Source organism: Mojavia sp. (genome assembly GCF_059505145.1).
Window position 1 is genome coordinate 62,851 of record NZ_JCACKA010000048.1, and the last position, 84,544, is coordinate 147,394.

General features: G+C 41.3%; 80 protein-coding genes, 1 tRNA gene and 5 pseudogenes. 41 read left to right on the top strand and 45 right to left on the bottom strand.

Annotated features, from left to right (window positions below):
• The 5 genes from AC5JL8_RS09900 to AC5JL8_RS09920 form a co-directional block, all read left to right on the top strand.
• A partial coding sequence (locus tag AC5JL8_RS09900; RefSeq protein ID WP_495879614.1) for a PPC domain-containing protein occupies positions 1-1,075 on the top strand: 1,075 nt, incomplete at its 5' end.
• A gap of 419 nt (positions 1,076-1,494) precedes the next feature.
• Positions 1,495-1,989 (top strand): thioredoxin-dependent thiol peroxidase, encoded by a 495-nt coding sequence (gene bcp, locus AC5JL8_RS09905; RefSeq protein ID WP_495879615.1) that lies wholly within the window; start codon positions 1,495-1,497, stop codon positions 1,987-1,989.
• Between the two features lie 48 nt (positions 1,990-2,037).
• Positions 2,038-2,694 carry a restriction endonuclease subunit R gene (locus AC5JL8_RS09910; RefSeq protein ID WP_495879616.1) on the top strand — a complete coding sequence of 219 codons (657 nt, stop codon included), beginning with the start codon at positions 2,038-2,040 and terminating at the stop codon, positions 2,692-2,694.
• A 2-nt stretch (positions 2,695-2,696) separates the two neighbouring features.
• Positions 2,697-3,323: a type I restriction endonuclease gene (locus tag AC5JL8_RS09915; RefSeq protein WP_495879617.1), complete on the top strand. Its 627-nt coding sequence runs from the start codon at positions 2,697-2,699 to the stop codon at positions 3,321-3,323.
• A 2-nt stretch (positions 3,324-3,325) separates the two neighbouring features.
• Positions 3,326-4,492 (top strand): IscS subfamily cysteine desulfurase, encoded by a 1,167-nt coding sequence (locus tag AC5JL8_RS09920; protein ID WP_495879618.1) that lies wholly within the window; start codon positions 3,326-3,328, stop codon positions 4,490-4,492.
• A gap of 97 nt (positions 4,493-4,589) precedes the next feature.
• On the opposite strand, the gene AC5JL8_RS09925 is transcribed toward AC5JL8_RS09920, so the two are convergent.
• The 3 genes from AC5JL8_RS09925 to lepA form a co-directional block, all read right to left on the bottom strand.
• The gene (locus AC5JL8_RS09925) at positions 4,590-5,636 is read right to left on the bottom strand and encodes a cyanophycinase (RefSeq protein ID WP_495879619.1); all 1,047 of its coding nucleotides are present in this window, start codon (positions 5,634-5,636) and stop codon (positions 4,590-4,592) included.
• A 149-nt stretch (positions 5,637-5,785) separates the two neighbouring features.
• Entirely contained in the window at positions 5,786-6,976 is a 1,191-nt protein-coding gene (locus AC5JL8_RS09930; protein ID WP_495879620.1) for a glycosyltransferase family 4 protein, read from the bottom strand.
• A gap of 547 nt (positions 6,977-7,523) precedes the next feature.
• Positions 7,524-9,335, bottom strand: coding sequence for a translation elongation factor 4 (gene lepA, locus AC5JL8_RS09935; protein WP_495879621.1), 1,812 nt, complete (start codon positions 9,333-9,335; stop codon positions 7,524-7,526).
• Between the two features lie 508 nt (positions 9,336-9,843).
• Between lepA and AC5JL8_RS09940 the strand changes: the two genes are divergently transcribed.
• From AC5JL8_RS09940 to AC5JL8_RS09950, 3 genes are all read left to right on the top strand, one after another.
• The gene (locus AC5JL8_RS09940; protein WP_495879622.1) at positions 9,844-10,080 is read left to right on the top strand and encodes a hypothetical protein; all 237 of its coding nucleotides are present in this window, start codon (positions 9,844-9,846) and stop codon (positions 10,078-10,080) included.
• A gap of 175 nt (positions 10,081-10,255) precedes the next feature.
• Complete coding sequence (locus AC5JL8_RS09945) at positions 10,256-12,016, top strand: sensor histidine kinase (RefSeq protein ID WP_495879623.1); 1,761 nt, start codon at positions 10,256-10,258, stop codon at positions 12,014-12,016.
• Positions 12,017-12,343: 327 nt separating this feature from the next.
• The gene (locus AC5JL8_RS09950; RefSeq protein ID WP_495879624.1) at positions 12,344-12,619 is read left to right on the top strand and encodes a hypothetical protein; all 276 of its coding nucleotides are present in this window, start codon (positions 12,344-12,346) and stop codon (positions 12,617-12,619) included.
• Positions 12,620-12,967: 348 nt separating this feature from the next.
• Here AC5JL8_RS09950 and AC5JL8_RS09955 read toward each other — a convergent pair whose 3' ends face one another.
• Positions 12,968-13,162: a hypothetical protein gene (locus AC5JL8_RS09955; protein WP_495879625.1), complete on the bottom strand. Its 195-nt coding sequence runs from the start codon at positions 13,160-13,162 to the stop codon at positions 12,968-12,970.
• A gap of 136 nt (positions 13,163-13,298) precedes the next feature.
• Here AC5JL8_RS09955 and AC5JL8_RS09960 point away from each other — a divergent pair, with 136 nt between their 5' ends.
• The 5 genes from AC5JL8_RS09960 to AC5JL8_RS09980 all read left to right on the top strand — a co-directional run bounded on the left by AC5JL8_RS09960 (position 13,299) and on the right by AC5JL8_RS09980 (position 20,842).
• On the top strand, positions 13,299-13,529 hold the full coding sequence (locus tag AC5JL8_RS09960) for a NifU family protein (RefSeq protein ID WP_214433805.1): 231 nt from the start codon (positions 13,299-13,301) through the stop codon (positions 13,527-13,529).
• 195 nt (positions 13,530-13,724) lie between these two features.
• Positions 13,725-15,959 carry a glycoside hydrolase family 57 protein gene (locus AC5JL8_RS09965; protein WP_495879626.1) on the top strand — a complete coding sequence of 745 codons (2,235 nt, stop codon included), beginning with the start codon at positions 13,725-13,727 and terminating at the stop codon, positions 15,957-15,959.
• Positions 15,960-16,165: 206 nt separating this feature from the next.
• A complete protein-coding gene (locus AC5JL8_RS09970; protein WP_495879627.1) occupies positions 16,166-17,212 on the top strand; it encodes a protein kinase domain-containing protein in 1,047 nt (348 codons plus the stop codon).
• 407 nt (positions 17,213-17,619) lie between these two features.
• Positions 17,620-19,656, top strand: a complete 2,037-nt coding sequence (locus AC5JL8_RS09975) for a protein kinase domain-containing protein (RefSeq protein WP_495879628.1) — start codon at positions 17,620-17,622, stop codon at positions 19,654-19,656.
• A 127-nt stretch (positions 19,657-19,783) separates the two neighbouring features.
• Positions 19,784-20,842: a WD40 repeat domain-containing protein gene (locus AC5JL8_RS09980; protein WP_495879688.1), complete on the top strand. Its 1,059-nt coding sequence runs from the start codon at positions 19,784-19,786 to the stop codon at positions 20,840-20,842.
• Positions 20,843-20,863: 21 nt separating this feature from the next.
• Here the strand turns inward: AC5JL8_RS09980 and AC5JL8_RS09985 are convergent, their stop codons facing one another.
• Positions 20,864-21,004, bottom strand: a complete 141-nt coding sequence (locus AC5JL8_RS09985) for a hypothetical protein (protein WP_495879629.1) — start codon at positions 21,002-21,004, stop codon at positions 20,864-20,866.
• A gap of 1,226 nt (positions 21,005-22,230) precedes the next feature.
• On the opposite strand from AC5JL8_RS09985, the gene AC5JL8_RS09990 reads away from it, so the two are divergent.
• The 3 genes from AC5JL8_RS09990 to AC5JL8_RS10000 all read left to right on the top strand — a co-directional run bounded on the left by AC5JL8_RS09990 (position 22,231) and on the right by AC5JL8_RS10000 (position 27,472).
• Positions 22,231-25,626 (top strand): alkaline phosphatase, encoded by a 3,396-nt coding sequence (locus AC5JL8_RS09990; protein WP_495879630.1) that lies wholly within the window; start codon positions 22,231-22,233, stop codon positions 25,624-25,626.
• 114 nt (positions 25,627-25,740) lie between these two features.
• Positions 25,741-26,085 (top strand): DOPA 4,5-dioxygenase family protein, encoded by a 345-nt coding sequence (locus AC5JL8_RS09995; RefSeq protein ID WP_495879689.1) that lies wholly within the window; start codon positions 25,741-25,743, stop codon positions 26,083-26,085.
• A 121-nt stretch (positions 26,086-26,206) separates the two neighbouring features.
• Positions 26,207-27,472, top strand: a complete 1,266-nt coding sequence (locus AC5JL8_RS10000) for an HhoA/HhoB/HtrA family serine endopeptidase (RefSeq protein WP_495879631.1) — start codon at positions 26,207-26,209, stop codon at positions 27,470-27,472.
• A gap of 91 nt (positions 27,473-27,563) precedes the next feature.
• Here AC5JL8_RS10000 and AC5JL8_RS10005 read toward each other — a convergent pair whose 3' ends face one another.
• Positions 27,564-28,583, bottom strand: a complete 1,020-nt coding sequence (locus AC5JL8_RS10005; RefSeq protein ID WP_495879632.1) for a chemotaxis protein CheB — start codon at positions 28,581-28,583, stop codon at positions 27,564-27,566.
• 288 nt (positions 28,584-28,871) lie between these two features.
• Here AC5JL8_RS10005 and AC5JL8_RS10010 point away from each other — a divergent pair, with 288 nt between their 5' ends.
• The 3 genes from AC5JL8_RS10010 to AC5JL8_RS10020 all read left to right on the top strand — a co-directional run bounded on the left by AC5JL8_RS10010 (position 28,872) and on the right by AC5JL8_RS10020 (position 31,767).
• Positions 28,872-29,711: an FAD-binding domain-containing protein gene (locus AC5JL8_RS10010; protein ID WP_495879633.1), complete on the top strand. Its 840-nt coding sequence runs from the start codon at positions 28,872-28,874 to the stop codon at positions 29,709-29,711.
• 39 nt (positions 29,712-29,750) lie between these two features.
• On the top strand, positions 29,751-30,167 hold the full coding sequence (locus tag AC5JL8_RS10015; protein WP_495879634.1) for a hypothetical protein: 417 nt from the start codon (positions 29,751-29,753) through the stop codon (positions 30,165-30,167).
• A gap of 205 nt (positions 30,168-30,372) precedes the next feature.
• Positions 30,373-31,767 carry a TldD/PmbA family protein gene (locus AC5JL8_RS10020; RefSeq protein WP_495879635.1) on the top strand — a complete coding sequence of 465 codons (1,395 nt, stop codon included), beginning with the start codon at positions 30,373-30,375 and terminating at the stop codon, positions 31,765-31,767.
• Positions 31,768-31,856: 89 nt separating this feature from the next.
• Here AC5JL8_RS10020 and AC5JL8_RS10025 read toward each other — a convergent pair whose 3' ends face one another.
• The 6 genes from AC5JL8_RS10025 to AC5JL8_RS10050 all read right to left on the bottom strand — a co-directional run bounded on the left by AC5JL8_RS10025 (position 31,857) and on the right by AC5JL8_RS10050 (position 37,505).
• Positions 31,857-32,183: a hypothetical protein gene (locus tag AC5JL8_RS10025; RefSeq protein WP_495879636.1), complete on the bottom strand. Its 327-nt coding sequence runs from the start codon at positions 32,181-32,183 to the stop codon at positions 31,857-31,859.
• A 706-nt stretch (positions 32,184-32,889) separates the two neighbouring features.
• Positions 32,890-33,486: a dephospho-CoA kinase gene (coaE, locus tag AC5JL8_RS10030; protein ID WP_495879637.1), complete on the bottom strand. Its 597-nt coding sequence runs from the start codon at positions 33,484-33,486 to the stop codon at positions 32,890-32,892.
• 40 nt (positions 33,487-33,526) lie between these two features.
• The gene (gene cobA / locus AC5JL8_RS10035) at positions 33,527-35,140 is read right to left on the bottom strand and encodes a uroporphyrinogen-III C-methyltransferase (RefSeq protein ID WP_495879638.1); all 1,614 of its coding nucleotides are present in this window, start codon (positions 35,138-35,140) and stop codon (positions 33,527-33,529) included.
• 31 nt (positions 35,141-35,171) lie between these two features.
• Complete coding sequence (locus tag AC5JL8_RS10040; protein WP_495879639.1) at positions 35,172-35,645, bottom strand: tetratricopeptide repeat protein; 474 nt, start codon at positions 35,643-35,645, stop codon at positions 35,172-35,174.
• A 4-nt stretch (positions 35,646-35,649) separates the two neighbouring features.
• Positions 35,650-36,582 (bottom strand): homogentisate phytyltransferase, encoded by a 933-nt coding sequence (locus AC5JL8_RS10045; RefSeq protein WP_495879640.1) that lies wholly within the window; start codon positions 36,580-36,582, stop codon positions 35,650-35,652.
• An 80-nt stretch (positions 36,583-36,662) separates the two neighbouring features.
• Positions 36,663-37,505: a methyltransferase domain-containing protein gene (locus tag AC5JL8_RS10050; protein ID WP_495879641.1), complete on the bottom strand. Its 843-nt coding sequence runs from the start codon at positions 37,503-37,505 to the stop codon at positions 36,663-36,665.
• 151 nt (positions 37,506-37,656) lie between these two features.
• Here AC5JL8_RS10050 and AC5JL8_RS10055 point away from each other — a divergent pair, with 151 nt between their 5' ends.
• Positions 37,657-38,991, top strand: a complete 1,335-nt coding sequence (locus AC5JL8_RS10055) for a TrkH family potassium uptake protein (protein ID WP_495879690.1) — start codon at positions 37,657-37,659, stop codon at positions 38,989-38,991.
• A gap of 153 nt (positions 38,992-39,144) precedes the next feature.
• Complete coding sequence (locus AC5JL8_RS10060; protein WP_495879642.1) at positions 39,145-39,840, top strand: potassium channel family protein; 696 nt, start codon at positions 39,145-39,147, stop codon at positions 39,838-39,840.
• A 214-nt stretch (positions 39,841-40,054) separates the two neighbouring features.
• Here AC5JL8_RS10060 and AC5JL8_RS10065 read toward each other — a convergent pair whose 3' ends face one another.
• Together AC5JL8_RS10065 and queA are read right to left on the bottom strand one after the other, a co-directional pair.
• Entirely contained in the window at positions 40,055-41,212 is a 1,158-nt protein-coding gene (locus tag AC5JL8_RS10065; protein WP_495879643.1) for a tetratricopeptide repeat protein, read from the bottom strand.
• Positions 41,213-41,352: 140 nt separating this feature from the next.
• Positions 41,353-42,594 carry a tRNA preQ1(34) S-adenosylmethionine ribosyltransferase-isomerase QueA gene (queA, locus tag AC5JL8_RS10070; protein WP_495879644.1) on the bottom strand — a complete coding sequence of 414 codons (1,242 nt, stop codon included), beginning with the start codon at positions 42,592-42,594 and terminating at the stop codon, positions 41,353-41,355.
• A gap of 239 nt (positions 42,595-42,833) precedes the next feature.
• On the opposite strand from queA, the gene AC5JL8_RS10075 reads away from it, so the two are divergent.
• Positions 42,834-43,223 carry a hypothetical protein gene (locus AC5JL8_RS10075; RefSeq protein WP_495879645.1) on the top strand — a complete coding sequence of 130 codons (390 nt, stop codon included), beginning with the start codon at positions 42,834-42,836 and terminating at the stop codon, positions 43,221-43,223.
• A gap of 84 nt (positions 43,224-43,307) precedes the next feature.
• Here the strand turns inward: AC5JL8_RS10075 and AC5JL8_RS10080 are convergent, their stop codons facing one another.
• On the bottom strand, positions 43,308-43,814 hold the full coding sequence (locus AC5JL8_RS10080) for a YraN family protein (RefSeq protein ID WP_495879646.1): 507 nt from the start codon (positions 43,812-43,814) through the stop codon (positions 43,308-43,310).
• A gap of 14 nt (positions 43,815-43,828) precedes the next feature.
• Between AC5JL8_RS10080 and AC5JL8_RS10085 the strand changes: the two genes are divergently transcribed.
• A complete protein-coding gene (locus tag AC5JL8_RS10085; protein WP_495879647.1) occupies positions 43,829-44,338 on the top strand; it encodes a pentapeptide repeat-containing protein in 510 nt (169 codons plus the stop codon).
• A 242-nt stretch (positions 44,339-44,580) separates the two neighbouring features.
• Here AC5JL8_RS10085 and AC5JL8_RS10090 read toward each other — a convergent pair whose 3' ends face one another.
• Together AC5JL8_RS10090 and dnaG are read right to left on the bottom strand one after the other, a co-directional pair.
• Positions 44,581-44,841: a hypothetical protein gene (locus AC5JL8_RS10090; RefSeq protein ID WP_495879648.1), complete on the bottom strand. Its 261-nt coding sequence runs from the start codon at positions 44,839-44,841 to the stop codon at positions 44,581-44,583.
• A gap of 542 nt (positions 44,842-45,383) precedes the next feature.
• Positions 45,384-47,381 (bottom strand): DNA primase, encoded by a 1,998-nt coding sequence (gene dnaG / locus AC5JL8_RS10095; protein ID WP_495879691.1) that lies wholly within the window; start codon positions 47,379-47,381, stop codon positions 45,384-45,386.
• Positions 47,382-47,584: 203 nt separating this feature from the next.
• On the opposite strand from dnaG, the gene tftA reads away from it, so the two are divergent.
• Positions 47,585-48,937 (top strand): hormogonium tapered terminus morphoprotein TftA, encoded by a 1,353-nt coding sequence (gene tftA / locus AC5JL8_RS10100; RefSeq protein ID WP_495879649.1) that lies wholly within the window; start codon positions 47,585-47,587, stop codon positions 48,935-48,937.
• 7 nt (positions 48,938-48,944) lie between these two features.
• On the opposite strand, the gene AC5JL8_RS10105 is transcribed toward tftA, so the two are convergent.
• Both AC5JL8_RS10105 and AC5JL8_RS10110 read right to left on the bottom strand, forming a co-directional pair.
• Positions 48,945-49,718, bottom strand: coding sequence for a hypothetical protein (locus tag AC5JL8_RS10105; RefSeq protein ID WP_495879650.1), 774 nt, complete (start codon positions 49,716-49,718; stop codon positions 48,945-48,947).
• Positions 49,719-49,814: 96 nt separating this feature from the next.
• On the bottom strand, positions 49,815-50,219 hold the full coding sequence (locus AC5JL8_RS10110; protein WP_495879651.1) for a hypothetical protein: 405 nt from the start codon (positions 50,217-50,219) through the stop codon (positions 49,815-49,817).
• A gap of 68 nt (positions 50,220-50,287) precedes the next feature.
• Between AC5JL8_RS10110 and AC5JL8_RS10115 the strand changes: the two are divergent.
• Positions 50,288-50,401 (top strand): annotated as a pseudogene (locus AC5JL8_RS10115) (SAM-dependent methyltransferase); the annotation flags it as partial.
• A 152-nt stretch (positions 50,402-50,553) separates the two neighbouring features.
• Here the strand turns inward: AC5JL8_RS10115 and AC5JL8_RS10120 are convergent.
• The 3 genes from AC5JL8_RS10120 to AC5JL8_RS10130 form a co-directional block, all read right to left on the bottom strand.
• Complete coding sequence (locus AC5JL8_RS10120) at positions 50,554-52,356, bottom strand: fasciclin domain-containing protein (RefSeq protein WP_495879652.1); 1,803 nt, start codon at positions 52,354-52,356, stop codon at positions 50,554-50,556.
• Between the two features lie 991 nt (positions 52,357-53,347).
• Positions 53,348-53,575: a DUF8731 domain-containing protein gene (locus AC5JL8_RS10125; RefSeq protein WP_495879653.1), complete on the bottom strand. Its 228-nt coding sequence runs from the start codon at positions 53,573-53,575 to the stop codon at positions 53,348-53,350.
• Positions 53,576-53,779: 204 nt separating this feature from the next.
• A complete protein-coding gene (locus AC5JL8_RS10130) occupies positions 53,780-54,718 on the bottom strand; it encodes a DMT family transporter (protein ID WP_495879654.1) in 939 nt (312 codons plus the stop codon).
• A 220-nt stretch (positions 54,719-54,938) separates the two neighbouring features.
• Here AC5JL8_RS10130 and AC5JL8_RS10135 point away from each other — a divergent pair, with 220 nt between their 5' ends.
• The gene (locus AC5JL8_RS10135; protein ID WP_495879655.1) at positions 54,939-55,271 is read left to right on the top strand and encodes a hypothetical protein; all 333 of its coding nucleotides are present in this window, start codon (positions 54,939-54,941) and stop codon (positions 55,269-55,271) included.
• Positions 55,272-55,413: 142 nt separating this feature from the next.
• Here the strand turns inward: AC5JL8_RS10135 and AC5JL8_RS10140 are convergent, their stop codons facing one another.
• A complete protein-coding gene (locus tag AC5JL8_RS10140; protein WP_495879656.1) occupies positions 55,414-56,433 on the bottom strand; it encodes a cyanophycin synthetase in 1,020 nt (339 codons plus the stop codon).
• Positions 56,434-56,824: 391 nt separating this feature from the next.
• On the opposite strand from AC5JL8_RS10140, the gene AC5JL8_RS10145 reads away from it, so the two are divergent.
• Complete coding sequence (locus AC5JL8_RS10145) at positions 56,825-57,061, top strand: hypothetical protein (protein ID WP_495879657.1); 237 nt, start codon at positions 56,825-56,827, stop codon at positions 57,059-57,061.
• 102 nt (positions 57,062-57,163) lie between these two features.
• Here AC5JL8_RS10145 and AC5JL8_RS10150 read toward each other — a convergent pair whose 3' ends face one another.
• From AC5JL8_RS10150 to AC5JL8_RS10185, 8 genes and pseudogenes are all read right to left on the bottom strand, one after another.
• Positions 57,164-57,397, bottom strand: coding sequence for a type II toxin-antitoxin system RelE family toxin (locus tag AC5JL8_RS10150; RefSeq protein ID WP_495879658.1), 234 nt, complete (start codon positions 57,395-57,397; stop codon positions 57,164-57,166).
• Positions 57,398-57,484: 87 nt separating this feature from the next.
• Positions 57,485-57,688: a RelB antitoxin-like protein gene (locus AC5JL8_RS10155; RefSeq protein ID WP_495879659.1), complete on the bottom strand. Its 204-nt coding sequence runs from the start codon at positions 57,686-57,688 to the stop codon at positions 57,485-57,487.
• 90 nt (positions 57,689-57,778) lie between these two features.
• Positions 57,779-58,018 (bottom strand): type II toxin-antitoxin system HicA family toxin, encoded by a 240-nt coding sequence (locus tag AC5JL8_RS10160; protein ID WP_495879660.1) that lies wholly within the window; start codon positions 58,016-58,018, stop codon positions 57,779-57,781.
• Positions 58,011-58,277, bottom strand: coding sequence for a type II toxin-antitoxin system HicB family antitoxin (locus tag AC5JL8_RS10165; RefSeq protein WP_495879661.1), 267 nt, complete (start codon positions 58,275-58,277; stop codon positions 58,011-58,013). Before AC5JL8_RS10165 ends, AC5JL8_RS10160 begins: the two co-directional genes overlap by 8 nt.
• 33 nt (positions 58,278-58,310) lie before the next feature.
• Positions 58,311-58,373, bottom strand: a pseudogene (locus AC5JL8_RS10170) (element excision factor XisI family protein); the annotation flags it as partial.
• 9 nt (positions 58,374-58,382) lie between these two features.
• Positions 58,383-58,838, bottom strand: coding sequence for a type II toxin-antitoxin system VapC family toxin (locus AC5JL8_RS10175; protein WP_495879662.1), 456 nt, complete (start codon positions 58,836-58,838; stop codon positions 58,383-58,385).
• Between the two features lie 17 nt (positions 58,839-58,855).
• Positions 58,856-59,191 carry a hypothetical protein gene (locus tag AC5JL8_RS10180; RefSeq protein WP_495879663.1) on the bottom strand — a complete coding sequence of 112 codons (336 nt, stop codon included), beginning with the start codon at positions 59,189-59,191 and terminating at the stop codon, positions 58,856-58,858.
• Between the two features lie 148 nt (positions 59,192-59,339).
• Positions 59,340-59,552, bottom strand: a complete 213-nt coding sequence (locus tag AC5JL8_RS10185; protein WP_495879664.1) for a hypothetical protein — start codon at positions 59,550-59,552, stop codon at positions 59,340-59,342.
• Between the two features lie 109 nt (positions 59,553-59,661).
• Here AC5JL8_RS10185 and AC5JL8_RS10190 point away from each other — a divergent pair, with 109 nt between their 5' ends.
• Entirely contained in the window at positions 59,662-59,907 is a 246-nt protein-coding gene (locus AC5JL8_RS10190; protein ID WP_495879665.1) for a helix-turn-helix domain-containing protein, read from the top strand.
• Between the two features lie 164 nt (positions 59,908-60,071).
• Here the strand turns inward: AC5JL8_RS10190 and AC5JL8_RS10195 are convergent, their stop codons facing one another.
• Together AC5JL8_RS10195 and AC5JL8_RS10200 are read right to left on the bottom strand one after the other, a co-directional pair.
• Positions 60,072-60,269 (bottom strand): type II toxin-antitoxin system Phd/YefM family antitoxin, encoded by a 198-nt coding sequence (locus AC5JL8_RS10195; RefSeq protein ID WP_495879666.1) that lies wholly within the window; start codon positions 60,267-60,269, stop codon positions 60,072-60,074.
• A 15-nt stretch (positions 60,270-60,284) separates the two neighbouring features.
• Complete coding sequence (locus AC5JL8_RS10200) at positions 60,285-60,551, bottom strand: type II toxin-antitoxin system RelE family toxin (RefSeq protein WP_495879692.1); 267 nt, start codon at positions 60,549-60,551, stop codon at positions 60,285-60,287.
• A gap of 162 nt (positions 60,552-60,713) precedes the next feature.
• Here AC5JL8_RS10200 and AC5JL8_RS10205 point away from each other — a divergent pair, with 162 nt between their 5' ends.
• Positions 60,714-60,884 (top strand): hypothetical protein, encoded by a 171-nt coding sequence (locus AC5JL8_RS10205; RefSeq protein ID WP_495879694.1) that lies wholly within the window; start codon positions 60,714-60,716, stop codon positions 60,882-60,884.
• 181 nt (positions 60,885-61,065) lie between these two features.
• Here AC5JL8_RS10205 and AC5JL8_RS10210 read toward each other — a convergent pair whose 3' ends face one another.
• From AC5JL8_RS10210 to AC5JL8_RS10225, 4 genes are all read right to left on the bottom strand, one after another.
• A complete protein-coding gene (locus AC5JL8_RS10210; protein WP_495879667.1) occupies positions 61,066-62,850 on the bottom strand; it encodes a DUF4268 domain-containing protein in 1,785 nt (594 codons plus the stop codon).
• Positions 62,851-63,128: 278 nt separating this feature from the next.
• Positions 63,129-65,789, bottom strand: a complete 2,661-nt coding sequence (gene acnB / locus AC5JL8_RS10215; protein WP_495879668.1) for a bifunctional aconitate hydratase 2/2-methylisocitrate dehydratase — start codon at positions 65,787-65,789, stop codon at positions 63,129-63,131.
• Between the two features lie 508 nt (positions 65,790-66,297).
• Positions 66,298-66,693, bottom strand: a complete 396-nt coding sequence (locus tag AC5JL8_RS10220; RefSeq protein ID WP_495879669.1) for a hypothetical protein — start codon at positions 66,691-66,693, stop codon at positions 66,298-66,300.
• 609 nt (positions 66,694-67,302) lie between these two features.
• Positions 67,303-67,764 (bottom strand): hypothetical protein, encoded by a 462-nt coding sequence (locus tag AC5JL8_RS10225; RefSeq protein ID WP_495879670.1) that lies wholly within the window; start codon positions 67,762-67,764, stop codon positions 67,303-67,305.
• A 210-nt stretch (positions 67,765-67,974) separates the two neighbouring features.
• On the opposite strand from AC5JL8_RS10225, the gene AC5JL8_RS10230 reads away from it, so the two are divergent.
• The 9 genes and pseudogenes from AC5JL8_RS10230 to AC5JL8_RS10270 all read left to right on the top strand — a co-directional run.
• Complete coding sequence (locus AC5JL8_RS10230; protein ID WP_495879671.1) at positions 67,975-68,268, top strand: DUF433 domain-containing protein; 294 nt, start codon at positions 67,975-67,977, stop codon at positions 68,266-68,268.
• A 21-nt stretch (positions 68,269-68,289) separates the two neighbouring features.
• Positions 68,290-68,628: pseudogene (locus AC5JL8_RS10235) on the top strand (type II toxin-antitoxin system RelE/ParE family toxin).
• Positions 68,621-68,914: a helix-turn-helix domain-containing transcriptional regulator gene (locus AC5JL8_RS10240; protein WP_495879693.1), complete on the top strand. Its 294-nt coding sequence runs from the start codon at positions 68,621-68,623 to the stop codon at positions 68,912-68,914. Before AC5JL8_RS10235 ends, AC5JL8_RS10240 begins: the two are co-directional and overlap by 8 nt.
• A gap of 76 nt (positions 68,915-68,990) precedes the next feature.
• Positions 68,991-69,700: pseudogene (locus tag AC5JL8_RS10245) on the top strand (Uma2 family endonuclease).
• 135 nt (positions 69,701-69,835) lie between these two features.
• Positions 69,836-70,153, top strand: coding sequence for a 2Fe-2S iron-sulfur cluster-binding protein (locus AC5JL8_RS10250; RefSeq protein WP_495879672.1), 318 nt, complete (start codon positions 69,836-69,838; stop codon positions 70,151-70,153).
• Positions 70,154-70,275: 122 nt separating this feature from the next.
• Entirely contained in the window at positions 70,276-70,461 is a 186-nt protein-coding gene (locus AC5JL8_RS10255; RefSeq protein WP_495879673.1) for a DUF8621 family protein, read from the top strand.
• A gap of 127 nt (positions 70,462-70,588) precedes the next feature.
• Complete coding sequence (locus AC5JL8_RS10260) at positions 70,589-71,650, top strand: DUF3326 domain-containing protein (RefSeq protein ID WP_495879674.1); 1,062 nt, start codon at positions 70,589-70,591, stop codon at positions 71,648-71,650.
• A 41-nt stretch (positions 71,651-71,691) separates the two neighbouring features.
• On the top strand, positions 71,692-72,273 hold the full coding sequence (locus tag AC5JL8_RS10265) for a CPBP family intramembrane glutamic endopeptidase (RefSeq protein WP_495879675.1): 582 nt from the start codon (positions 71,692-71,694) through the stop codon (positions 72,271-72,273).
• A gap of 247 nt (positions 72,274-72,520) precedes the next feature.
• Positions 72,521-72,829 (top strand): annotated as a pseudogene (locus AC5JL8_RS10270) (CHAT domain-containing protein); the annotation flags it as partial.
• Between the two features lie 11 nt (positions 72,830-72,840).
• On the opposite strand, the gene AC5JL8_RS10275 reads toward AC5JL8_RS10270, so the two are convergent.
• The 6 genes from AC5JL8_RS10275 to AC5JL8_RS10300 form a co-directional block, all read right to left on the bottom strand.
• A complete protein-coding gene (locus tag AC5JL8_RS10275) occupies positions 72,841-72,996 on the bottom strand; it encodes a hypothetical protein (protein WP_495879676.1) in 156 nt (51 codons plus the stop codon).
• Positions 72,997-73,008: 12 nt separating this feature from the next.
• Positions 73,009-74,208, bottom strand: coding sequence for an acyl-CoA dehydrogenase family protein (locus AC5JL8_RS10280; protein ID WP_495879677.1), 1,200 nt, complete (start codon positions 74,206-74,208; stop codon positions 73,009-73,011).
• Between the two features lie 30 nt (positions 74,209-74,238).
• Positions 74,239-75,663: a sensor histidine kinase gene (locus AC5JL8_RS10285; RefSeq protein ID WP_495879678.1), complete on the bottom strand. Its 1,425-nt coding sequence runs from the start codon at positions 75,661-75,663 to the stop codon at positions 74,239-74,241.
• Entirely contained in the window at positions 75,660-76,037 is a 378-nt protein-coding gene (locus tag AC5JL8_RS10290) for a response regulator transcription factor (RefSeq protein WP_495879679.1), read from the bottom strand. Before AC5JL8_RS10290 ends, AC5JL8_RS10285 begins: the two co-directional genes overlap by 4 nt.
• Before the next feature lie 409 nt (positions 76,038-76,446).
• Positions 76,447-78,102 carry a sodium:solute symporter family protein gene (locus tag AC5JL8_RS10295; protein WP_495879680.1) on the bottom strand — a complete coding sequence of 552 codons (1,656 nt, stop codon included), beginning with the start codon at positions 78,100-78,102 and terminating at the stop codon, positions 76,447-76,449.
• 9 nt (positions 78,103-78,111) lie between these two features.
• Positions 78,112-78,366, bottom strand: a complete 255-nt coding sequence (locus AC5JL8_RS10300; RefSeq protein ID WP_495879681.1) for a DUF4212 domain-containing protein — start codon at positions 78,364-78,366, stop codon at positions 78,112-78,114.
• A 329-nt stretch (positions 78,367-78,695) separates the two neighbouring features.
• Between AC5JL8_RS10300 and AC5JL8_RS10305 the strand changes: the two genes are divergently transcribed.
• Positions 78,696-80,312: a PAS domain-containing sensor histidine kinase gene (locus AC5JL8_RS10305; RefSeq protein ID WP_495879682.1), complete on the top strand. Its 1,617-nt coding sequence runs from the start codon at positions 78,696-78,698 to the stop codon at positions 80,310-80,312.
• Between the two features lie 230 nt (positions 80,313-80,542).
• Here the strand turns inward: AC5JL8_RS10305 and AC5JL8_RS10310 are convergent, their stop codons facing one another.
• Positions 80,543-81,658: an ABC transporter permease gene (locus AC5JL8_RS10310; RefSeq protein ID WP_495879683.1), complete on the bottom strand. Its 1,116-nt coding sequence runs from the start codon at positions 81,656-81,658 to the stop codon at positions 80,543-80,545.
• Between the two features lie 240 nt (positions 81,659-81,898).
• The gene (locus AC5JL8_RS10315) at positions 81,899-82,771 is read right to left on the bottom strand and encodes an Npun_R2479 family HD domain-containing metalloprotein (protein WP_495879684.1); all 873 of its coding nucleotides are present in this window, start codon (positions 82,769-82,771) and stop codon (positions 81,899-81,901) included.
• A gap of 982 nt (positions 82,772-83,753) precedes the next feature.
• On the opposite strand from AC5JL8_RS10315, the gene AC5JL8_RS10320 reads away from it, so the two are divergent.
• Together AC5JL8_RS10320 and AC5JL8_RS10325 are read left to right on the top strand one after the other, a co-directional pair.
• Positions 83,754-83,825: transfer RNA gene (locus tag AC5JL8_RS10320), tRNA-Gly, on the top strand.
• Positions 83,801-84,196 (top strand): hypothetical protein, encoded by a 396-nt coding sequence (locus tag AC5JL8_RS10325; protein ID WP_495879685.1) that lies wholly within the window; start codon positions 83,801-83,803, stop codon positions 84,194-84,196. Before AC5JL8_RS10320 ends, AC5JL8_RS10325 begins: the two co-directional genes overlap by 25 nt.
• The last annotated feature ends 348 nt before the right edge of the window (positions 84,197-84,544 follow it).

Below are 84,544 nucleotides of genomic sequence, written 5' to 3' on the forward strand. Positions count from 1 at the left end.
CCCGCAACCATCTCAACCAGTAAATACTGCACCAACTCCAACCCCGCAACCATCTCAACCAGTAAATACTGCACCAACTCCAACCCCGCAACCATCTAGACCTAGGAATACAAATCCCACTCCCAGACCATCTCAACCAGTAAATACTGCACCAACTCCAACCCCGCAACCATCTAGACCTAGGAATACGAATCCAGTCCCCAATCCTGCACGAGGTGGGTCTATACCTAGACCGTCTAGACCAATAAATACTAACCCAACTCCTCAGCCCGCGAATGATGGCTATGTTAGTCCACGGCAGAGAGTTCGTCAGATTAATACCAAACCCCGTACTATTAGCAATCCCAGTGTTGAGAAATTACCTGGTTACCCATCCGAAACGCTTAATTATAAAGAGATTAACTTTGTAGATGTTGCCTTCGGCATTCTGGACAAGAAAGATTTCAAGTCTCAAGGTAGGTATTTTCATTTCTATCAGTTTGAGGGTAGAGAAAACCAACTCATCCAAATTAGGCTTGGTGGCAGTACTGATTCACGTCGCTCAAATAACTTAAGTCTAAGTCCCTTCATGTTTCTGCTTGACCCTAATAATAACGTTCTTGTAAAAAGAGGTGGCAGTGGAGCGAGTGCAATTAAGGATGCATTCATATTTGTGAGATTACCTGTTAAAGGTAAGTACACGATCGCAGTTACTAGCCGCAATCCTGGAGATACAGGTCGCTATAGTCTGGCGCTTAGGAATGACAGAGCCAGCTACAATCTAGATGAATCTGCACAACTCAGCGGTCAAAGTCTAACCCTGAAAAAAAATAAAAGCCCTTACGATGTTTCCAAATTTGAGGGTAAAAAAGATCAGCTGGTTAGTATTCGTGTAGATAGCCTTTTTGAAGAGTTTTCTCCTTACTTAGTCTTGTTAAATTCTCAAGGGCAGATTATCGCTACGGATAATGCCAAAGATGGTAAGTACAGCGCCCTTATTGACCGAGCCAAGTTACCTGGGGATGGTACTTACTATGTAGTGGTTGTTTCAGCCAGCCCACAAGAACGCGGCAGATACCGATTAACTGTCTACTAAGTACATCTTGCCATACTGACATCTCGCCTGGAACTTCAGTTCCAGGCTGATAGCGCAAGTCCACTGAAGTGGACTCAAATTATGATTCAGTCCTTTAGGATGGAAGATATTATTTTTTCCACGGTAGCTTGGTTCCCATCTCAGTAAGTGCCGAAAAAACTAGGTAGAGAATAAGTAAACTAGCACTGATTAAAAAAAGAACTAAGTCGTTATTCATTTGCGATGAAAGAATAATAAACAGTCATAAAGTTTAATCATCCACCAAAAGGTTGGAACTAAGTGCTGCAATTGTGAAGACTACTTGCACTACTAGCCGGGAAAGATTAATACGTGCGATCGCCCTTTAGGGCACTGCGCTCCGCACAATTGCCCAATCTAGCTACAATTTTAAAGCGATCGCTATTTCTCAAAATTCCATCATGAGCAACATTCCCCAAATCGGACAACCAGCCCCAGACTTCTCCACACCTGACCAACACGAAAGTCCCGTCAGTCTAGGTGATTTCAGTGGCCAGTGGGTTATCCTTTATTTCTACCCCAAAGATGACACCCCTGGTTGTACTACTGAAGCGAAAGATTTTACCGAGTTAAATCAGGATTTCAGCGCACTAGGAGCGAAAATCTTAGGTGTAAGTCCAGATTTAGGCAAGACTCATTGTAAATTTATCAACAAACATAACTTAACAATCACTCTCTTGAGCGACCCAGAACATGAGTTAGCAGAAACTTATGGAATTTGGCAATTAAAGAAATTTATGGGTAAGGAATATATGGGTGTTGTTCGCTCAACTTTCTTAATCAATCCTGAGGGGAAGATTGCTTATTCCTGGCCTAATGTCAAAGTTAAAGGTCATGCTCAACAAGTTTTAACTAAATTGCAAGAATTGGCAGCTATAACGAGTTCATCATCTTAGAATGAAGAAGAGGTTCCAAATAGTTATATTGCATATATTCAATAAGCTATGGTTCAAATTATCCAAGGGCAAAATGTCACTCTCGCATATCTCAAAGAAAACTTTGCTTTAAACAGATCTGAAAATGAGCAATTTTTTACAGAGTGGTTTGACAATTTACCTGAGATAACTGAATTAGAAAAAAAATATTTAGACCGAGTAAAAACTAATTATCTTAGCTTACTGGAAAATGCTCCCATTTTGGAAGATGCAGCCAAATTAGTAGTATTGTCTCCCTTGCTAGATTTGGCTGGTTTTTATCGTCATCCTTTTTACATCGCTACAGAAGAAAGCATAGAGATTAGTGAAGATGTAATTTTAGGTAATGCAGACAAAGAAGAAGAAGAAAAAGAAATTATCAAAGGCAAAATTGATGTATTAGTTATCCAAAATAAGCTGTGGTTACTAATAATTGAATCTAAAAGGTCTACTTTTTCTTTGGCTAAGGCAATTCCTCAGGCGCTTACTTATATGCTAGCTGCTCCTAACCCGAATGAGCCTGTATATTCATTAGTGCTAAATGGAGAAGATTTCCAATTTATCAAACTGAGCAGAAATAATAATCCTATGTATGCTTTATCTGATAGATACACGTTATATAGAAGCGAAAATGAATTATATATGGTCTTGAATATATTAAAAAAATTAGGACAAATTATAAATTAATTATGGTTCAAGTTATTCAAGCCCAAAATGTCGGTCTTGCCTATTTAGAAGAAAGATTTGGTTTGCGACAGGCTGAAAGTGAAGATTTTTTTCCGGAATGGTTTGACCCTCTACCCGAAATCACAGATTTAGAAAAACAATATCTAGACAGAGTTAAAACTAATTTTCTGCGATTGGTAAAGCGTCCACCAATTTTAGAGAATGCAGTCAAAATGGTAGTATTATCTCCTTTATTGGATTTGGCAGGATTTTATCGTGAGCCATTTTTACTTGCTACAGAAGAGTCTATAGAAATAGCTATAGAGGATAAAGGAGAAATAGTTAAAGGACGTATTGATGTTTTAGTTATTCAAGAACAATTGTGGTTGTTAGTCATTGAATCTAAAAGAGCTAGTTTTTCCCTTTTAGAAGCCATACCCCAAGCACTGGCTTATATGCTGGCTAATCCTCATCCAGAAAAATCTGTGTTTGGATGTGTAACAAGTGGAGAAGATTTTCAATTTATCAAGCTAATAAACCAAGCTAAATCTGAGTATGCTTTATCTGATAAATTCACTTTATCCAAGCGGGAAAATGAATTGTATCAAGTTCTTGCAGTATTAAAAAAATTAAGTCAAATTTTCAGTTAATTATGTCTATTCGTCCTATCTACCTAGATTCTCACGCTACCACTCCCGTCGATGAACGAGTTTTGGCAGCAATGCTACCTTATTTCATAGAAAAGTTCGGTAACCCATCGAGTATCAGTCATATTTATGGCTGGGAAGCAGAAGCTGCTGTTAAACAAACGCGGGAAATTTTAGCAGCCGCAATCAACGCTACGCCAGAAGAAATTGTTTTTACGAGTGGCGCTACAGAAGCGAATAATTTAGCTATTAAAGGTGTTGCAGAAGCATATTTCCAAAAAGGACAGCATATTATTACGGTTGCTACTGAACATAAAGCTGTTTTAGACCCTTGTGCATATTTAAAAACCCTCGGTTTTGAAATTACTATTTTGCCAGTTCAAAAAGATGGCTTAATTGATTTAACTGAGTTAGAAAAAGCATTTCGTCCTGAGACAATTTTGGTGTCGGTGATGGCTGCAAATAACGAAATTGGGGTGTTGCAGCCTTTGGAAGCAATTGGGGAAATGTGCCGCGATCGCAATATCATTTTTCACACAGATGCAGCCCAAGCTATTGGTAAAATTCCCTTGGATGTGCAGACGCTGAAAATTGACTTAATGTCGTTAACAGCACATAAAGTATACGGCCCAAAAGGTATCGGGGCGCTATATGTTCGCAGGCGCAACCCCAGAGTGCAACTGGCTCCGCAGCAACATGGTGGTGGACATGAGCGGGGAATGCGTTCTGGCACTTTATATACACCGCAAATTGTTGGCTTTGGTAAAGCTGTAGAAATAGCTTTGGCAGAACAAGCGACAGAAAACCCACGTTTAAGAAGTCTCAGACAAAGACTGTGGGAACAGCTTTCACCACTAGAAGGAATTCATCTCAATGGACATCCAACTCAGCGGTTAGCAGGAAACCTGAATATTAGTATTGAAGGGGTAGATGGAGCCGCACTTGGCTTGGGATTGCAACCAGTAATGGCGGTGTCTTCTGGTTCTGCTTGCACCTCAGCAAACACAGCACCTTCCCATGTGCTGACAGCGCTAGGAAATTCAGAACAGCTAGCATATGCATCCGTGCGGTTTGGGATTGGACGCTTTACTACCCAAGAAGAAATTGATACTGTCGCAAAACACGCGATCGCTACTATTCAAAGCTTACGTAAGCAGACAACCCTGGTGTGAGGGAGCAGCGGAGAGGGGCAGAGGAGAAATGACAAAACACTCTTGACTCTTGCCCAATGCCCTATGCCCAATGCCCCATGCCCAATGCCCTCATTTTTCAATAAGGATCTGAGCTAAACCTACCCCGCTTAACACTTCTGAGATAGTATCCTGATGTTGGTATCTTTCTGAGGTCGAATGTATCGCCACGGGGAACTCGCCAAATTTTGTAGTCGTAATATGTCAGGGGAGTGCGGGGTTTACATACCTCTGGCGGATGATCTCCTAGTACGAAATATGCTGAACCCCTCCCGATAACTTTGGCCATACCGTATTTATCCACAACAACCGATGTCTCTTCGCTAATAGCTATACCTAAAGCGCTTTTAGATACGCCATCCTGAATTTGACGGGCAATAAAAGCCATAATTCGGCCCATTCTTTTACGCCTGTCGAAGTGGGTATCTACGATGGTTCCCTTAAGATACTTCCATGTGAAAAAGTTGTAAGTAAAGGTAATGTCCCGGTAAGGGTCTTCAAGTGCGTCTCTTGTTTCAATGCCTTCTTCAGAAGAAGCGCAAGCATCATAAACGTATTCACTTTGGATCATTGCACCTGCACTCGTACCACCAATAGCACCACCTCTGGCGTAAACTGACTTCACAGCAGCCTCTAGTTTAGTGTTCTTCCAGTTGTGGGTGTATTGGCATTGGTCACCGCCAGCAAAGAAAATTACACCAGCATTTCGTACTTTCTCACAAATCGCAGAGTTGTTTGCATCTTGTCTATTGCTAATAACAAGAGTCTCCACAGATTTCACGCCTTTCATAGGAGAAATTAGGCGATTGTAATCATGATTACCAGCAGCACGGATGACCATAACATCAACTTTGGTGGCGCAGTTAGTACCTCCCCTCACCTGGTTGATCATCCACTGGATTCCCTCCTCGACATCAGGGCCGCCTCCACCCAAGCTATGAACAGGGCCAGCTAAGGAAGGCAAGGTAGGTAATGGCGATAAGGAAGGACTGACATCAACATCAATCTCCTGAAAGTAGCGTGTCAAGTTTGCTGTAATATGGGTTATGAGGGAGGTTCCCATCTTCAGCAACTTGGTTCCTACACTCTTCAACCACTTTGCTATATTTGGAAATGCCATTGACATACTAACCTTCTGGTGCAAACTGCAATTATTGCTAACTCTCTCACCAGAAGGGGTAGAATTCCCAGCGTACAGGGTTTGTACTGTTTTTTAACGCCAAAAATGCAGAGTGATCATTAATTCTCGGCTTGATTTTGTGTTGCTTGTTTAATTTAAAACCAAACTACCTGCGATCGCTCTTGTACAACTCGCTGATAAACATCTTCAGTTTGCTTGGCTAGTTTTGGCCAGCTAAAGCGCCGTTCTAAATCCTCATAAGCATTATCAATCAGCCATTGCCGATAACCTGGATGCTTCAATACTTCCAAAATTCCCCAAGCTATGGAATCGGGATTGTTTACCTTAGTAACAATACCTGTTTTGGTGTGTTGCACCACTTCAGGAAAACCACCAGTATCTGAAACTACTACAGGAACACGAGAAGCAAAGCTTTCTAAGGCAACAATACCAAAGGGTTCGTAAAGACTAGGAAACACAGCACAATCAGCTATAGTCTGGAATTTATCTAAATATTCATCTGAGAGAAAGCCTGTAAAATAGGTCTTATCCCAAATACCCATATCCCAGGCTTGACGCTTGAGATTGTCGGTGTTACCACCACCTACAATCACAAATTTCACGTTACCACCCATTTCCCAAAGTACCTTGGGAGCAGCATTCAGCAATAAAGATACACCTTTTTCATGGGTCATGCGCCCGACGTAGTAAACAATTTTTTCTTCGTCTTTGGCAAATCGGCGGCGAAAATCTTGAGCGTGAAAATCTTGGTGGTGCTGTTTCTTTTCTGGTCGAATACCGTTGTAGATCACATCGATTTTATCCCAAGGGCTGTGTAGCGCTCGTTCTACTTCCCGTCGCATATATTCGCTACATACGATAACTCGCCAAGCTTCGTAAGCTAATAAGTTTTCTTTGCCACTAATATAATATTGAGTTTCAGTGTAAATACCGTTATGGCGACCGTATTCGGTAGCGTGAATTGTAGCAATTAGGGGTATTTTAAAGTTATGTTTAAGAGCGATCGCAGCATCTCCCACTAACCAATCATGGGCATGGATTAAATCAAATGGGCCTTCTTCGAGTATCAACTTCCCGCCATGATGCCCCATACTGTTATTCAGGTTTACTACCCAGTGGAAAAAGTCTTTGCTAGCGGCTATTGGAACCCGATGCACATGCACACCTTCTACTACTTCGTACATTGATGCCTGACCAAACTCCGCTGTAATTAAGTGGACTTCATGTCCTCGTTTGACCATTTCTGGGTATAACTCCGCCACATGACGAGCAATTCCGCCAACTATCCTGGGTGGAAACTCCCAACTCAGTACGAGTATTTTCATTAACTAGACTCCCCGATGCTTTACAAATATCTAAAAAACTCTATTTATCTAAAGTTATAAGGATGGCAATTTCAGTAAGTATGTATACTTAAATTTTTAAATTTATTAACAATTTTTTATTGATATTCCCATTACTATAAACATTTCGCTTTACTAATCTTCATAGTCGAATAACTCTACATTATTTAATGAAACGCCATCATACAGCAATTTCGCAACCTTTGGATTTACTAGTTGCTGATAGAGGTAAACCCTTAGATTGTGCTGGCTCACCAACTGCCCATTAAAATTTTTTATAGCTTATACCAATTTGAAAAAAAGAATGCGACAGATCCACACTCCCAAATCCTTGTGATGTCTACGTTTCTTAATATTGAATTTTGAATTGGTATTAAATTCCCCTAAATCCTATCTCTAGTCTTTTACACAGCCACAATTGGAACAATTCTCAGCAGCACAGCTTTGACAACAGCCAACGGTGGAGTGCAATACAACTTTTGGAGTAGAAAAATAGGGGAAAGAATTTATCTTTTGCTTATTCCTACAATTAGCTTTGATCTAGGCGCAGCACTGCCATAAAAGCTTCTTGAGGAACATCCACTGTACCAACAGATTTCATCCGTTTTTTACCTTTTGCTTGCTTTTGTAAGAGTTTCTTCTTGCGGCTGATGTCGCCGCCGTAGCACTTGGCTAGTACGTCTTTACGCAAAGCAGGGATGTGTTCACTGGCGATCACTTTACTGCCGATAGATGCCTGAATTGGCACTTTAAATTGATGGCGAGGAATTAGTTCTTTGAGCTTCTCCGCCATTGACCGCCCGACGTTGTAAGCTTTATCCCGGTGAACGATCATCGCCAAAGAATCCACCGGATCGCCGTTAATCATAATATCCAGCTTCACCAAAGGATTTTCGCGGTAACCAATGAGGTGATATTCCATGCTGGCATAACCACGCGATCGCGACTTCATTTGATCAAAAAAGTCGGTCACAACTTCTGCCAAGGGCAGTTCATAAGTGAGTGTAGTCCGTCCTTGGGTGAGATATTTCATATCTTTGAAGATCCCGCGTCGGTTTTGCGACAATTCCATTAAAGTACCGACGTAAGTTTCCGGCGTAATCATCTCTACTTTAACGTAGGGTTCCTCAATTCTTTCTCGTTCGTTGGGAGAAGGTAAATGGCTGGGATTATCAATGTACAGTTCTTCTCCTTTAAGAGTAATCACCTTATAAACTACTGAAGGAGCTGTAATAATTAAGTCTAAGTTGTATTCCCTTTCCAAACGTTCTTGGACAATTTCCATGTGCAGTAAGCCCAAGAAACCGCAACGGAAGCCAAACCCCATAGCGCTTGAAGTTTCGGGTTCATAATGCAGCGCCGCATCATTAAGTTTGAGCTTTTCTAAAGCTTCTCGTAAGTCTTCAAATTGATCGGCATCTATGGGGAACATACCGCAAAAGACCATCGGATTTGCTTCTGCATAACCAGGTAAGGGGTCTGTTGCCTTAGCATTGGCAAGGGTAATTGTATCTCCCACACGGGCATCAGCTACAGCTCTAATTGCCGCTGCCAAATAACCTACTTCCCCAGCGTGCAGTTCTTCAACTTGCTTCTGTGTAGGAGAGAGAACCCCTAACTCGTCAATTTCGTATTCTTTGCCGGATGCCATGAGATAGATGCGATCGCCTTTTTTGACGCTGCCATCCATCACCCGGAAGTATACAATTACTCCCCGGTAGCTATCGTAATAGCTATCAAAAATTAACGCCCGTAAGCGCTGATCTACTGTATTAGGAGCTGGGGGTATCCGCTCCACAATTGCTTCTAAAATCTCATCAATGCCAATGCCCTCTTTCGCTGAGGCCAGAATCGCACCACTGCAATCTAAACCGATAATTTCTTCAATTTCACCAATTACCCTATCTGGTTCTGCCCCTGGCAAGTCGATTTTATTCAAAACCGGGATAATTTCCAGGTTATGCTCCAGCGCCAAATAGACATTGGCTAAAGTTTGTGCTTCTACGCCTTGGGAAGCATCTACTACTAATAGCGCTCCTTCACAAGCGGCAAGAGAGCGCGACACCTCGTAAGAAAAATCCACGTGTCCAGGCGTATCAATTAAGTTCAGCACATATTGCTGACCATCTTTAGCTTTGTAGTTCATCCGGGCAGCTTGCAGCTTAATTGTAATGCCGCGCTCCCTTTCTAAATCCATGTTGTCGAGAAACTGTTCCTTCATCTGCCGATCGCCAACAGTGCCAGTGGCTTGGAGTAAGCGATCGGCAAGGGTTGATTTCCCGTGGTCGATGTGAGCAATAATACAAAAATTGCGAATGCGAACTGCGGGAACGTCAGTCATATACTATCTTTGCTGAAGCAGCAACCAAGGTTAAAAGAGCAAATTACTTCATGTATTTTAATGCTTTCTTAGCCAACGTCACTGCTTGCTTTGTTGATATTAAAAATGGAGAGGTGGGAAGAGGGGTGTTACCCCTTTATCCATTAGGGTGTCTTCCTAGCTTCATCTAGGAGGCTAGACTTTCAAGAATCTATAAAAGTCTACTTTTAGCTGCTGGTATTGATCAACCAGAAGCGTACAATAAATATATATAAGTACATAGTGTAGAGATCGTGGGTAATTACAACCCGTAATTGCCCGGAACAATTGATTTACTGACATAACTTCTAAAGCTATTGTCTACTGACTGCTATGAAAAATGCCACTCAAGCCAGAAGCTGTTAGTTTGGTAATATTTCGGGGAACTATGTAACTATAACTTTTCGCGTTTGTCGGTAAACTAACCCGAAATAAGAATGGGGCTGCTTTCCTAAGCTGTTGACGAAACCATTTCTGAGTATATAAACCTATGAATATGAAAGAAAAAGCTACCGATGCGGAACAAAGACAAGCCGAGAAGGTAGAAATCGCTGTCCGTCTGGACTCCGAGTTAGTAGAGCAAATCCAGCATTTAACTAATGACCCTAGTAAAGTCATTGAAGTGGCAATTCGCCAATGGTTGCGGGGCGAGATTTCTAGAGATGATGAACTGACGCGTACCCCTGTACGCACACCTGTTCCACCCAGAGGAGAATGGAATGATTGAGATAATAAATAAACTGTAAATTTAAAATAAAAAAAAATGTAAAATTTGTCTATTTGGATTCTGAAACAACTAAAATACCCAATTCAACAATACGAAAGCTGTAATAATTTATGCCAAACTTAAGCAGCTTTAGTAGCATTATTATCGGCTGCTATTTGTTTATCCAACTCTATTCATGACTATTACTGCCAATTCCAAATTGCCGAACTTATTTCCTAAAAATCGCAAATCTATTGCTAGTCAGAGTGATGAGATATTACCAACTTTAGGAGCCGAGTTGGTATATACACAAGATGAGTCAGGGCGTTACCTGACTTTTTATTGGCAGCAAAGCGAACTCTTGGGATTAAATCCTGAGCAAATAGTTACCGAGTTGAATGAAAAGGAAACCTTCGTACCAGTGGAGAAGGTTGCCTACTTGGAACGTTTGCACAGGATTTTAACAAGTTTGGTACCCGAAAAATTGCAGTGCTGGTTTAGTCATCGCCAGCAGTTGTTTGAGTTGGAGTTGGCAATCAGTCCGATTATGCCGAAATTGGGTAAAGCCGCCACTACAGTTTTGGTAATGGGGCGCTTGCTGCAAGTTACAGCCAACAAAACAGAAGTAGATGCGAAATGTAAAACACCTACACAAATAGAGTTGGCTTTACGCTCACAGCAACACCAGAAACTAGTAAATCGAATTACCAAAAATATTCGACGCAACTTGGATTTAGACATTATTTGGCAGCAAACAGTTGATAGTCTGGGAAAAGCGTTGCGGTTAGAGCGCTGTATTATTTGTCCTTACCAGCCTTCTAGCCCAAAAGTGCGGGTAGCAGCAGAGTATCATCAGCCAGATCGCAGATCTATGCTAAGTGAAGAAATAGATATAGCTTCTGAGCCAGCTTTTGCTCAGGCATTGGCAACCCTGGAACCGATAGTCATGGAAGTGCCAGGTTATACTCTGTGTCCGCAACAGAAAATTTTGGTGGTGGCTACATCCTACCAAGACCAAGCAAATGGATTGGTTGCCTTGAGTTTGCGAGATGAATGCTACCCACTAACAGAATCGGAAATCGAACTAGCAAAAGAGGTGGCGGATCAGTTAGGAACTGCGATCGCCCATGCTACTTTATACAAAGAACTAGAAGCAGCGCGTCAAAAAGCCGAAGAAGCTTCCCGCCTCAAAAGCGAGTTTCTGGCTAATGTATCCCATGAAATTCGTACTCCCCTCAACGGCATGATCGGATTTTTGAAGCTGATTCTGGAGGGTATGGCAGATGATCCAGAAGAACAAAATCAATTTCTCTTAGAAGCTCATCACTTATCGATCCACCTGCTGAACATCATCAACGATATCTTGGATATTGCCAAAATCGAAGCTGGAAAAATGGAGCTAGATTGCGCTCCAGTTCAATTGGCTGAGTTATTTGGTGATGTAGATAATTTCATGCGTCCCCAGGCGGAGATAAGAAACCTCAGTTTTCGGATGCAAATACCTACCACTAGCGATGAAATTATTGTTCAAGGTAATTATCAACGGCTACTGCAAGTTATGCTCAATTTGGTGGGTAATGCGATTAAGTTCACTCAAGAAGGCGGCATTACCATTAGTGCTGACATAGTTATCAAAAAGGCCAATTTTCAAGAACAGCAATTTCCTGGGATGGTGAGAGTGCGAGTTGCTGATACTGGAATTGGTGTTTCCTTAGACAAACAAGACAAATTATTTCAGTTATTTTCTCAAGTTGATGGCTCCCGGACTCGCCAGTATGGTGGTACTGGTTTAGGATTGGCAATATCCCAGAAGTTAGTTGAGGCAATGGGTGGGGAAGTAAATTTTTACAGTCTAGGTGAAGGACTTGGCTCTACAGTCACATTTACAGTACCACTATATCAAAAACCTGTGATCGTTTCCTCAAGCGATAACGACTTACAATATGGTATGTGTTAGTCGAGCGATCGCTCTTTATTACTTACTGCAAAATTCATAATAGATCCTAAGTCCCAAACCCAAGCATAAAACCTGTTTTATTTGTAGATTCAAAAATCATAATCCAGAATTCTGCTGTATTAGTGGATTTTGTGTGGCTATGCCCCTCGATATAGTCTTATATAAAGATATTTTATCACCCTAATCTCAGCAATTAGATGCTTGAAAAGAGATAGGATTGATTGTTTTAATATTATTAAATAATTGCAGAATGTTAGTTTATTTTTTATAGACAATCTGCCAATTTTCGTAAATTAGTAATATTTAGCTAAGTGCTAATTAAAAATCATGGAAAATACATTAGTTGATAAAACCTTCCGTGACAGCAGTGGTAAAATTGTTTTAGCTCAAATGCCAAATTTACCACTTATTGTTTGGGTAGTCACTAGTTTACTAGCTCTAATCTTTACAAGTGGCAACATCAATACAGTGTTAGACGTAGTGGCTAATGGCTCCTTGTTTACTTGGGCTTGGCTGGAATTATTTCAAGGTGTTAATTATTTTCGCAGAGCGCTAGGTCTTGTTGTATTGATTGCTCTTGTTGCATCAAAAATTCAGTATTGATAACGAACTATCCCTGTTGTGTCACTCTCCGAAAAGATTTGCTATTGCTGAATTCTAGAGCTTTTGCATAGCAAGCGATTGGCTTCGCCAGTGCCGTAGGCAATCGCACGATTATTTTCTAATCACAAATACAAGACCCATTTTTTTCTAATAGGATAGCTTGTATTGATTGCCTCATGAGGCTTCTAGCAATCGCCCTCCCGGAAAGTGACAGAAGAGGGCTATAGCGTTTCCTTGTGTCCTGAGGTACAAATTTATCTCCACACCAGCTGCTTCTTGACTGCTGCGTAATGTCTTTTTTTTGTGTCAGCGAGCAACGTTGTAATGAACGATACATAGTACTGTTGCTCACCCATTGATTGTAAGCGTTACCCCAATACTCGCAGTATCCTGACAGCGTTGCGTCTGGATATTTTTCGCTATTTGGGCAAGGTGAGTTTGATAGTTGTCCAACTCACTTTTGATGCTGCCATCCTGTTTTCCGGGTTCCACGTGTCCTTTAAAGTCATCACAAACAAACAACTGACCTTTAACAACTAACAATCTAGCTGCAATTGGATCTAGGATCGTTGTAACAAAGCTAGAAAATAAAGTTTTGGGGAATAGCTTTATATTAGGACTTTAGCTCCCCTATAAACTAATCGCCCAGCGTCTTCGTTAACTTAGCAGGTCTAAAAGTATGGAACTTACAATTGACAATGTGGAAACAGTCTTAGATGAAATGCGCCCTTATCTGATTTCTGATGGCGGAAACGTGGAACTTGTGGAATTGGATGGACCAGTGGTTAAACTGCGGTTGCAAGGAGCCTGCGGTTCTTGCCCTAGCTCTACGATGACCTTAAGAATGGGTATTGAACGCCGCCTTCGGGAAATGATTCCTGAAATTGCAGAAGTCGAACAAGTAATTTAGGGACTGAGTACTGGATACTGGGGACTGGGAAAAAGCAGGGGGAGCGGAGGAGCAGGGGAGCAGAGGAGCAAAGGAGGACAAGGGAAAATAACCGATGCCCAATCCCCAATCCCCAATCCCTAATCCCTTATCCCCAATCCCCAATCTTTAATCCCTAATCCCCAATCCCCAATCCCTAATCCCTTATCATTCCCTATGTCCCATCCTCTCCACGTCGCCTTCATCTGGCATCAACATCAGCCGCTGTACAAATCCCCTGGCAGCGGCGTTTCACTGTCATCTAGCCAAAAGTACCGCCTACCTTGGGTTCGGTTGCATGGCACTAAGGATTATCTGGATTTGGTATTACTTTTAGAGCGGTATCCTAAGTTACACCAAACAGTGAATTTAGTACCATCTTTAATATTGCAACTAGAAGATTACATTGCTGGCACGGCTTTTGACCCTTATCTCACAGCTAGTTTGACGCCAGTTGAACAACTCGATCAACAACAGCGGGAATTTATAGTTCAACATTTTTTTGATGCTAATCACCACACTCTGATTGACCCCCATCCCCGCTATGCTGAGTTGTATACCCAAAGGCAAGAACGAGGACAAGCTTGGTGCTTGGCGAATTGGCAACTGCAAGATTACAGTGATTTGTTAGCTTGGCACAATCTGGCGTGGATTGATCCGCTGTTTTGGGATGACCCAGAAATTGCCACTTGGTTAAAGCAGGGTCGAAACTTTACTTTAAGCGATCGCCAGCGCATTTATTCCAAACAGCGAGAAATCATCAGCCGCATCATCCCTCAACATCGGAAAATGCAAGCGGCAGGGCAGCTAGAAGTCACAACGACACCTTATACTCACCCAATTCTGCCCTTGCTAGCCGATACCAATTCCGGCAGGGTTGCTGTACCAAATATGACGCTGCCTAAGCAGCGCTTTCAGTGGGCAGAAGATATTCCTCGCCACTTGTACAAAGCTTGGGAGTTATATAAAGAACGTTTTGGGCAGGAACCACGGGGTTTGTGGCCTTCCGAGCAATCTGTTAGCCCAGAGATATTACCGTATATAATTAAACAAGGATTTCAGTGGATTTGTTCAGATGAAGCTGTCTTAGGTTGGACGCTGAAACACTTTTTCCACCGCGATGGGGCGGGGAATGTACAAGAACCAGAATTACTATATCAACCGTATCGCTTAGAAACCCCAGCAGGTGATTTGGCAATTGTCTTCCGCGACCATAGACTATCAGACTTGATTGGCTTTACCTACGGAGCAATGCCACCGAAAAAGGCAGTAGCAGACTTGGTGGGACATTTGCAAGCGATCGCTAAAATGCAAAGAGATAGCCACAGTCAACAACCTTGGTTAGTTACCATTGCCTTAGATGGAGAGAATTGCTGGGAATTTTATCCCCAAGATGGCAAACCCTTTCTAGAAGCTTTGTATCAAACCCTGAGCAACGAACCTCACCTAAAACTCGTCACTGTCTCAGAATTTCTCGAACAATTCCCGCCCACAGCAACCATTCCTGGCAACCAACTGCATAGCGGTTCTTGGGTAGATGGCAGCTTTACCACCTGGATTGGTGACCCCGCTAAAAACCGTGCTTGGGACTACCTCACACAAGCCAGGATCACCTTAGCAAATCACCCAGAAGCCACAGAAGAAAATAATCCCGAAGCATGGGAAGCTTTGTATGCCGCAGAGGGTTCCGACTGGTTCTGGTGGTTTGGCGAAGGGCATTCCTCAAATCAGGATGCCATTTTTGACCAGTTGTTTCGGGAACATCTTTATGGTATATACAGAGCCTTAAATGAACCTATACCGTCTTATCTCAAACAACCAGTAGAGGTTCACGCATCACGAGCAGACCATACCCCAGAAGGGTTTATCCATCCCATTATTGATGGTAAGGGTGATGAGCAGGACTGGGATAAAGCTGGACGCTTAGAAATAGGCGGCGCACGGGGAACAATGCACAGCAGCAGCGTCATCCAGCGACTTTGGTATGGAGTAGATCACCTAAATTTCTATTTACGGGTGGACTTTAAAAGTGGCGTTGCGCCAGGGCGGGATTTACCAGCAGAGTTGAATTTGCTGTGGTTCTATCCAAACAAAACTATGATCAATAGCCCAGTTCCCTTAGCGGAGGTGCCAGATATAGCGCCGATGAATTATCTGTTTCACCACCATTTAGAAATTAATTTACTCACGCAATCGATTCAGTTTCGAGAAGCTGGCGATAATTTTCAATGGCATCCGCGTGTCAGCCGCGCTCAAGTAGCTCTGGACAATTGTTTAGAGATAGCAGTGCCATGGGCCGATTTACAAGTTCCACCAGATTATCCCTTGCGCTTGATTTTTGTCTTATCGGATGAAGGACGTTTCTGCAACTATTTGCCGGAAAATGCTTTGATTCCAATTGAAGTACCTTAATAAGAATGGAGGTTCACTCAGTGGAGTAATCCACTGAGTTTAATTGCTTCTTCATACTTGTATTTTTCCGATAATTTATAGAGAGTGATTTTCTCTGGCTTTTTAAATTTTTTATTGAAAATTTTGCAAAGATATAGTAATTCTACTAGCGTCAAGGCAGCTTTATCTTTAAATTAAAGGTAATAAAGACTACCTGTTCTTGAGCGATGAATCGATTTTCTCCACCAATAACGCATTATTCCGAGAGCATTTTGCAGCAAACTCGGCTTGGTCGGATGTGCGGTTCTCAAGAGCTATTTCGCGATCGCTATAAAATTGTCAAAATTCTAGGTAGAGGTGGTTTTGGTATCACCTTCTTAGCCAAAAATGCTGTACTACCTGGCCAGCCCTTGTGTGTAATTAAGCAACTTTGCCCTAAGGTAACTAGTGCTAAAAGTTGGGAAAAGGCTTGCCAGCGCTTTGAAAAAGAAGCGAAAGCTTTGGGTCAACTAGGTAGTCATCCTCAAATTCCCATGCTCCTGGACTACTTTGAAGTTTATGGGGAATTTTACTTAGTTCAAGAATACATACGTGGTTACACTTTGGCGCGAGAAGTGAGACGAAATGGTCCCAAAAATGAAGTTACAGTTAAACAGTTTTTGCAAGAATTTCTACCAGTATTGCAGTATCTTCATCAACATCACGTCATTCATCGAGATATTAAGCCTCAAAACTTATTGCGCTGTGAGGACGACCAGCGATTTGTGCTGATCGATTTTGGCGCGGTGAAAGAGGAATTGATTAACGCTGGTGAAGACTCCAGCAATAAAAACGCTACTACTAATTTTGTCGGGACGATGGGCTTTGCACCACCTGAACAGTTATCTTTACATCCAGTTTATGCAAGCGATATTTATGCTCTTGGTGTGACTTGTCTTTATTTGCTAACTGGTAAAGCACCTTTAGAATTTGAATATGACCCGAATACTGGTGAGATATGTTGGCAAAAAGAGGTAAATGTGAGTGACACTTTTGCTAATATTTTGGGCAAAATGGTAAAAATTTCCTTAAGGGAGCGTTTTAAGACTGCTCATGATGTCATTAGGGCCTTGGAATTGGAAAACTATGTACCATCTTTGACTAACTGTTTAACTAACCAACCACTCAGAAGCAAAAATCAGACAAAAGCAGAAGTTTCTCAAATCTACGTGTCACCTGTCAAAAGAACTGCGATCGCTATTCGCAAATGGAAAGAAAAACTCCAAAATAAATAGCCATAGAGCAAATTGAACTAGTATTTACCTCAAGTATTAAATTAACAATTAACCAATCAAATTTTTCTATAATAAAATAACTAGTATGAATTTTAACTATAAACTTTAGTATTCAATGTTACATATTTTTAGTGTTACTGTTATATAAGCAAATTTGCTAAATTCAGCAGTTTTAAAAGACTTTCAAATTAGATTAATATATAATCGAGAAAATAATTCTTTGGCTCTTCAGGTTTTCCCTTAATTAGGAAAACTAGTTATAATCTACAAACGCTGACTATATTAAGTAATTCCCCATCCCCAGCACAGGGGTTTTCTACCAAATTTACGCAAGAGCCAATTTTAGAACAAGGGAAATGGCGGAGCAAACTTAGCATAAATTGTCATGCAGTCACGCCTGTCAGCTCATGATCTGCTGCTTAAATCCCGATTGCCCTAATCCTCTAAATCCTGATGAAAATAAGTTTTGTCAAACTTGTAGCACTCCACTGATAGCACTTTTGAGAAATCGCTTCCGTGTTATTCGAGTGCTTTCAGATGAGGGAGGATTTGGCAGAACATATCTATCGCAAGATGTCGATAAACTACATGAACGCTGTGTTATCAAACAATTAGCTCCAAAGTTCCAAGGAACTTGGTCGCAGAAGAAAGCGATGGAGTTATTTGCTGAAGAAGCAAAGCGACTGCAACAACTCGGAGAACATCCGCAAATTCCCACTCTGTTGGCTTATTTTGAGCAAGATCACTGCTTGTATTTGGTGCAGCAGTTTATTAATGGGCAGAATTTGTTAAAGGAGTTGCAGCAACGCAAAACGTATAAGGATAGGGAAATTCAAGCAATTATGCTAGATTTATTACCTATCCTCAAATTCATTCACAATCGTGGAGTCATTCACCGAGATATCAAGCCAGAAAATATTATCCGGCGTCACAGTGATGAACGATTAAGCTTAATAGATTTTGGCTCTTCAAAACAGTTATCGGCAAGAGTACAGAATAAAAGTGGCACCTCTATTGGTTCTCATGGTTATTCTCCAATTGAACAAATTAGAGATGGTAAAGCGTATCCAGCCAGTGATTTATTTGGTTTGGGGTCTACCTGCTTTCATCTGCTAACTGGAATTTCCCCCTTCCAGTTATGGATGGAACATGGATATGGATGGGTAGCTAATTGGCGACAATATTTGCGTAGTCCAATCAATGCTGAATTGGATCGAGTATTAGATAAACTGCTGCAAAAAGACATTCGCTATCGCTACCAATCAGCCGATGAAGTTATTAAAGACTTGTCTAAAAAACAACCACTTCTACTGCCACCAGCTAGTAAATATGCTGAAAAAACAGCAATAAGTCAGACACAATATTTACCTAAAAAATACAATATCCTGCGAATTTTTATCTTGGTATCTGCTGTTACCTTGTTGTTAGGATTTAGTGAATCTTGGTATAAGCAATATCACCGTCTGCAAACTGGTTTATCTTCTCGTCTGAGTCAACCAAATAATAGTTCCAGCAACAGTGAAGCAGTTCTGGGTCAGCAACCAAAAATTACTTTGAGAAAGGTTTCGTTAGCTAACACACTCAAAGGTCATGAAAACTCGGTTTTATCCGTTGCTATCAGCCCCGATGGACAGTTGCTTGCCAGCAATAGCGATCGCACAATCAAAGTGTGGAAACTAGCTACGGGAGAAGAAGTCTCCACCCTTAAGGGTCATTCCCAAAAAGTTAATGTCGTGGCTATCAGTCCAGATGGAAAAACCTTGGTGAGTGGTAGTGATGACGGTACGATCAAAGTCTGGAATTTGGCAACAGGTGAGGAAATTCGTACCCTATCGGGGCATTCCGACTCGATTCATGCCTTAGTCATCAGCCCAGATGGTAAGACCCTTGTTGATGGTAGTGATGACAACACCATTAAAGTCTGGAATCTAAATACGGGGCGGCAAATCCGAACATTAGCAGGACATAAATTCTGGGTGCGGTCTATCGCCATTAGCCCCGATGGTAAGACTCTTGCCAGTGGCAGTTTTGACAAAACTATTAAATTGTGGAATCTGTCCGAAGGATACCTAATTCGTACACTTTCGGGGGATGCGAAAACCATAACATCGCTTGCCATCAGTCCCGACGGTAAAACTCTTGCCAGTGCTAGCCGCGATCGCACAATTAAATTGTGGAATTTGTTTAGTGGAGAACCAATTCGCACACTAGTAGGCCATGAAAACACAGTTACCTCCCTCACCATTAGTCCAGATGGTAAAACCCTTGCTAGTGGCAGCCGCGATCGCACGATCAAATTGTGGAATCTAACTAACGGAATAGAACTATTAAAACTAAGGGGGCATGACAACACGGTGACATGCGTTACCTTCAGTCTTGATGGTAAAAACCTAGTTAGTGGCAGCGAGGACAATACTATTAAGATTTGGCAGATATCTAGTTAATTAAAGTTTGGCAAACAATATAATCTGCTCTTAGTAAAGTGAGTAAAGATGAGTGTATCTAAACACTAGTCAAATACTCGCTATATTATGTTTAGCAGCACTCTAATGCTGCTAATGGGAGATTATGATGTCTGTGAATATAACTGACTCAAAAATTAAAGTTTTAACGGCTACAGTTTTTCTCATGTTGGGAATTGGGGGAGTTTGGTATTGGCAATCTTCTCTAGCCGCGAACAATGCAGCCTCTACCCCCAGTAGCCTTCTAGTATCTGATGCCTTCACCATCAAGGGTTATTCTGGCTCATTTAGGGTTGTATCCATTAGCCCAGATGGGAATACCCTTGCCAGCGTGAATACAGATAATACTATCAAGCTGTGGGATCTAACTACCAAACAAGAACTTCGCACCTTAGTTGGGCATAGTGGTTGGGTTAATTCTATTGCCTTTAGCCCAGATGGGAATACTCTTGCCAGTGGTAGTACAGATAAAACTATCAAATTGTGGAATTTGGCTACTGGAGAGCAAATTCGTACTCTCAAAGCACATAAACTCTCGGTTCAGTCTGTGGCGTTCAGCCCTGATGGTAAAACGCTAGCTAGTGGCAGTTGGGATCAAACAATCAAACTTTGGAATTCTGCTACCGGAAAACTTATACGTACCCTCGAAGGGAATTGTGACGTAGTTAATTCCGTAGCTTTCAGCCCAGATGGAAATACTCTTGCCAGTGGGAATCATTTTGAGAGGAACATCAAAATTTGGGATCTGGCTACCGACAAGGTACAACGTATTCTTACAGGCCATGCCGATGTAGTTTATTCTGTCGCCTTCAGTCCAGATGGCATAAACCTTGCTAGTGGTAGTTGGGATGGCACTGTTAAACTATGGAATTTTAGTACAGGAAGAGAAATCAGTACCCTTAAAGGAGACGCTAAAAGAGTTTGGTCTGTAGCCTTCAGTCCAGATGGCACAACCCTTGCCAGTGGTGGTTGGGATGGCACTATTAAATTGTGGAATCTACCTCTAGCAAAGGAAATCCGCACTTTAATAGGACATTCCAGCAGGGTTTGGTCTGTTGCCTTCAGTCCTAATGGTAAAACTCTTGTTAGTGCTAGTAAAGACAAGACTATGAAAATTTGGCAAGTGTCGCCATGGGGGTCGGTAGATGGGCAGAATAATTTGCTGTAAAAGAAGCAATTATTATAACCACTATGATTTACGCTCCAAAGCACCACAGCCGCGAGTAAAACCCACAAACCTACTTTCTAAGATAATTTCCTGTTTAATAACTTGTATCGCCTCATAGAATTGACACTCCCACGGCTTCAAGTCCGGGGATTCTTCTTTCATCCAGTTAACTTATCTAGAAGAGTTTCCTCATCTAGATAGAGGTGTTCTGTTTTTTCATGCCGTCCTTGTAGGCAATTGCCTGTGGGGTTTTAGCTTGAAAGTACAACCAATTAAAATTTTCGTAATAAAGTAGGACTTACGCACTGAAGTCTGAAACCCTGATCCCCCCTAACCCCCCTTAAAAAAGGGGGAACGTCTAAAGCCACGCCACTGAGGGAGTCGGGGAACCCGCAAGGGCGCAGGGCTGCCCCTTTTTAAGGGGGTTGGGGGATCTGAGTGCGTAAGTTCTAATAAAGGTGAGATATCGAGAATAATTTCATGCCAAGTATATGAATTTACGTAAAATCTCGCTAAAAACTTCATTGAATTGATGAGAGATTAATCATGAAATTCTTTAAGGAGTACTGGTAGTGGATCAGATTCAATTAACTTTAGGTATTAGTTATCTACTAATGACATCCTATTTTTTTTGTAATTGGTTAATATTTTCCCTACGTCATCCTACTTCTTCTCCAGAAGATAAATTTTTATCTTTTGTGATGTTTTTAATAACAATTATATTTTGGCCGCTAACGATTCCAATATCTTGTATAAAAATGTTAAAGCAACGCAAACTTGAGTTGAGCAGTGTAATTCCTATCCTTTTGGTAATGTTTGCCTTTAGCATTTCATATTATATGTTTCATAGTTTCTAATTTATCTGCAATAGCAGAACTCTTTTATTACAGTTACTATGATTTAAAACTGCCCTTACGCTTCACAATTGGGTAAGTTGAGTTCATCTTCTCGGAAAGTTAAACATTCTATCGGTGCTTGGGTATTAGCTATTCTACATTGAGTTTGCATAAGTTAGCGGCTAGAAAGGTTGCCAATGCAGTGTTTTCAATTTTGAATTACTTACCTTGTTTGTGTAAATCAAGGGAAATTGCAGAGATTGTCGCTTTTTATTTTGTAAAGCTTTGCCAGCGCTTGGTACAGGGTTTCAGCACCACCTGATATTTACTACCTACTTCAGTATTAGTACTTCTGCTATGTTCCCTTGATTACTTCCTTAACAATTCCTGCACTACCGGACGGTGCTTTTTTAGGATATCTATGATTGATTTACAACACATTTAGTCAAACTATAGTGTTTTCTTAACCTTTAAATGGGTTTTATCTTAACAAACCGCAATTAAATTTTGCATGAAGATAGTTCGCAAAAACCTAACTGGTTGAGAGGTTTTATGGCAAGCGGTAATCATGTAATTTTCATACATCCAGATGGAACCAGCCCATCTCACTATGGGTTCGCACGGTTTGTTGATAAAGGCCCTGACGGACGCTTGAATTGGGACAATCTGGCTCATGCTGGTGTCTATCTGGGACATATGGAAGATCAGCTGGGTGGAACATCGAATGCGGGTGCTGTTACCCACGCAACAGGAGCCAAGGTTTATGCGGAATCCTTTGGTTTAAACGCAGATGGTTCAGAGGTTACTTCGCTATCGGGCAAAATCGGTAAAACGATCGTGCAAGAAGCAGTAGCCGCTAATAAAGTGACCGCCCTGGTTCAGTCTGGTGCAATTTATGAGCCAGGTACGGCTGCATTTGTTGCTCAGGTAGGTGAACTAAACGTCGATGGTAAGCGGACTCCGCCTCGCCAGCAAACTGCCGAGATTGCCAAACAAGTCATTCTATCAGGCGTAGACTTTATTCTGGGTGGTGGTGAACTCAACCTCTTACCCGTAGGTACTGATGGTTTCCACGGTACAGCTGCTGAACTGGATACCCTTAGTACTAACCCTCTTCAACGTCCTACTGAAAACCTGATTGAGCTGGCAAAGAGCCGAGGCTACACCGTTGTTTATACCGAGCAACAACTTAATGACCTCCTCGACCCAGCAAAGTATTCCACACCACCAACCAAAGTGCTGGGTGTGTTTGCTCCTATCCATACCTTCAACGATCGCCCAGAAGAAGTCTTAGCAGAGCAAGAACTGCCTCTGTATGTCGAAACAGCGCCAACGATCGCCGAAATGTTGGATGTGACCCAAAAGTTGATGGAGAAGCACCCCAACTTTAACAATGGTTCGATTGCGATCGTTGAGGAAGAAGGAAGCGACAACTTCGGCAACAATAATAATGCTGCTGGCACTTTAGAAGGTGTGCGCCGGGCAGATGCCGCAATTGGTGTAGCACTAGACTTTGTTGATAAATACTCGAATACCTTATTGCTGACCGCTGCCGATAGTGATGGAGGTGGTTTACAAGTACGTGACCCCCTTAATCCCGATGAGCCAGTGGGTACTATCAACAACAACCCGACTACAGAACCACGCCCAGTTCCTTTAGATGGTCAAACCGGGGCAGATACACTACCCTTTGTTGCTGCACCAGATGCAAATGGTGATGTCTTCAATTTTGGTATTGGTTGGGCAGGTACACCCGACTTCAGTGGGTCTATCGTTTCTAAAGCACACGGTCTAAATGCCGAAAAACTACCTGCCACGGTAGATAACACTGGGATGTACGAGTTGATGTATGAGACTCTGTTCGACACAGAACTCACCTCCCGGAATCCCGCACCAACACCAGCGCCCGAAGCAACAAAAGAAACTGGCAATGTCATCTTTATTCACCCGGATGGCACTAGCCCCTCCCACTACATGGCACTGCGGAATATAGACAAAGGCCCTGATGGTAGACTCAACTGGGACAAAATGTCTAACACAGGTGTCTATCTGGGACACATGGAAGACCAATTAACAGGTACTTCCAACGCTGGAGCAGTCACCCATGCTAATGGCGTTAAGGTGTTCGCCGAGTCCTTCGGTCTGAATGAAGATCAATCTCGTGTTACCCCTGCTTCTGGCAAAACTGGCTCTACCATCTTAGAAGAAGCTATTGCTGCTGGTAAAGCTACTGCACTTATCCAATCAGGTCACCTAGCAGAGCCTGGTACTGCTGCCTTTGCCGCTGAAACCACTAACCGTGTAGGCAATGACATTCGGGCGCGGGATAAGTACGCCGAAATTATCGAGCAGGTAATCCGCTCCGGTACTGATGTGATTATGGGCGGTGGTGAACTATATATGTTGCCGAAAGGCACTACTGGCTTCCATGTTACTACTGAGTTAGATGCCTCAGAAAGCCGCCCCGAAAGACGACCAACCATCAATCTGATCGAACTGGCTAAGTCCTTGGGCTACACAGTAGTTTATACCGAGGAAGAAATGAACCAGGCGGTCAATAACGCAAATCCACCGCAGAAGCTTTTGGGTGTGTTTGCGGCTATTCATACCTTTGATGACCAGACTGAAGAAGAGCTAGGACTCAACAGCGACCAGCCTCTACCGCTGTATGTAGCAACAGCACCTACAGTAGCCGAGATGCTAGATGCATCTTTGAAGATTATCAATAAAGATCCTGATGGTTTCTTTGCGGTAGTAGAGGAAGAGGGCAGCGACAACTTTGCTAATAACAACAACGCCGCAGGTACGATTGAGGCTATACGACGAGCTGATGCAGCTATTGGCGTAGCACAAAATTACGTTGATACCCAAGACCCGAACACCTTGGTTGTGACTGCCGCAGACAGTGATGCTGGTGGGTTACAGGTCTTCCAATATACTCCTTACACTCGTCCTGCTGGGAACTTCACAACAGAGCCAGCGATCGCAGATACCGAACCGCAAGTTCCATTCATCAACGTCAACCCAACAACCAACAATACAACTCGCAACTATCTTGATGGTGCTAACGGTAGCACTGGTAGCCCAGAGGCTCCGTGGCAATCTTTTTCAGCTGAGGATAGTATAGATGGCCCAATGGGCAACTTTGGTATCGCCTGGGTTGGTACTCCCGACTTTCCCGGTAGCATTGTTTCCAAGACCTACGGAATGAATGCTGACAAACTGCCCAGCACTCTCGATAACACCGAGATTTACAAGCTGATGTACCAGACAATGTTTGGTGTAACAGCAGAAGAGTCCGCAGCACAGCAAAAAACTGAATTGGTGTCTGGAAGCTCTGGGGGTGACCAGTTAATAGCAGGTGCAGCTAATACCACTTTTGACGGGATTAATGATGCTGTGTTTACTGGTGCAGGCAATGATGAAGTTGATACACAAACCGTAACTTCTGCGATCGCTGGTGGTAACCGCATCAATTTAGGTAGCGGTGATGATGTCATCTATGTCAGCAAGGGTAATCGCGTCTTTGGTGGTGAAGGCGATGATACCTTTGATGCTACCGACGGACAAGGTGATAACCGGATGTCTGGTGACGCTGGTAATGATATTTTTTACCTCGGTAGCGGCGATCGCGCCCTTGGTGGTAATGGTGATGACCAGTTCTATGTCCAGACTGGTGGCGATAACCTAATTTCTGGCGGGAAAGGTCAAGACCAGTTCTGGATTGTCAACGCTGAATTGCCAGAGACTGCCAATACCATTCTCGATTTTGAGAAAGGTGTTGATGTCATCGGTATCCTTGGTAGTGCCAGCTTAGGTATTAATGCTACTTCTTTGGCGTTGAACACAGTCAACGGAAATACAGAGATTCGCTTTGGTGGTCAAACTCTGGCGACTCTCAGCGGTGTTACAGATGTAGATGTCAACACTAGCTTTGCTTTTGCTTAATTCACAACGCCTAGATTAAGTTAATTTTTTGTATAATGAACCACAGATAAATATCAGTGTTTATCTATATCTGTGGTTCTTTTTAGTTTTATTTGGATTTTTGTCATTCGTCTAATGCACGAAGATATTGTACAGATAACTGGTTTTCACGCTCATATCTACTTCGATACCGCAAACCGTGAGGCGGCGGCGCGTGTACGCGAAGGATTGGGAGCTAAATTTGAGGTACAACTGGGACGCTGGCATGAACAGCCCATCGGCCCCCACCCAAAAGCAATGTATCAAGTAGCTTTCTTACCGAATCAGTTTGACAAAGTTGTCCCCTGGTTGATGCTCAATCGTCAAGGGTTGGATATTCTCGTCCATCCTGAGACAGGCAATGATGTAGCAGACCACACGGATCATTCTCTATGGCTAGGAGAGAGGCTAAAGCTGAATATTGAGTTTCTTAAAGGTTAAAATAAAAGATTTCAGCATTACCACAAATAGCTATTTCACACCAGCGCAATACCTCTGCAACAAAAGCGTCAAAAAAAATATCTATATTAGTAGTACATCTAGTTATCCTTCCAGACAGCAAATGCAAAAACAACCACGCGACGGAGAACACTTATCAAACGGCATTTCATTTAACACTTCTGGCACCAAACACCATAATCATGCACCCTGGAAAAAGGCAGCCGCCTCTCTATCGCTGGTGCTGCTGGGATCTGGGATGACAATGGCAGGTGGCTATTTGGCTGGAAACCATCAAAAGGTGTCTCAAAGTGCATCGAATTTGGCAGTTAGTCCCGTAAATGCTGCCCCCCCACTACCAGCCGCTACAGACCCTAACTTTGTTACAGAAGTTGTGCAAAGGGTTGGGCCTGCTGTAGTGCGGATTAACTCTTCCCGCACAGTTAGAACCCAGATACCAGAGGAATTTAACGATCCGTTTTTCCGCCGTTTCTTTGGTTCTCAACTACCGATACCACGAGAAAGGCAAGTGCAAAGAGGTACTGGCTCAGGCTTTATTATTAGTAAAGATGGTCGGATATTGACCAACGCCCACGTAGTTGATGGTGCTGATAGGGTGACAGTAGTTCTCAAAGATGGGCGCAGCTTGCAAGGAAAGGTGCTTGGAAAAGATGAATTAACAGATGTTGCCGTAGTGAAGGTTCAAGCAGACAATTTACCAACAGTCGCTATAGGTAACTCAGAACAACTGCAACCAGGACAGTGGGCGATCGCGATCGGTAACCCCTTGGGTCTAGATAATACCGTTACTACTGGCATTATCAGTGCTACTGGACGCACTAGCAATCAAATTGGTGCTCCTGACAAGCGAGTAGAATTTATTCAAACCGACGCAGCGATTAACCCTGGTAATTCTGGTGGGCCTCTACTAAATGCCCGTGGTGAGGTAATTGGCATGAATACAGCCATTATCCAAGGCGCGCAAGGAATAGGCTTTGCGATTCCCATCAGTACAGCACAACGTATTTCCAATCAACTAATAAGTACAGGCAAAGCACAGCATCCTTATATAGGAATTCAGATGGTAGGATTGACACCTGAGTTAAAGCAAAACATCAACTCAGATCCCAATAGCGGTTTGAGTGTGGATGAGGATAGAGGTGTCTTAGTTGTAAGAGTCATGCCGAATTCACCAGCTGCTAAAGCCGGGCTACGTGCAGGTGATGTCATCCAAAAACTCAATGGTCAACCAGTTACAGATGCCAGCAGTATCCAAAGGGCAGTAGATAATAGTCAAGTTGGAGGAGATGTGCGTCTAGAGTTGCGTCGCAATGGACAAAGTGTCAATGTAGCTGTACGGCCTGGTACTTTCCCAACTGAAGTACAGTAAGTGTATTACTGCTATTAACGAGCAAACATGAATTTTGAAGGATGGGTTTTTCAACCCGTCCTTATGTATATACAGGGTTTGAAATCATCATTTAAGTGTATTTATCGGCCCTTTCCAATACTTCCCGAATGACGGTAGAGCGCTCCTGGGCATCCGCCGCCTCTTGTTCCATGCGTTTTGCAGCTAAGGTTAGGTTGCGATCGCGCATTCTTGAAGCCATGCGTTCTGACAGCATAGCTTTCTCTTGCAGTGCCCTCACAGCAGTCCACAACGCCTCTTCTAACTCCTCGGACTGTAATGCTAGTAGAGTTTCTGCACCGAAAGCATGACCTACGTGGCACTTAAACCGCAATAATTTTCCTTCCTCATGTTCCCAGAGGGTACCACCGCAATCAGGACAAATAAAGGTTGATGGTTTACCAGGTAGAACACCGGAGTCTTCCACTTCCATATTGAATTGCCCTATATCGGATTCCGGCTCTATGTTACTTTGTATAAAGTTTTCTGGTTCTTGTGCCATTGGCGTATTAGCCAGAGCTACTAAGATGGATGGTATTTCTGACATTGGCAAAACGTAGTCAATGTCTTCTACATTTTCGAGGGCGCTGCGCGGCATTCCCGCATACATGGCATCGTCGGGGTCTTGAACAACTGCCACACCACCCCGCATTTTCACCGCCATCAGTCCTGCTGTACCATCGTCCAACATCCCTGTTAGCACTACAGCTACTACTCGCTTTCCGTAGGCTTGTGCTGCACTGCGGAATAGTAGATCAATGGCTGGGCGATGACGGTTTTCTTTGGGGCCCCGTGTCAAATGCAAATATCCAGGTTTCACCCGCAGATGGTAGTCAGGTGGGGCAACGTAGATTCGCCCTTTCTCGATGGCTTCTCCATCCTGAGCCGCAGAAGCTGGCAAGTTTCCCGCATTATTCAATATCTGTGGCAGAATACAGGGGCTTTGGCTGTGTACGTGAAGAACTATAAGTACAGCAGCATTTAGCTCAGTTGGCAAATGCTGAACTAAATAAGTTAATGCTTTTACTCCCCCTGCCGATGCTCCGACAACGATGAGATCGTGTACACTTACCTGCTTTTGGTTATGACCCATTTATATCCTTGGTGGTATTAGCAGAAACGTCGGTTGCCATCCAAATCTTGTCTCTGCGCTTGAGTACACTCTACAAATTAAGCTAAGAAATTTCTCAGAAATTATCTTTAACCCTAAGGTAGATCCACCAGTATTAACTATTTTCTTAGAGTGATGTTCGGATATAATCACTATTTCTGGATAATTCTGCCATTTCTCATTAAATGCTTACAGAAATTAACGTTTAGTTAGCACAGAACAAAATTTATATCAATTCTCCAATCAGTTTTAGCAAGCTCAAAATTAAAAATGCTACGTGAATTTGTTAATCGTGAAGAGTTAATAGCTTATCTCCGCCAAGAATTCCCTGCTGCGGCAAAACGTGATGATCGTATTAGCGAAATAGTGGGAGGACGCCAAGCCGCCGAGCAAGCACTACAAAAAGTAGATCCCGCAACATACGAAAAAACACGTAACTTTTTAACTGGTGCAGTTACGCGGCTTTCGCCTTATATTCGCTATGGGGTTTTGAGCTTGCGAGAAATTCGGGATTATGTACTAGAAAATGTCCAGCAACCAGAAGATGCGACTAAAATAATTAACGAATTGGGCTGGCGTGACTACTGGCAGCGTTTATATGCCAAGCTAGGCGATCGCATCTGGCAAGACCAAGAAGAATACAAAACTGGCTACACTTCTCAAAATTACGCACCTGATTTACCACAAGATATCCTAGACGGTAGTACAGGGAGAGTTTGCATCGACAATTTCAGCCGTGACTTGCAAGAAACTGGATATTTGCATAACCATGCCCGTATGTGGTTAGCAGCTTATATAGTCCATTGGCGGCGAATTCGTTGGCAAGCAGGAGCCAAGTGGTTTCTCCAACACCTTTTAGATGGCGATCCAGCTAGCAATAATATGTCATGGCAGTGGGTTGCCAGCACCTTTAGCCATAAACCCTATTTTTTCAACCGTGAAAACTTAGAACGTTACACTCAAGGCGTTTATTGCCGAAAATGTCCTCTTTACGGTCATTGTGACTTTGAGGGCAGTTATGAAGAATTAGAACAGCGACTTTTTCCTCAAGGAGAATTTGCTAAAAAACCTAACAGCCAAAGTTGGCAGCGTGGAAAGAAGCGGCGATAGACGATAATAAATTCCCATGCGAAAACAATTCAAAATTTGATGAATAAACCAATTGTCTGGGTGCATGGAGACTGTCTCAGCCCCAACAACCCCGCACTCCAAAATTACCCCGACGCGCCAGCCATTTGGGTTTGGGACGATGCTTTAATAAAGGAATGGCAGCTAGGTCTTAAACGCTTGACTTTTATCTATGAATGCTTGCTAGAACTACCAGTTGTCATTCGTCGAGGTGATGTAGCAAAAGAAATTTTAACTTTTGCCGAAGAGCAGAATGCTAACTTAGTTGTGACAACAACCAGTCCTAGTCCTCGCTTCGCTCATATCTGCCAAGAAATTGAACGTTCTTTAACTGTAGATGTGCTAGAGGTAGAACCATTTTTTGAGTACGACGGCTATATCGACCTGAAGCGGTTCTCACGCTATTGGAAAGTTGCTCAAAATTATGTTTTTGAATAAGGGCGGGCATTGGGTATTTATATTGATGTTGGTCGAAGTAGTATTTTTAAACTAGGAGGTAAGAGGCAGAAGGGAAATTGATGCAAATTAAAATTTATTTTGGATACCCTCCCCAATACCCAATGCCCAATGCCCGCAAATCATTAGCAGACATTGCCCAAATAATTGCAAAATAAATGAGGTTCGTCATTGTTACTATGTAGAAATGCCGACTAAACTCGTTGATACACAAAATTTGCTTTCTGACCTCATCGCCCGCTACTCATCGCGTGTGGATTATCTGATGATTCGCCTCGAAGAAGCAGAAGGGACTGATATCTTGTTGCGTGGTGACAAAGTAGAAACACTGAGTGAGGGTATCTCAATTGGTGGACATATCCGTGCTTGTTATAAAGGTGGGTGGGGTCTGAGCTGCTTTAATCGGCTTTCGACAATTAAAGAGCGGATCGAAGAAGCGATCGCGGCTGCTAGGATGGTCGGTGATGAAGAAACTGTACTCGCCCCCATTGACCCAGTACAAGCAAGATGCAGGCTACCTCTAACGGGAACTGACCCCCGAAAAATTTCTCTAAGCCAAAAAAAACAGTTGTGCGATCGCTATTCTGATTTACTTAAAAGCGTTGACCCTCGTATTAGTACTACTTCAGTACGCTACGGCGACAGTGCCCAAAAAATTATCCTCGCTACCTCAGAAGGAACTTTAATCGAGCAATCCTGGGTAGATATGGAAATGCGCTTCGCTGCTACTGCTAGAAATGGCGAAACCGTACAAACTGGAAGGGAAACGACTGGTTCTCGCAAAGCCTATGAAGATTTAGCAAATTTGGATGAGCAAGTTAAAAGTGCCGCCCAAAGAGCAATTGCGGCTTTATCTTTGCCATCAGTTAAAGGCAATACTTACACAGTAGTTATTGACCCTATACTCACGGGTTTATTTGTCCATGAAGCCTTTGGGCATCTGTCTGAAGCTGATATGGCTTACGAAAACCCAGATTTACTGGAAGTGATGACCTTTGGTCGGCGATTTGGCCCAGAAGAACTGCAAATTTTTGATGGTGCTGCGCCTGAAGGACATCGTGGTAGTTATTTTTACGATGATGAAGGCACACCTGCCACTACTACCCAACTAATTAAAGATGGGATTTTGGTAGGACGTTTACATTCGCGTGAAACCGCTGGCAAGTTGGAGGAAGCACCTACAGGTAATGCACGCTGCCTCAATTATCACTTTACGCCAATTGTGCGGATGACAAATACCTGGATTGAACGAGGTACAACGCCAGTTGCAGACTTATTTAATGATGTCAAAGAAGGAGTATATGCCCGGAATTGGCTAGGTGGGATGACCAATGGGGAAATGTTCACCTTTAGCGCTGGGGAAGCATGGATGATTAGAAACGGCAAAATTGCTGAACCTGTGCGGGATGTAACACTTTCGGGTAATGTATTCCAAACCTTAGCCGATATTGAAGCAATTGGTGATGATTTTTACTGGGATGAATCTGGTGGTTGTGGTAAGGGCGGACAAAATGGTTTGCCTGTAGGCTGTGGTGGCCCAAGTCTGCGAATTCGAGATGTAGTGGTTGGAGGGGAAATATAAATTCAAAATTCAAAATTCAAAAAGCAAATCTCGTTTGAGTTTCCTTTCCACGAAGTACTCATTGAAGCGTAGGCTGTAGTTGGCATTTGTTAAGCAATCGGTACTCGCTTTAATAAAGCTATCCACATATCTGATGGCTCTGAGTAGTAATCAATTTCCTCAACTTGATATCGATAAGATTTACCACCTTGCTGCAAAATAATGTAATCAAGGGGTTGAACACCTTTTCCTATGCCAGTCATGTACCCAGCCATCCCATTATTTAGCGATTCAAACGCGTAGTCTTTTCCCCAGATGAATCGGCTGTAGTCGTGTGTTGTATTATTCGGTTTTGTGCTGTTTGCTGGGATAAGCATCGGCAATAACCCATTCAGCAAAGTGAAGCTTAAATTAATACCTGTTCTGATAAGAAACATAAGTGAGTGTTTCAAAAGATTATGTCTACAATAAAAAACCTGGCTAGGTAAAACTTAATTGTTGACAGCAACCGAACTCAAAAATATTGAATATAAAAGTCTATTCGGTCAATCACCTTTATTGCTGTACCAAGACAGACAATATATTTTCTGATTGTAAAAATCTAACTATGGCTATATATAGCATCTAAGCTAATACAGTTCAGTTAGTAATGTTTAGTCCACGGATATTCACCTAAACCTAAAAGAATCAGGCTAGGAAGTATTAAATATTATCTGAACCGTGTTAAAACATAAACAAGAAAATTATGAGCTATGTTTTGAGAATACATCTAAAAATAACTTCAAACTAGGGTGTATATTTGAAAATAGTTTTTTAGCCTAGTTAGAAATTTCTAATTTTTTATTACTAGATGCTTCTGTTATGCAAAACAATGCCAAATATAGTGTTTATATGAAGCCAATGTGAAGCTAACTGTTAATGTTGTTATAATTACTTGTATACTCCTAACATCAGAAAAACTACTTAAGATTTTACAGCAATAGTAACTGTGCCGTCTACTGTAAAATTACTAAAATATTGAGCATGGTTGGCTTAATATATTAAGTCTTGCCTGATCAAATTTGGCATATTTATTGATTAATTTATAAATTCGTTATAACTTTGGAGTTTTACTAAATATGTATTTAATACCACAGAAATGCTTTAATTGGAGCTACCCTTTTCAAAGACCGCATCAACCTGCTGAAGCAATATTTCTAATGTAGAGGAGTTATCTAATACGACATCAGCCTGCGCTGCCTTTTCTTCAATAGATATTTGGCTGTTAATACGCGCTTGTGCTTGCTTTTGACTAAGCTGATTTCGCTGTATTAATCTTTGTAACTGCTGCGACGGGGAACAACGTACTACCCAAATTTCTGTAACTACATTAGTCATCTGAGCTTCAAACAAGAGAGGGATCACTAATACGAGTGTTTGTGCAGAGGATTCAGTAATAGCTTTGCGAAAGCGATCGCTTACGTAAGGATGAATTAAGTTCTCTACCCAATTGCGTTCATCTTGTTGATTAAAAATGATTTCGCCGAGAACTTGGCGGTTAAGGTTGCCATCTTGCAGTAAAATCTGTTGCCCATAACGTTGGGCGATCGCATCGAGAATCGGCGAACCCACAGCTACCGCATCTCTGGCATAAATATCTGCGTCCAAAATCGGCAGATTGTAAGCACTAGCTAAATAATTGGCGACAGTAGTTTTACCTGTAGCAATGCCTCCAGTTAAGCCAATAATACGTTTATTCATTTATCTATAATAAATAACCGAATATTGTTGTTTGTGTGAGTTAATAATTGTTTGCCCATTTAATTAGTGCTTGAGTTAATCCATCTAAAGTATATTCTTCAGCTTCTACATCCACGCGTCCGATTAAGGCTTGACAAGTTTTTGAGGTTTGGGGCCCGATAGAGGCAATACAAACTCCTTCTAAGGTATCTGCAACTACAGATGATTGATTAACGTTGGAGTAGTTAGAGAAGATGTTAGTTACAAGTTCACAGAAAAATTGCACAGTTTTAGAACTGGCAAAGGTAATTATATCCACCTCGTGATTTTGCAGCGCTAACTGTGCGGATTGTGGAATAGTTTTAGGGCAGCAAGATTGATATGCAGCAACTTCTATAACTTCTGCTCCCTTGGCAGTTAATTCTTTAATTAAAACTTCTCGTCCGCCGCTTTCAACTCTGGGAAATAAAACCTTTTTCTGTGCAAGTTCTTCTCTTAAGTTTTCTGCTAAAGCATCTGCAACAAAGTTGGCGGGAATAAAATCAGGTTTTAACCCGTGTTTTTTGAGACTTTGGGCTGTTTTTTCACCAACAACAGCAATTTTAATGCCAGCCAAGCTACGAGCATCTTTACCCTGTGCGGTTAATCGGTCAAAAAAGTAGTCTACACCATTGGTAGAGGTCAGAATTAACCAGTCGAAGTTGGATAAATTAGCGATCGCATGATCCAAAGCTTCCCAACTAGAAGGCGGGCCAATTTCTAAGGTAGGCATTTCAATGACAGTTGCGCCTGAAGCAGTGAGGCGATCGCTAAATTGGCTCGACTGTCCAACTGAACGTGTGACTAAAATTGTTTTACCAGCAAGAGGTGTGAAAGTTGGAGAGAGTTTGCTATCCACAGTTTGAAGGTGAGGAGTTGTAAATTTTAGAGAATCGTTTAAATATATATTCTCAGGTTGTAAGAACTTATGCAGCCCAACAACTTCACCAATTACAATTACCACCGGGGATAGAGATATACCAGCCGTTTGTTCCAGAATATTACTTAGTTGGGCTGTCCAGATTTGTTGATTAGGAGTTCCTGCCCAACGGATAATCGCAATGGGTGTGGAGCGCGATCGCCCTTGCCGCAACAACCGATGTACAATCTCTTCTAGGTGTTGTCCTCCCATCAATATTACTAGGGTTTCTAAGCGTGACAGCGCTTCCCAATCTAAGACATCTGGTTCATGGGCTGTCAACACTGCAAAACAGCGACTCATCACCGGATCTGTTAGGGGAATTCCTGCAAGTAGCGGTGCTGCTAGGGCCGAAGAAATTCCTGGTACTACTTCAAATGCACACCCAGCAGCTTTCAATGCTTCAATTTCGGAAGTACAGCGTCCAAAAATAAACGGATCGCCTGACTTTAGCCTGATAACTTGTTTTCCTTGTTGGCAGTACTTAATCAGTAACTTGTTAATCTCAGCTTGGCTGGTGCTAGGTTTACCGCCACGTTTACCAACATCAAGTTTTAGACAATCAGATGGTACACACTGCAACAATTGAGCATCTACTAGGGCATCGTAGACCAATACCTGAGTTTTACTCAAGAGATTGTAAGCTTTTACCGTCAGGTATGCCACATCTCCTGGCCCAGCACCTACTAAGTAAACTGTACCCTTTTGTTCACTCATAGCTGAGATTTATTGCTTGATTTATCAGATTCTAGAATTGACTTGACTTCGCACTCATTTTATCTAATAGATGACTGATTCTCTTAGCCTGTTCGGGTTGACGTTGTTTCTGCAATAAATCTTTAGCTAGTTGCAGATTAATTTTGGCTTCTTCTGGCTGATTTAGCTGCATCAAAATATTTGCTAAACGCAAGTATGCTTGAGGGTTTTTCGGACTACGACGAATTACATCCTCAAACCATATCGTTGCTTCATCTACTTTACCTTGTTCTCTTAAAACATCTCCTAACAGTAAGCGAACTACATCATTAGTAGAATTTAAAGAAATGACTTTGCGAAAAGCTGCTTCTGCACCTTGATAGTCTTTTTGCTGATAAAGATTGATACCTTTTTGAAAAAAGTTTGAGGTAATCAAAGTTTTAGCAGCGAAATAAACAAGCAGAGCAATACTGGCAACTACTACAGCAATGGCAAAAAAATCAGTTGGTTGAAACGTTTCTAGCATTGTTCTAAGCCAAAAGACAGGCAACAGGAAAAATTAGATATTCGATGAAGAAAAGTTTCCAGATAAATTGGTAGAAACGAGCGATCGCACTTTTATCTTGCAAGTCTACAGCCCAACTTTGCAACCACATCCAAACCAACACCACTAAATGAGTAATTACTAAAAATAGTGGATTAACTGAAGCCAGACGCAGTACACCAACTAAAATCATTCCCACGTAACAGGAAGTTAGCACCCAAAGCGCAAGATTAAAGACTGCTTGTGCCCCAAGTTGGATAGTCAAAGTATTGATATTGTAGCGGATATCTCCTGCCATATCAGGGATATCTTTAAAGATAGCGATCGCAAATGTAAATACTAAAATAAATAACGTCAGTACCCACACGGGAGCCGGAATTGATCGGTTCTGTTGCGATAGCCAACTAAAGTGCAAAAATAGCCCTAAATTAACAATAGTCCCTCGTACTGAAAAAATACAGAATGCTGCCCAAAAAGGAAACCGCTTCAAACGAATTGGTGGTAAAGAATAAGCAGTACCAATCGCCAAACTAATAGCCACCATTCCGAATAAAAACGGCCCAGTTAACCATGCCACAACTAGTGCCAAAATACCCGTAATCGCAACAATTAATTGTCCTTGTAACTTAGAAAATTCTCCTGCTGCTAGCGGTAAATGAGGCTTATTAATCTTGTCAATCTCAATATCCTCTAGTTGATTCAGCCCCACAATATAAACATTGCCACATAGACAAGCAATCCAAGGCCCTAAAAGTGGTAATAAGGAATAATTACGATTGCCAACAGCTTCGGCAATTAAATACAAAGCCAAAACACTCAAACTCGTGCCAATAATTGTATGTGGACGAGAAAATTTCCAAAAAGCATAAAGCCAGCTACCTGTAAGATTAGGAGACTTTTGCTTAGAAAACTGATTCATGATAATTCTGAATGCATTTTAAATTTTGAATTTTGGATGAACAAAGTATTAGCAATGAGGCATATTCTTCACCCAGTTTCTTATTTATTGCCGCACAATAACCCAAACCGAATCAAGCCACGCTGATAACCTCGACGCATCAACCCTAGCGACAACGCCCCAACAATAGTAGACCATCCCGAATTGAGTAATCCCCAAATTGCTTGGGGAGTAAAGGCTGAGTCAATTACAAAATCCCAAAACGGGGCAACAGCGGTTGACCAATCAGCAGTGCGAATATTTTTTAATGAAAGTTGAGTGGCGATCGCAGCATACTCTGGCAACGAAATCACATAAGGTAAACAATATACCCGATAAATGTCTTGCAGATGCTTTTGTTCATCAGCTGTTAGTGGTGAGTCCTCAATCGGGCGATGGCACCAAGTAACCATAATCAACTTGCCACCAGGTTTTAGCACTCGGTAGCACTCTTGCATAAACTTGGTTTTATCTGGCATATGTTCGCCACTTTCCAAAGACCAAACTAGGTCAAAAGTATCGTCATCAAAAGGCATTGCTTGAGCATCTGCCACCAAGAATTGACTTCTAGCACTCAAATTAGCCTCATAAGCACGTTCTTTGGCTCTAGCAGCTTGTACTGGGCTAAGAGTAATCCCTGTTGCCCTAGCATGAAATTTTTCTGCCAAGTACAGAGAACTACCACCAATACCACAGCCCACATCCAAAATATTCTCTGCTGTTACCGCCCCTGCCCAATTAAGTAGTTCTTCGATTAAATCAATTTGCGCCTGACGACGATCTTTTTTCTGAGTTCCATTTGGCCCGTAGTAGCCGTGATGCATATGTTCGCCCCAAATCTGTTCCCACAGACCAGAGGAAGCATCGTAAAACTGCTGAATTTGTTGGTACAATGTTGTGCTCATGAAGAAAGCAGTATAAAAACAAAGCAAAATTCAAATAAACCTACTCGTTAGGCTACCATGTGTGTTTTTAATTAAATAAGGATGTTTTTGCTTCCAGGGCGGGTAAACTTTGTCTACTCTCCCTGGAAAAGTTTATAAATCTTACTTTGGTATGACGGCTTCTCGCACAGTTTGCTTAGGTTTTTTGGCTCTCATCACCGTAGGAACCATCCTACTGATGATGCCTTTTGCAACTAGTAGTGGTAATTGGAATGACCCAATTGTGGCGTTGTTTACCTCAACATCTGCCGTTTGTGTTACCGGATTATCTGTAGTTGATCCTGGTACTTATTTTTCCTTTTGGGGGCAGTTGTTTATCGCACTGTTAGTGCAGATTGGGGGATTGGGCTATATGACAACCACCACCTTTCTGATTCTGCTTATTGGACGCAAGTTTGACTTACGGCAAAAAATCGCAATTCAACAATCTTTAGACCGTCCGGGAATCAGCGGTAGTGCCCAAGTTATTCGCTCAATCATTGCCACTACACTAATTTTTGAAATCACTGGAATATTTTTACTACTGCCAGCTTTCGTACCCGATCACGGTTGGTCTCAAGGACTATGGTTAGCGATTTTTCATAGCATTAATTCTTGGAACAATGCTGGTTTTAGTTTGTTTAAAGATAATTTGATTGGTTATCAGTCATCTGCACTCGTAGTATTTACAGTTACAGGACTGATTATCTTTGGGGGCATTGGTTATCAAGTAATTTTAGAAACTTATCTTTGGTTACGCGATCGCCTGCTCAAAAAAACAACTTGTCAAATATTTTCGCTAGATTTTAAAGTGGCAATAAGCACGACTTTAATCCTTTTATTTGTTGGGGTAATTGCATTTTTATGTATCGAGTTCAGAAACCCAGGAACCTTTGGTAACTTGAGTTTGCGTGACCAGTTATTATTAGCTTGGTTTCAAGGAGTTACTCCTAGAACTGCTGGTTTTAACACTATTGATATTGGCAAAATGACAACTGCTGGCTTATTTATTACGATTGCACTAATGTTTATTGGTGCAAGTCCCGGTGGTACTGGGGGTGGGATGAAAACTACAACCCTGAGAGTTCTCACAAGTTGTACACAAGCAATCCTTCAGGGAAAAGAAGAAGTTTTATTATATGATCGCAAAATAGCAATACCTTTAATTTTAAAAGCTGTTGGTGTATTGGTCGGTTCTGTGGCAACCGTGATTTTTGCAACAATTTTAATTGCCCTCACAGATCCCAAATTAGATTTTATTAAAATTCTGTTTGAAGTAGTATCAGCCTTTGCTACAGTGGGTCTTTCCACAGGTATTACGGGAACTGTCTCTGTAGGAGCAAAGCTAATATTAATCGCCACAATGTATATTGGAAGAGTTGGCATTTTACTTCTCATGTCTGCCATATTAGGAGACCCCCGTCCCAGCAGAATTCATTATCCTGAAGAAAACTTATTAGTGGGATAGTCAAAGGACATAATATAGATGGGAAGGATACCTTACTTAGTAATGAATAAACTGATAAAATTTAGATTATCTGGCAAAAAGTAGAATTTTTAATTAATTGTCTAAAACCTTTTTTTGCCTCAGATACAGGGAGCGCTAATAAGGATAAAAATTGTGAACTTGTCAGCATTAGGTTTTTTTCGCAGTTTACGTCAAGATAACCAACAATTTGCTGTAATTGGATTAGGTCGTTTTGGTCGATCTGTCTGTTCTACATTGCACAGATTAGGCTACGAAGTGCTAGCAACAGATATTGATGAAAAGCGAGTATCAGAAGCATTGACCGAACAGATAGTTGGTCATGCTTTACAACTCGATTCAACAGAATCTGCTGCACTGAAAGAAGCGGGAATTTTTGAATTTGATACGGTGATTGTAGCAATTGGCAACTATGTTCAGGAAAGTATCATTACTACCCTAAATGTCAAAGAAGCTGGTGTACCCCATGTAGTTGCCAAAGCGTCTAGCGAAGTTCACCAAAAGTTATTGAAACGGGTGGGAGCAGATCATGTTGTTTTTCCTGAATACGAAGCAGGTTGCGCTCTAGCACGTACACTGACTAAACCGTCAATTCTAGAGCGATTTGACCTCGATCCCGATAACAGTATCGTAGAATTAATTGTGCCTGATGAATTTCACGGTAAAACAATCACAGAACTCCAACTGCGTAACCGCTATGGGTTGAATTTACTAGCGGTAAGTCACGATGGTAAATTCCTAATTAATCCCGACCCCACCAAGCGTTTAGAACGTGGTTCAGCGATGGTAGTTATTGGTCATAACAAAGATATTAATCGCTTGCCAATTTAGTCGAGATTATCAACTATGAAAAAACGGCTCTGTTTGTGTTTGTTTTAGTTGTTTATTACAATGCTGTCGTGTCTATAAATTGCAACATGAGCATTTTATGTAAAAGCTGCAAATCTTCTTCTTTACCCCTCTACCGTCTCAATGTGCAACTTAAAAACACAACAGCTTACTAAAGACATGAAATTTAGCATCTATACCACTCCAGACTATTGCCTTAACGGGGACTCATTGAAGTTGGACGTGGTTCTGTAGAGATTGGCACATAGCTAGGTTCTACTGGCGTTTCTGGAGAGATTTCCGGTTGATTTGGCTTCTGTGACTCATTTTCCGTTGCTGCATTATTTGTAGAGCTTGGAGCCTGGGATGGGGTAGATGTTTGACTGACTTTAGGTTGTTGAGATGCTGCTTTTTGGGCAATTTGCTGGGCAATTTGCTGCATTAGCTGCTCAGTTTTTTCAACTTGCTCTATGCTACCTTGCTCCCGATACTCATTGCGGGCGCGTTTTAATGCACTGCTGGCTGTTTTGAGATCGCCTTGATTATATAAAGTTACTCCCAAATTATAATAAGCTGAAGCATTCTTGGGATTATGACGAATAGCTTGCTGGTAAACGGCAATAGCCTCAGATGGTTTACCTTGAATTGCCATCAAACTTCCCAAGTTGTTGTAGGCTATGGCATTATCAGGATTGATTTGCAAGGCTTGTTGGTAAGTAGCGATCGCTTCTTGTATTTGACCTTGCTGTTGCAAGGCGATCGCTAAGTTATAGTAAGCATTTGAATTTCTAGTATCTATATTTACTACTTGCTGAAAAGCAGCGATCGCTTCCTGTAGCTGTCCTTGCTCATATAGTGCCAAGCCTAAGTTATACTGGGCTGCTGTCATTCTCGGATCTATCGCCAAACTCTGACGATAAGCAGTAATCGCTGCCTCTTTTTGACCTTGACGATGCAACGCTAACCCTAAATTGTAATAAGCTTCGCCAGAGTTAGGATTTATCCTAATCGCCTCTGCATATTCTTGCACGGCTACATCCAAACGATTTTCCTGTAAGAGGATATTGCCTAGATAACTCCTTGCTATTCCAAGGTTGGCGTCTCGCCGTAAAGCTTCACGAAAAGCATATTCTGCCCCCTGGAAGTCTTGGCGGTGATAGCGCATAACTCCCTGCTGGAAAAAGCTAGCTGCTTCCAAATCCTGAGTGACAACATTCTGAGCCAATAGCTTGCTTCCTGGTAAATTAATTATTGCCGGTGCAGCTAATACCAAAAATGCAGCGGAAGTAGAGAGAAGCCGCCGATAAGAACTTCGGTGCGGCGCTACCTTGGCGAAACTGCAAAACCACTGACGAAGGTGATATTTTTCAGACATGAGTGGCAGGCCTATACTTATTGTTAAATCCCTATAAGTCAGAGTACCCACCACAACATGAAAAATTAAAACTTCAAAGTTAAAGTTTTTTCTGGGGCATGGGGCATTGGGCATTGGGAACTAGTATTTTTACTCAGCACTCACAACTTACCACTCACATAGTTTTTCGCTTCTGGCAAAATTAGCATTGCATCACCAAAAGAATAGAAGCGATATCGAGAAGCGATCGCTTGTTGGTAAATATTTAACAACCTCTGTCTACCGATCAAAGCACTCACCAGCATCAGCAAACTGGAGCGTGGCAGGTGAAAATTAGTAATTAGACCATCCACCACCCGCCATTTGTAACCAGGATAGATAAATAAATTTGTCTTACCACAAAATGGTTGTAAATGTCCTGATTGAGCCGCCCCTTCCAAAGCACGTACTGCCGTTGTACCTACAGCGATAATTCGACCGCCAGATGCTTTGGTAGCGGAGATTTGCTCTACTGTTGAGGCTGGCACTTCTATCCATTCTTCATGCATCTGATGGTTAGTTACGTCTTCTACTTCCACAGGGCGAAAAGTTCCGACGCCAACATGCAGCGTTATAAAAGTTTGATTAATTCCGCGATCGCGTAACTTTTCTAATAATTGTGGGGTAAAGTGTAACCCTGCCGTTGGCGCTGCGATCGCTCCTAAATGTTTGGCGTAAACTGTCTGATACTGTTCGTCAACAGCTTCCGATGCAGTAATATAGGGCGGTAAAGGTACTTCACCAAATACCTCTAACAGTTGTACCAAAGACAGTCCCTCTGGCACATCAAATTGCAACAGACGCCCGCCAGTTGCCTTGTCTGTTTCTAGCACTGTAGCCGTTAGTTGAGCGCCCAGTTGTGAGTGCTGAGTCAGAAAGTCTGTTTCTACCTCCCCTGCTCCCTGCCCCCTGCTCCCCTGCTCCCTCTCCCTGCCCCCTGCTCCCTTAGCGTTAAAAATCAGCTTTGCTCCCCGTTTAAAGCGTTTTCCTGGTTTAACTAAGGCTAACCAACAGTTATACTCTCGTTCCTCTAACAGCAAAACCTCGATTTCAGCACCAGTAGATTTATGACCATACAGGCGTGCTGGCATAACTCTAGTATTATTCATTACCAGCAAATCTCCAGGCAGTAATAGCTCTGGTAAATCACGGAAAATGTGATGTAGAGGTGCTGTTGTGTTGCCTGTACTTTGAGAATTTACCACCAGTAAGCGGGAACTATCTCTAGGAACTACTGGGTTTTGAGCAATTAGTTCTGGCGGAAGTTCGTAGTTATACCCAGTTAATGAACAATCTAGTTGAACATTTTCTACTCTTAGGTTAGAGTTTTGGTTCACGTTGGGTTGTGTTGGTTGTTGCTCCATTTAAATTGATACTGCCTTCTTGAAGCCGATGTGAGCTTTCCTTACTAAGGGAACTTTCAGGGATGATTGCTAAATTTCATCCCTAGATTTTGATATGGGTACTAATAGGTAACACTGAAATACTATATAAAAATTGGGTAAACCTCCCCATCTAAAATGGAGGGCTTTTACCCTACCGGGAACTACTGTTTATTGACGAATATAGATATGTAGGATTGGCTTTGATCCCAAGCACCAACATGGAATATTTGTATTACCTGGCAAATGCCAGCCTAACTCTGAGGGTTGTTCAACACCTGCACGCCAGACCCCAGATGCCTGTTTCGTTCGTCACCGTAATTCATCAAATAGATGGCTGGGTGGTTAGGATCAAACTCAAAGGTCAAGTTTCGCCCCAGGTTGATGGTGACTTTCGCGCTTTTCTAAACGAATTAGGAATTAGCTACGAGCCACCAATGCGGGTACAAATGGCCCTTTGGAGTTTGGAAGCAGGACAATGTCCTGTAGACGTAATGCGTCGCTACCAAGTAGCTATAGTCTCTCATGGTAGCCCAGAAAGAGATGAAATTGAGGCATTCCGGCAACAGTTTGTTCGAGGATTGGGCTACTGTCCTGAAACACTAGCGTAATCACCTTTGGTATTAATACTGCTTCATAATAATTGGTAGTTGGTTATTAGGAATTAAGATATTTTATCTCTTACTAGTGGCCAATTACGCATTATCATCTACAGAGTCGAAAGCAGCTGGAATGTATTCTTGTAATTGGAACTCATAACCACCGACTAATGAACTAGCTAAAACTTCCTGGGTAAATGTTGCCCCAGTGAAGTTTTTTGATATTTTGTGACAGTAGACAATAGCAACATCAAATCGGCATGGATAATCTGCCTTTTGGGGGTAATTAGCTAAAAACATTCCAGCTGTGCGCCAAAGTTTTGTTTGTTTTTGACGAGTGATTGCGCTTCTTCCCCCACCATCCCAATTGCCTGCGCTACGAGTTTTAACTTCCACAAATGCTAGTGTAGAGTGCTGAGTCGAAGATAAGTTGCCTTTTGCCTCTGTGCTTCCATCATATTGAGCCACAATATCGATTTCTCCCCAACGGCAAGAAAACCGACGGTGCAGAATCAACCAACCTGTAGATTGCAACCATTGTGCTACTAGGTCTTCACCAAGGTCACCAATGTCGGGATAATGAGATGGAGGAGGTTTCGCCATTGGCTAAAAATAGCATGAATAACAAATTAAGTGTTCGCATTTGGGCAAGCATACTCAGTGTATTGCTTTGGGGATTAGTTGGGATTACAGCAATGATAGGTTGTGTTCCCACAGCTTTGGCGCTGGAATACAATAAAGAAATTTTGATAGAAGCTGATTTTGTAGGAAGAGATTTAACAGACTCTAGTTTTACAAAAGCGAATCTCAAAAAGAGCAACTTCAGTCACGCCAATTTACAGGGTGTCAGCTTTTTTGCTGCAAATCTAGAGTCGGCAAATTTTGAGGCAGCTGATCTCTCGAATGCGACTTTAGATTCAGCTCGCTTCATCAAAGCCAATTTAACAAATGCGGTGTTGGAGGGTGCGTTTGCTGCTAATGCTAAATTTGATGGCGCGATCGTTGATGGCGCAGATTTTACCGATGTGCTGCTGCGTCCGGATGAGCAAAAAAAGCTGTGCCAGGTTGCTAAAGGTACTAATCCCACTACAGGAAGAGATACCCGTGATACGTTATTTTGCCCTTAAGCTTTAGTTTTTAAGAGGTTGGTGGGGCGGGGCTGGAGCGATCGCCCACTTATTTTTCCGTATTTTCAAACCTTACTCAGTATGTCACCTATCGCTATATGTCTGTAATTTTACTTATACAACCGTTTCTCTTGAATGTTGCTACACATGGGTAGCAGTGCAGAATGATTTTTAGCTTGATTTTAATGAATAGGTTGTTAAGACTGCGTTATCGGTTTCGGCAAATTTTGGTGATAGATAGTCTACTCAACTTGCTTAAACTTCATTAAAAGTGGATTCAAGTGTTTATAACTCTTGTGTTTTAGCAACCACGCTGTGCAAACTTCTTTGACTAGTTCTGTCTCTTCTGGGGTCAAAAGCTCATTTGGCTTTTCAGAAGCTATGATTTTAGCCGCTTGTACTGCTTCTTCATAATTTACACCATGTCTGATGAGTTCTGAGTGGTATACCCGCTCTTTCTCCTCAATAGATGTTAAAAAAGAGCCGAAATTTTTTTGATGCATTAGCTGGCCAAGATTAAGAGTAGCTTAAACTATCTTGTTTACATTTCGAGTTGGCTCACACCTATCTGTAGGATGGTAAGTATTTATATCTTTAGATAGATGAATTAGAAATAAAAGTATTAATAGCTAATACAGCAAGCTTTACAGGCGAGTTGGCAGATTTTTGTAACTCATTAATCAACCGCCAGAAACTGTCAACGCCTATCAAATTGCATCGGTTCAAGAAAAATTCTGCAATTGATATGTAGCACAATACGGTTCAGATAAGAGTTGATCCTCCCTAACCCTCCTTAAAAAGGAGGGAATTAAGCCCCCCTTTTTCTAAGGGGGGTTGGGGGGATCTTCTGGAATCGAATACCACTAACTGAACCGTATTGATATATAGCGGCCTCGACCCAGTGAAGTACAGAAAGAAATAATTAACCACAGATGGACACCGGACACTTGCTACAAGTCGGCAGAGCCGCCCAACGTAGTGTCCTCCAGATAAACATAGATAAATTCGTACCTCAGCAAGCTAGAAACCGCTATAAACGATTGTCTTAATAACTAAATTTCAGCAATTCTTCTATAGAAAAATTCCGCTGTTCGTTTAATTCCAGACACCGCCGCTTTTCCGCTTCAAAAGCTTTACCATAATATTCATATCGCTCTGGTTCAGTTTTTTCATCAGTTTGTTCCCATAGTTCCCAGAAGTGGCGATACCGCTTTTCTCGCATTACTCGTTCCATACAAGCTAGCGCTGCTTGAATTACTTGGGGGGTACGCAATATTTCTTTCTGGCTTTTCTCATTGAGATGAAACAGATGGGACACCAACCCCATTTCTTCAGGAAAATCTGAGTATTTGTCTTGCAAACTTGAAACTAAATCTACTTCTATCCCCTCTGAAACTTCTACAATTTGTTGCCACAAAAAACGGTGGTGGGAAAGACTAAATTGTAAATCTCGCTCTTCTAGCGCTTCCACAATAGCCTGACGTTGTTCGGGACAATGTAGGTAAATTCGCAGCAATAAGGCCTCTGCCAGTTCTAAAAGACCGCGATCAGTAGTTGGGCTTGCAGATTTGGTACTGGAGACTGAGTGAGGAGTATACCTACCACTACGCCATTCTCTTCTCCCTGGCATAGGCTTAGAGTAGGCAGCTTCAGGAGTAATCTGAGTTAATAGATTTTCTACTCGTAGGGGTATAAGTCTGGTATCTCCTAAACTGAGTATTTCAGCACAGTAGGAAACATAATAATTTCGCGTATCGCTGTTAGCTATATTTTTCAGTAATTTGACGACCTGCTGAGTTACTTGCTGAAAATCAGTAGCCTGTCTCAAGTCGCGGTTCTTGGTGATTTGCTGAATCTGCCAATTTAACCACAGTGGGGCATTAGCTAATAATTCCCGATAATCTTCTGGTGTATGACTATGCAAGTATTCATCAGCGTCTTTGCCATCAGGTAAATTAAGAATCTTGAGCTGGACTTCGCCTTTATATGCCAGTTCAGCGATTTCGCCGATCGCGCGTTCTGCGGCATTGGTTCCCGCAGCATCGGCATCAAAGTTAAGAACTAGTTCCTTAGAATCGGTATAACGTAATACCAGCCGTATTTGTTCTAAGCTTAAGGCTGTGCCGAGGGAAGCGACAACGTTAGTGATTCCGGCGGCGTGTAGGGCGATCGCATCAAAATATCCTTCTACTACCACAGCTTGATCGAGTTGGGAAATTCCAGCTTTGGCTTGGTCAAGGGCAAATAATGTTCTACCTTTACTAAAAAGTTCGGTTTCTGGGGAATTGAGATACTTTGGCTGCTGAGACACTGCGTTGCGGGGGTTCCCCCCGTTGAAGCAAGTGTCGTCATCAGTCAGAGTTCTGCCACCAAAGCCAATTACTCGCCCTTGTACATCACGGATGGGAATCATCAGGCGATCACGGAACACATCGTAATAACCACCCGATTCCTTGCGAGGTTTAATCAATCCGGCTTTTTCTACTAGTTGCACTGGGTAGTGCTTAGTTTCTACCAAATAACGATAGAGCGTTTCCCAACCAGCGGGAGCATAACCTAAGCCAAACTGCTGAATTGTTTCTGATTGGAGTTGGCGATCGTGCTGTAAATACTGTATTGCCTTCTGTCCTTGGGATTGTCTCAGAGCATGTTGATAAAACTGCGCCGTTGAAGCGAGAACTTCATATAGCTGTTCGCGCAAAGACAACTGACGCTGTAATTCTTGCCTTTGTTCAGGTTCTAAGGTTTGCACTGGTACTTGATAACGCCGTGCCAAATCCAGCACCACTTCAGGAAATTGGCGCTTCCCCAAGTCCATCAAAAATTTTATGGCATTTCCTCCAGCTTGACAGCCGAAGCAGTAGTACATTTGCTTGGTCTGGCTGACAGTGAAGCTAGGAGTTTTTTCATCGTGGAAGGGGCATAAACCAAGAAAATCTTTACCACGCTTGCGTAAAACTACGTGTTCTGAAATCACATCTACAATGTCAACACGTTGTTTAACTTCCTCAATTGTGTCTGGGTGCAAGCGGGGAATTTGCATATTAGTAGTTCTGAGTGCTGAGTGCTGAGTGCTGAGTAAAAGAGAAAGGGGCATGGGGGAGAATTAATGGAATTATTCTTGCTTCCAATCCCCAATGCCCAATCCCCAGTCCCCAATCCCTATGGCTATTATATTGTTGTTGCTCAACCAAGAATGATATATAGGATTGCTTACGCTTAATTTTATACGAGGAAATACTGAAGATGGGGCGTATTTTTATTTCTGCTGCTCACGGAGGCAAAGAAGCCAGAGGAATAGATCCAGGCTCGATCGCAGGTGGTACAACAGAAGCTAGAGAAATGATTCTGCTGCGGGATTTGATTGTAACAGAACTAAGAGCGCGTGGTTTTGAAGTTTTGTCAGTTCCTGATGATTTAAGTGCTGCCCAAACTATCACCTGGATCAATTCCCGTGGTCGTTCGACTGATGTGGCGTTAGAAATTAATGCTGATGCGGCCAGCAGTCCAAATGTGCGAGGGGCTAGCGTTTTCTACATTGCTAGCAATAATGAGCGCCGAAGCAATGCTGAACTTGTGCTGACGGGATTGTTGCGCCGCGTACCCCAGTTGCCCAATCGGGGAGTCAAGCCAGATACAGATAGTGGATTAGGACGTTTAATATTTTGCCGCCAAACAGCGATCGCTGCTTTGGTAATGCAAGTAGGTTTTCTTAGCAGTCCTGAAGATCGCTCTTTGCTACAAACTCGCCGCCGCGATTTCGCTTTAGGAATTGCGGATGGACTAGCATCTTGGAGCCGCGTCATTGACCCCGGCCAAGGAAACCCCCAAGACCCAAATTATCCAGCGATTAATATTAACATTAACGGGCAAAATTATTCAGAACAAGGAATACTTATTAATGGTAATGCTTACATTCCTATTGATTTAGTAGATCGCTTACGAATTGATTTATCAAAATCGCCGGATGTCCGCCGTATTACCTATCGCAGAGTAGTATATGTCAAAGCAATAGAATTACGAGATTTTAATGTTTCTGTTAACTGGGATGCTGCAAGCCGCACTGTAAAATTGCGTTCAAATTTGGTAGTCTGCTCTGGTCAGATTGACAGAATTGTATCAAATGGTAATACCTCAGAAGTGCAATTGCAGCTCTTCTTGAGAAATAACAATGAAAACGCCTTGGTGCAGTTTCCAGACTTGCCGAAACTCTATCGAGAAGAAGCAAGTATAGAGGGAATAAATTATGATATTGCTTTTTGCCAAATGTGTGTAGAAACTGGATTTTTACGCTTTGGCGGCGATATTAGACCTGAGCAAAATAACTTTGCAGGTTTAGGGACTATTGGTGGTAGTACACAGGCAGCATCGTTTCCAAGTGCCAGAATTGGTGTGAGGGCACATATCCAACATTTGAAAGCTTACGCCAGTCTAGAACCTCTAGTAAACGAAGTTGTAGATCCAAGATTTCGTTTCGTTACACGCGGTATTGCCCCATTAATTGAGCAGCTATCAGGGCGCTGGTCGGGAGATTTGGATTATGGTGCGAGGATTAAAGCTATGGTGCAACGATTGTATGAGTCAGCAGGACTTTTATAAGTGTTGATTAAGCTGATTTAAAAAATCGGATAATTTCGCGGACATGATCGAGAAATTGCCCATCAGTAGAAAGTTGAGCGATCGCAGTTCTGGCTTCCCTCGCCAACCTTTCATGTTCAGTTTGATTTGTTGCACGTAATTCTTCTAAATTAGCGCTTATTCTAGCTAAGTCTCTGCGAGTCTCTTCACTAAATCTTTGTTGAGTTGTAGGAATTGAGTAGGGTTGTTCTGCATCAAGTTGTTCTTCTAAGCGCTGCACTTTCTGTTCCAAATCAAAGAAGCGATCGCGGAGTTCCACAATATCTTCACGGGGATACTTCCATTCTTGGCGAATCATTGTTAATCGCGTATATAAATATTCGTAAGCACGAATGGCTGGACGCAGAATAGTTAATAACAAAGCTGCACCAGAACTGATGTATCCTACAGTACTAATGCCAGTAGCCGCGAGTGTATACAAACCAACGGCTGAAAATATATGTAAGGCAATGGCAACCCAGAGCGATCGCTGGGCTAAAACTCTGACATACTTTAATTGATTTTCATCTACAGGAATTCGTTTTTCTATCGACTGCGCCGCTTCTGCTAAGACTTCTTTCGCCTGAAAATGCACATTCCAAGGTACGGTAACAATTACCAATAGCCACCAAAAACTTGCACCAGCAATTACCCAATCAAGGAAGTTACCAGCAGGTATATGTAACCATTGCAATAAGCCAAAAGCTGCCAGTACCAACACTACAATTCCGACAATGGAACTGATGAAAAAGTTAATATACATCTTGCCCTGTACCCAGTAAAGCTCATACCTCGATCATGGCTAACCTGGGCAGTTATACGGAAATAGTTGTGATGGTTTTTCTAGTTGCACATATAGCTATGGGATAAGATAGCTATGCCAAATTGGTTGAGTATCTTTGCTTCCCCTTTCAGGTAACAGCAATCGCCAGGTTTTACCTTCTTGCTGAATTTGCAGATAAACATCAAACGGTTGTTGCAGTTGCGTTAAGCGTCTTTTTGGTAGCTTGATAATCAAGTCGTAGGTTCCCCGCACGCGGAAAGCTGGCAAACTTTGAATCGTTAGGGGTTTTTGCTCGGTAATTGCTAACCGTTTGATATCAAATCCTTGGAAATCTAGATCCAGCTTTTGGCTAAGTTGTTGTTGAGTTTGTTCTAGCTGAAGTGCGATCGCTTTTTGCACTAACTGGTTAGTTGGTAGCAGCCCAATACTACCACAAGCTGTCAATAGCACCAGTAAAGCCGTCAACACTAGCCGCACCATGTTATTTCTTATATAGCACTCTCCAGCGATAGTATAGCGGTTGATGGACTCGAATTTTTTAATTCACGATGTCAAAACGAACTATTGGTCTTGATAACCAACTCTACAGCTATCTTTTATCAGTTTCGCCGCGGGAGCCTGAGATTCTCCAAAAGTTGCGCCAAGAAACAGCCAGCCATCCTAGCGTTGAATGCAAGCATCTCATTAATCACAGTTTGATTTGAATACTTATACTATCAATGTTGCGTTGCTGCTAACAAATAATGAATGGGTAACGGGTTTGACAAATTACCCATTACCCATTTATTTACAAACAAAAGACAATAAATTCTTACTATCTGAAGTTGTAGCCAACCCCCAATACTATCCCGACATCAGTGTCATCCAAAAAAGCTGCATTTACAGCACCATTCGCCGTAAAATTACCGCCTAAAGGAACATCTATACCGCCAGTTAGCAGCAAACCAAGCTCGACATCATCCTGAGTGTCAATAGCTACGCCAGCGCCTAAATAAGGAGATATTGGGAACGGTTGTACGACGTCCACATCTGCTGCGCGTGGAGTAAAATCCAACGTCAAGGGAACCAGAACCAGTGTATTGTCTCCAAAAATCGCTGACGGACGCACTGATATATTACGTGTCAACCCGATTTTGCTGATCACCGCAATGTTACCTTCGCCCAAGGAGGAGGTATCACCTGTTAAACCAATATTACCAGCAACCCCTATATAGCTAGAGCCTCCGCGAGTAGCTCTACCTGGCGTAACACCATCAGTAGTTTCTCCTTGATTAGTATCGCCTGGTTGTTGGCTAGTCAGGTTAGGCGGTATCAGGACTTGGTTAATTGCATGAATCACACCATTGCTAGCTTGGACATTCGCCTGAATAACTCTGGCATCGTTGACTGCAATTTGATTGGTGGCGGTGTCAACCTTAACATTGACTGATGCGTCTTCAATCGTTTTTACTTCCCCAGTTGACAGTTGAGTAGATGTTACTTGACCAGGCAGCACATGATATCTCAAAATCTTAATCAATGTTTCTCTGTTTTCTGGTTGCTGTAACTGCTCTAAAGTGCCAGCTGGTAAAGCAGCAAATGCTTCATTGGTGGGAGCGAAAACCGTGTAAGGGCCTGCTTGTTGTAAGGTATCTGCTAAACCTGCTGTTTTTAGTAAAGAAGTCAGAGTTGTAAAAGAACTGCTAGAAGCAGCCAAGGAAACGATGTCAGTGCCAGTAGGTTGCGTGGTGCCAGTAGGACTACCTGCAACAATATAAGTAGCGGCTGGGGCATTGCTAGCAATTGGTTGCACCTGTCCTTGTCTGGCTAAAGCTTGATATAAAAGTGCTGCGGCTTCGGCACGAGTTAGAGGTTGTTGCGGATTGAGTTGTCTGACATTTGGATAGTTGACAACCATATTGGCTTGTGTCGCAGCTGCCACACTATTAACTGCATAGTCTGGGATTGCTGTGGCGTCTGAGTAATAGGTACTCAACACATTAGATGCAGCATCGGTGCTAGTTACACCCAAGCCGCTGGTCAAAGCAACGATCGCCTGTACCTTAGGAATTTGTTGATTGGGCAAAAATACGTTTCCCGGATAGCCTGACATAAATCCGGTTTCGTATGCTTCCTGAATTGCAGCAGCTGCCCAGAAGTTAGACGGAACATCTGAAAATTGCTGTGATTGCCGAGTTGGGTTCTGGTTAAAGGCTTTTTGAATCATTGCGGCAAATTCAGCACGAGTCACAGCCTGATTCGGCCTGAAACTGCCATCAGGAAAGCCACTAATTACGTTTCTTTGAGCTAAGGCTTGAATGAATGGACTAGCCCAGTAATCTGAGCCAACATCAGACAAATTTGTCGTTGTAGCTGGTGTTTGAGTTGTACCTGGTGTTTGAGTGGTACCTGGTGTTTGAGTTGTACCTGGTGTTTGAGTTGTACCTGGTGTTTGAGTGGTACCTGGTGTTTGAGTTGTACCTGGCGATTCAGTTGTACCTGGCGATTCAGTTGTACCTGGAACAGTATTTTGAGCTGAAGCTCGGGTAGAAATTACAATAGGGCTTAATGTAGCAGCTATCACTCCCAAAGCTAGGAAACTGTTCTTTACTGACGATCCACGAAAGAAACTACACATGAAAATATCCTCCAGAAAAAAGTAGAGCCATTTCTCAATTCATTGATTGACTGTTAAAAACTGGTGTATGCAAGGTTGAGTGGGCACACATATTCAAATAATTTCGGGTTTGCTTCGCCATAAAAACTACGAATGCGAAGTGTTCAATCCTGAAAATCAAAAAATTTGCATTTATAGCCACCTGCCCTTGCGCCTTATAAAGTTTCTTCAAATGTTTGCCGCATATAGCAGCCTTAATTGGGTTGTGAAAGTTCAATGTTTAAATAACCAGAGATAACCCCAAAGACAGAGAAGGCTGCTATGGTGATTTGCTTGGCGTCAAAAATCAAGATAATTACTATAAACGCATGGCTTAATCAGTTTTAGGATTGCAGTCTGGTAGCTGCAAAAGTAGTGTTTAGTAACCGTTTTAGCATCTTGAAAAAGCTTAATTACATCAATCTTGAATAGCATGAGTCTAGTCACGAAAGAGGAGAAAGTGTAATTTCCATACAGTTACCATTTTTCATCTTTAACCTCACTCACACAACTAGCTAATGGCTATACTTTGATATTTGTTTTTTCACACTTTAGATAGTTGACTACAGTGATGAATAGGTGAGCATGGGCGTGAATTGAAAAGCTTTAGACGCTAAAACGGCGATCGCATTTGTGATTTTTTAGCATGATTAGCCAAATATTTGTGTCTGGTATTGGCTTTGCTGAGATTATTATCTGAGCAAGAAAAAATTTAATGTCTAAAATACCAAAATCTACGATTGGCAATTACACAATAATTTGTTGATGCTAGGTGTTAGCAGATAATAAACTATCTATTGATTATCTTATGGAAATTTGCTCAACCTTTACTTTATATTATCAGTTGTAGATAATTAGCTAAGGTTACCAGGAGTCTATCATTGGGTGTATCTTTGTAGAGCGATCGCCAATTAAGCTGAGTAAAAAACAAGACTGTGGCAGATAAAACAAAAAAATTCAAATCACCCTAATATCACTTCAGTGTGGACAACTCCTGCACTTCATGGCGGGCTAATAGCTTAACTTTGCTACCTAAAGGCGCACGTACCACCCATTCCACCTTTGCCCTATCTTTGGTAGAGTCACTTTGCCCCCTAGTAGGAGCAGAGGGTTTGTAGGCGCATCCTTCTAATTGTCCTAACTCTTTACGGAGTTTACCGATTTCCAGAGTTTTTTCATCGCTCCAACGTAGCAGTTTCAAGTCGTCTTCTAGGGGGTGTTCCCGCTGCCATTCTATATATTGATACTCAGTAATTCCAGCTTGACGCTGCGGACTCCAGATTTCTACTGTCCAGGCAAATAAGCCTTGATATTCATAAGCCCAGTCGCCGAATGTACGGCAGATGAAGTCTTTCAGGTCATAACGGAACTCATGAAAGGTAGAATAATTACTAATTCGTAATTCTTAATTTAAGTAAAATAATAATCCAATTCCAGCGATCGCTATTCCTACACCTGCGATCGCTCTGAGGCTGATTTTTTCACCCATCTGCATAGCGATGGGGATCACAAACAATGGACTAGTTTGCAACAATGTTGAGGCTATTCCGGCCGCAGTAAATTTAATTGCTATCTGCTGCAACCAAATTCCTAAAAAGGTTCCACAAAAGGCAGCAAAAAAACTTGCTAAAATTATACGCTTTGATTGCCAGTAGGGATAGGAAAATGCCGTTTCCCTACGATTAGAAAACCATGCCGAAACTAAGATAGTTAACACACCTGCAATTAATCGCAATAAGGCAGCCCATAACGGTGTAACGCTTCCAGTCGCAAATGCCATACGAGAAATCACAGTTCCAGCGGCGTTTGTGATTGCTGCTAACAAACCAAAACCGATTCCCTGCCATAGGTGCGTTGAGCTAACCTCGTTTGTACCTGGGATTCGCTCTGTTACTACCCAAGCTACTCCCAAAATTGTGAGAATAATACCACACCAAGCGTTGACATTGAGTTGTTCTTTGAGAAGAATCATTGCCGCGATCGCCGTGGTTGGTGGCGCAAGTGTTCCCAAGAGTAAAACGCGACGCGCCCCCAAATAATTGATGGCAGCAAGGAAGGCTGTATCACCCCAGCCAATGCCTACAGCACCGCTGAGGAAGAGTAGACATACAGGTAAGGGGGAAAGCTTCGGTAACAGTTCGCCACTGAGCAAAATTGTTAGGAGCAAGAGGGCGATCGCAATTATTCCTTTAATCAAGTTCAGCTGCATTGGTGGAATACGTTGCCCTAAAAGACCATACACCACCGAAGCTACAGCCCATAAGCAGGCAGCAGCTAAAGCTGCCACTTCACCCTTTAAATCTGTAAGCGAGAAAATTAAGAAATTATTAAAAATAGTATGCACCCATGAATTAATGCTTGAAACTATTTAATAATACAACAGTTAATTAACTAAAAATTAGCACTCAAACGAGGCAAGTGCTAATTTGTTACTGAAGTTTAATACTTCTGATATAAGCGGATATTGTACTTTTTATGGATGGCATTTAAGTAGACTTTCAAATATAATTAATCATACTAAGCTAAAGCTTCCATGTAACTGATTAGCAATTGAGAGGACTGGAATGAAATACACTTTTGACATCATAGGGGTATCTCCAGTTTTACAGTATTTTAATCATCAACCACAACAAAAAGGAGTGGAATACCTGGGAACGCCTACTTGCACTTTAGATGCATTTTTAGAATCTGTAGAAACAGTTCCAGCAAAGTGGAATTGGAATCTTGATCAAGTGGTAGACACAGTAATTCAATTTTGGTTAAACAATGCCGAAAGCATTCGCTATTGGAAAACACGTTTAAGTGATGCTGGCAAGGATAATTTAATAGTAGCGAGAGTAGCGGATTTCACGGCTTTACAAGCTGAATTTGAATCCTTATTGGGTAAAGATTGGTAATTATATCAACAGCAATAATATTGCAGATGATTGCGGTGCGTTAAAGCAGCACTTAACGCACCAATACAATTTATTTATGGGCGTTGCAGAGAAAGCGGGATGATTTTGCAACGCCAGAAAATTTTTAGCCCTGCTTCCCAGCTTACCCCACTGTTCTGCAAGGCCTATTTTCGTGTTCTTTCTCCAGCGCTGTCAGGAGTTTGAGATATAAATTTTCTACTCTCTGAATTTGCAGTTCCCCAAATGATGCATAGTTAAGTAAGCCAGGAGAGCCATTCACTTCGATAATGGTATACTCTATCATTGGCATAGTTATATCACTGGTAATAATATCTACGCCTGCTAATCTTAGCCCCATATCTTTTGTAATATTGACGGCTAATTTTTTAAAATCTGGATGGATAGTTTCAGTTACATCTACTGCTTCACCTCCACTCGATAAGTTTGCATTATCTAAAAGATAAACAATACTATCCTTTGGTATAACGCTATCAAAAGTTAGTTTTTGCCTTTGCAATTTTCTTTTAATTCTAAAATCATCAAAATTTATAATTCTTCTACCAGTTTTGTTAAGAATTTCTTGCTTGTTATGCAAAAGTTCTAAAACACTAGATTTGGCATCTCCTACTATAAATAAGGGAATCCTCTGATAAGCTATAAGAACTTCTTCATCTAGTACTACGATTCTATAGTCATTCCCGCTATGGAACCTCTCGACAATAAACCCTGCGGTTATTCGCAATATTTTATTAGCTACTTGATAATATTCGCGTTTATTATAAACTTTAGTAACTAATATTCCTTGACTGAGATTCAGCGGCTTAACAATTACAGGAAATCCTAAAGTTTTAGCATAAAAAAAACCATCATCAGTATTTCTGAGCGTTTTTATTTTGTTACACAATTGGTCATTAAAAAACGTCTTTCCTTCGGGAACTTTATATCCAAAGTGCCTCAGAAAAAAACTAGCGCTACCTTTATCTTTTGCTATTTCTGCTGAACCGAAACCATTGATATTAAATTGGGTAGAACGAAAAACAGTTTTATTTCCATTTTTAAAAGTAATGTGTCCAACGAATTTACATTCTGGATCTACTATAAGCACTGCTCCTATTTTATCAACAACTCTTTGAATTATTGATATGACAAATGGTGTTTTCATTTTATTAAATAAAAATTTAAAGTTTAAGAGAATTTACATTTTTGACTTAATTGCCCTAAAAAATTATGTGCGATCGCACATATGTAATCTTTGCTATGTCTCCAGCTTTGGTGCTATGCTGTGGTTTTCTCGGTGAAAAATTAAAAAATGGGCACAATATATATTCCAGTGCTATGTCCTAGATTGTCAATCCTGAAATTTCTCTTCAGTTCTCAATTTTGTAGGTTACTGAAGATATTAAAGTGACAATAACTAATATTTAGCACTAAGTGTTGACAAGAAAAAAATAATGTATTAATAAGGGTGCAGCAACATTAAAAAAGCGTTAGTGCATCCCCGCCAAAAGACTTGCTAACGCCCTTTATTAAACTCCTCACGGATTATCTAGATCATGCCACAAAATACCGATTACATAGATTCCAGCACAGAAAATCAGGCGAAAGCTTACAGGAAACGTCTTAATACTTGGGCAATTACTCGTGTAGTTCCCAATACGGAACCTGTGATTGTTGCTCGATTCCGCAGTCGTTCTGATGCAGACGGATATTTACGACACTTACGCCAAGTAATTCCTAATACTTCTTTTGAGATTATTGTTGATTATCAACGCGATGAAGCTGTAATGTAAATTTTTTAAAAGGCGATATTTAATGAACAATCGCCTATTAAGTTCTAGACGGAGGAAGCCGAATCTTAGGCTTCTTCCCGTCTATAAAGATTTATTGTGAAATTAAAGGTGCGATGTCTCTTGATTCGCCGCTTTACGTCTACGCAACCTATGAAAATAGAGATAAATATCTTTACGGTGTAGCACCCGTTGAAACATAACTGTTTCACCGTCGAAGATAATGCCGATACGATAATCACCTATCCGAATTCGATATGCGTTTTCGTATCCCTTGAGCTTTTTTAAGTTGGTAATTTCTGCAAAACTTTGAATTTTTGGTATTTCTTCAAAAGTCAAAGCCCTAATAGATTCATAGTAAGGCGTACTTTTAAGAGCTTTGAAGAGCTTTGATATCTTTCAAAAAACTAGGTAGATATTGCGTGTTCACTCTTTCTCTAGTTCTGCTAGTGCTTCATCAAGGTTAAGCGGCATTTCATTTTGTACTTCCTTCATAGCAATAATTAGTCCTTCGTCCTCAATAGCCTCTAAGAGACGTTTATAATCATTGAAGTCTATGATCACTTTACGGATATTACCTTCTGTGTCAGTGATCAGTTCTTGAGCAAATGGATATCTATCAGCTTCCATTGTATTTTTCTAAAATCTTACATCTTCAGTTTAAGGCGATTGCGCGGAGCGCAGTGCCAAAGGCGATCGCACATCAGATAATTATCTTGTTTACTTTAATAAAAATTCAATTTCTTCATCACTAAAACCAAACTGCCGAAAAATCCGCAAAACATAACTAGGAGACATTTCTCCTGCACCCATATCTATAGGAACGACTCTACGTTGTCCATCAACTTCACGAGTATATAAGCAGTGATCGCCTTTGCCTTCTCGATAAAATGTACAGCCCCCTTTTTCTAAAAGCTTAATTAGCTCTTTTGGTTTCAGGGAAGGTATATTTTTAGGCATAAACCTTTCTTAATTCATATATTTCGGAATCTTGCTGTTGTTCTTCTATTAGCAAAAATTCATGTAGTTCTTCTATAGAAATTGGAGATTTATAGATATTAGTTTCAGTTTCATAAACTACTTCAAAAGACTCAATTGCTTCTTTTAACTTGCTAATGGCATCATCTTGAGTCTTTCCCTGTCCTACAATTCCGTTTTCTAAACACAAAGCAATCCAATAATCAGCGCTTTGCCTAAGTACTACAGTGTAAAATTCCATTTGCCTTTACAATACTTATTTTTATTTACTATTCTAAACGATCGCAAAATCAGTGTATTGTCTCACCTCTGGAGGCTGAAAAGCCAGCACAATATCGCTTCAAATTTAATTAATATTTTGCCATTCACGAGCATCTACAAATAATGATAAATGTTTAACATTAGTAGTAGCAATAGTAACTTGATGCCCTTTTAATTCTTCAATTTTCGCTTGTGCTGCTAAAATAACATCACCATCAAGAGATTTAGGATCAGCAGTAGGATTTCCTGTATTTCTAACTTCAGCCCAAAAATTTGCAGCTAGAAGCATTACAGAAGTAGTAATAGGTAAATAAGTAATTGCTTGTTTAAGTTGCTCTAACCGTTTAATACCTGATATTTTGCCTGCTCTCAGTAGTTCTCGCCTTACTTCATAATCAGCAATTTCAGGTAAAACTATTTGATACCCTTTTAATGGTAGTTCATCTAACCATTCTTTACATTCCTGACAAATAGGATTAGTATTTTTAGGATTTGTTACCATTCCTAAGATATTCGTATCTAAGAAAACCAGTTTACTCATAAACGCTAATGCCAATTTTACAAGGCATTGTCATCAATTGCTTGATTTAAATATTCCCAAGTTTCTGTTTGTTCATGTCCATCTCCTTCTTCTAACCATTGTTTTGTTAATTTTTTAAGTGCTTGATGTTGGTGATGTAAAATTTTTTGTTCGTGTTTATCTAACTCTTCTGGAGAATTGGTTAACAATTCCGGTTTAATAGTTACACTTTTACGAAAAACTCTGATAATTTCCAGCAAGTTCGACCAATATTCTTGAGGTGTTTCTTGGATTTCACTTAACAGTTCTATCAAAAAACTTTCTTCACGACTCTTACTGACTTCAGATTTATTAATTAAATTGGATTGAGACATTAGAAATTTTTCCTCATTATCATTAATGAAGGTGAACTAAAATAGCCGCACCCTAATTAAACTATATCAACAAGGTAGGAGAATTAAGGGAGGCGATCGCACTTGGGAATTAAGGAGTGCGATCGCAATACAATTGCAAAAACAATGGTCAGCTTGTTGGAACGCTGCGAGTTAAAATTTTCATCACTTTGCCTGGTTCAGAAGCCGCTAAAAGTGGACTCCACTCGCTAATCTCAGCAAAACCCAGTTTATAGAGAGTGTGAATAGTATTAGTAACAGTCTGCCGCGAACCAATGATGAGGAAACTAACGAGTTCTCGATCTGGATCTGGTTGCATGGAAGGTAGAGAGCTTTTGTTCATTAGAGTTAACCTAAAAATTATGTTCGGAATCACGAACATAATCACTTTAGCATTTTGTTCGTAATTACAAACATTTACTTAGTTATAAGCCTCTGACAAAATCGGAGGCATGGGAAAAGCAGGAAAAGCTCTCAAACGGGTACTAGAAATTTATGGCATTACTCAAAATCGATTGGCTGTAGTGATGGGAGTCAATCGTTCTAGTGTTTTTGGCTGGGTAAATGAAATTGCAGATCCACCAGGTGATACGGTGGTGAAAATTCGCAAGGCACTTCAAGAAATTGAGCCTGCTGCGGCTGAGGAGTTTGTCAGGCTGTTCTGGGATGATTTAGAAAAGGATGAGGAGCAGTCCTAGTTGCGAACTAGTTAAGCTACTGAAAAAACAAGACGCGATCGCGGATATTGTTTATTTTAACAAATATTCAATTTCTTCATCACTAAAACCAAACTACCGAAAAATCCGCAAAACATAAGCAGGAGACATCTCTCCTGGCCCATATCTAGACTCTCCCTCCATCCTCAAGAGATTAACATCTTTTTTACCTCATCTAAAGGTACAGAAGGACTGTCTTTTTCTTCTTGTTTGGCTTCTCGTAAATCTCTCAAATCTTCTAAATCTTCTAACAGTTCTTGAATTTGCAAAAATTCTTCGTAGGGCAGAACAGCAAATTCCTTTTGCCCATTTTTTGAGATAAATTCAGGATGTAATTTAATCATTTTGAGCCTATCCTTTTACTCATAAGCTTTACTGCGATGTTTCACCCTATAAATCATTATAGTTTGTTCTTCAATTTCAAACAAAACTCGATAATCACCAATTCGTAATCGGTATTCTGGAGTAAAGTTAGTTAAATGTTTAACATCGCCTTGCAAATTATCTTGCATCGCTTCAATTTTAGGAATGAGCCGTTCTCTAATATCGCCAGAAAGTTGCGCTAAATCTTTAAGAGCTTTTGGCTTAAATTCTATTTGATACTGCAGATAATTTTCCCTTTTGATTTAAATTAATTTAAACATACGCGTTTAATAGTAGTTCATCTAACCATTCTTGATACTAGCAAAATTAAGAGAGGCGATCGCGCTTAGGGAATGAAGGGTGCGATCGCGTGATCATAAAAAGAACGAATACAAAATTTTCTCGCGATCGCTTACAAATAACGCTTGAATCCTTGGGCTATTACCCGTCTACTTCCCGATATGCAACAGGTAACGGTTGCTAGATTTCGCAGTCGGTCTGATGCTGAGGGTCATTTGCAACGGTTGCGTCAACTCATACCGGACGCTCGCTTTGTTGTAGTGTTTGATTGCCAGCGTCATGAAGCGGTGATTTAAAGGAATAGCGATCACATTTTTTGGGGTGAGGGTGCGATCGCTAAATAATTATCAATACAATAATCAGCTTTTTGAAATGCCGCAGGTTGAAATTTTTATTACTTTGCCTGCTTCAGAAGCCGCTAAAATATGAAGATAATCATCTGAGTCATGGATAGCCAGAAACCTATTTCTACTCCTTTTAGATTTGAGGCTTATTCGTATATTCATATAAAACTTCACTTACTTTTTCATTCATCACCTTTTGAAACCTTATCATTGCATTTACTGCCCATTTTTGGAGATTAGCAAGTTTTTCCTCAGAATCATTAATAGAACCATGATGGTATAATGCAATACGTGACTCACGACGATATTCATGTGATTCCCAACTTAAATTTTCTCCTAACTCAGCTTCTATTTCGTTTTTACGTTTATGAAGGCTATCAAATATACGTTTATTTTCTTGTTGATCATTTTTAGCAATGTACAGTTCTACTCTCAATTGATTAGATCTAGTAAATGCAAATGCTAAAGTTGCCGAGTATGCTCCACCTTCGGGTATCCCAGCAATAGAAACAAAATGCCGCCCATCTTGAGACTGAGGTGGTTTTAATGAAAATTTAGCAGACTCTTCTAGTTTCGCTATCAGAGCGCTAAAAAAGTCAATATAAGCTTTCTGCTGTTTTTTTATTCTAGAAAAAGTTACTTCTTCGGCACTTATATCTACGGTAGATACGCACCATCCTATATTTAGCCATTGTTGGGATTGAGGATGGTTAACTGAATCATTTGCCCACCATGAACGATGTCTACGTGCAACAGTAGGTAACTCACTTTTTATAGTATTTTCTATATCTTTAAATTTGAGCATTAATTTATCTCTAGTAACAGGCTGATTCTGTAAATATAATGCCAAGAGGGCTAATGGACTTTCTTCAGGAGTTATTTCTTCGGGAGTTATTTCTTCTGCCTCAAGAATAATATCTTCTGTACTGGATACTAATACAGTTGATTTATCATTTGGTAATTGTTCAGAATGGATTAACGTATCTTCTATAAATTCACTAAATTTAACTTGCTCAGATTTTACAATAACCGATTGACACCGTTCTAATAAATCTGAACAATACCTCAGTTGATCGCGCTGTGTTGCAGATATCTCATCTCGAAAATGTGCCAAGCGATTACGAGTTTTTCTTACATTATCCAGTAAGCCAGACATAGCTTTTTTATCACCCAATATAGTTCCATAGTGAGACCAAGATTTATTATTTAAAAAAAGCTGACTGTATTCAAAAAGGGTTAATTCATCAAAAGATTTGATTCCTGATTGTTTATTTTCAAAAGATTTTGAAAAAGCTTCTTCTAAAAATTGTTGGTTTAATTCAGACTGATTATTATTAGATATTTTAAGATAGGAATTCACTCCATTTCGGAAACGTCCTATATTTTCCTGTCTAGATCCTAAACATTCTTTGATTACTTCTTTTAACTCTTGTGTATCATCTTCCCCAGGAGCTTGGTTAAAAGCAGCACGTACATAATCTTTGATCATACTTTCAATATCTTCTACAAGCATTGTATCTTCAGCACGACGACGGAAATAATCTGTAGTATCATAACTAGTAACAATGCCTGTAACTTTACCTTCAACATCTACTATAATTACTGCATAAGTATCTTTTAAAGTATCGAGTAACGCAAATAATTCTTCATTAGCTGTGAATAAGTGTTTTTTAGACATTTTACTCATAGCATGAGGATTAACTGTTAAGTCACTTAGAGTAACATTAAGATTTTTCAAAGCTCGGAGAATAGAGTCACTTGTAACTATTCCTAAAAGTTTATCTTGATTATCAACTACCGGAATTTGACTAAAGTCATACTCGATCATCAGATCTACAGCTTTCTGTACAGAATCATTACTATACACAGTGACAGGTTTTTGTTTATCTTTAATTAAATCTTGAACAGTAAATGGCATAATAGTCACCTGATACTACCATACTACTGTAGCTATCCTTACAAAGGATGTCAAATTAATACTTAAACAAATTACGTATAAGAGAAAATATTAATATAGATAGATTGTGTTGCTATATTAATAGCTAAGATTATTTACTTCTTTTCTAGAATTAAATATATTGACAAATTTTATACATTAAAAACAAAAACTTGAAAAGGTGGGCAAGGCTAACCCTACGTTACTTGAAAATTTAAACAAATAAAACTTCAGGTGGGCATTGCCCACCCTACTATTACCTACCTTGCTGCTGTAGGCATACCCAAAATATCCTCAATCCTGGGCATTTGTTCTAATGGAATTACTCGCCCTTCATCTTCAAAACCGATGATTTGATCGAAGTTCAAATACCGATACAAATTATCAGCAAAAGGATGAATTTTATTCGCCACAATATCCAGGTATTCCTGCACTGTGGGAATGCGTCCTAGCAAGGCACAAACTGCGGCTAATTCTGCGGAACCGAGATAAACTCGCGCACCTTTACCCATGCGGTTATTAAAGTTGCGGGTAGAGGTAGAAAATACAGTTGTGCCATCAGCAACTCGCGCTTGGTTACCCATGCACAAACTGCATCCTGGCATTTCTGTTCTCGCACCAGCAGCGCCAAAAACGCTATATACACCTTCTTCTTTAAGTTGGTATTCGTCCATGCGGGTGGGGGGTGCTATCCACAGGCGTGTTTTGACTTCACCTGCGCCTTCCAAAACTTTTGCTGTTGCGCGATAATGACCAATATTTGTCATACAAGAACCAACAAATACTTCTTGCACGGGATCATTAGCAACTTCCGATAATAATTTGACATTATCGGGGTCATTGGGAGCAGCAACAATTGGTTCTTTGATTTCGTTCAAATCAATTTCAATTATTTCGGCATACTCTGCATCTGCATCAGCTTCAAGTAATACGGGATTGGCTAACCATTCTTCCATTTTGGCGATGCGGCGGAGGATAGTACGCTCATCGTGATAGCCCCTGGCTATCATATTCTTTAATAGCGTAATGTTGGAACGCAGATATTCAGCAATTGTTTCTGTACTCAGTTTAATTGTGCAACCTGCACAGGAACGTTCTGCTGATGCATCTGTGAGTTCAAAGGCTTGTTCAACTTTTAAATCTGGCAAGCCTTCCATTTCTAAAATCCGCCCAGAGAAGATGTTTTTCTTGTTCTCTTTTTCTACTGTTAGCAATCCTTTTTGAATTGCGACGTAGGGAATAGCGTTAACAACATCTCTGAGGGTAATACCTGGTTGCAATTCTCCTTTGAATCTTACCAAAACTGACTCTGGCATATCTAAAGGCATGACACCTAAAGCTGCGGCAAAGGCTACTAACCCGGAACCTGCGGGGAAGGAAATACCTAATGGGAAGCGGGTGTGAGAGTCGCCGCCAGTTCCGACGGTGTCGGGTAGTAGCATCCGGTTTAGCCAAGAGTGGATGATACCATCACCAGGACGTAGGGCAACACCACCACGTTGGGCAAAAAAGTCTGGTAAGTCGTGATGGGTTTTGATATCAACTGGTTTGGGATAAGCAGCTGTGTGACAGAAACTCTGCATCACCAAATCAGCGCTGAAACCAAGACAGGCGAGTTCTTTTAACTCGTCGCGGGTCATGGGGCCTGTGGTATCTTGAGAACCAACGGTAGTCATGATCGGTTCGCAGGACGTACCTGGACGCACACCGGGTAAACCGCAAGCTTTCCCTACCATTTTCTGTGCCAAGGTGTAGCCTTTACCTGTATCACTGGGTGGCTGGGGACGGATAAATAAGGTGCTAGGTTCTAAACCGAGTGCTTGGCGGGTTTTGTCGGTGAGGGTACGCCCGATAAGTAGAGGGATGCGTCCACCTGCACGGACTTCATCAAAAATGGTGTCGGGTTTGAGAGTGACAGTAGAAATAACTTCGCCTGCTTCGTTGGTGATTTCGCCTTTGTAGGGATGTATGGTAATCACCATACCTGTTTCTAGTTGGGTGACATCACACTGAATAGGCAAAGCACCGGCATCTTCAGCAGTGTTAAAGAAGATAGGCGCGATCGCACCACCTAAAATATATCCCCCAGCTCGCTTGTTGGGTACAAAGGGAATATCATTTCCCATGTGCCACAATACGGAGTTAATAGCAGATTTACGAGAAGAACCTGTACCAACTACATCCCCAACGTAGGCGACAGGATGCCCTTTTTTCTTTAATTCAGCAATAGTTGCTAAACTTCCCGGTTGGCGTGTCTCTAGCATTGCTAAGGCGTGTAAGGGAATATCCGGGCGAGTGGTAGCACTTTGTGCGGGAGATAAGTCATCAGTGTTAGTTTCACCAGGAACTTTAAACACTGTGACAGTGATAAATTCTGGCAGTTTTGGGCGAACAGTGAACCACTCAGCTTCAGCCCAAGAGTCAATCACCCGCTTGGCGAAAGGATTGGTTTTAGACAACTCTAAAACATCGTGGTAAGCGTCATACACCAAGAGGATTTTACTTAAGGCGTTGGCGGCGTATGCAGCGATGGGTTCCTTTCCTTGTGCGCCCATCACTAGAGGTGTTTCAGATGAGTCTGAGACGGATACAGTGGGAAATTGCAACAAATCGATTAAAGATTGCACATTGTAACCACCTATCATCGTCCCTAACAATTGCACCGCTTCTATGCGCGAAATCAAAGGGCTAACGACTTCCTTTTTAGCGATCGCAGTCAGAAACCCGGCTTTAACGTAAGCTGCGGCATCAACACCAGGGGGAACGCGATCGCGCAATAAATGCAATAATGTATCTTCTTCCCCTGGTGGCGGATTTTTTAGCAATTCACATAATTCTGATGTTTGCTTTGCATCCAATGGTAGGGGAGGAATACCGAGTTGGGCGCGTTCTACAACATGCTGACGGTATTGTTCTAACATTTTTGTGTTCTCCATTGGGATGTTCTCCCCTTAATTATGAAATATTTTTAGGACAGACTTGGCTATAAAAGTTTACCTTATTTTATAGCTGAAAACCTTACTGGTAATCGGTTATTAGTAATCTTTCATTATACTAAAATTATAGTTTAATTACTTATTCAAACTGAGATATTTTAATTCCGGCAATTGCTATTATTAAAAGATAATTGTTGTTTCCGATGAAACTAATTAGTTAAAGTTTAATATATTAACTATCAAAAATTAGGAACACAGCACCAGTCAGATAAAATTATATACAAAAAGATTGTGGATGCCGTGCCCTACCCATCTGTTGCTGATAACGTAAAAGGTAGGGTTACTCAAGTTTTAAGGGTTTACTTTACTCGCTTAAACTCTCGCGCAACGGTACTAGTACAGCACGGCGTAAATAAACCACCCATTCCAAATCAACAAAACTCTTACGCTATATTCCTTTTGACTTTTGACTTTTGACTTCCGCCTTGCGGTACTAGGCGGTTATTGCATTTTCATCTGATGTTTTATCTGTGTTAGATTTCAAGCGTGTCAATCTGCTTTTACGGATACGTTCGCTGTCTCGAACGCCACCTGCAAGTTCATATTCATTGCTGTTTTTGCCGTACTTGAAACCAACCCCCACCAGCATTTTGTCTGAAACCTGACTTAAGGTTTTTTCCATCTCATCCAGCTTTTTTCTAGAAGAGTCAATCATAGCTATAGCAGCGTTATAATCATCAAGCATATTGTGAAACTTATCTATTAATTGAGTTAGGTTTTGTAAGTTGCAAGTATCATCAAAATTGATATTTGGATCAATAGCTTTTAGTCCAGCAACTCTAAACTCAGCTTTTTCTAGAATCCGGGAACTACGTTTTCTTCGAGGCATAATTTGGCACTTTTAAGAGATTTACAGAGCTATTTTGTCTCAATTAACCTGGATTCTGGTTCAGCAAAAAGCGCATTTTTTTAGTAAGAATTTTTATTTATGCCCGTGATTTCTCGGAATTTAATTATCAAAGGTTGATTTTTAGCCAAGCATTGCTCATTGGTGTCCAAATAAGCAAAAGTAGCTTAACTGTTAGTTGACTCACCCGCCTGGAACTGAAGTTCCTTGTGGGACATGGTTTTTACGTTAAGTTGACATTAATGAGCATAGCTGTGCCTCTACAAATGGTTTGTATTCCATGTTGTTTTAACTTTAAGCCTTAATGTTGTAACCTTAAGGCTTTATGTTCTAGCTCTAAGGCTTAATGTTGTAACCTTAAGGCTTTATGTTCTAGCTCTAAGGCTTAATGTTCTAGCTCTAAGGCTTAATGTTGTAACTTTAAGAGTCAACCTTATAACATTGATGACTAAAGTTTGTTGGTGAGTGCATTATAGCAAGCGTGGTATTTTAACGATTTTTTTCATGTCTCGCCCAAAACGCAATTTACAACCTGGCTTTTGCTATCACATCACGACTCGCTGCAATAACCGCGAATTTCGCCTAACGCGCTTAGACGAAGTCTTTCTGTATGCCATCAAGAAGGCACAGGAAAAATATCAATTTAAGCTTTATGCCTTGTGCATTATCCCCCACAGGTCGCCTTGCTTCCCACGCTTGCAACAAGGGATGCCATTTAGCCAAAAACGGCCTTAACCCATTATTCAACACTGTGATCGCAATTCCCCCTACAGAATCACGAGAAGCACCCACATCCGGCCCGGCGGCTTTGAGAACTTCGCGGGTTGTACCAAATAAACTATAAAGAGAGTTCATAGCTTCCCGTACTAAACCCTGGTCAACTTCCAAAGGTTGTACAGCAATGCGCGTCACCAATTCCACATAAAGCGACCAAGCCGCCTTCTTTTGTATGGTGTCAACTTTCCAAGACATGGAACCAATGCCAAAAGGCAGACTTAGAGATACAGTCTCTAAGGAAACGCGATGCCTACGGCGGGCTATGCCTACACGCATAATGATAATTAAGCAAATTTAAGTAATTTCTTTGTGATTATTATAGAACTCTGGTGAAATTCCCCAACACAAGCAAAATCACAGCAGTCTCAGGATGTTACTTTTAAAATGCGATCGCACACCGAATTGATCAATCGAGAGTGCGATCGCATCACCTCTAATTAGGACTGTGGTACATTAACATCAAATACTGCCAAAAGTTTCATCAGTATGACAATTTCAACAAACTCTCGTTATGTCACTCGACAGCCGGGAATTTTATCGGGTGAACCGATTATTCAAGGAACTAGAACGCCTGTGAGAGCAATTGTTGAAAATTGGCGTTTAGGTATTAGACCAGAAGAAATACCGTTACATTTACCTCATTTAACTTTAGCGCAAGTCTTTGATGCTTTGAGTTTTTACTTAGATAATCAAGCAGAAATAAATGAATATATCGAACGCAATCATGTCCCTGATGAATTAGTTCATCCAGCTATTAAAGCTAGATTAAATCAACAATGACAATTTTCGCTCAAGTTTATTATGGAAGTTCAACCAAAGGAGATCAGGAATTATTTAAGGACTGATGGCACAGATATTTTTTCTGAGTGGTTTGACTCTCTGCGGGATAGAAAAGCAAAAGCTAAAATCAGAGCAAGACTTGACCGAGTATAAGAGGGTAATTTAGGTGATTGTAAATCAGTTGTTAATGGGGTTTTTGAACTTAGAATAGATTATGCTTCTGGCTATCGCATATACTTTGGTCAAGAAGGTTCAACAATTATTATTCTTTTGTGTAGTGGTGATAAAAGCACTCAAGATAAAGATATTGATAAAGCTAAAGAATATTGGCAAGACTACAGGAGTAGAGATGATGCCTAGAAGTACAAGCTATCACGAAAAACTGATACAAGACCTTCAAAATCCCCTAGAAGCAGCAGCTTATATTGAAGTAGTTTTAGAAGAAGGCGACCCAAAAATGTTAAGTAAAGCACTGAAAAATGTCATAGAAGCACAGGGGGGAATTAATCAATTTTCTGAACAAGTCCAGCAACTTTACCATCAAATTGAGCAAATGCTTTTAGAGAAAGAGGATATTAAATTTTATAATTTAAATTCTTTGTTGGATGCTTTGGGATTACATTTAGCAGTAACAGTCAAGTCTTAACAGCCTATTTGTCAGTTATTCTCATTACTTGCCAATTGCGAATTGTTCCAATCATACCCCTAGCCTTCATCAAGTCATGTCAGTCGCCCAAGAATTAGAACCAACAGCAGATATAATATTTCCACCAGGAGATATCGAAAGTGACGAACCACCATTGGAAAGCGATTTACATCTACGCCAGATTATTCTGTTATTACAATGTTTAGAATTGTGGTGGCAAAACCGCAATGACTTTTATGCTGCTGGGAATCTGACAATTTACTACAGCCAACGTCAACTCAAATCAGAAGAGTTTCGCGGGCCAGATTTTTTTGTCGTGCTAGGATGCGAAAAAAACCGCGCAAAAGTTGGGTAATCTGGCAAGAAGACGGTAAATATCCCAATATCATTGTCGAGTTACTTTCATCTTCCATAAAAGCCACAGATAAAGGCTTAAAAAAACAAATTTACCAAGATATATTTCGCACACCAGAATATTTTTGGTTCGACCCGGATAATTTAGAATTTGTCGGGTTTCATTTAGTAGATGGAAATTACCAACCCATAGAACCAAATCCTCAAGGTTGGTTATGGAGTCAGCAGTTAGATTTATATTTGGGTGTGCAGAACAATCAATTACGCTATTTTACGGCACAAGGGGAGTTAGTACCGACACCGGAAGAATCAGCAGCACAAGAAAAGCAGCGTGCGGATGAAGAAAAACAGCGTGCGGATGAAGAAAAGCAACGTGCGGAACGCCTAGCCGCCAAGTTGCGCGAATTAAATATTGACCCCGATATTCTATAAAATTATTGATTATATTAAGCGATCGCGCCAACCCCGTTGGGTAAGTCAAAAGTCAAAAGTTTATTTAATATCTGCAATATTGTTAACGAATTCAGATAGAATAATAAATTTGTCTGTTACATCCGATTTTAGTATATGTCCAAGACTTACACCGTTGAAATTAAACACCAAGGTAAAATTCATACTTTGCAAGTTCCTGAAAATGAAACCATTTTATCTGTGGCTGATGCTGCTGGTTTAGAGTTACCTAGTTCTTGTCATGCAGGTGTTTGCACTACCTGTGCTGGTCAAATTACTGAGGGAACTGTAGACCAAACTGATGGTATGGGGGTTAGCCTAGAACTGCAAAAACAAGGTTATGCTTTACTGTGTGTTGCATATCCCCGTTCTGACGTAAAAGTGGAAACGGAAAAGGAAGAAATAGTTTATCAATTGCAATTTGGTAAAGACTAATTAAAAAATGAAGAATAAAGGCTAAAGGATGAAAATTTGATAGAAATTTCTATTTTAATACTTCATCCTTTAAGCTGATATCAGCTATTCTAGAAGGCACGAATCAAAAGGATAGGGCCAGAATGACTACCCATTTTATTACCGCAGAAATTGACCTCCAAGAAACTTCCACAGAGTTAGAGCAAGTAATTTCAGCAGAATTGCAAAAACAGGGTGAACCTTTACGTTGGGCAATTACCTCTGTAGATACAGAACAGCAAAAAGCTACTGTGGAAGCTGTTGTCACCAAAGTTAGTGCTGAGTCCTGAGTTATGAGTTCTGAGAGTTGGAAGTACTAGAGGAATCAAACAACTGTCTGGTAACTTAAGAATCGAAACTTCATAGTTCAAGAATTAATTTGAAACTCTTCTTCCTTCTTCTCACTCAGCACTTGAAATGAATCGTCCATATACTGCTATTTTAATTGTACCTACTGGCGTTGGAGCAGCAATTGGGGGTTATGCCGGAGATGCCTTACCAGTAGCAAAAGTTATAGCACAGGTTTGCGATCGCCTGATTACTCACCCCAACGTCCTTAACGGTGCAAGTTTATACTGGAACATCCCTAATGCCTTCTACGTTGAAGGTTATGGACTTGACAAATTTGCTGCTGGATGCTGGGGATTACGTCCTGTATATAGTAACAAAGTAGGTTTGCTACTTGATCGGGGTATAGAGCCAGAATTGCGGCTACGACACTTGCAAGCAGCAGATGCAGCAAGAGCAACTCTAGGCTTAACTCTGACAGATTATGTAATTACAGATACGCCATTAAATATAGAATTACGAACATCGCCATCGGGAGCGAGTTGGGGGACAATTGGTAACCCGGATAGTTTGTTAAGGGCGGCTGAGGTATTAATTAAGCAAGCTGGGGCTGAGGCGATCGCAGTTGTAGCCAGATTCCCCGATGATATGGATGAGGAAGCAGTGCAAAACTACCGCCACGGTAAAGGCGTTGATCCCTTAGCGGGTGCAGAAGCCGTCATTAGCCATTTGGTAGTACGCACTTTTCAAATACCTTGCGCCCATTCACCGGCTTTAGCAAGCGCACCCCCATATCCCGATTTATCTCCCCGTTCTGCCGCGGAAGAATTAGGCTATACTTTTTTACCAAGTGTGCTTGTCGGCTTAAGTCGCGCCCCACAATTTATTATAGAGAAAGGATCACTTACATCTTTACAAGGGGATATTTGGGTAGATCAAGTTGATGCTGCGATCGTACCTGCAACCGCTTGTGGTGGCAGCGCCATACTGAGCTTAAATCAGAGACGATGCCAAATCATCACTGTTGAGGAAAACACAACTCAAATTCAAGTTCCTGCCCAACCGTTACGGATCAAACCCATACAAGTAAATTCATATTTAGAAGCAGTCGGAGTATTGGTAGCACACAAAGCTGGCATCAATCCATCTGCACTCCGCCCTACATTAACTTCTTTACAGTCAATAGTCTAGAGTCAATATTTACCCCCATCTCTCCATCACCGAAAATAGCCGTGGTTGAACAACAAAAACAAGAGCCAGAAATTCCATACCTGTCACGCATCCAAGTGCTGGGGGCGATGGGAGCAACTGCTATCATTTTGTGGATAGTTGCCAAGCTGTGGTTGCGTTTTGGTGACTTTTCCATATTTTCTTGGCGCTGGTACGAAAGAGATTTGCTTTTTGGGGTGGGGTTGGGTTTAATCATCACCTTTTTGAGTGGCTTAACTTATCGCTTTTACCCTCCGTATCGCAAAAGTGCAGATTATTACCTGGAATTAGTACTTAAACCTTTAGCTTTGCCAGACATAATTTGGCTAGGGTTGCTACCAGGATTGAGTGAAGAATTATTATTTCGAGGTGTAATGCTTCCAGCCTTGGGATCAGATCATGTAGCTGTCATAGTATCAAGTTTGTGTTTTGGTGTCTTGCATCTAAGTGGTTCTCAACAATGGCCTTACGTGATTTGGGCAACTATCGTTGGGCTAATTCTAGGGTATAGCGCGTTGTTCACTGGCAACTTGTTAGTGCCGATTATTGCTCATATTATTACCAATTTGATTTCTAGCTATTTGTGGAAGTTGCGGCGTGGATGAAGGGGACTGAGGATTAGGAATTAGGGATTGGATGACAATCGAAAAATTAATTATTGTTGCTCAAAATCTTTCTTCTCCTCTGCGCCTGTGTGGTTGAATAACTAAAATCTTTTCTAGAAATCAGATGAGACTGCGATCGCAGCCCATATTGTTAAAAATTATCAAAATAATGCATCGCGCTTGCATCATTTGAGGAAGGCTGAGAAATTTGAAAAATACCGTCGTGATTTGCAAAATCCTAGCAGTATTTGGCTATCAAATACAACGAACAGGGGCCAGAGCCGCGATCGCCAGCTTATGGTCTGTTGATGATGGGGGGACGCAACATTTAATGGATGCTTTCTATAGCGCACTCCAAAAGCCTAACACCACCAAAGCCGAAGCCCTACAAGCAGCGCAAATAGCATTAATTACTGGAAATTACGAAGCTTTGAACCAAAAGCGGGGCATAGTATTAGACCCAATCCTCCAGAATAACCAACTAACAACAGCTAGCAATAACCTCAACCACCCCTACTATTGGGCCCCTTTCATTCTCATCGGTAATGGGTTGTGATCAATTTATACCTATGTCAATTGTGATCGCCGTTGTCCTGCTAGTGCGTTGAACACATCACCGCGGGCGTATGGGGTGATGCCACCATAACCAGCATCGAGCATAGCGCATTGGGAATTACCGCCAACATTGAGGTCAGACCAACCGCCAGGCGTTAAATCGATCACAATATAAAATCTCTAACTTGCTGTCAATACCGATTTGCCTAAAGACAGGCAGATAACATCATTTTGCGGTGTATGAATACGACTGCATAAAACATCCCGGTAGTGTCTTTCTAAAGGATTCTTTCTTAACAAACCAGGATTACCAGTAAGTTCTAAGCCAATCTCTACAGCGCGAATAGCGTTAGTTGTAGTTAGGTATTTAACAGTTTGTGCCTGTAATCCTACGGTAGGCTCGTACTCACCCCGATCAATGTCTTGCGCTAAACCATAAATCAGTCTCCGGCTAGCGAAAAGTAATGCTTCCATTTCACCTACAGCAGTTTGGAAGCGTGGTAAAGTCGCCAATGGCGCTCCGAGATTAGATGGTGTACGCTCATTGAGATATTTTATTAGCCAGTTTCGCGCACTGGTGGCAACTCCCAAGTACAAAGCACTTAGTGTCAAACTACCCCATGTAGCAGTCAGTGGGTCAACAGATGGTGCAGCAGATACAGGGCGAATATCGAGGGCATACTCTAGAGGAATTAATACATTTTCTAATATCAGGTCGTGGCTACCTGTAGCTCGCATTCCCAAGTGATCCCAAGTTTCAACAATTTGCAAACCAGGAAGGTCGTGGGGGACAAGAAAATTCCCAACTTGGGGTTCATCCTCTGTTGTCTGTGCCCAAACAATGAAGTAGCGTAGGATAGGGCTGCCTGTGGTGTACTGTTTATGACCTGTTAGCCGCCAACCATCATCTGTGCGATCGGCAATTGTGGCTGGTAATCCACCTCTAGCTGGTGTGCCTAACTCTGGTTCGACACGGGCAGCATTGATGAGAGCAATGCCTTCGACTGATTCACGGCACAGCCGCTTGTAAATGTCTGGATGCCATCGACGGTTGCGAGCAGCATGAGCATGTTGAAGATAGTGCATCGTCAATACTAAGGCAGTTGAGGCATCACCACGGGCTACCGCTTCTATTACTTGGCAAATAGTCGCTAGACCTAAACCCTCACCGCCCAATTCTTGCGGAATGGTGAGGCTTAACAGTCCCGCCTCGTGCAGAGCCGCAAAGTTCTCAAAGGGAAAAGAACCTTCCCGGTCGTGTGCAGCTGCACGAGTTGCAAAGTCCTTGGCAAGATTCTCAATTCGTTCAAAAAGATTCTGGAGACTTTCACAGCCTTTGTTTACCAAGGTTGCTGGTACTACCTCGTTCAACTTTGACATAGATGCTCCGATACTTTTTTTGCTGATATATTACTGTGCTGTTAACGGCAAGCAAATTGTAAAAGTTGCTCCATGACCTAAAATGCTACTAGCTGTGATGCTACCATGATGAGCTTCTACAATACGTTTAGCTAGCGCTAACCCTAGACCGCTACCACTACCTTTACGGGAGGGGTCTGTAGTATAAAATTGTTCAAAAATCCGCGGTAAATCGCTCTCGCTGATACCTGAGCCTTGATCTTGTATTTTCACAACTGCTTGTTTTCCGTCTTTGTACCCAGAAATTAAGACCTGAGAATTAGGTAATGAGTGCTTAATAGCGTTATCTAGCACATTTAGAAAAACCTGTAATAGCCGATCCGGATCGCCCTGTAGTGATAAGTCAGCTACATTGATTTTTACAGATATGCCAACACTTTGCATTCTAGGTTCTATCGCATTAACAGCACGTCCGACCAAATCGCACAATGAGAAAGTTTGCTGTTTTAGTTGGGTAATTCCTGCTTCTAAACGTCCTAGATCCAGCAAATCATGGATTAGTTGTGACAAGCGTGTAATTTCGTTTTCGATTGTTTGGCAGAAGCGAGCAAATAATTCTGGTTCTTCATAGGCTCCACTTTTGAGTGCTTCTACAGTTACCTGAACGTTGCTAATTGGCGTGCGGAGTTCATGAGAAACATTTGCCAAAAAAGCACGACGTTCTTGATCGAGTGAAGCCAGCCTTGTACTCATCCGGTTTAGCTCCCCCGCTAATTGATCTAACTCATTGTTTTGGTGAATAACAAGCTTGTCACCAAAATGACCTCTACCTAAATGAATTGCAAAGTTTCGCATTGTTTCAATCGGTTTGGAGAGACTGCGAGCAAGGCGAGCGCTAATCAGCGCGCATAGCACAATCACCAGCACTAGTGTTCCCAAAACACTCCAAATCACTCTGGCAAACTGACGCTGATACTGTTCCAAAGTGATGGACATTCTTAGGACACCTAGCATTTGACCGTTACGCGAAATTGCTTTAACAATGTAGAGGCGGTCTTCGTTTGATAAAACTCCTTTGGCGAATCCTTGTGCTGTATGCTTTTCCAGTCCTTCACGAATTCCAGCAACTTGATACCAGTCTTTAACCTGTTGGTCTAATTTGGGATCGGAAGTGGCCAGTAGACGAGCTTGTTGATCAAAAACACGAAGTGTCACTGATTGCGCTGAACCATACCGCTTCACTAGCAATTCTACCCGTTTAAGATCCTGTTCTTCTAAAGCATCGGCTACACTCTCGCTCAAAGCTGTCGTCCAGCTCTCCAAATCAGCTTGTCGTGTCCGGATGAAGTAGGTATGAAATGACCAAAGAATGTAGCCAGCCATGAGGGAAGTTCCCAAGGCGGTCAGCAATACGTAAGTAGCTAACAACCTGGCATATATAGAGTTGTAATTTATCCGAGGTAACCAGCCGATCATTTAGATTGCTCCCTAGAACGACTATGCAAAACTGCTTTTATGCTTGCTAGTAGTTCAGAGGTTTTGAATGGCTTAGTGATGTAATCATCCGCTCCTGCTTCTAATCCCCAAGCTTTATCAACATCTTGGTCTTTTGCGGTGAGCATGATGATAGGAACATCAGAAAATGCTCTAATTCGCCAACAAACTTCCATACCGCCAACCTCTGGTAGCATCAGATCGAGCACAATTATATCGGGTACTTGCTTGTGAAACTGTTTGATAGCACTATGCCCATCGGCAGCTGTTGTTACTGTATAGCCTTCTTTGTGTAGTGTGTAGGTAAGGCTTTCGCGGAGGGGTGCTTCATCATCCACGAGTAAAATGTGAGGCATCTTATATTTATTAATTTATCGTTCAAATCCCAATTTTAACCCACATTCTGCACTGAAATCAAAGCAGTAGGTGGTATTCGTAATAGGATGCTTCCAAAGAAGAGAGTACGCAAATAGTGCAAAATTAGTACCAATTCGTAATTAAAAGCCAGATTAAATCTGGCTTTTAAAATTTAATGTGTAGCTTTATTTTGGGAAATTTGTATAATACGCCTGCATTACGAACAAAGAGCCAGCAATGATAAAAAAATTTCACTTGAAGTATATCTTAATTTAAAAAATGACTATTAGACCCTGAATAGTTCAAAAGTTATGTTGAACAAAAATAGATAATAAGAAATAAAAATCTAGAGACATTTGGCAAGAAAGCCTCTAGATAAAGCTTGAGATTAAGTTATATGAATACAAACTATTCAGCAATCGTAGGAGAACGTAGATCTTCTACTAGTAGTTGAATTTCTGCTGGAGGGGGTGGGGTGAGGCGGGAAACCGCCAGAGTAACTACAAAGTTGATCAGCATACCCAAAGTGCCAATTCCTTCAGGAGAAACTCCAAAAAACCAAGGTTGCATACCTCCGAATTTGACACCAATAATATAGATGATGGTAAAAATTAAACCTGTTAACATCCCAGCGATCGCCCCTTGGGAATTGGTGCGCTTGTCAAAAATACCCAAGAAAATTACTGGAAAGAAGCTAGCAGCAGCTAAACCAAAGGCAAAAGCGACTACTTCACTTACAAATCCCGGTGGATTTACCCCGAAGTATCCGGCCAAGACAAGGGATAAGCCTACCATGACACGGCCAACAAACACTCGTTTTTGCTCTGAGGCACTGGAATCAACTATGCGGTAGTAAATATCGTGAGCAACAGAACTAGAAATTACCAGTAATAAACCAGATGCCGTAGACAAGGCTGCTGCCAACCCACCAGCTGCTACCAGGGCAATCACCCAAGGAGCTAGTTTAGCTATCTCTGGAGTAGAAAGCACAATAATATCTCGGTCAATCTTAATTTCGTTGGTGTCTTTATTCGGAGTTAGCTGGAGTCGCCCATCTTTATTTTTGTCCTCAAAGGCTAGCAGTCCAGTTTTTTCCCACTTGGCTGCCCAGTCTAGTTGCTGCACTTCTGCAATTGTATGATTGTGCAAAGAATCGATCAGGTTATAGCGGGCAAACATCGATAGAGCTGGAGCTGTGGTGTAGAGTATGGCAATAAATAAGAGTGCCCAGCCAGCAGAGAAACGAGCCGCACGTACACTAGGTACTGTGTAAAACCGGACGATAATATGGGGTAAACCAGCAGTCCCTACCATCAAGGCAATGGTGGTAAACAGTACATCCAGCATCGACTTGTTCACAAATGGCTGAGTATACTCTTGAAATCCAAGGTCAACTTGGATTTTATTGAGTTTGTCGGCTACATCACTGAAGGTAAATGCTAATTGGGGAAAGGGATTGCCAGTGAGCAACCAAGCGATCGCAATAGCTGGAATCAGGTAAGCAAAAATCAACACACAGTACTGCGCCACTTGCGTCCAGGTGATGCCTTTCATGCCTCCCAACACAGAAAAGAAGCCGACGATCACCATACCGATGATCACACCTGTATTGATGTCTACTTGTAAGAAGCGGCTAAAGACAATGCCCACACCGCGCATTTGCCCAGCAACGTAAGTGAGGGAAACGAAAATAGCTGCAACTACTGCCACCAAGCGAGCTACGTTGGAGTAATAGCGATCGCCTACGAAATCCGGCACTGTATACTTACCGAATTTCCGCAGGTAGGGAGCTAAAAGCAATGCCAACAGTACATAGCCTCCCGTCCAACCCATCAGATAAATTGAACCGTCATAGCCCAAAAAAGAAATCAACCCTGCCATGGAAATAAAAGAGGCGGCAGACATCCAGTCAGCAGCAGTAGCAGCTCCATTAGCTATTGAAGGTATTCCCTGACCAGCTACAAAGAAGTCTTTACTATTTTCAACTTTTGATTTCCAACCAATGTAAATATAAATCAGGAAGGAAAGTCCAACCAACAAAATAGTCCAAATTTCAACCGACACCTTTGATCCTCACTTCCTAATATTATGTTTGCGGTCTAACTTGTCCATTTGAAAAGCATAAATGAAAATTAATGCCACAAAAATCAAGATTGATCCTTGTTGCGCCATCCAAAAGCCAAAAGGAACCCCAAAAAATCGTATTGAGTTCAATGGTTGAACTAGCAAAATACTGAAAACAAGAGAAACAAGTGCCCAGACAATTAAAAGATTACGAATTAAAGCTGTATTAGCACGCCAATAAGATCTGCGCTGTTTTTCGTCCATTACCGTTGATTATAGGTGAATCAAAAAGTTGATTATAGGTGGATCAAAAAATAATATCAATAAGTCAGTATCCTCGTTTCAATTAGGTATATTCTTTTTAAGCTTTTCGTAAATCCTTAAATAAAAATGATTAGATGAATTTCAAATTTTATTAATATTTCTTGTATAAATAATTACTTTTGCGAAATTATTAATCAAGCAAATTATTCATAATAATTAAATAAAATTAGATTTTGTTATAAGTATTAACACGTACAAAAGTACCAAATCGATATGGACAATCCAGTAATTATTACATTGAAAGTAACAGATATGCGTAGTTACGCTGAATGCAGAATTTTGGCAACAAGATTACTGTGTTTAATCTGGAAGACTTTTTTTACCTTTCATCTGACCTATTCTGTATCATCGGGCAAGATGGTTGTTACCAGAAAGTAAATTCTGCATGGGAACAAGTTTTAGAATGGAAACCAGAAAACTTAATTGGGCATTCATGGTTGGAGTTAGTACATCCAGAGGATATTGCAATCACGCAGTTATCATCTGAACAACAGCTGCATTTAGAAAACCGTTATCTTCATAAAGATGGTAGTTATCGGTGGCTATCTTGGAGTTTATCAACCTCCCCGCAGGGACTCATTTATGCAGTAGGCAAAGACATCAGCCAGCAGCAGCAAAAAATTGAAGCACTTCGTACCGAAAGGACTAGCTTATATAATCTGCTAGATCAGTTACCAGCTTTTCTTTATCTCCAGCCTCAGAATTATGGAGTGGGGTTTTATAACCAACGCTTCCAGGAAATATTTGGAGATCCTACAGGTAAACGCTGTCACGAGGCGATCGCCGGATTAAAACAACCCTGTCCATCCTGTCCCACCTTCCGTGTTTTTGATACCAAAGCGCCTCAACTATGGGAATGGATAGATAGTAAATCAGACCGAGTATATCAAATTTATGATTATCCTTTCCAGGATATGAATGGTGAACCCTTGGTTGTGGAAATGGGTCTAGATATTACTGCTGTCAAAAAGGCAGAAGCAGCTTTGCGACAACGAGAGATTGAATTAACTCAAAAAAACCAACAACTTCAACAGACCCTTGATCAATTAACAAATACGCAAGCACAACTAATTCAAACTGAGAAGATGTCTTCTCTAGGACAGCTAGTAGCAGGTGTGGCTCACGAAATTAACAATCCTGTGAACTTCATCAACGGCAATATAATTCATGCTAAAGAATACATACAACAATTGCTAGAACTCTTGGAACTTTATCAAAAGCAATATCCCCAACCAACAGCAGCAATTGAAGAAGTAATAGAAAGTATCGATTTAGAGTTTCTCGTTGAGGACTTAAAGAAATTACTAGATTCCATGAAAATGGGAAGCGATCGCATCCGCAATATTGTGCTATCGTTACGCAATTTCTCTCGATTGGATGAAGCGGAAATGAAAGCAGTGGACATCCACAGTGGCATTGATAGTACACTAATGATTTTACAAAATCGCTTCACAAGCAAATCTGAACCTTCCCAAATTAAATTGTCGAAAGAGTATGGTCAACTACCTTTAATAGAATGCTATGTTGGTCAACTTAACCAAGTGTTTATGAACATTATCACCAATGCATTAGATGCTCTAGAAGAGTCGATGGTGAACGGCAAAATGGCTGAAAATCCGCAAATTACCATTCGCACGGAGTTACTCAATTCAGATTGGGTTGCTATTGAGATTGCTGATAATGGGCCGGGAATATCTGAAAAAGTGAAGCAGCGTTTATTCGACCCTTTCTTTACTACTAAACCAATTGGCAAGGGAACAGGATTAGGAATGTCAATTAGCTATCAGATTATTGCAGAAAAACATCAAGGAAAGTTGCAATGCATTTCATCATCGGGAAAAGGAGCAAAATTTATCATTGAAATTCCAATTCAACAAATCCATTAAACCTCTTGCAAAAGTCATTATTTGCGTGCTTTTCTTTGCGTCTTTGCAACGGCAGTCGCTCATGGGGGGGAACCCCCTACGTACCCGTCGCTGCCTCGCCTTTGCGCGAGACAAAAAAATATTTATGCAAGAGGTATATTGAATTATTAATTCGTAATTAAAGATAGGTGATAAACCCCAACTTAATTACGAATTTTTAATAGTGTATGGGCAAGCGTTTGTAGTTGGGCCTACCGTCGTAAACTCCGGGGATCAAGAGCATCTCTTAACCCATCCCCCAGTAAGTTAAAAGCCAACACAGTGAGGATAATCAGCACCGCTGGTGGCCAGATGAGCCAAGGTTGCAGTACCAAAATAGAAGCATTGCTTGCTAGAGAAAGCATATTACCCCAAGATGGGTCTGGTTGTTGAATTCCTAAGCCAATGAGACTCAGTACAGCTTCAGCGCTAATAAAGCTAGGAACCGCTAGGGTTGCAGAGATAATTACGTAGGTAGCTGTTTGTGGCAAAACGTGACGGAGAATAATATATAGTGGTTTACCACCCATTGCTCGTGCCGCTTGGACAAATTCTCGCTCCTTAATCGATAGCACTTGTCCTCGAATTACTCGTGCTAAACCTGCCCAGCTAATTACCGAAGTAATCACCACAATTAACAAAAAACGCTCAGTACTGCTTAACCCAGCTGGTAATACCGCTCCCAAGGTAACCAAAAGATAAATACTAGGAAAAGTCATGAGTACTTCTGCTACGCGCATGATGACGCTATCAGTCACACCACCAAAATAACCAGAAATCCCACCAATAAGTAAACCAAGGGGATAAGTGATGATGATGCCAAAAATACCGATAAACATACTAATGCGACCTCCATGCACCAAACGGCTGAATTGGTCGCGGCCTTGATCGTCAGTACCCAAGAGGTTGAATTTTGCCTCTCCAGTTGTGCCAAACAAATGCCAATTTAACGGTATACCGGGAAAAATGGTCACTTCATCCCACTGGGGTGGTAGTGGTAAACTCAGCTGCAAAAATCGGTACTCTGGGCCAGAGACAAATAAACGCAAAGGAGAGGGCTTTTTGAAATTTACTATGAGTTGGCGATCGCCTGTTTCTAAGTTTGTATCTCCCTGAGTCGTCGGATAAACATGAGGGCCAATGAACTGTCCTGAAGGAGAATTCCAGTAAACTTGAGTTGGTGGCAACAGCGAACCGTTTGGTTGTGAAGCATAAGGATCGTAAGGGGCAACGAAATCAGCAGCAATTACCGCTAAATAGAAAATTAATAGCAAAATCGCCCCAAATCGCGCCAAAGGATTCTTTTGAAGTCGTTGCCACCAATCCATAGTTCTGATGATTCGTCAAGGGTCAATAGTTATAGTCAAGGGTTGAGAGCCAATAGTCAACCCTTTAAAGAAATTTAAAATTCGTTTTGAAAAATTTGTTAGGTCGGGCTAACTTAACCTCATTTGCTACCAGTCATCAGGACGCAGTAACTTAACTTTTCGCAGAATTCAAAATTTTAGATTAAGAATTCTGAGTTAAAAACAATTAATTTGATTTATTTTATTTTAAATATATACTTACTAAGCACGTACTTGCTCTGCAAAATACCGCAGTTCTTCTTGTTTTTCATGTTCTACAACAAATACATTCGAGTAAAGATTAGCCAGAATTTGTTTTCCCTGCTGTGTCAGTGACAGATAACGCAGTGCATCTTTAACATACGGATACACACCATTCCAGTAAAATTTGGCGTAGTTCTTACGTAAATCGGCAGGGGTTTGATAGCCCAAAACTTTATTCATACCGGTTTCTTCAAACTCATAGAATAAAGAAGTAATTTTTTTCAAGTAACGCGGATCGCTTAATTGCCCAATTAAATCAGCAGCACGCACTAACCCAGCAAAATCATTTGTTTCTTGATGATCTTCAGCTGCAGGCACAGGAAACCGAGTCAATTCAATATTAGTTTTAATTACTTCAGCATCGATTAGTTTGTGTCCACCAAAACGTTCATCAATAAAAAGTTTTGCTCGATCAACATGATAGGGTATGAGACTGGCATCAGAAGCACCCACAGGCAGAGAAATCATTCTATCATTTTTACCTGTGGCATATAAGCCTTCCGCCTCTTTGTCTTGCCGACAAACTCCTTTAACATAGCCAATATCATGACAAACTAAGGAGATAATAAAATGCAACCAGTCATCACTAGAAACACCACCCTCTCGGATTTGTTTACCCCGTAAAATATCCTGTCCTACGAGGGTGACTAAAACAGTGTGTTCGACATTATGATATAGGGCGTCACTATTAGCAATATTTTCTAAGGCCATACTGCCAGCCCAAGCTATGATATCTTGATAATCATTCTTTAAGCCTCCATAGGTGCGGCGATAGCCTTCTCGAATTTGATTGACAAAAGCATCAATTAGAATTTCAGTAGCATTAAACATATTCGATTCTCATTTAGATCGTAATTAATTGATTGGTTATTGGAAAAATTGCCAAATCAGTGTCGTCTTTGCTTAAATTTACGACAATACAGATTTTGCCTTGGTAGCTCAGTTATATATTTCGTCGCTAGCCATCTTTATAGTTTTCCCACAGACTAGACTAACCTTTCATAAATATTCAAAAAAATTATGAAATGCATGGGGCAAATAATCACTTTGAATAGCAAGATACATTGCCATAAATTAGTTACATTAGTATGGATACGCCTTAGCCTCATGAGTGTTTCATATCTGTTCTTTAGTAGCGGTGTTTAGATACAAACATGGTTGTGACTTAAATAAGGCGATTATACTCAAGAATAATGTGGGATTAATATTTTCATAATTTAGCTGTAAATAGTCGAACAGGTGGTAGCCATTGAAGAAATTAATAAGGCTTTTCTTACTGAAGCCGTAAATCTTAGTTACTCCTGATCCGCAACAGGTAGCAGATTTGGGGATAACATTTCTGGCGTTTGCCATATACTGCCTCCTTAACCACCATCTGTAACCATGAAGCGAATTTAGCTAAATATAATCTCCTGATCGCCACATTCCGATTCGCGTGCAAATCAACCAGCAAGTGCGACATCTTATATCAAGTCCGGCTAATTAGTTATAATTGCCGAATTTATGCAGATGAGCAACAAAAACCCTTCTCCTCTGCTCGACGGCAGTTGCTCCTGGGGGAAACCCCCACAACGGAGTGGCTCCCCTGCGTACCCGTCACTGCCTCCTCTGCTGCCTTAATGATAAGTCTTTAACCGGACGTAATATTATTCCATCCCTTGTCAACTATCACAGTTGCCCTTTTATCTAGTAGCGCAATTCTGCCTACAGCCGAGCATGAAGTTATCAACACTGGCTGGCATCGGAACGCAAAAAATCTGCTTCTTAAATTCTGGCTTAGTAAACAGTGGTATAATAGTTACTGGTGGCTACTGCGGGTGTAGTTCAGTGGTAGAACGCTACCTTCCCAAGGTCGATGTCGTGGGTTCGAATCCCATCACCCGCTTTATGGTAAGGTTGTCAAAAATTTGCGATGCTCATCCCACGAAAAGAGACCTCAAACAAATTCACGTCCATGCTGCTATTTTAATGACAGCTTTAATGACAGCCCCCAACTTTCATGTTGATGCTCATGGAAGTTCTGATGGAGATGATATCACTTACCTCAATCAAAAATGCCTGACTTATTTCAAAGGCAAAGGTAATATTCCTAGCCATCGTTTGCAGAATATTCATTTCTTTCATATTGTAGACGAGCTTGACTATACTACCAAGCACCTGAGTGTTACCGTGACCCCACCAAGGCAGTATCGCTTCAGACTTGTTCTCGGTGAGGTTGGTCTTTTACGAATTATTAACGGGACAAACGGCTTTTGAGAATATTTTCCAAGTTTTTGACTGCGATGTATTTTCCTAGAGAAGCTATCCTTCTATCTATAACCAAACCTGCTGGTAGATCGGATGAATGGTTGCAGAAATTTTGTGCTTTTGCTCCTGAAGATTGATGTGCTTACTTTTTGAATAGCATCCAGCGGCTTAATTCACAATAAAGCGTAGGATATTCTTCAAGGAATTTTTATTTTTGATTAAAAGAGTAAAAAGTTTACCTGCTATGATACTTACCCAGTCTGATTTTTAGCTTCTTTCTTACCCAATCTGGTTGCTGTGCAAAAAAAAGATGTCATACCCCTTGACGAACCCAAAATAAGTTGTTATCTTAAATAA

Excerpts from the sequence above, each read along its gene's own strand:
- AC5JL8_RS09985 (WP_495879629.1), bottom strand. The coding sequence starts at position 21,004 with ATGAAAGAAGAATCCCCGGACTTGAAGCCGTGGGAGTGTCAATTCTAT.
- AC5JL8_RS10140 (WP_495879656.1), bottom strand. The coding sequence starts at position 56,433 with ATGAAAACACCATTTGTCATATCAATAATTCAAAGAGTTGTTGATAAA.
- AC5JL8_RS10180 (WP_495879663.1), bottom strand. The coding sequence starts at position 59,191 with ATGTCTCAATCCAATTTAATTAATAAATCTGAAGTCAGTAAGAGTCGT.
- AC5JL8_RS10160 (WP_495879660.1), bottom strand. The coding sequence starts at position 58,018 with ATGCCTAAAAATATACCTTCCCTGAAACCAAAAGAGCTAATTAAGCTT.
- AC5JL8_RS10040 (WP_495879639.1), bottom strand. The coding sequence starts at position 35,645 with ATGCTAGAAACGTTTCAACCAACTGATTTTTTTGCCATTGCTGTAGTA.
- AC5JL8_RS10285 (WP_495879678.1), bottom strand. The coding sequence starts at position 75,663 with ATGATCGGCTGGTTACCTCGGATAAATTACAACTCTATATATGCCAGG.
- AC5JL8_RS10145 (WP_495879657.1), top strand. The coding sequence starts at position 56,825 with ATGCCACAAAATACCGATTACATAGATTCCAGCACAGAAAATCAGGCG.
- AC5JL8_RS10000 (WP_495879631.1), top strand. The coding sequence starts at position 26,207 with ATGCAAAAACAACCACGCGACGGAGAACACTTATCAAACGGCATTTCA.
- AC5JL8_RS10155 (WP_495879659.1), bottom strand. The coding sequence starts at position 57,688 with ATGGAAGCTGATAGATATCCATTTGCTCAAGAACTGATCACTGACACA.
- bcp (WP_495879615.1), top strand. The coding sequence starts at position 1,495 with ATGAGCAACATTCCCCAAATCGGACAACCAGCCCCAGACTTCTCCACA.
- AC5JL8_RS10110 (WP_495879651.1), bottom strand. The coding sequence starts at position 50,219 with ATGGTGCGGCTAGTGTTGACGGCTTTACTGGTGCTATTGACAGCTTGT.
- cobA (WP_495879638.1), bottom strand. The coding sequence starts at position 35,140 with ATGAGTGAACAAAAGGGTACAGTTTACTTAGTAGGTGCTGGGCCAGGA.
- AC5JL8_RS09915 (WP_495879617.1), top strand. The coding sequence starts at position 2,697 with ATGGTTCAAGTTATTCAAGCCCAAAATGTCGGTCTTGCCTATTTAGAA.
- AC5JL8_RS09910 (WP_495879616.1), top strand. The coding sequence starts at position 2,038 with ATGGTTCAAATTATCCAAGGGCAAAATGTCACTCTCGCATATCTCAAA.
- AC5JL8_RS10120 (WP_495879652.1), bottom strand. The coding sequence starts at position 52,356 with ATGTGTAGTTTCTTTCGTGGATCGTCAGTAAAGAACAGTTTCCTAGCT.
- tftA (WP_495879649.1), top strand. The coding sequence starts at position 47,585 with ATGGGGCGTATTTTTATTTCTGCTGCTCACGGAGGCAAAGAAGCCAGA.
- AC5JL8_RS09920 (WP_495879618.1), top strand. The coding sequence starts at position 3,326 with ATGTCTATTCGTCCTATCTACCTAGATTCTCACGCTACCACTCCCGTC.
- AC5JL8_RS10065 (WP_495879643.1), bottom strand. The coding sequence starts at position 41,212 with ATGTCTGAAAAATATCACCTTCGTCAGTGGTTTTGCAGTTTCGCCAAG.
- AC5JL8_RS10210 (WP_495879667.1), bottom strand. The coding sequence starts at position 62,850 with ATGCCATTTACTGTTCAAGATTTAATTAAAGATAAACAAAAACCTGTC.
- coaE (WP_495879637.1), bottom strand. The coding sequence starts at position 33,486 with ATGAATAAACGTATTATTGGCTTAACTGGAGGCATTGCTACAGGTAAA.
- queA (WP_495879644.1), bottom strand. The coding sequence starts at position 42,594 with ATGGAGCAACAACCAACACAACCCAACGTGAACCAAAACTCTAACCTA.
- acnB (WP_495879668.1), bottom strand. The coding sequence starts at position 65,789 with ATGTTAGAACAATACCGTCAGCATGTTGTAGAACGCGCCCAACTCGGT.
- AC5JL8_RS10240 (WP_495879693.1), top strand. The coding sequence starts at position 68,621 with ATGCCTAGAAGTACAAGCTATCACGAAAAACTGATACAAGACCTTCAA.
- AC5JL8_RS10230 (WP_495879671.1), top strand. The coding sequence starts at position 67,975 with ATGACAATTTCAACAAACTCTCGTTATGTCACTCGACAGCCGGGAATT.
- AC5JL8_RS10250 (WP_495879672.1), top strand. The coding sequence starts at position 69,836 with ATGTCCAAGACTTACACCGTTGAAATTAAACACCAAGGTAAAATTCAT.
- AC5JL8_RS09990 (WP_495879630.1), top strand. The coding sequence starts at position 22,231 with ATGGCAAGCGGTAATCATGTAATTTTCATACATCCAGATGGAACCAGC.
- lepA (WP_495879621.1), bottom strand. The coding sequence starts at position 9,335 with ATGACTGACGTTCCCGCAGTTCGCATTCGCAATTTTTGTATTATTGCT.
- AC5JL8_RS10045 (WP_495879640.1), bottom strand. The coding sequence starts at position 36,582 with ATGAATCAGTTTTCTAAGCAAAAGTCTCCTAATCTTACAGGTAGCTGG.
- AC5JL8_RS10225 (WP_495879670.1), bottom strand. The coding sequence starts at position 67,764 with ATGCGTGTAGGCATAGCCCGCCGTAGGCATCGCGTTTCCTTAGAGACT.
- AC5JL8_RS10015 (WP_495879634.1), top strand. The coding sequence starts at position 29,751 with ATGAATAAACCAATTGTCTGGGTGCATGGAGACTGTCTCAGCCCCAAC.
- AC5JL8_RS09940 (WP_495879622.1), top strand. The coding sequence starts at position 9,844 with ATGAATATGAAAGAAAAAGCTACCGATGCGGAACAAAGACAAGCCGAG.
- AC5JL8_RS10185 (WP_495879664.1), bottom strand. The coding sequence starts at position 59,552 with ATGAACAAAAGCTCTCTACCTTCCATGCAACCAGATCCAGATCGAGAA.
- AC5JL8_RS10165 (WP_495879661.1), bottom strand. The coding sequence starts at position 58,277 with ATGGAATTTTACACTGTAGTACTTAGGCAAAGCGCTGATTATTGGATT.
- AC5JL8_RS10075 (WP_495879645.1), top strand. The coding sequence starts at position 42,834 with ATGGAATATTTGTATTACCTGGCAAATGCCAGCCTAACTCTGAGGGTT.
- AC5JL8_RS10105 (WP_495879650.1), bottom strand. The coding sequence starts at position 49,718 with ATGTATATTAACTTTTTCATCAGTTCCATTGTCGGAATTGTAGTGTTG.
- AC5JL8_RS10195 (WP_495879666.1), bottom strand. The coding sequence starts at position 60,269 with ATGATTAAATTACATCCTGAATTTATCTCAAAAAATGGGCAAAAGGAA.
- AC5JL8_RS10025 (WP_495879636.1), bottom strand. The coding sequence starts at position 32,183 with ATGTTTCTTATCAGAACAGGTATTAATTTAAGCTTCACTTTGCTGAAT.
- AC5JL8_RS10260 (WP_495879674.1), top strand. The coding sequence starts at position 70,589 with ATGAATCGTCCATATACTGCTATTTTAATTGTACCTACTGGCGTTGGA.
- AC5JL8_RS10135 (WP_495879655.1), top strand. The coding sequence starts at position 54,939 with ATGAAATACACTTTTGACATCATAGGGGTATCTCCAGTTTTACAGTAT.
- AC5JL8_RS10290 (WP_495879679.1), bottom strand. The coding sequence starts at position 76,037 with ATGCCTCACATTTTACTCGTGGATGATGAAGCACCCCTCCGCGAAAGC.
- AC5JL8_RS10085 (WP_495879647.1), top strand. The coding sequence starts at position 43,829 with ATGAATAACAAATTAAGTGTTCGCATTTGGGCAAGCATACTCAGTGTA.
- AC5JL8_RS09980 (WP_495879688.1), top strand. The coding sequence starts at position 19,784 with ATGTCTGTGAATATAACTGACTCAAAAATTAAAGTTTTAACGGCTACA.
- AC5JL8_RS09995 (WP_495879689.1), top strand. The coding sequence starts at position 25,741 with ATGCACGAAGATATTGTACAGATAACTGGTTTTCACGCTCATATCTAC.
- AC5JL8_RS09960 (WP_214433805.1), top strand. The coding sequence starts at position 13,299 with ATGGAACTTACAATTGACAATGTGGAAACAGTCTTAGATGAAATGCGC.
- AC5JL8_RS09930 (WP_495879620.1), bottom strand. The coding sequence starts at position 6,976 with ATGAAAATACTCGTACTGAGTTGGGAGTTTCCACCCAGGATAGTTGGC.
- AC5JL8_RS10020 (WP_495879635.1), top strand. The coding sequence starts at position 30,373 with ATGCCGACTAAACTCGTTGATACACAAAATTTGCTTTCTGACCTCATC.
- AC5JL8_RS10220 (WP_495879669.1), bottom strand. The coding sequence starts at position 66,693 with ATGCCTCGAAGAAAACGTAGTTCCCGGATTCTAGAAAAAGCTGAGTTT.
- dnaG (WP_495879691.1), bottom strand. The coding sequence starts at position 47,381 with ATGCAAATTCCCCGCTTGCACCCAGACACAATTGAGGAAGTTAAACAA.
- AC5JL8_RS10190 (WP_495879665.1), top strand. The coding sequence starts at position 59,662 with ATGGGAAAAGCAGGAAAAGCTCTCAAACGGGTACTAGAAATTTATGGC.
- AC5JL8_RS09975 (WP_495879628.1), top strand. The coding sequence starts at position 17,620 with ATGATCTGCTGCTTAAATCCCGATTGCCCTAATCCTCTAAATCCTGAT.
- AC5JL8_RS10005 (WP_495879632.1), bottom strand. The coding sequence starts at position 28,583 with ATGGGTCATAACCAAAAGCAGGTAAGTGTACACGATCTCATCGTTGTC.
- AC5JL8_RS10255 (WP_495879673.1), top strand. The coding sequence starts at position 70,276 with ATGACTACCCATTTTATTACCGCAGAAATTGACCTCCAAGAAACTTCC.
- AC5JL8_RS10090 (WP_495879648.1), bottom strand. The coding sequence starts at position 44,841 with ATGCATCAAAAAAATTTCGGCTCTTTTTTAACATCTATTGAGGAGAAA.
- AC5JL8_RS10010 (WP_495879633.1), top strand. The coding sequence starts at position 28,872 with ATGCTACGTGAATTTGTTAATCGTGAAGAGTTAATAGCTTATCTCCGC.
- AC5JL8_RS10280 (WP_495879677.1), bottom strand. The coding sequence starts at position 74,208 with ATGTCAAAGTTGAACGAGGTAGTACCAGCAACCTTGGTAAACAAAGGC.
- AC5JL8_RS10315 (WP_495879684.1), bottom strand. The coding sequence starts at position 82,771 with ATGTTTAATGCTACTGAAATTCTAATTGATGCTTTTGTCAATCAAATT.
- AC5JL8_RS10300 (WP_495879681.1), bottom strand. The coding sequence starts at position 78,366 with ATGGACGAAAAACAGCGCAGATCTTATTGGCGTGCTAATACAGCTTTA.
- AC5JL8_RS10050 (WP_495879641.1), bottom strand. The coding sequence starts at position 37,505 with ATGAGCACAACATTGTACCAACAAATTCAGCAGTTTTACGATGCTTCC.
- AC5JL8_RS10305 (WP_495879682.1), top strand. The coding sequence starts at position 78,696 with ATGCAGAATTTTGGCAACAAGATTACTGTGTTTAATCTGGAAGACTTT.
- AC5JL8_RS10080 (WP_495879646.1), bottom strand. The coding sequence starts at position 43,814 with ATGGCGAAACCTCCTCCATCTCATTATCCCGACATTGGTGACCTTGGT.
- AC5JL8_RS09965 (WP_495879626.1), top strand. The coding sequence starts at position 13,725 with ATGTCCCATCCTCTCCACGTCGCCTTCATCTGGCATCAACATCAGCCG.
- AC5JL8_RS10310 (WP_495879683.1), bottom strand. The coding sequence starts at position 81,658 with ATGGATTGGTGGCAACGACTTCAAAAGAATCCTTTGGCGCGATTTGGG.
- AC5JL8_RS09945 (WP_495879623.1), top strand. The coding sequence starts at position 10,256 with ATGACTATTACTGCCAATTCCAAATTGCCGAACTTATTTCCTAAAAAT.
- AC5JL8_RS10175 (WP_495879662.1), bottom strand. The coding sequence starts at position 58,838 with ATGAGTAAACTGGTTTTCTTAGATACGAATATCTTAGGAATGGTAACA.
- AC5JL8_RS10055 (WP_495879690.1), top strand. The coding sequence starts at position 37,657 with ATGACGGCTTCTCGCACAGTTTGCTTAGGTTTTTTGGCTCTCATCACC.
- AC5JL8_RS09950 (WP_495879624.1), top strand. The coding sequence starts at position 12,344 with ATGGAAAATACATTAGTTGATAAAACCTTCCGTGACAGCAGTGGTAAA.
- AC5JL8_RS09970 (WP_495879627.1), top strand. The coding sequence starts at position 16,166 with ATGAATCGATTTTCTCCACCAATAACGCATTATTCCGAGAGCATTTTG.
- AC5JL8_RS09925 (WP_495879619.1), bottom strand. The coding sequence starts at position 5,636 with ATGTCAATGGCATTTCCAAATATAGCAAAGTGGTTGAAGAGTGTAGGA.